Below are 115343 nucleotides of genomic sequence, written 5' to 3'. Positions count from 1 at the left end.
TACTTTTGCACCTGCGAAGTAGTGCAGCGGCAATACAAAACCGATGTGATGAACGCTTGAATTGTACTCAAAAGCATCAGATGTCATCCCGCGTTCAACAGGATTACTTTTGCTGTATACTGATGGACTCATGTAGTTCATATCAGCGTCCTTCCTCATCGCTTCTTCTAATATGATCTTGGTATCATGCGATATCCATGCCCCAAACGAGATGTAGGTAATAATAAATAGAAGAATGAATGAAAGGAGTACGATTCTCTTTTTCATGGGTACCTCCTTTTAAAAACCATATTTCCATCGCTCTGTAGAGTATACTACGTGGATTTAACAGCTTACATCTTTTATTGTTGAACACAAAGTATTCTATCGATGAAGGAGATGAGCAAGTGGAAAGTATCCTAGAGAGCCTGTACCACGGCAACTTGCATCCCGATGAAAATGTCATACCCGATGACCCTCAGTACTCTATTTTAAGAAAAAGAACATCTGAGATCATAGAGGTTTGGAAGGGACGGCTTTCAGCAGAGCAATTCGACGAATTAGAAGCACTGTTAGACTTGTATGGTCAAACTCATGGCATGGAGTTGGCGGCTAGTTTTAAGTATGGCTTTCGCCTGGGGGCGGGGATTGTGGTAGAGGTTTTGATCGGGGAGGAGGGGCTTGCTGGTCGGTTGAGTGCATTTCCAGACAAAGCTGAGAGTAGTTAACAGGATATTGGCCGCCAGAATCCGACGCATTTAAAGTCAGATTTCCATTATAAATCCATCCCTGTTTCCTCACACTTTTATACTCATTTCAATCCTGCTTCTCCTTATCAGATCTATGATCTAGCAAAAAATCCAGCCACAGAACATGACTGGATTTTTATTTTATTGTAATTGATTAATTAATGTGGGCCTTTGGTTGCTACGGGCCACCAATCCGCATCACTTACAACTGTCATTGTAATGTTCCCTTTATAGGATGCTCCTGGACCTCCAATAGAACCAGGCGTAAGTCTGTGACCTACATGAACACCTCTAGGAATTCTATACATACCGTTATCTTCAATGTAAGCGTGTATATCTGCCCCACCTTTGGTGTTATGGTCGGAATCAATATGTGTGTTAAAATCCACTACTACTGTACCATCTGGAGCTTTCAGATCTTCCCCATAGTTTTTTCCACCAGTGCCTGGATCACGATGGAAATCCCAACTTGCAGTTGCTTCGTGAAGCTTACTTTGATCAAAATCAGATTTATCCGGGAAGCCTGGAACTTTATCACTCACTTCAATCAACCTCCTTATTAGTTAAATGCAAATGTAGTATTTATTTTAAAATGTGAATTTATTCACATTAACTGATGAGTTATTTCAAAAAAAGCAAATTAACGGACAGACAGCCCGCTTTTCTTGCAAGAAAGCTAATCTAACGTGACAATCTGTCATAATACCTTGCCTGACTTTATCCAGATATATAATTTCTATTGTTTAGCCGGTTCTCATCCTCATGACCAATCTTCCCAAAAATTCAAAATGAACATTCGTTTGTTTTTAACTCAAACGAATGTTCTCTAATTAATCCTGATTATATGCGTTAACTCCCATAATTATGTACTTTTAATGTCTTCAATCTATATATCCCAAATATAAGAATTAATGTTTAGACGAATTACATTTTTCGTCTTAGGATAGTCAAGCAACATGAATACATATTTTCCAATGAAAGGAGAAATGAAACTATCAGTTCGTCGGATACATAAGATGGTTATAGAAATAACTTAAGAAAAACATTATGTGAGGAGATTAATATGAAAAAAATCGTTATGTTCCTAACAATATTCATGTGCTTTGCAGCAACTACTGCATTTGCTTCTCCATCAATTACTGGTTTACAATTTGATGGAACAGTATACAGTGGCACCACTACTGTTCGCAATTACGACACTAATGAGCTCATTGCATCTGAGCCTATTAATGTAAGTTCAATCAAGCTACAAGGTGCAGGAGGATCATACACTGGTAGTAACGGTTCTCCTAATGTAGTTAATGTAAGCATTATTGCTGATTCTGGGACTTATCAAATAGGTACCGTGGGATACAATAATGTAATATCAGTGGGTTCGTATCAAAATATCAATAAAATAATATTAACTGGTACTAATAGAGCAAGTTCTGTTAATGTCTTAATAACTATAACACCGGCGGAAACATCAACGCCAACGCCTATACCAACGGCCACACCAACACCAACATCAACGGTTGCACCAGAGCCCACACCAACCTTTACTCCAACACCAGCATTGAAACCAACTCTTGATGCTAATATTGCTCCAGAAAAAATCGGTCTAGGCAAGGAGTTCACGGCAGATATATCACTAAAAAACGTGAAGGATATTTATGCTGAAGACTTTGAAGTGAAGTATGACAAAGAGCATTTGCAATATCTCGGGTTTGAAGAGGTAACCGGTTATAAAGTATACAATAAACCTGTTGATCAAAACGGTGCTGTCCGCTTTGTAGTAGCAAGTCAGGGTGAAGAATACGGCATCAACGAAGATACCGTTGTCGTAAAACTCAAGTTTAAGGCCAAAGCCAAAGGGACTGCAGTTGTCGATGCAACTAAAGCGAGGATTGCAGATACCGAAGAGGAATATGACCTGGAGAAAGATAACTGCTTGGAAGACAGTGTCATTATTGAGGCAATTGACGTTAACAAGTCTGGTACATATACCCTGGTTGACCTCGCAATCGATGCCAGGTACTTCAAGTATTTCGCCCCCGATGTTGATCCGGTTAAGTATAATGCTCAACAAGCCGGTGATGAATATGTGAATGATGATGACTTGCTTTTTATTGTTGATCAGATTTTAAATAATCCGGATTACTTGCCTAATACCTAAAGAACGATAAGAAAATGTATATGAGGGGTGTAATAATTGAGAAAGTTAAAACTAATGTTAGCTTTAGTGTTAATGTTTGCTGCTTTGCCTGTACAAGGTGCTTTTGCAAGTGTTGGTTCAGGTACAGTATATATTGATTTTGGTAGTAATGGACAAGATATAGCTAATTTTAAATTCACCGGTACAGGTACTGGAACAGATCTAAAATTTTTTGATATTAATGGGAAGCTATTTTTCGGTACTCCAGTTGGTTCGCCTGTGCCTTTAAGTGGTAGTTTTATAAATGCGCATTCGATATATGTTATGCGATATATGCAAGTAACACTTAATGCGGGAGCTACTCTTACAGATGTGTCGTGGACTAGCTCAACAGGAAGCACTGGAAACACTACAAACATTTCGACTACCAACCCCTTTCTAGACCCATCGCCGACACCAACGGCAACACCGACAGCTACGCCTGCACCAACAGTTCATCCTACACCTGTTCCTTCACCGACAGCTACTCCGGAGCCTACAGCAACGCCAACGCCTTCAGCAACGCCAAAGCCAACTGCAACACCAGAACAACCATCGAGTGATCGAGCGCTGCTTACAGTTACGTTTATCAACGGGACCGAAAAGGAATACGACCTTCCAATCGCTGAAGTTGAAGCATTCGTAATCTGGTATGATGCCCGTGATGCAGGCAGAGGCCCAGGCTGGTTTGCAATTGATAAGCACACGAATAACAAAGGCTCTTTCAAAAAACGTAAAGATTATGTAGTTTACGACAAAATCCTAACCTTTGAAGTAAGCGAGTATACAAGACCTGAATAATCCTTACCAGCACTTACCTCCTCTATCCAAAGTAGCCAAGAGCTAAAATTGGATAGAGGAGTTTTTTGTTTGAACACGCAATTTTATGATTATCATAAAGATCTTTATTTTGGGAGGTGGATTATATGTGTGGAAGATTTACTATAACTGTCACCCTGGAAGAAACTGATTACGCATTACCTGATCGATGACAGCAAGATAGCTATACTGAAACCAAACTATAATGTCGCACCTATGTATAACATCCCAGCTGTGATCGCCACTGATGATGGCAAACGTCTTGGGGAGCTTCGTTGGGGGCTTGTGCGGTTTGGTCCAGGGATGATAAGGTCGGCAGCAGGATGATTAATGCTCGAGCTGAGACAGACCGTTGCGCAGAAGCCTGCTTTCAAACGTTTGTTGAAATCCAAGCGCTGCATCATACCAGCGGATGGATTTTACGAGTGGAAAAAGGACGGTTTACCAAACAGCCTACCGAATTTTAATGAGTGATGGCAACATATCCTTTTCCGGATTGTATGACACATGGGAATATCCGGAAGGCAAGAAAATCAGCACATGTACCATCATCCCCACAACCCCAAACAGTTTGATGGCTGATACATGACCGTAGCCAGTGATCCTCCGGTCGGAGGATCAGGCCGATTGGCTGGAAAGAGATTATGACGATGTCAAATCCTATTAAAGCTGCTGAGGCCATATGATGCATCAAAAATGCGGTCTTATAAAGTCCCCTCGACTGTAGGTAATACGCGAAATAACTCTGAAGAATTGCTTGAGGATATCAGATAAAAACAAACCAGACGGGCATGTGCCTGACGGGTTTGTTTAAGTAGGCTCTGAATTTAAATCTATCTCGTCTAAACCAGCTTCCGGCGATCTTTATTTAATTTTTTCAGCAAATTCAGTAATTGGTAAACTCCCGTAAATACCAATTCGTTTAATTTGGTAATTCCCTTCAGAATCATTAGTGCTAATATATTTGCCATCATCAGTTGTAACCGCATATAAGTAGCCAGTATTTTTTATGGTATCAATAACATTTGAATTGTACCCACCTACTGGATATGCCATTACGTTGACAGGCTTATTCGTTATCGCAAATATTTTTTGTGCTGATGTAATATACTCCAGGCCTTCATTTACATCTGTTCTTCGAAGATCCACATGGTTATAAGTATGACTTTGAAACGAAATAATACCGCTATCGCTCATGGTTTTCATTTGACTAACAGACAAATAATTAACATTTGGATTATCAATATACGAGCCTATCATAAAAATTGTAGCTTTTGGATTGAAAGAACTCGTTTGCATTCCCTGTAATATTTGATATGCCTGCATATTATTAGCGTAACCATCATCAAGCGTTATAATGATGGGCTTCTCATAATTTTTATAGTTAGCAATTTGATCAAAAGTTAACATGGTATATCCATTATCTTTAAGGTACTGCATCTGTTGTTCGAAATCCGTTGCCGATACAGCCCCAGTACTGGGATCACCAATTTCATGGTACATCAAAACAGGAACCTGTTTTGCAAATATATTAATCTTAACCTGACCAAGTAGAATTGAAGTTCCATCCACTAACTCACCATAAACAATTACATGATAAATTCCATCTCGATTGCTGAAGTCTGAAATATTGACCGTTGAATTCCAACGATTATTTACATTATCATATGTCATATCGTACCACTTAGAATTATCTATTCCATCTTCATCTTTCCAAACAGCAAAATAAGCGCTTGTCATATTAGGGTTAATCTTATATGCATATACAGGAAATGAATCCCCTTTAATGGTTTCGTTACTAGAAGTTGCAGGGTTTACATTAACTTTCGTATTTGAAATGAGATTGTTTGATCCGTCTGCATTAGTCTTAAATATATTCATTTGATATTCGCCAATCTTATAATCAAAATTTTGAATATCGATATTATCTACATACTGACCACTAGAGTCCTTTGTCATTCCAAACCATTTTGCTGTATCTATTCCATCTTCAGTTCTCCAGACAGCATAAAATACCCCTTGAACATTTGGTAAATCTCTCGCATATAGATTAAAATTAGATTTATATGTATTTGTTTCACTAGTCATAACATCTAAATAATTCACCTTAAGCTCACCAAGAAAGTGCTCTGCCTTCACGCTCGTTTGTCCTGGATAATTCGTAATCCCATTTTGATAAACAGTTATTGTGTATTCACCTGGGGCGTTAGAAAAATCGCTAAAATATACTTTTGAAGACCAGCGATATACATTACTATTATCTTTTTGCATAGAGTACCATTTCGCCGAATTTGACCCTTCCGAGGTTTTGTAAACAGCAAAATAAGGACCAGTATCAATAGAATTATCCGCCTTATGCCACCCCATATACCATATATCACTCGCGGATACTTCAAAATAATCTTTTGTTGTATTGGCACTATCAACAACTAGTTTTCCATTACTAGTAATAGTATTTACTTGGGCATGTGCTGAAAATGAAAATATACTCATACAAAACGTTAGTAATAAAAAAGACAAGCATATTCTTTTTGACATAATATAATTCCTCCCCAAGTTAAGAAAACAAATTCAGCAAAAACAGATGTAACTAACATTATATTTGTAATGGAACATTATGTATATGTAGGCAAGGAATTTTTTCCTTCATGCAAAAAAACACCCTGCCATTACTGACAGGGTTAAATATGAGAAAAGGTTATTCTGCTGAATATTCATCCACACTGAACGTGAGGATCTTATCAAAGATTACATAATCTTTACGGGCGCTAAAGGGCCCTTTATTATTGTTATGTTTGGTGATCGCGTACTTGGCTGGTCCTGTTCCAGCATCTCTTGCATCATACCAATTCAAGAAAGCACTGACCTCTTCAGCCGAAAGATCATATTCTTTATCAATACCAGTTGTTAGTGTAATAGTAAGTATAGCACGTTCTCCTAAAGATTCTGGATCGGGCTGATTAACCTTTTGCGGGGTAGCTGATGCTTCATTTGAATTCAGACTTTCACTACTTCCGTCCGTTGCTGATACTACGTAATAATAAGTCATACCATTGATAACAGTATTATCCGTGTATGAGTCACCTGTAACATTGGGAGCGATTGAAGTGTATGGTCCTCCTGTATCGGTAGCACGCTTTACATTGTAACCAGTTGCACCTGTAACAGGTGACCAAGAGAGATCAACCATCTTATTTTTCCCAACTGCAACTAGATTTAATGGAGCCTCTTGTTTAGAGCCGATCAGTTCCATCTCAGCTACCATAATACAATAGCTGTTATTTCCAATATTATTTATCAATTGGACTCTCCAATATCTGTAACTACCAGTTGGTTTCCATACAAATTCTTGAATAGTATCATTTCCTAGTGCGCTACCTGAATATTGCTTTTCCCAGTTAGAATTATCATTTGAGGCTTGCACAACAAAATCCTTCATATCATATTCATATGATAGATCAGCCTTATACTTCAACTTTGAAATGGATTGTTCCTTACCAAAATCAACAGCTATCCATTAAGTTTTTTGTCGCATTAGTAGAAAATCCTGCATTATTTTCGATCCAAACATTATCAAATGCTTTCTCAGGGCCAAAGTTCCGGGTATCGCCCGGTCTATTCCAAACACTACTTGCCGAAAACGCAGAATTTGGTAACCCATCTGTTAAGTCTACTTCTCCAGTAGCATCAGCAAACGCATGGTTTTGAAATACAAACATTGATAGTACCAAAGAAAGAGAAATTATCGTCTTAATCATTACACTTTTCCAACGTTTCAAAAAATCCATCTCCTTTAATATGTATGCATCAAGCCTACACCAAATAAAGGCGAACAAACAGTCTGTTTATCTACAGAAATTTACAATACACTTAAGAGTTCTTGAGGTAAAATGTGGAATCGAACAAGATATCAGCCATCAATAATGCACGAAATTAGGACATTGGTAAATTGAAAGGAGTTTATAATGGCAATAATTTCAGAACTAAAGAATGTTCATGTTTTTGCTGAAGGAGATGTGACCGGAGATTTCTGCGAATCCTTAGTTCTAGACATTGGTCCTGCAGATGTCTCTGGTGCTGATCAATTCTATGCTACAGTTGGGACTGCTCAAGGGATCGCGGATTTTCTTAGTACCAGACCATTTATAATTTGCAGAGGATTTGTGGTAGTTCCTGAATTCAACTTAAATGCCATTAAAGATTGTATTCAAGTTAGAATTTCGGAATGTGCTAAGGATGACTGGGAACAAACTGCATTGTCAATTAACAGGCTTTTTCCTTGGGAGTATGATGAAATGAAGAACTACAAACATTTTTCGCAAAATTAATAAAAGAATTGTACCCGTGAGCACTTTTTATTTAGTGTTTAATGTAAAATGCATAGTATATTCCCTATTATTCTGATAGACTATTTTTGCTAATTATTATCAGATTAAGGGGCTGTTCATGATGATGTTATTTATTTGGGGATTTATTGTAGTGCTCATTATCGGTATTGTTTTTGCAGCAAAAAAAGGAATTAAACAAGGGAATGAGCTAAAAGAACAAACCAAAAGTATCGGAGCGTTACAGGGGGTATTCGCAAAACATGTGGAGGGACTTGGCATTGGAAGTGTCGAGTGCAAGATTTTTAGATTTTCTGATCGAGTACTTATTGACTCAAGCAGACAAAGATTTGAAATCTATCTGACGCAATTCAGAGCAGCTGAAGTTAAAAGTATGCAAGAATTGATCGATAAAAGTAAAAGTGTTGTGGGGCGTGCAATGATTGGAACGCTTCTTGTACCTGGGTTAGGAACAATTGTCGGTGGAATGTCCGGAATAGGAAATAAAGAGAAAACTAGTCACTATATGATATTTAACTTTATAGATGCTCATGGTGAGTTGTCAGCTGTAACTTTTCAAGACACATTTGCATTTGGTATGAAGGATTTCTGCCAAGGCTTAAATAATTCTCTGCCGAACGACGAGGCCAGTGTCGTAAGACTTTAACTAATAGCCCGCCGACCAGCTAAGATTGACGGGCTTCTGCCTCCCCTTCGTTACAATTGGGAGAGGTTTTCCCATGTTCCCTGGTGGTTTTTTTGGTATGTCCTCAACACAATCTAATTATCAACTATTTCCTCCAATCATTCGCACCGTTTATGTTCGTTTCCCCCATATCCATACTCATCGCTTCTCTCTCGTTACAATGGGCTTATTTCATTATAAATTTTGTGTGCTATAGGCATATGCCGTGATGGATATGGGTTGTAGTCCATAGACTGTTGACGAGATAGTAATTGAGGAGGTTACCCCATGGAAACGAGTTATCAACAAGTTGCCTGGAATTGTATGAATAAGTATGTCGGTATTACTACAAGTGATGGTCAGTCTCACGACGGGTTTATTGCTCAAATCGATCAGAACAACGTTATACTTGCCATTCCCACAAATGAAATGATGGGCCAGATGAACGGAATGCCTGCTAACGCAACAGCCTACAGACAATTCGGATACTATCCGGGATTCTACCCGCGCCGCCGCTTTTATCCAAGACCGATTCCCTTTGGTGCCATTACAGCTTTATACTTGCTTCCATTTTTTATTTAATAATGATTAAGGAATTCGTTATTGCATGGGCATCCGCCCAGTTCTTTAAGTGGGCATTAGCATAGGATGATGTATAACCATTTGGGAGGTAACAAAGTGCTGAATAATCAAATGTATCCCATGCAGCAACAAATGCCGCAAGCAATCATGGTCTATCCTATTGATCCCTACGTAGTCGAAACCTTAATGTCTGTAAAAGGTAAACAGGTATTGCTCGAAACCACTCGCGGAGGGATTAGCGGCTGCTTAGTGGAAGTCAAGCCAGACCACGTTGTATTGGATATCAGGGGCCAGAAATTTTTCGTACGAATCTGTGAGATTGTCTGGATCATGCCAGAATAGTTTTTGTGAGGGAGCTACGAGAGTAGCTCTTTTTTTGATAGATAAGAATCTATAAGTTTTGGGGTCCCCGCAAAGTACCTGAGTCATCACCTACGCTAAAGCCCCACTTTGTGGGGTTGTTTTGCATACAGCAGTTGTTCATGCGGCAACAAGGTTGACGGGGGTTCTGTTATTAGCTTTTCACAATCCTATGTTAAAATAAGGTACGCGAATAACAAGGGAGATTTAACATGTTGAACATTACATAGATCTAAAGATAAAGCTTTTACAGGAGGAACTGTATGTTTGACCTTAATGATTATTTGCAAAAAGAGCTTGCAGAGCTCGTGGATCGGCATACTCATATAGATGGTCCCCACTCTACATTAATTTCGTCCCTCAGCTTTTCCCGTTGTTCTATTCCTTACCATTCTACCGAGACTGAACCTCCCTACAAGCTTAACAACCCTTCACTATGCATCGTCGTTCAAGGTCTCAAGGACATAGTCATTGGTAAAGAGCGCTTCAGATATGGCCCACCACACTACCTTGTAGCCTCTATGGATTTGCCGATCATTGCCGAAGTGCTGGAAGCAACGCCCGAAGTGCCCAACTTAACCTGTAAAATTGAATTTACGCCCGGCCATATTTTAGAGCTGGTAAGCGATGATGCACTTAAGGCGAACTCCAAGGGTTCATCCAGACGCGGTATGAATGTTGGCAAATTGGATATTCCCCTGTTAGATGCTGTTGTGAGGCTGGTTCGGCTGCTGGATACACCTGAAGATATTCCTGGTCTGGCGCCGCTTTTCGCCAAAGAAATTCTATACAAGGTACTGCACGGTGAACACGGTGACTCCTTAAGACAAATTGTAACGGAGGGAAGTCCTAGCGTTTATATTAAAAACGCAATCGAGCACATTCTGAATCATTATCAGGATTCATTCCGCATTGAGGATCTGGCGCAACTTGCGAAGATGAGCGTTCCGTCGTTCCATAGGCATTTCAAGGAAATCACCGGCATGAGCCCGATTCAATTTCAAAAACAGCTAAGGCTTCAGGAAGCCCGCCGCCTCTTACTATCCGGATCAGAGAACGCAGCAGATGCTGCTTATCAGGTGGGTTATGAAAGTCCGACGCAATTCAGCCGGGAGTACTCCAGGATGTTTGGCGCTCCACCCAAAGAGGATATGAAGAAGTTTAAAAGTCGTCCGTAATAGGATTAGGCAACTTTTTGAGCGGATTGGAGTACCGGGGGTTTGGGCATTCGCTGTATATTATGAATACCTTCAATAAGGTTCAACAAGAATAAAATTTATTCAGGAGGTATTTATGCAATATATTAAGCTAGGCCACTCCGGTCTCGAAGTTTCACCGGTCTGCATCGGCTGTATGGGCTTTGGAGATCCCCACAGTGGTTACCCTGGTTGGGCGCTGGGCGAGGAAGGCAGCCGCCTTGTGATTAGACACGCACTTGAGGCAGGCATCAACTTCTTCGATACCGCTAATCTGTATTCGCACGGAACCAGCGAGGAGAGCCTCGGCAGAGCGCTCAAGGATTACGCTACACGGGAGAACGTCGTCATTGCCACCAAGCTGGGAGCTCCCATGCGTTCAGGACCTAACTCATTCGGGCTCTCACGCAAAGCGATTATGACGGAAATTGACCACAGCTTGCGACGTCTTGGAACGGATTATATCGACCTGTACCAGATTCATCGGGCGGACCCTTTTACCCCTTGGGAAGAGACACTTGAAGCCCTTCATGATCTCGTAAAAATGGGCAAAGTGCGCTATTTGGGCGCCTCCACCATGAGGTCTTGGCAGTTCGCAAAGGCGCTGCATCTCCAGAAGGAGAACGGTTGGGCCCGCTTCATCTCCATGCAACACAACTACAACCTGATCGCCCGCGAGGAAGAGAACGAAATGATCCCGCTCTGTGCCGACGAAGGGCTTCAGACCCTGGTCTTCAGTCCGCTATCGCGGGGCGTCCTTGCCCGGCCTTGGGGTACACAAACGCCCCGCTCCGAGACCGAAACCGGTGCTGCCCAATACTATCAGGCAACTGCCGCATCCGACCAAAAGATTGTGGAAGCCATCGGTCAAGTTGCAAAGGAACGTGGAGTTAGCCGCGCCGAAATCTCACTCGCCTGGCTGTACCGCAACCCCGTCGTAGCCGCCCCCATCGTGGGAGCGCTCAAAACCAGCCATATTGACGATGCGATAAAAGCCCTCTCGATCAAGCTATCCGACGAAGAAGCGGCAAGGCTGGAAGCTGCTTACACCCCTCGCATCGACGTAAACGTGAGAAATTCCGACCCGAAATCGATTGCCCGTATGGCCGCAACTGTTGGGCATGAGGTTGCGATTCCGGGTGGGGGGAAGTGAAATGAACGGAGTAAGAGGCCCATGCGGGGTTGCATGGGCCTCTTTAACTAACGTAACAACTTTACCCTCTCAATATTTAGTGAACAATAAAATTAGATCTCTAAATTCACAATTCTTTTAAATCCAAATGATTCAATTAAAGCTTGTTCTTCAGTTTTTAATTTTGGAACTGCCCAAACTATTGAATATTTAGCTCTTGTATTAGCGACATAGCCTATTCTTCCAGATTCAAGCTCTTTTTCAAGCCAATGTTTCCAATGACTGCCGCTGCTATTTCCTGAGTTTCGACGGTTTGAGACAACCATTACGCTCTCAAAGTCTTTACCTTTGGCCGAATGAATGGTGTTTATCGGTACCATAATTAAATTGTCTTTTGAATTAAGAATAGTAATTTTATTTTTAGCTGATCCAGATGGGGTTCTTAATTTTGATAAAGTTTTAAAAACCCTCTTCTCAGTATCAAAATCAGCTAGTGACTGATAAGCTTTTTCTAATATTGGCAAAAAACAAGCATTATAATTCTTATACCAAGTGGAATATTCGATATCTCCAACATTAATTAAACAATCATTGGCTGCACATTCTTCTAAGAAATTCTTCAAAAAAATTCTCCATTGAAACGCAGATTCGATTGCATTTGGACAATAATAATTCTTCTTTGTCTTAGCTCCTCCAAACCACTTATGCATCTGTTTACCCCCAAGTTCTAATGCTAGCAATCGAGATTTTGGAGTATTCTCAAGCCAAAGTTGTAATGCATCTATTATAAAATGTTTGCTTCCTATTAGATTTATTTCAAGTTCTTGTTTCAAAACTTGTTGTCTAACCAAAATAGCGGATTTTTCATGAGAAATATTTACTCCATTTAAAAACTCCAGGTATTGTTCTGTTATCACTGATAAATCGCTGTACTCCAGATAACTAATACTCCTTTCACCTACCTTATCAACCCCATGACCACGGATAGGTAACGTTATACCCATCAATCTATTCGATAGCTCAACTATTGAATGGCAGCTTCTAAAATTGTCTGTCAAACGATACTTATCAAAGTCAGATAGAAAAACTTTTGTTGTTTCAGGATTGGCATTTTTAAACTCGTATATAGATTGGTTAAGATCTCCAATGAAATGAAGAATTGTACCCGCCTTTTTAAACTCATCGAGAATATTTATTTCTACCCATGATAAATCTTGGCATTCATCAACAAGAATAATTGGAAAGCGAGAAGCAAGAAGTTCAGTTATCTTCGAATCTTTTCTCAAGATGTTAAGTGCTATGTTATTAATGTCTTCAAAATTAGCAAAGCCATCCTCATAGAAGCTATTTTTCACTTTAGCTAACTGACCTTTTATGTAATCATATCCTAATGCCGTATTATTTCCCGATTTCACTCTATATTCATTAATAAATTTTTGAAATTCAATTGAATTATAAAGATCTTTTAGTGAAGTTTTTTGATTCTCTGATTGATGCAAAATAACATCATTAATTTGATAATCAAAATAAATTTGATTTGCATAGTAGTCATGACGACCTGCATTATTATTTGTATAGGGAAGTTTATATTTTTTTAACCAATGATTATCAAATACTTCTAAATTTTTATCCACTAATCTGTACGATTTATCACCACTCTGGTTTTTATGTTTAAAAAATTTGTAGCCAAAATTTTGCGAAATAAAACCATGTATGAAAGCTGATAATGTACCAATAAAATGAGGAAACATTGAGCTTGAACCCGAGAATTTTACAACCCGCTCCTTAATAGTATCTGTAGCTTCATTGGTAAACGTAAGTACAGCAATTCCTTTATTTCTCATATTCCATTTACATATTTCATAGGCAGTTTTCATTCCAACAACTTCAGTTTTTCCGCTTCCTGCACAGGCTTCTAAGAATACATTTTTATTAATAGGAGAAAGGACATATTGTAACTGTTGTTCCGTCTTTTCTCTTACCTTATTTTGAATTATTGATGTAAAACTGTCTGTTTCCTTATTATTTTTGCACAAAATACTTATAATTTCTTGCTCCATTTCTAGCCTATTCATCAATTTCAGTACCCCCGATTGCCCAATTAATAGCTTTTTTTATATACCCAGGAATTCTAATGAGGCTACTAATTTCGGAATAAACTTCAATAAGATTTGACGTGGAGCCATCAGTCTTGTCCATACAACTTCTTATTTGCTCTTCTAAAGAATCAGCTAGTTTCTGTGCAAAAACTCCTTTGCCAACCTCATCAGCATCAATATGCGTAAAAATAAATTCAGCATCATTTCTTAATAACTCTTCGTCATCAGAATACTGGTTATTCCTTGCAATAATAGTTTTGCAATATGCTTTAACAGATCCATCTTTTGACCATACATCGTGGAGAACATTAGCCAATTGACGCGTGTTTTTTTCAATTGCTAAGTCATACTCAAATGTTTTTAAAGGAGAGTGGTATAATCGGCCCCACTTACCCATATTAATTTCATCTACTAATTGTAAAGCGATATTTGCTCCTATAGGTGAGTCACTTGGAAGGGGATAAACATCCTCTGCCATAGTTACCGGATCACCATTTTTATCACTCTTCATTACTCCATTTTTATCATATACAATTACCTTAATCTTTGGCGGATCATTATCAGTGATTCCAGCACAATATATTGGTATATGCGATTGGCTTGTAGCTTCTTTGAAATTTGAAAAAAGTCTCATAAAATGCTTAAAGTTAATACCATTAATATTCACTACTGATACTCCAGCCTCTTCCAAGGAATTAGGTAACATATTATTGATACCACCATCTAGAGCTTTTTTATTATGCTCTGCTAATACTATTTTAGCGAACGTAGGTAGAAGCATCGCTTCACTTATTCCCTCTACAAGAATGACTCCCTTGGAAAATAGTAAAGCCGATTTCGTCACGTCTAGCCATCTATTAATATAACTTTTACTTTCTCCTAGATTTATCTCCTTTAATGCAGTTGCTATGATTCTATTCTCTTTATAAGCAACATGAATCAAATTGTCAGTATCAACGGAAGAAGCTAGGACCGGAGAATGTGTTGTAATTACAACTTGTAAATTTTCAATTTTTCGAGTAAGCTCTTCCAAATATTTAATGAATTTAACTTGAAGTTGTGGATGAAGATGCGCTTCAGGCTCCTCTATAAGTAATACTGTCATCATATTATTGTCTTTTAGTAGCTCAAGTTCCGCAAAAACAGTGGCTATGTATAACAAGTTATTATATCCCAAACTGTTGATTGAAATATCCCTAAATTTTTCGGGATTGTTTTCCTTGATTCCCGGAAAGAAAACCATTTTTATGCTCTCTACAATTTTATTAAAGGTTGTTTCAGCAAACTGCAAGTTAATGCTCTGTCCAAGTCTTTGACCTAATGATTCTTCTAATTTGGTATTAATGTTCTTCTTAGCCATTTCAATCTCATTATAATTCTTATCGGCATTACTTGTTATTTGCTCATTAAAACCTTTGACACTCCTTACAAGTTCATCTTTATTATCACCATATTGTTTTTTTAATAATTGTGCCAACCTTGATCTTTTTCCATTAACTAGCTTTTCCTCAGCATCTCGAAGTGGAGGTAAGTATATGCAGTCAATACAATCAAATGTCTCCTCTTCAAAAATGCTTGATTTTGAAGCGCCACCCCATATTTCTTTTTTATAGTATCCTTTTCTGTTCGGATTGGCGCTAACTTCAAAATGTAGTTGTGCGTTAAAATCAGCATCACACCATGATAGAAAAGTAACTTGTTCGTCCGAATTGAGGGATTCGATTTTTAGGTCAATTCTAATTTCTGAAGCTGAGAAGTCTTTTTCTAATGAAACATAAAAATCATCCTCATCAATATTCAAATATGAGAACTCATTTTCTCGTAAGATGAGCCGTAGAGCATTTATGATTGTGGTCTTTCCTGAGCCGTTTTCACCAACTAGAATATTGAGCCCTTTTTGTAATTTAATAACCGACTTACTCTTTGAATTTTTATAACCTGTAACATCTAAGTTAGATATGTACATATATTAATATCTCCTTTCTATTGATACAAAAATCTCATTCCAAATACGCCTAAATTTATAATTCGACAAGAATTCTCAAACCCCCTCCATAAAACCCTAAAATTAGCATATAATTCATTATTTAAAATTTTAATTTGATAATAACTATGATTCTTAATACAACAAAAGGCTTACTAGCCTATTACTTTGACTTACTATTCCTTTACCTTCCAACCTTCAAAAAGCTTCGGTGAAGCCAACCTTGTTCCAAATTCATCTATGAAATAAACAAACACTCTATCATCACCTGTTATTACGTACTTGTAATCTAATACTACTTGCGAAATTAAATTTCCGTATGATTCAACAAACCGTTCTTTCTGAAAATCTTGAGAGTTATACCATGAATCTGAAACCGTAACGTCAATCTGACTCCAACTGTTATCACGTGGTTTTATTTTCAGAATTGCGCCGTCCGCCTGCTTGTATATTTCTTTCAGCTTAGCTGCCATTTTTTCAGCGTTTTGTTTCAAACGGTCAAATGTATATACGACTTTATTATTATTATCTACCACTTTATAGACTATGTAGTTTGTACGCCCTTCGTTATAGGTTAGGCTCGCTACAGCGCCTGAAATGGTTCGAGCTGTTTCTTTAGTAACTTGCTTTTGGGCCTGGTTAAGGATGATTTTAATTGTCCTATCTTCATCCGATATTAAATAGTAGTTAATCAGAGGATACCAAGACGTTTCGCTGAAATTGTATTCCATTTCATTTTGTAGTGTACTTGGAGTGAACAACGGAATGCCTTCACTAGTGTTCTTCACTTCTGTTTCAGGTGACTTCATGCCGTTGGTACCAAAATAAATGCCCAGGAGTATTACCGCTAGCACACCAAATAGCGAAACCCCTTTTCCACTATTACTTTTCATGTTCACTCTCCTAAACCATCATTTAAACAGTGTAAGTATTATTTAAAATATTCTTTCCAATTATTATATTTCCTGCATATGGAATTAGGCTCAATCATTTTGACTTACAAAAAAGCAAACAAAAAAAGAGCACCCCAAGGCACCCTTTTACTCCCTCAATTAACTCCCTACTCCCCCGGCACATACTCAACCAACTCCGACAGCTTACACTGGAACGTATCGCATAACCTGACCAGCGTCTCCAGCTTAACAGTCTCCAAGTCGGTCTCCCGATACAGTTTGTTAATCGAATTCCGGCTCAGGCCTGATTTCTCCATCAGCCCGGTGATGTCGTCGATCCGGTGTTTGGCCATTAGGATTCTTAAGTTGCTTCTCAACATGAGGCTTAACTCCCCTCCAGTTAGTATGTATGTATTAGAGATGCTCCACCTTCCATTATCCTTATAGAGTGAAATTTTAACTTTACAATATCACCCGCGGGGTTATATAATAACCTTATAAGGTTAACGACAGGGAGGTCTCTGGTGTGTATAAATCTTTAGAAGCTTTAACCGATCCCTTAATTCGTATCCGGCTGGAAGGGATGTACCGGGAACTGCTGGTTACGGATGCTGCGTATAACATGCTGCTGCAAGAGAGTGTTCATTACTTCCACCAGCTTAGGAACGCCCTACCCGAGGACCAGCAGGATGCTGCTTTCCAGTATGAAGATACACAACTCTCCATTCAAGCCATTACAGAACGCTCCATCTACCTGCAAGGCTTCAAGGATGCGCTCTATCTCTCCAATGAGCTGCGGAGTTCCTCTACTGCTTAATTCTATCTTAAGCGTACATTTCCCTGTTTCTGTGCTGTATGCTTTACACTGCTTCTATCCTGCAAGCAGTTTCTAACCTATAAGTATAGAAAAGGCGCATTCAGTTGAATGCGCCTTTCTCTATTAATATTAGTGCCGAGGACGGGGGTCGAACCCGTACGGTGGTCACCCACCGCAGGATTTTAAGTCCTGTGCGTCTGCCTGTTCCGCCACCCCGGCATGTTGTGTGCGCGTTATACGCGACAAGAAATATAATATCATGTATCCGGGGGATACGCAATTCCTTTTTCCAAATTTTCTTCTGCATAAGCAGCAAATAGCCCGCTCAGCCGAGACTGACACGGGCTTTACTGCTTGGCGCTGCTGTTCCTTACTCGCAGAACTGCGGTGCCCTGCTCCGGCTAGTGGCGGTCGCGCTCGCCGGTTCTGCTGCGCATGCCTGCAAGGCCGAGGAGGCCGACCAGACCGAGCCAGCCCCAGTTGGAGCGGTTGCCGTTGTTGGTGGCTGTGGTGGTGGTGCTCTGTGCCCGGTAGCGGCCCGTTGTATTGTCGTTGGACAGCGGGGAGACGGAGCTGTTGTCGCCGGTACGGATTTTGTCCTTCATGATGGATTCGGTCTTATGCATGGAATCTCTGGTCTCGTTCATCATGGTATTGCCCCGGCTGTCCATCATCCGGTCATCCATATTGCGCATGTTCATGTTGCCCATCCGGCCGTCTGTTGTTGTGCTGTTCATGCCCGGAGCGGAGGTGCTCATAACGCCTGGAGTGGTTGTCATCATACCGCCAGGTGCTGCGGAGATGTCACTTGCTCCGAGCAGACTCATGGACAGGACCGTACCGCAGGCAAGACTTGTGATCAGCTTGTTCAAAATGTTGTGCCCCCTTCATGGATGTGGTTAATCGCTGATAATTTCCCCATCCGGGACAGCATCTATGCAGAGAAGTTATTCCTTCACAATGTTCACGGTCTTGCTGGACGCATTATACGTGACCTTGGCTCCAAGTGCTTCCGCAATCGCTCGTACAGGCGCATAGGTTACCGCCTCGTCCATGACGCCGGTCGTCAGCTTCTTACCGTTGAGCGTAATATTTACCGGGATATCCTTGTTCACCTCTGGCTCACCTCCGGTTATACGGCTTAGTGCGGCTGCACTCTGCTGGGCAGTAGGCCGTCTGCCTGCCTTCAGGTCCTGAATGCTAAGGCCGAAGCTCATCTGCAGATGAGCGTAATCCTTGAAGGAGGTCCAGTCCCCGCCCCATTCGAATCCCAGCTTCTTCCCCTCCTGCGCCACCTCTTGCCAGTCTGCCACCTTATCGCCATCCCCGTCACGATTCATATCCCAGGACACATTCCTGCCATCCGGCAGGAGCAGCGCAAAGTCTATTGCCAGTCCGTAATTATGGTAGCTGTCGCCTCCCCGGGCATTGGTTACTATGTCGCCCTTCTTGGTTCTCCCTTGAGCATATAGCTCATTCTGCTGCGCTATCGTGCGCATGCCCTGCGTAATGAGGATTGGCACCCCCCGGTTATAACTGCGTCTTATCAGCTCGTTCGCCCCGGCCAGTACGGCCGGATGCAGCTTCGTAAGCCTTGCGGCCGACTTCTGCTTGACCTGCTCCAAAGTAAGCATCTACTCACCCCCTGGTATAATAAATGCCCGCTTAGGCCAGGTTGCTTGCACCAATGACCGTTTTTTTCACAAAATAAGCTGTGCAGCGTCCTATCTCTCCGGATGAACTGTGCATCTACAGGCCAGAATAAGAAGATAGACCGTAAGTCAGGTCATTCAAACGAAAAGGGGGATGAACATGGAGATACACAGCGACAGCTACAGAATTGCCCCGCTTAGCGATCAGGAGGATGTGGTCGAAGTGATCCGCCAGGCGGAATCGGAGATTGCCCGGATGACCGGAAATCCGGAGGTCACGCTGATTGCCTATGAGAAGACGGACGGACACCGCAGCAAGTAAAATCTGTCAGACAATATAAGCCTCCACAATGTCATCTACCAGCAGCCACTTCCATTCCTCCGCCCACTGCAGCTTGAATTCACGCGAGTGGGTGTGGATGGAGGTCACGAATCCGCTCAGCTTCACCTGCTCCAGAGGACCATACAGCACCAGCGTTACCCGTACATGACTACGCAGCGATAAGGCCAGCGTATGCTCAATCTCCTCCAGCTTCTCCTCATCCAGCACCGGCCTCAGGCTATGCCAGGTCTCCCGCTGCTCTCTCCCTATTCGCCCGATCTGCTCCGGAAGCACCCTCCCGCTGTACTCACGTTGACGGTTTCCTTCAAGCTTCTTGCTCATTCGCCGTTCCTCCTCTTCTTCGCACAGAACATATGTTTGTATTATATCTGCGCTTCAGCAGGTTAGGCAAGCAGAAATATTTAGGTATACCCCCATAGCAAAAAGACGCCCACAGTCATGCTGTACAGCGTCTTCCTTTGAACCCCTTTGTGCATAACAAGTCTTGTCTCTGCTTATTTCACTGACGAAGTCCCTGCGCTTCCGGTACCCGGTTCCTGCTTGGCATCTGTGCCTGCATCTGACACAGTTCCTGGTACGGGTTGCTCCGTCTCAATTAGTCCGGCGGCTTCTCTGGCTTCATTCAGCTTGGAGATGCCATAGAGCATGGCTACGTCCGCCTGCTGATTCATCTCATTGAATTCCTCGGCGGTCACATCGGGCGATACTGCGCTCTTGGAAGCCTTCTCCTTAATCTGATAGGCACTCTTGAAAGCAATCACCGAATCTCTAAGCAGCTTCTCGATCGTATCCGGCAAGCCGCCCGCAATCTTGATATCGTTCACATGATCTGCAAGCTCGGAGGCGGTATCCTGGAAGCTGTCTACAGCCTTCTGGAATTCTTTGTCTGTCGCTTGTCCGGTGGAATAAGAGGTGAATGTGGTGTTGAAGTTCTCTAGCGAGGATTTGCCCATTTCGTCGAATTTCGACATTTCATTGTAAAAGTTCTGTACCGTCTCCTGCACCGCTTCCGGGGAAGCCGGTTCGGTGCTGTTATTGCCGCAGGCACTGAGGATCATGACGGCCATTAGCAGTCCTGTAAGTAAAGCTTGTCTCATAGTTAATATCCCTCCACTTAACAGAATAATATCGTTTTTTGTTAAGTGCAAATGAAATTAATGTAAAAGTCGGCGTAATGAAACATATGTCAGAAGTTAAGCGTATTCATAGGGAGAAATGGCGATCAATAACCATTTGATGACTGGCAATTCCTGTTATACTATAATGAATTTATCCGTTCAAGGAGAGGAAGATCTATCATGGCTTATTGCACAACATGTGGTGCGGAATACAAGCAAGGCGCCAAATTCTGCGGGGAATGCGGGGCAAGCACAGAAGAGGCCGGTTCTCCGGCAACAGCACGCCGTCCGGCGTCTGGCCATAGCTCCGGTCCCGAACAAGAATTATGGCAGGGCAAGCCTGCCGGCATCTCCGACCGTCTCAAGGGGCTGATCGGGCTGAATACCACCAAATATACGATTACGTCCCAGCGGATTATGGTGAAGAGCGGGCTGATCGGCAAGGATGTCGAAGAAATCGAGCTGCTGCGGGTCAATGATTTCTCCGTCACCCAGTCGGTTATGCAGCGTATGCTGGGCATCGGGACGCTGATCATTTTATCGGATGATGCTTCATCTCCACAGCTCCCCTTCTATAGAATCCGTAAGGTTCAGTCTGTTAAGGATATCCTGCGCCAAGCCGTCCGTGATGAGAAAATCGCCAACAACATCAGCTACCGCGAGCATATCTGACGCTTCGTTACACTCTGTTATGGAAGGTAGAGGGCTCCTGCCGGAATTACGCCTTTGGCCTGGCTGGGGCTCTCCCACATCAGTACCGCCCGCGCATCCCCCTGGTTCTCATAGTACTCCACCTTCAGCTCATGCAGCTTCCCCGCAATCAGACTCACAGTGCCTTGCCGCTCCTGCCCGCTCTGCTTGATCCAGCTGTCAATAATCAGCTTCCCGTCGATCCATATCCGGATTCCGTCATCTGAATACGAATAGATCGTGTAGGTCTCACTATAGGCAGCGCTTATCCGGCCGCTCCAGCGTACCGAGAACAGATCTGCGTGAACAGCCGGATCGGGCGCTGCCTGTCTCCAGGCGAAGTTAATATTGGCATCTGTCCGGGTGAGGGCAGGCGTGCCGGTAAGCGTAATATTGTTGTAATACTGCCCATAGAGGCCCGGTTTGGGGAGTACCCCTCCTGAAGAAGCATACGCCGCCGCTTTGGCCGAATAGTCGTCTCTGGAGAATACGGCACTATTTTTCATAAAAGCCTGAATCACTGCATCCTTATTGCGCTCGTACAGCATCTTGCCCCAGGTCATCTGGAAGCTCCATTTGTTCTGCGTGCCTGCCAGCACAGCTGGCGGTGGAAGCTCCCCGTTCTCACCGATGGCGATCAGCTTGCCGCGCCCCAGGTCCCAGAGCGTATCATGATGGATTGCCTTGTAATCCCCCTCGAAAATATCCGCCGCCAGCACATCCACTCTGCCGCTGCCCGGATAATACTTCGCCGGCTCCTCACTATTCTTGTTCTTGGCATTCGGACTCCACACCCACAGCAGATTGTGCAGCTGATGATAGACGGTATACCGCTCGAACATGATCTCCCAGAGGGTCACGAAGGAGGATTTCTGCCCCCACCAGAACCAGCCGCCGTTCATCTCATGGTATGGTCTCCAGAGGACGGGGACACCGGCATCATTCAGTTTTTTCAGGAAAACAGCTACCTTATCCAGCTCGGCAATCATCGCCGTATACTCGGGTGTTCCCGGTGTGATGTACTTGCTGAAATTAGCTTCGCTGAGGCTCATGGAGACATTCGTCCAGGCTGGTGCCGTACCCGGCAGGTTGGCATGATAGGTCATCGCTACGATGCCCCCGGCCTTGTGCCAGCGGATCGCACTGTCCGTTACGCCCTGACGCTGACTGCTGATGAGCTTCTCCGTCTGGCCGCTAATTGGCCCCATCTCATAGCCGTGCAGTCCGGCATAGGTACCCGCCGTATTCTTCAGCTTGTTGTTGATATCATCCGGACTCTCCAGGTAATCATGCTGGCCGCTGATCATTCCCTGGCCCTGCAGCCAGTACAGCGTCTCCAGCAGCTTCCGTGCGGGCGCCCCCAGCTCCGCGTCAGCGGGAGACATCTGTATTTTGCGAAAAGCCGCTTGCCACTGCACATCACCAATCAGCCGCGAGGCCGAATCCAGCAGGTCCCTGAGGTTGCGCTGTTCCACATTTTCCACCATCCTTTTCCTTGTGTTTGTACATATTATGACGAATTATGGAACTTCAGCACGGCTGCTGCACAGAATTCGGGCTGTCCCAATCGGTTATTCTTACGCTATACTATTCAGGGCACAGGCATTATACCCATACCCACATCCAAGGGAGCAGATATGAAAGCCAAAAAATCCATCATCAGTCTCATCATTATCGCCCTGCTCAGTCTGTCCGCCTACCTGCTGGAAGAAAACGGGCAATGGCTGCCGCAGACACCTTCCGGTCATTCTTCGGAGGTCGTGAAGCTGAAGTTCCCGGCAGACCGCTACCCGGAGACCGCGAGGCACATCCAGAAGGCCATCCGTAAGGGAGAATCAGCCATCTGCACGATCAACCGCAAGGATGCGGAGGAGAACCGCAAGGCGTCGCTGAAGGGAGTTCCCACGAAGAAAGGCTATGACCGGGACGAATGGCCGATGGCCATGTGTGAGGAAGGCGGAGCCGGGGCCCATATTGAGTACATAACCCCCAGTGATAACCGCGGAGCGGGAAGCTGGGTCGGCAATCAGCTGGAGACGTTCGCAGACGGTACGCGCGTAGAGTTTATTTTCAAGTAAGCCGGCATTGTGGGGGATGTTATTCAATTTCACTGCGATAAAGCGTAGAATGAAATGGGATAATATAACTTTGATGGAGAGCCGCATGTGTTCTATATCTGTTATCGGGGCAAACGGCTGTACGGCCCTATGTCCGAAGCTGAAGCCTTACAGGAATGGTTCGCGCTTGCAGGAACAATTAAGGAGCTCTATATCATTGAAACGGATGCAGCTACAGGCAGAATCAAACGCCAGATCGGGCCAACAGTCCGTAAAAATAACAGGAAAAAGAAATAGCCCTATCCGGCACAGGCCGGACAGGGCTACACTGGCTATAGGCTGTTCTAGAACAAGCAGGCTTTTGTGATGATAACCAGCAGGATGAACAGAACCAGAATTGCACCTGTCGAAGTCCAAGGGCTTACTACCGGAACGATTGGAGGTCCCTGATTCACTCCACCTACGTTATTTCCACAACCGCAACCATACTCTGCTCCCATGATTAATTCCTCCTCTTGAATATTGAATACAGCACAGAATATGTGGAATTCCGCTCCCTTGCATGGGCCAATTGGCAAAGAAATACCATTCACCTAACGGACAGGCGTCCAGTGGTCGATATAGAGTATGAAGCAATAGCTTCACAACATATGGAGGAGGAATGCCGGATGGATATTGCTGCATTATCCGTAGTGATGAGCCAGTCATCCTTACAGCAGGCCGCAGGGCTGCAGGTGATGAGCCTTGCCAAGGAGCAGGCGCAGAGCGGTGCCCAGGATATGATTCAGATGCTGAGTCAGGCCACGCACCCCACCTTGGGAAAAACACTTGATATTCGGGCGTAATTCCTTTATGCTTACATACACAGGAACACCAGTTCCATATTTCAGCCGGTGAAGAGTGCGCGCTGAACTGCTGCTTAGCCCTTACGGGCTTTTCTTTTGGCCAATAATACGAACATACGATCTTATATATGGGGTGATTGATTATGCAAGGCTATTATCAGATGACCGCATTGGAGAAATGGACAGAGGATCTATACCAGCGTATTGGTGTCCGCAAGCCGTCCGACATCTCCATTGATTACATAGCGAAGCGGCTTAATATCTGGGTGCACTATCTGGATGTCCGCAGTAAGGCGATTGAGGCTACAGCCGGAATGTACAGCATGTTCATCGACAACCGGCTCCCTCCCGAGCTGCAGCGGCTGGAATTCCTCCATGAGCTGTGTCATCTGCTGCGGCATGCCGGTAAGTCTACACTTATGCCCGGAGAGTTCACTCAGGCGCAGAGAGATGAATCCGACCGGTTCATCCTGTATGCCTCCATGCCCTATACCATGATCTCCGAGAAGACGCTGCCCGAACTTCGTGAGGATGCCGTTGCCGAGCTGGCTGTAGCATTCCAGGTGCCAATCCCCCTCGCGCTCCAGCGGATCGACCAGATCCAGAGACGGATTTTCCAGGGTCAATTAATGGCTGTTATGGAACGTAACGAAGACAGAAATATCATCCACAGACATATTCGCTAAGCGCTGCGGGGATAATACAGACTATAAATCAGAACACGAGATTCTACTGTAAAGGGGATCAAGATCAACGTGGAAGCCTTGAAAGTCATTCAATTATTGCTGACTCACCCTGAATACAGCGTGGATGCCGTTCATCCTGAAATTCCGGATTTTGTGGGTATCGAGACGATTGAAGTGGACCACGAGACCCAGACCTTCTCCATCCTGCTGCAGGAGCCTAAGGAATACGGCTGAGTGCTGAGCCTCCTGAGCGGATCACACCAGAGGCCCATTACAGGATGACAATTACATAGAACAGTCCTGCTAGCACGAAGCGGTACAGCGCGAACCACTCCAGGCGGAGCCGCTTGATCAGCTTGATGAACGTGACCACTGCAATCATGGCTACGAGGAAGGACGTCACGAACCCGATCAGCATCAGGGTCAGTGAATCTGAATTCAGCAGATCCCGGCTGTCATAGAGGTCCAGAAGGCTGGCTCCGAACATTACCGGTACTGAGATCAGGAAGGTGAAGTCCGCAGCGGCTTTCTGGCTGGTTCCCAGCAGGAGGCCCCCTGAGATCGTCGAGCCGGATCTGGAGAACCCGGGCCATAGCGCTAAGCACTGGAACAGCCCGATGCCAAAGGCTTGCGTATAGTTAAGACCGTCCACCGTCTCTGACGTAACGGTTCTCCTGCTGCGTGCAGCGAAGATCATCAACAGGCCACCGGCAATCAGACCAATCAGGACCGGCTTAGGGCCGAATAACTGGCTCTTGATCGTATCTTTGAAGAGCAGATACACCACCAGTGCCGGAACCATAGCCAGGATCATGTGGATGGCATTCAGTCCCTTGCTCTTGGAGAAATCCAACTTCAGCATATTCATCCCGATGTTCACATACTTTTTCCAATACAGCAGCAATACGGCCATTACCGCACCCAGCTGGATTACGATTTTGAAGGTAACCGCAGCCTCCCCCTCGAACTTCAGCAGATCCCCTGCCAGGATAAGGTGCCCGGTAGACGAGACCGGCAAGAATTCAGTCAACCCCTCAATAATCCCTAATAGTATTGCTTTGATAGCTTCAGTCACTGGTGAATAGCCCCTTTCGGAAGTAAATCAATATATTTCCAGTATAAGAGGCGCAGATAGAATTCCCCATCGAATGAGCTAACAATATGGGGGTTGATGTGACATAAGTGTCACGTGGGGCTGGAAGAATTCTGCGTTGTTAATTTGAAGCTGCATCCAGAAATATGCAACTTCATGCAATGGGCTTTCGTAAATGGAGAAAGGAGCTGGTAAAAATGGTTGTTATTTTCGCTGTTCTCTTCGTATTGATTGCAGTATTGAATATCTTCTTCCCGGCCATGGGCTGGCATATGCGTTACGGCTGGATGGTCAAAGGCGACTCCGGGCCCAGCGAGGCTTATCTTATGATGAGCAGAATCACCAGCGTGATCGTTCTTATTCTCTTTTTCTTGTTCTTTTTGCCTTCTATGTTTGGTTAATTCCCTAATAAGCATTAAAAATCAAATATTGAAATTTAGTCGAACACGCGGGCCACAAAATGGCCCGTTTTTCATTAGTAAAAACTTATATATAATTGCATTTTAATAATAATCCTTACAAAGTCCTAGGACATATTATTCAAATCCAATTAAAAATCAACAAACGACATTAACCTCCAATATATGACAAAAAATATCATTAAAAACCATACTTATTACTTATATACATATAAATCCATTTAATCTATTATTACTTATGTAACACACAAAATACTCATTTTGGAGGTTTGAAGTATGAAAAAGAAACTTTTGGTTGGCCTTTTAACCGTTACAGCTTGTTTCGCTTTAGGCTCCACCTCTTTTGCAGCAACTGCATCCATCCAGACTCCTGATCTTCCCGCAGTATCTACTCTAAACAAGGTTACTCCACAAGATGTGAGTGCCAAGGCTAGTTTTGAACAAATTATTGTTCACATGAATTCAGGATATTGGAAGTATCTCCCCGGATCACTTGAACTAATTTTTAATGATGGGGCTATTGTATTGTATGAAGATGGATGGGTTCAAGCTGTTCAATATGGAGCCTCAACTATATTTTCATATGATGAATTCGGAAACATAACTGCATATACTATTTTAGTAGATAGAAATTAAAACTAGCTCTTCTTTAAGGCAGAACGTACATAAGAAAAGGAGCCGCCGACGCTTCCCTATCGGCAACCCCTTTTCTTATTTTCTTTTAAAATCCTTATTCCAGTTTAAAGTTAATTTCTGAAGGCTAACGGGTCTGTGCCAACTTCTACCATTGGTCTCCCATTCCTTGACCGCTTGCAAATAAGGTTTGTAAAATCTCCAATCGCTTATATCCCACGAACAATAAATTTTTCGATAGAATTTACCATAAGGAATACCTCGGGAGTATCTTCGCACAGCCTTGCTTGCCTGTCATTTCGTCCAGGGATTTGCCTGATCTTTACTTACGGGTGTTTTCTTAACGCTTCTAGTCAACTCAGCTCTAACCTCCTTCAGGGAAGCTAGAGACCGTCCAGTAACTTCATTGTTTCACCCCTTGATCAAGTCATACACAGATTATATTTCATCTTCTTTAATTTTCACAAGGTAAGGTTTACGCAGCAAATTATATTTGTAAGCCATAAAATACGACTCCTTTTCCTTCAAAAAAAGCTTTTCTATTCTTCCAACCGCAGCAGTACCTCCGCTTACGAAAAAATAATAAAAAATACATATGATCAGAATAATCACTGTTAAATTAACGATTTTTCTCTGGTTCATAATTCCTCCTTAATTGGGATAATGGAAACCTAAAGATCAGCTTGAAAGCGAAACATGCTGATTCTATATTGTATAATTATAAAATAATGTATATGAAAGGTGAAATAATGAAGAACAGTACTAAATGGTTTGTTTACATATGTTGGTTCGGGGCTCTTGCTATTAATATTCGGTTGTTAATACGATCAATTTCAAACAATGAGCCTGCATTCTCTAATGTAGTAGGTGTAATTTTATTGGTAATTGCTATTATTAGCATACATTTCAGTGAGAAAGCTAAAGAACAAGAGAATGGAAGTAACAAGCTTTAAAAAAATTTTAAGAAGTTCATGAACATAGTTATTGAGCATTTGCAAAAGCTATAAAATAAACCCGCCTGGCTTAATGCCAGACGAGTTTATTGTTTGAAAGTGTTTGAGAACATATATAATAGGCCCTCTAAAAACACAAAAAATCATCCTAAGGCGCTTAATTAAATTTTTCAACTAACAATTTCTTAATTCCATCAAGTAAGGGTAATTTCTCACCTGAACCATTGAAACTAGGCAATGAATCCCGGATATCATCAATTTCCTCTTCGCTAATATCAACACAGCGGCCTTGAATCAATATCCTCCAAACCAAAGGATATTCATTTATAAGTTCTACATTAGGTTTTAGTCCTTGTCGATCTCTTAGTTCAACCATAAGTGAGTTCAAAGCAGTAGTTATATTTACTCTTTTCTCAACATGAACATCAAATGCTTTTTTTATTTTCTCCCCCCAATCATCCATTACACTCACCTCCCTTCGACATCACATTTCGACATCTAGAAGTATCTTCCTTCCGACCCTTCCTTCTGGAACAAAACCGTGCAATTCTTAACGCCTCTATAAACAGTCTTTGCACTACTCAATGTCTATATGTGCATCAGTCGTTCTTACGACTCTCAGATTAATAGTTTCAGGAGGGTACCATATCGTGCTTAATAATTTGAGTAATAATTAACCAAATAGATGATTCGAAGCCAAACAGTTCTATTATATGGATAAATGTACTTCGTTTGCAAATCTGTTAGCAAGGTTGGGAAACTACCCTGAACAAAGTAAAACCCCCTTGCTAGGCAAGGGGGTTAAGTGAAGTGGGCCCTACAGGACTCGAACCTGTGACCAATCGGTTATGAGCCGACCGCTCTAACCAACTGAGCTAAGGGCCCGGACTAGGATATCCGTATTATACGAGTGCTGTCCGGTGTAATAAGGTAATTGCGGGGGCAGGATTTGAACCTGCGGCCTTCGGGTTATGAGCCCGACGAGCTACCGGGCTGCTCCACCCCGCGTCAGTTAATAATTATTTAAACAGCGACAATAGATAATATACAATATAGCCATGCATTAAGTCAAGGATGATTTTGGATTTTCTGTCTAAGGCAGAAAACGCACACCATAACGGCCCTTGCGCGAACGGTATATTTCCACAAAACTCGGATCATGATAGCCATAGATCCAGCCGTCCTGCTCCAGTCTTTTGGCAAGGCAGCCCGCTTGAAATCTGGTCCTGAACAACTTGGCAAAATAGATCCAATTCATGATACCCTCTTCTCCTTCATCGCAATAATATATGTCCCGGTGCTATTTATCATGCCCAGTTTTGCAAGAAAATTAGAGGATAGCTTGGCGGAGAAGATGGCAATTTCTGCCCGTATGCTTAGGTTACTGGTTGAAGAATAACGCAGGCATGGAGCAGATTACAGGGGATATGGAGTATAACAAATGAGTTGAAAACAAGGTGGTGGGCAATGGAACGAATGTGATGAGAGTAGCGGTCACATTCTTCACTGGAGCAAGACATGATGAGATTGGTTAGTAACGCATGGATATTGGAGTATGCAGCTAATTAGGGGCTGTGGAGATAACAAGCAGTTGAGATGATTACAGTTGGATTTTGTACACTTGCTTGGGCGGAAATCGCCTCTTCAAAAGAAATAAGTGGATTTAGGTCATCTAGTTCACGCCGTATCTGCGTTATTGTCCATTTCGGGTCTCAACAAGTGTATTTTTTCCAACTAGAGCATCCAGAAGTGTGCTGAGCCATTGAATAGATGCTGTTTTTCCACTTCTTTTCCTGACTGTCCAAAAACTAATTATTAGCACAAAATAACCCCACAAAGTGCGACTTTAGCTTCGATGATGACTCAGGTACTTTGCGGGGACCCCAAAACATATTAATTCTAAAAAGCCCAGCCCCCCCGGTAAAGGAGGACAAGGCTTCTTCTACGCATTTTCTAAGCTTTACGTTTACGCTCTACGTTTACGCTTTACGTATTCTCAACATTCTCCACGCACCATCTTCCATCCTCAGGGTCCTCTACAGCCCTACACGCCGAAGGCGGCAGGGTCCTGGCGCCAGGATTGCAGCAGCGCTACATCGCTCTCTGCGATCTTGCCTTGGGCCAGCGCCACATTAATCAGCGTGCTGTAGTTGGACAAGCTCTGGAGCGGAAGCTCAGCAGCGGCGAAGGCCTCTACGGCGCGGTCCAGCTCGTAGCTGAAGATGGCCAGCACGGCCAGCGGGAGGCCGCCTGCTTCCTGTACGGCCTGTGCGGCCTTGATGGAACTGCCGCCGGTGGAGATCAGGTCCTCGATCACGACGACCTTCTGGCCGGGCGCGATCAGTCCTTCGATCTGGTTCTGCTTGCCGTGGCCTTTGGCCTTGTCCCGGATGTAAGCCATCGGGAGACCGAGCTTATCGGCCACCCAGGCCGCATGCGGGATACCGGCGGTTGCTGTCCCGGCAATCACCTCTGCGTCCGGGTAGCTGGTTCTGATCAGCTCTGCGAAGGCCTCCGCAATGTAATTGCGGACTGCCGGGAAGGCCATGGTCAGACGGTTGTCGCAATAGATCGGCGATTTGATGCCGGAGGTCCAGGTGAACGGCTCCTGCGGGCGCAGGGCTACGGCTCCGATCTCCAGCAGATGACTTGCGACCTGTTCACTTCGATTCTCTAATTTGCTCATGCTTGGCTCATCTCCTCAATAATAGATAGTGCTGCCGCACGCGGATCTGCCGCGGCTGTAATCGGCCGGCCCACTACCAGGTAGTGGCTGCCTTGGCGAATAGCCTGTCCGGGCGTCATGACCCGGGACTGATCGTCCAGTGACGCACCAGCGGGCCGGATGCCCGGGGTAACCGTGCGGAACTCGGTTCCGCACGCTTCAGCAATCACCACGGATTCCTGCGGGGATGCTACCACTCCATGCAAGCCTGCTTCCGCTGCCAGCTTGGCGTATCGCACCACTGCATCGGTCACTGTTCCGGCTATGCCGATTTCGCGGTTCATCACTTCCTGGCTAGTGCTGGTAAGCTGGGTTACTGCAATGATCAGCGGCATGTGCAGCGATGGCTTCAGGCTGACCGCCTGAGCCGCTCCTTCCACCGCAGCCGCCATCATGGCTGCGCCCCCGGCGGCATGTACGTTGAACATGTCCACGCCCAGCCCGGTTAGGCTCTCAGCACCACCCCGGACCGTGTTGGGGATATCGTGCATTTTGACATCAAGGAATACCGAATATCCGCGCTCCTTCAGCTCCCGGATGAAGTCAGGACCGGCCGCATAGAACAGCTGCATGCCCACCTTCATATAGCAAGGGATACCTTCGAGCTGTTCGATCAGCGCCCGCGCCTGGTCTGCATTCGGGTAATCCAGGGCAACCATCAGCCGTCCGGCCATTTCATTCCACTTCTCAATCTGTCCGACATTCTCGTGCCCGTGCTGCTGCTCTGCTGCTGTCCGTTCCATTCGCCAACCTTCTTTCTTAGTTATCGTATCCAGCACCTTCGATATTAAGGTCCCGGGCATAGGGGAACGGTCTGCGTTAACGCAAACCGTTCCTGTAGCAGCCTGTTACAGCTGCCTCACCCTCTATCTTATTGTCCGACAAAAGCAGGCATCGACTGGGACGAGAAGTTAATCGTCTGCAGCATTCTCAGCAGCGCCGTTACCGTATCGAGCGAGGTCATACATACGACACCGTTCTCTACCGCTTCACGGCGGATGCGGAATCCGTCACGCTCAGGCGTTTTGCCCTTGGTCAGTGTATTGAAGACGAAGTTCGCTTGACCGCCGCGGATCAGATCCAGAATAGTCGGCTCGCCCTCATCCAGCTTGTTAACGTTCATCACGTTCAGCCCCGCCTGCTCCAGCGCCGCTGCTGTACCGCCGGTAGCGATGATTTTGTAGCCCATGGCATGGAAGCCCTTCATCAGTTCAACCGCTTCAGCCTTGTCTTTGTCGGCTACGGTTACGATGATTGCTCCGGTAGCTGGAATCTTCATTCCTGCACCGATCAGGCCTTTGTAGAGCGCCTTGGCATACAGCTTGTCGCGGCCCATGACTTCACCGGTAGATTTCATCTCCGGTCCGAGCGTAGGCTCCACTCTGCGCAGCTTGGCAAAAGAGAACACCGGCACTTTTACCGACACATAATCGCTCTCCGGCCACAGACCTTCAGTGTACCCGTCTTCCTTCAGCTTGCCGCCCAGAATGATCTTGGTCGCCAGGTTCGCCATCGGAATACCGGTTACCTTGCTAAGGAACGGAACCGTACGCGAGGAGCGCGGGTTGACCTCAATCACATACACTTCATTCTGATAAATGACGAACTGGATGTTCACTAGACCGATGGTCTTGAGCTCCTTGGCAATCTTGATGGTGATCTCAGCAATCTTCTGCTTCAGACCTTCATCCAGATATTGCGGCGGGTAGACTGCGATGGAGTCGCCGGAGTGAACCCCTGCGCGTTCCACATGCTCCATGATGCCCGGAATGACAACTGTCTCTCCGTCACAGATGGCATCCACTTCCACTTCCTTGCCCAGCATATAGCGGTCGATCAGCACCGGATGCTCCGGATTTACTTTTACCGCTTCAACCATGTAGCTCAGCAGCTCGGTGTCGTTGTAGACAATCTCCATAGCACGTCCGCCCAGGACATACGATGGACGAACCAGCACCGGATAACCAAGCGATTGCGCGGTTTCGACGGCTTCATCAATGTTGATTACGGTCTTGCCTTTAGGTTGTGCGATATCCAGACGGGCCAGCAGCGCTTCGAACTTCTTGCGGTTCTCAGCTTCATCGATGCTCGCCAGGCTGGTACCCAGAATATTCACACCCGCAGCAGCAAGCGGTGCAGCCAGGTTAATCGCGGTCTGTCCGCCGAATTGTACGATGACTCCGATCGGATTCTCCTGGGCAATCACGTTCATGACATCCTCGAAGAACAGCGGCTCAAAGTACAGACGGTCCGAGGTATTGAAATCCGTCGAGACGGTCTCTGGATTATTATTGATAATTACAGCTTCATAGCCGGCCTTCTGAATCGCCCACACCGCATGCACTGTGGAGTAGTCAAATTCAATCCCCTGGCCGATACGGATCGGGCCGGAGCCGAGGACAATGACCTTCTGCTTGTCGGAATGAATGACCTCATTCTCCGTCTCATAGGTCGAGTAGTAATATGGTGTAGTGGCCTCAAATTCAGCGGCGCAGGTATCGACCATTTTGAATACCGGAACCAGACCCTGCTGCAGACGCAGCACACGTACCTCTGACTCCTTGGTGAATGCTCCGCCTGGACGGCCTTCGGCACGGATCTCGGCAATTGCCCGGTCTGTGAATCCCTTGCGCTTGGCCTGATACAGCGTCTCAGCAGACAAGGTCTCTTCGGCACGGATCTCTTCCTCGAAGCTCACAAGCCCCTCGATCTTGGAGAGGAACCACCAGTCCACATTCGTAATATCCTGAATCTCCTGCAGCTCATAGCCCCGGCGGAAGGCTTCCGCGATCAGGAACAGGCGCTCATCATCCGGCTTGGCAAGTCTATAGCGCAGCACACTCTCTTCAAGCAGCTCCGCTCCCGGCAGACGGAAACGGTGGACACCGATCTCCAGCGACCGGATCGCCTTGTGAATCGACTCTTCAAAAGTCCGGCCAATCGCCATGACCTCTCCGGTCGCCTTCATCTGCGTTCCCAGCTTGCGGTTCGCCGAGATGAATTTGTCGAACGGCCAGCGCGGGATCTTGCTGACGATATAGTCCAGCGTAGGCTCGAAGCAAGCATACGTCTGGCCGGTTACCGGGTTGACGATTTCATCCAGCGTATAGCCGAGGGCAATCTTGGCCGCCATTTTGGCAATCGGATAACCGGTCGCCTTCGATGCCAGCGCCGAGGAGCGGCTGACACGCGGATTCACTTCAATAACGTAATATTGGTAGCTCTGCGGGTCCAGGGCGAACTGTACGTTACAGCCGCCTTCAATATTCAGCGCGCGGATAATCTTCAGGGAAGCGCTGCGCAGCATCTGATATTCACGGTCGGACAGCGTCTGGCTCGGCGCCACAACGATACTGTCGCCCGTATGTACGCCAACCGGATCAAAGTTCTCCATGTTGCAGACTACAATACAGTTGTCATTCGCATCGCGCATAACCTCATATTCGACTTCCTTCATGCCGGCGATACTCTTCTCGACCAGACATTGGCCGATCGGGCTGTAACGGATACCCGCCTTAACGGTCTCGCGCAGCTCTTCTTCGTTGTCGCAGATCCCGCCGCCGGTTCCGCCCAGCGTGTAGGCCGGACGAACGATCAGCGGATAGCCGATTCCTGCGGCGAAGCCAAGCGCTTCTTCCACACTCGTAATAATCGCACTCTCCGGCACAGGCTGTTCCAGCTCGCGCATCAGCTCGCGGAACAAATCGCGGTCTTCTGCTTTCTCGATGGATTCGAGCTGTGTGCCCAGCAGCTTCACTTTCTCTTGCTCCAGGACACCGGCACGGGCCAGCTCTACGGCCATGTTCAGGCCGGTCTGTCCGCCGAGTGTAGGCAGCAGCCCGTCCGGGCGCTCCTGACGGATAATGCCGGTTACGAAATCAAGTGTAATTGGTTCAATGTATACTTTGTCAGCCATATTGGTATCAGTCATAATCGTTGCCGGGTTGCTGTTGATCAGCACGACCTCGACGCCCTCTTCCTTAAGGGCTTGGCAGGCCTGTGTGCCTGCATAGTCGAATTCGGCAGCTTGACCAATAACGATCGGACCGGAGCCGATAACCAGAATTTTTTTGAGTTTGTTGTTCTTAGGCATGTTATAGAGCTCCTTTCACGGCTTCAAGCTGGGGTGCGGATGATTTCGGTGCCGTGATTCTGGCATTCGCCGCAAGCTGTGCCTGGCGCGATCCGGCCGGCCGCTGCGCCTTGTGGTCTGCGATCAGCTGCAGGAAACGGTCGAACAGATAACTGCTGTCATGCGGTCCCGGCGCCGCTTCCGGATGGTACTGCACCGAAAAAGCGGGGTAGCGGGTATGCTTCAGTCCTTCAACGGTCTTGTCATTGTTATTGATATGGGTAACTTCCAGGTCTGTGCTGGCAATCGATTCCTCGTTCACGGTGTAGCCATGGTTCTGGGAGGTGATGAAGCAGCGTCCGCTCTCCAGCTCCTTCACCGGATGGTTCCCGCCGCGATGGCCGAACTTAAGCTTCTCTGTATCAGCGCCGCAGGCCAGTGCGAACAGCTGGTGTCCCAGGCAGATGCCGAAGATCGGGTATTCGCCGAGCAGCTCGGAGATGGTCTGTACCGCATAAGGTACATCCTTCGGGTCCCCAGGGCCGTTCGAGAGCTGAATGCCATCCGGGTTCAAGCGGCGGATCTCGTCTGCAGTGACATCATGAGGCACAACCACCACATCACAGCCGCGGTTGTTCAGTTCACGCAGGATACCTGTCTTCGCGCCGTAATCGACCAGCACGATGCGTTCTTTGGTGCCCGGGCTGCTGTAGGCTGCTGTCGTAGAGGTACGGGCCACCTGATTGCGCAGCTCCTCAATAGTAGTGTCACCCATCATCTCCATTAATTCTTCCACACGCTTGTTAGAAGTGGTGAGGATCGCCTTCATGGTGCCGTAGTGGCGGATAATCCGGGTAAGCATACGGGTATCAATCTCGCTGATGCCGGGAATATCATATTCCTTCAGCAGATCGTCTACACTGTATTCAGCACGCCAGTTGCTGGGTACGGATTCGTGGCGCCGCACAACAAAGCCGTGTACAAAAGGGCGCACGGACTCGAAATCATCACGGGTAATGCCGTAATTCCCGATCAGCGGATACGTCATGGTGACGATCTGGCCGCAGTACGAAGGGTCCGATAGTACCTCCTGATAGCCTGTAATTCCTGTGTTAAAAACAACCTCGCCCGTTTTCTCGCCTTCCGCGCCAAATGCGGTGCCTGTAAACAGTGTTCCGTCCTGAAGCAGCAATCTCGCCTGCATGCCTTCCACTCCTTCTTGTTTCTGTAGTCTGATTCTTATGTCACAGCCATGCAGCCGGGCTGCATGGGCTACTGCTTACTTCTGTTAAGCCTCACTCCATACGGCTCTGCCGTCTACCCAGGTCTTCACCGGCCAGCCCTTAAGCTTCCATCCGGTAAAAGGTGTATTGCGGCCCTTGCTCGCAAACGTTGCAGGGTCTACTTCCTTCTCTTCATTCAAATCAATCAGGGTCAGATCGGCAGGCGCCCCTACTGCAAGGCTGCCTGTATTCAGTCTGAACACCCGGGCCGGATCAGCGGTCATCCGCTGCACCAGCAGGGACAGATCCCATTTGCCTGTGGCCACAAAAGTGGTATACAGCAGCGGGAAGGCCGTCTCAAAGCCGGTGATGCCAAACGGTGCAAGCTGCATGCCCTTGGCTTTCTCTTCTTCGCTGTGCGGGGCATGGTCGGTCACGATGATATCCAGCGTGCCGTCCAGCAGCCCTTCGATGCAGGCTTCCACGTCGCGGCGGGAGCGCAGCGGCGGGTTCATTTTCCAATTGGCGTCCATGCCAGGAATATCTTCCTCCGAGAGCAGCAGATGATGCGGGCACACCTCGGCGGTTACCTTAATGCCGATTTGCTTCGCCTGGCGGATCAGCCGGACCGATTGCTCAGTGCTGACATGGCACACATGATAGTGGACACCCGTTGCTTCAGACAGCAGAATGTCACGGCCTACATGAATGGCTTCCGACTCATTCGGAATTCCCTTCAGGCCATGCTTGTCGGCAAAAGTGCCTTCGGCTACCGGCGCTCCTTCCACCAGCGAGTTATCCTCACAGTGGGCAATCACCGGCATATCCAGTTCCTTCGCCAGCTTCATCGCATCCTTCATCATCTGCGCACTCTGCACGCCTACGCCGTCATCGGTGAAGCCGATCGCTCCCGCTTCCTTCAGTGCCGCAAAATCCGTCAGCTCGCGTCCCAGCTCATTCTTGGTAATGGCCGCGTAAGGCAGCACCTTCACAAGCCCCGCTTCGCGTGCCTTATCCTTCACCAGCTGTACGATCTCTGCACTGTCAGTTACCGGGCGTGTGTTCGGCATGCAGGCAATCGTGGTGAATCCGCCCTTGGCCGCCGAGCGCGCCCCCGTCTCAATGGTTTCCTTATGCTCGAAGCCCGGCTCACGCAGGTGCACATGCATATCGATCAGTCCCGGTATCAGCAGCTTGCCTTCCGCTTCAACGGTCTCTCCGGCTTCTTCTACCGCCTCGGCGGCATCCTGAATCTTCGAGATAACTCCGTCCTGCACAACAATATGCTTGCGCTCCAGCACGCCTTCTTCGTTCAGTACACTGGCATTTTTGATGATCACGGTTATGATTCTCCTTTGTGCCTTCCGGCCGCAGCCGTAAGCTCTGTAGTTATTATATAATAAAAATTCATCTTTGTGTATATTTATTAATGCTCTTATGTGAGGTTTTTTTGGTTGCCGTTCTGCTACTGCAAAGCCCGCTCCATGACCGCCATCCGTACCGGCACTCCGTTCGCCATCTGCGGGAAAATCCGGGACTGGCTGCTCTCCACTACCGCATCGTCGATCTCCACATTGCGGTTCACCGGTGCCGGATGCATGATAATCGTTGCCGGGTCCAGCCTGGAAGCCCGTTCCTCGGTCAGTCCGAAGTGCTCCCTGTACTGCTCAGCCGATAAAATAATGCCTGAAGCATGCCGCTCCAGTTGCACTCTCAGCATCATGACCACATCCGCTTTCAGCGCTTCTTCCATAGACACGTATGGAGCGTAGGCCGCAAGCTCAGGAGCCTGCATATTCACAGGGGCGCAGAACTGCACGCTTGCCCCCATTTTGGTGAGTGCCCAGAGGTTGGACCGTGCTACCCGGCTGTGCATAATATCCCCGATAATCGAGACCTTCAGGCCCTTCAGTCCGCCAAAATGCTTGCGCATCGTGTACAGGTCCAGCAGCGCCTGCGTCGGATGCTCGTTGTTGCCGTCCCCGGCATTGATCAGCGGAACGCCTACCTTCTCGGCAAGCTGCTGCAGCACCCCGGCAGGCTTCAGCCGGACGACTCCGGCATCGATACCCATTGACTCCAGTGTGCGCACTGTATCGTAGATGGACTCGCCCTTCTCCACACTGGAGGCCGCAGCCGTGAAGTTCAGTACTTGTACACCCAGACGTTTCTCAGCCATTTCGAAGGAAAAGCGGGTTCTGGTACTATTCTCGAAGAACATATTGGCAACAAAATGTGCTCTCAGCACCGGCGTGAGCTTCTCACTCTGATGATCCCAGTAAGCTGTTCTGTCTAACAGCTGGTTAATCTCCGACTCCGCCAGCTCCTTCATCCCCAGCAGACTGCGTTCCTTCACTTTGGTTGCCGTCATCATTGTTATCGTTCCTCCCGGTTTGAAATAATGTACACTTCGTCCTTGCCGTCATACTCGCTCAGGGACACTTCAATCTGCTCATGCCTGGAGGTGGGTACGTTCTTGCCGATATAGTCGGGGCGGATCGGCAGCTCCCGGTGGCCGCGGTCAGCCAGTACAGCCAGCTGGATCATCCGGGGCCTTCCGCAATCCATCAGTGCATCCATTGCCGCGCGGATCGTTCTTCCGGTGTACAGTACATCGTCGAACAGGATTACTTTCTTATCCCGGGTGCCGCTGGTGCCCGGAGGCAGGATCAGATTGCTGTTCACAACCGCCTTGTCCATCGCTTCCCGGTTGTCCCCGCCGCCTTCGCGGTCATCGCGGTAATGAGTAATGTCCAGCTCCCCGTAAGGGATGTCCACGCCCTCAATTTCCTTAATGCGCTCCGCGATCCGCTGAGCCAGGTAGATCCCCCGGGTCCGGATGCCGACCAGCAGGCAATTCTCGATACCCTTGTTTTTCTCCAAAATCTCATGTGCAATGCGTGACAGTGCCCGGCGAATCGCCGTTTCGTCCATAATGACATTTTTTCCAGTAACCATGCTCTTTGCCATCCTCCTGCTTGATCGCCTGTTCAAGTTCCCCGGATAAACTAAAAAACTCCTTGCCCAAAGCAGGCAAGGAGTGAAATCCGCAGATTCAAAAAGATGGCGTGTCCGCGCGCATAAAGAGGCACTCCGTACTCATACGGATTCCTGCTTTCTTACGCGAACCTCGATTCACGTTACCTTGCCAGCCTCACGGGACTGAATTAAAGGCGCTATTCAACTATAGGGAATTATGACAGATGGACGGGGGGATGTCAAATTTTCTTCACAGGACGGTTTAGGGGAGGGCGCAGCTGCGGTGATTTTGGACTTTCGGCCGCTGTTGTCCCCAGATTGATTTGAATTAACCGCTTAGCGGATTAAATCCGGAGACAAAGGCGAACGCTGCCGCTCTTCTACAGTTCCAAAATCTCCTCCGCCGCTTCCACCTAAACGGTGCAAGAGATTTGACATCCCCCCTTGGGGGAGAGGCAGGCAGAGGGGGGCACTATGGCGCTGCGCTGATCGTGCGGATTACACAACTGCGGAATGCAGAAATTGCACTAATGGCACAAGACAACGCATCAGCGGCAATATGCCGGCTCATTTAAAAAAAGTAACCGCCACAATCAAACTTAGGAACAACACGGGGATACCGTAGACAATCATGTATCCTATATATTTCACGGGTACGGGAAGGCTGGTGAGATCCACTCGCCGTAAAGGCCCCCCGCCTTCGATCAGCTGCTGAGGCAGCAATTGTTCATCAATATAACCGGCACTGTCTTCAGCAATATCAGCTTTCTTATATGTTTCAGCATGTGTGGGTGTTGTGTTCATCTTCTCTCTCCTAATGGAAATGTAATGTCGTACGAAATCCAATAGCCTAAGAGTCTGATTATTAGCCCTCATAATTATACCATTTTTTTACATGAGCGATCTACCCTGATTTCGTTCCAGCCCCTGCTCTGTTATGATAAAACTGGAATGGAACTGGAGGCGAATACAATCATGAACATGGAGCTTATTACTATAGAAGAGTGGGATGAAGCGTGGTGGGGGCGGATGGAGCGGATCTACCATGAGGCTTTTCCGAGCGGGGCTAAGACCAAGGGAATTCTGCGCAGTATGCTGAACCGGGGGATTGGTTACTTACATGCGGGGGTGCATCAGGGGACGGTTGTTGCGATGGCTGTTACCGGTGTAGTGGGGCAAGCTGCGGACAAGATCCTGATTATTGATTACTTGGCAGTAGATAAGCTATTGCGCGGGGAGGGTACGGGGACCTGGATGCTGGAGCAGATCAAAGCTTGGGCGGTGCAGGAACATGGCATCCGGGGAGTCATCATCGAAGCGGAATCGGGGCCTACGGCGTCGCACAAGGAACGTATTCATTTCTGGGAGCGGAACGGGTTCGTCTTGACCTCCTATGTGCATCAATATCGAATGGTACCGGAGCCTTATCAGGCGATGATACTGCCACTGGGTGGATCAGGGAATGTGCCGGATGATGGTGAAGCGCTGTTTCGGTACATTAATGCTTTCCATCGGGTGGCTTACCGGAAAGGGTAGGCTGCACTGATGCTTTACTAATGCTCTGATGTTACACATTATGCAGGAATTCTTCCGCTCCTGTGTGCTGCCGGGCCAATTGTTGCAGTTTTTGCAGGATTCATGCCAGATATTAATCATCACCGAATGGATTGTTGCAAAAAGTGCAGGATATGTGTGTTCGAGCTTGGTTTGAGCGGTGCGAGGCTGCATTTTGTGCAACAATTCGAGCCGGGCTGAGCGGGAGTCCGCTATGTAGATAGACGCGCACCACAAAAAAGCCGCCGCAGATTTCTCCGCAGCGGCTTCTTCGTTATCTACATTTTAGAATTCAAATTCAACGTCGCTCAGACGTCTTTGGATTTCGGAGATGACACGCTTCTCCTCTTCCTCGCCCTTGGCGACGAAGGTGACGGAGAAACGCACGAACGCGCCGGCATCATCCCAAGGCACGGTGGAGATGAGCTTCTCGCGGATCAGGAACTGTGAGAAATCCTCGCCGGATTCGAAGCGGCGTCCGCCCTTGACGCCTTTTGGCGCAGCTACATAGAGGAAGAAGGAGCCCTTCGGCTTCTCGGCCTTGAAGCCCAGGCTGTTCAGCGCATCCACCAGCATGTTGTGGCGGCGGGAGTATTTGGCGGCAATCGCTTCGGTAATCTCAGGATGAGAGAGACCGAACGCGGCAGCTTTTTGAATCGCGATGAACTGGCCGGAATCATTGTTGTCCTTCACATCACTGAACGCCTTCACGATCAGCGGGTTGCCGGCCACGAAGCCGATTCTCCAACCGGTCATGTTGTAGGACTTGGACAGGGAGTGCAGCTCCACGCCGACATCCTTGGCACCAGGTACGGACAGGAAGCTCAGCGGCTTCACGCCGTCATACGTCAATGCAGCATAAGGAGCGTCATGGATGACGACTACATCATATTTTTTGGCCCAGGCTACCACTTCAGTGAAGAACTCAGGTGTGGCACTTGCACCCGTAGGGTTGTTCGGATAGTTGAGGTAGAGCAGCTTCGCCTTGCGGGCAACCTCTTCAGGAATGGAGTTCAGGTCAGGCAGGAAGTTGTTCTCCTTCTTCAGCTCCACGGAGTAGACTTGTCCTCCCAGATACTTGGTATGGGTGCCCAGCACCGGATAGCCCGGAATGGTCATGATCGTGATATCGCCCGGATTAATGAATACGGATGGTAGCATAGCCAGCGCAGGCTTCGAGCCGATGGAATGCACGATTTCCGTTACAGGGTCAATTCCGTCCACCTGAAAAACTTCCTTAAGGTACACAGCCGCTGCGTCCTTGAATTCAGGAATACCGTTATCGGAGTAGCCGCGGTTCTCTTCCTTGGCCGCTTCCAGCGCAAGTCTGGACACGATGCCTTCATCTGCCATTTCGTCCGGCTCGCCGACGCCCATGTCGATCAGTTCAATGTTCGGAAAATCCTGCTTCGCCGAGGCTTTGGCGCGTTTGATTTTCTCGAATTTGTAGATGGAGGTGTCCTTGCCGTATCCTTCGCCGCCGATGCGGTCTGCAAAATTCGTCTGAATGAATGTAGCCTGATATTGTTCAATACTCATAATCTTCTACTCATCTCCTGGGCCTATGTTGTGAATCTATGCTCTAAATATGACGCAAATCCGGCCGCTGTACCATGGATTTATAATCTATTGATTTGTACTTATCTGCTGCGCAGCGTAAATAGAAGTTCTTCCATATCCGCCGGAATCGGCGCGCTGAACTCCTTGTATTCGCCTGTGGAAGGATGTACAAAACCCAGTACCGCTGCATGCAGGGCTTGTCCGTTCATGGTAGTTCCCTTGCTGCGCCCGTAGATTGGATCACCCACCAGCGGATGGCCGATGAACTTCATGTGAACACGGATCTGATGCGTGCGCCCTGTCTCAAGCTGCAGCTCCAGCAGTGTGCAGTCACCAAACCGCTCCAGCACGGTAAAATGCGTCACGGAGCGCTTGCTGTTCTTCTCGGTTACGGTATACAGCTTGCGGTCATGCGGATCACGGCCGATAGGAGCATCTACGGTTCCCTTGTCATGAGACAGATTGCCGTGCACCACTGCGATATAGCGGCGGGTCACACTGTGCTCCTTAAGCTGGGCGGACAGCGAAGCATGACTGGCATCATTCTTAGCTGCCATAATCAGACCGGAGGTATCCTTGTCGATCCGGTGGACAATGCCTGGACGAATCTCGCCGTTAATGCCGGACAGATCCTTGCAATGATACATCAGCGCATTGACCAAAGTGCCGGAGGGATGCCCCACTGCCGGATGCACAACCATGCCGCGCACCTTGTTCACCACAATCACATCGCTGTCCTCATAAGCCACTTCAATCGGAATATCCTGTGCGATCAGATCCGTAACCTCGGGTTCCGGCACCGTAACGGTTACCTTATCGCCTTCATTCAGCTTATAGTTCGCTTTGACCGGCGCGCCGTTGACCACGACATGGCCACTGCTGATCCATAGCTGAACCTGGGAGCGTGAAATCTCGTCTTCCATGGCCTCTGTAACGTATTTATCAATCCGCTCCCGCGCATTGTCCTCGGCAACGATCCATTCGGTGACGTCTCTTCCTTCCTCGAGGGCGCCAGAATCCGCCAGCTCTTTGACGTCTTTGTTCAAATCATTCATTCCCTTCTTTGACTTCCTGTGATTCCTTCACCTCGGTGACTTCCTGTTCGCCCTTCACTTCCAGCAGCGTGTCCAGAATAATCAGACCCACCCCGACCACAATACAGGAATCGGCCACGTTAAAGATCGGGAACGTATAGCTTCCGAAATTGAACATGAGGAAATCCACAACCTCACCGTTAAGAATCCGGTCCAGGAAGTTGCCGACTGCTCCGCCAAGAACAAGTGCCAGCGCGGTAGGCAGCAGCTTGCGGGTCTTGCGGGTTTTGTTCAGATACCAGACGATTCCGCATACAACGATTACTGTAATCACAATGAAGAACCACTGCTGCCCCTCCAGAATTCCAAAGGCGGCTCCACGATTGCGGTGCGACGTAATAATGAAGAAATCCTTGATTACCGGAATTTGCTCTGCGAGCTCCAGCCGGGTGGCAATCAGATATTTGGTACCCTGGTCAATCAGAAATACAATTAGCGCAATCAGAAAGTACACCACAGAAGTTGTCACTCCGTTCTTATTTTTCCCGCGGCTTCGCGGTACGAATACTGTATAAAGACTTGTATATTGTAGCACAGGCCTCAAGAACCCGTCTATTGCATGACCTGGCAAACCGGTTAAGGCAGGGCACTATTTGCCAGCGCTAAAAAAGGGCCCCGGAGGCCAAGCTATCCGTAGAAGCGGAAACGGTTTTGCCTTCCTTTTAAAGGACGGTACCGTTTCAGCGATTAGCTACCGAAAGGAGCTCACAGCAATGAGCCATCTGACACCACAGCAGCTCTCCGGGCTGCGTACTACTCTCCAGCAGCAGCAGGAGGATATTAAGCACAGGTTGAAGAGCAGCGGACAATACGGACTACAGGAGGCGATGCGGGACAACACTGGAGAGCTGTCCGAAATCGACAACCATCCCGGTGATGCCGCCACAGAGCTGTATAACCGTTCCATGGATATCTCCCTGCTGGAGCGCGATGAGCATGAGCTGGACGATATTGAATCCGCCCTGCGGGCAATGGACGAAGGAACGTACGGCATCTGTATCGCCAGCGGTGAACCCATTCCTTATGAGCGGCTGGCCGCCCTTCCCTCCACCCGCTACACGAAAGAGCATGCTCCCCGCCAGAGCGCTCCATTCACCCGTCCGGCCGAGGAGGAGCTGCTGTCTCCGCCGTTTGGCCGCACCAGTCTGGATGAGCGGGATGACCAGAATGGCTTCGATGGCGAGGATGCCTGGCAGATCGTAGAGAGCTGGGGCAATTCAGATTCGCCTGCGATGGCTGAAGGCAGCAACATCGGCTCCTACAATGATATGGAGATCGAAGCGGACGAAACCGAGGGCTTCGTGGAGCCCTGGGAGAATTTCGTAGCCACCGACATTTCCGGCAATCATCTGATGATTATCAAGGGCAACAGCTACCGCCATTACATGGATGACGAGGAAGGCGACTACCTGCTGGACCCGACCCGAAAAGAGCGGAAGTAGCAGAGCTTGCACAGCAAATAAGCACAAACCATGCCCAGCTAATGCTTGGCAATGGTTAGGAACGATCCGATGAAGAGAAAACCCCACCAATGTGGGGTTATTTCAGGTTCAGCCGCACTTAGAACGTCTTCAGCTCCAGCTGATGCTGGACAATCCGCACAATGTCCGCGATATAGTCGCCGATAATCGGCAGATTGAGCGCGCCCAGCACCTGAAGCACATAAATAATCGTCGCCGCAAAAAAAGTGAATCCAAGCGCAATCCCCAGCCCCCTGGCTACTCCGGAGAGGATGTTCAGCCAGATCAGCCGGAAGGGGGAATACAGTAGCTCGGTATATTCCGAGATCCGTGACTTCTCCATCTGCTGGGCCAGACTCGTGGTCATCCGGTACAGGGCGTTCAGCTTCTCTTCCGGGGGAAGATCGGCCGGATCAACGGCTCTGTCCGTGGTTCTGATCGAAATTCTGCCCGGCTCTTCCGGCTCTTCCGGCTGCTCCGCAGGATTCTTCCCCTCTTTCCATCCCCCCATGCCCCTGCACCTCCTGTTGTCTATACGCCGCAAAACAAACGAGCCCGGTCAAAGAGAATTCTCTCTTTAAGCACAGGGCTCGTCATTTGCATTCTAACCCGTGGAAACTTTTCCTTTGCGGCTAGTATATGCCATACAGGGACAAGTAATACAGGTAATGCGCGGCCGCTCCAGAGTTAAGCGCCGATATGAATACCGAAGCTCTTGCCGCCGGCATCCACTGTCTCATAGGTATAATCTCCGTCAAAATCCACCGTAGTCAACAGTACATTCTCACGCAGCACATGCTCGAATGCGGTCACCGCCGCCTTCAGCTCGTCATCGACATGCAGGGTCAGGGCAATGCGCTTGTCAATCGGCAGATCCAGACGTTTACGGTAATCCTGCACAGCACGTACGACTTCGCGCACCCAGCCTTCCTGTACCAGCTCCGGTGTGATTTCTGTGTTCAAGGCCACTGTCAGTCCATAGCCGGAAGCGGAAGCAAAGCCAGGTTTGGCCTGCTTCTCAACCAGCAGCTCCTCGGACGTAATCTGCAGCTCTTCTCCGTCCGGTGACACGATGGCGATAACGCCTTCTTGTACCGCTTTGCGGGTAGCGTCACTGTCCATCGCTTTGAGGAAGCCTTGCAGGAAGCCGACGCTCTTGCCGTATTTCTTGCCTGCCACCTTCAGGTTCAGCTTCAGGGTGAAGTCTACGAAGCCGCTGTCGCTGTGCTCGATGACGATATTTTTGACGTTGATCTCTTCTTTGATCAGCTCTTCATAATCCGCCACGTTAAAGTTGTCAGGCGTGGACGCAATCAGCTCAGACAACGGCTGGCGGTTCTTGATGCCGCTCTCGTTGCGGACGTTACGGGCCAGCTCAACGATGCCGCGGGCGTACTCCATATCTTTTTCCAGGGCAAGGTCGATCAGGTTCTCGTCCGCTGCCGGATAGTCTGCCAGATGTACACTCTCTCCGCCGCCCAGGTTCGTGAAGATATCCTCGGACAGCATCGGGGTAAATGGAGCCATCAGCTTGGCTGTGGTTAACAGGACATGCGTAAGGGTGCGGTAAGCATCCAGCTTCTCTTCGCCCAGCCCGCTGCCCCAGAACCGGTCACGGGAACGGCGGATGTACCAGTTGCTCAGCTCATCCACGAAATTCTCAATGGCCTTGGAGGTGTTCACGAAGTCATTCACGGCCAGCCCTTTATCCACCAGCACGATCAGGCTGTTCAGACGGGACAGAATCCAGCGGTCGAGCTTATGCTCAGATACCTTGAACGGGTGATCCGCAGGATCATAGCCGTCGATTCCGGCATACAGCGTAAGGAAAGCATGCGTGTTCACCAGAGTGTCCACTACCTTGGACTTCGTCTCCCCGACCAGCCCCCGCGAGAACCGCTTGTTGTTCCACGGCGCACTGTCAGACAGAATGGCCCAGCGGAAGGCATCCGTGCCGTATTCGTTCATGATCTCCCATGGGTCAATGACATTGCCTTTGGATTTGGACATCTTTTGGCCGTTCTCATCGAAAATATGTCCGTGGGCGATAACCGCCTTGTATGGTGCCTTACCCGTGAACAGGGTCGATACCGCCAGCAGGCTGTAGAACCAGCCGCGCGTCTGGTCGATCCCTTCGCAGATCATATCCGCCGGATACTGGTCCTCGAACCGGTCTTGATTCTCGAACGGATAATGACTCTGGGCGAACGGCATCGAGCCGCTGTCGAACCAGACGTCGATCACTTCCGGGGTGCGGACCATGACGGCACCTTCGCTGAACGGGCTGCGCAGCTGGATATTATCCACGTACGGCTTATGCAGCTCGATATCTTCAGCGACCTCGCCGACGGCCATCGCTCTCAGCTCGGCGATGCTGTGCGGCGCAAATTCCTTGCCGGTCTCCTGGCAGACCCATACGTTAAGCGGCGTCCCCCAGTAGCGGTTACGGCTGATATTCCAGTCCACCAGCTCCTCCAGGAACTTGCCGAAGCGGCCTTCGCGCACATGGTCCGGGTACCAATCTACACTGTTATTGTTGGCAATCAGCTGATCCTTGATCGCTGTTGTCTGGATGAACCAGCTGTCTGTTGCATAATAGAGCAGCGGGGTGTCGCAGCGCCAGCAGAACGGATAACTGTGCTCGTATTTCTCCTTGTGGTAGAGCAGTCCGCGTTCAGACAGCACCTTCACGATATCCAGGTCACAATCCTTCACGAACCGTCCGGCAAAATCACTCACTACATCCGTGTATTTCCCGGAAGCATCTACTACATTCACGAAGCTGATCCCATTCTCGCGGCAGCTCTTATAGTCGTCTTCCCCGTGTGCCGGAGCCATATGTACGATCCCGGTACCGCTGGAATCTGTTACAAAAGAGGCTCCGACAATCACATTATGCTTCTCCGCCTTGATATAACCGAACGGCGGTGTATAGCTCTGGCCGATAAAGTCAGCGCCAGTGTGTGTAGACAGAATGGTGTACTCGCCCTTCAGCACTTCGTCCACCAGGTTCTTCGCCAGTACATACACGCCGTCTTCCTGCTGCGCACGTACATATTCCATAGCCGGATTCATCGCCAGCGCCATATGCGCCGGAAGCGTCCAAGGCGTGGTCGTCCAAGCCAGCACATAGTCGCCGCTGCCGTCCAGCTTGAACTTGGCGGTAGCACTCAGATCCTTAACGGTCTTATACCCCTGGGCAACTTCATGGGAGCTGAGGGTCGTCTGGCAGCTCGGGCAGTAAGGGCTAACGCGGTGACCGCGGTACATCAGGCCTTTCTCATGCACCGTAGCCAGGATGTTCCACACGCTCTCGATATACGTATTGTCCAGCGTTACATATGGATGATCCAGATCCGTCCAGTAGCCGATCGCTTCTGTGAATTCCCGCCACTGCTTCTCATAGCCGAATACACTTTCCTTACATTCCTTGATGAACTTCTCGACGCCGTATTCTTCGATATCCTGCTTGCCGGAGATGCCGAGCTTCTTCTGCACCCCGAGCTCTACCGGCAGGCCGTGCGTATCCCAGCCCGCTTTGCGGATGACGCGGAAGCCCTTCATGGTCTGGTAGCGGCCGATAAAATCCTTGATAACCCGGCCCAGCACGTGCCCGATATGCGGCACCCCGTTAGCCGTCGGCGGCCCTTCATAGAACACATAGTTCGGGCGTCCCTCACGGTTCTCCATCGAGCGGCGGAACGTGTCCTCCTCGCTCCACTTTTTCAAGATCCGGACATCTCTGGCCCGGGCTTTTTCTTTGACGTCTACCTTATGCATGATGGTCAATCCCTTCGTTTAGTCTTAAACCTTATTCGGATTACATCCGAGCCTTCTTCTTTTAAAAAGATTTTAAAACTTTAAAAATTTTCGATCCCTCCCAAACCCTCCCTTCGCCAAGGGAGGGCCCCAAGGGCTCTGCCCTCTGGACACCCGAAATCAGTGCATAGCGCGAGGAGCAGGGTCTGTGGACGGGAAGGATTACTTCGGCGGAATCCTCGGCCCTTCTTAGGCTGCCCTGACGGGTACGCCTGCGGGGCCTTAACTGCGCTAGGGCACCGGGCTTGCCCGGGGTCCTTGCCGTTTGCTCTCGGGCGCCTGGCCCGCGAACCCGGAGGGCAGCACTGGCCGGGGGCTTGCCGTTGGCTCTTGGGCCACCCGGCCCGCGAACCCGGAGGGCAGCACTGGACGGGGGCTTGCCGTTGGCTCTTGGGCCTCCCGGCCCGCGAACCCGGAGGGCAGCACTGGACGGGGGGCTTGCCGTTAACTCTTGGGCCTCCCGGCCCGCGAACCCGGAGGGCAGCACTGGACGGGGGCTTGCCGTTGGCTCTTGGGCTCCCGGCCCGCGAACCCGGAGGGCAGCACTGGACGGGGGGCTTGCCGTTGGCTCTTGGGCTCCCGGCCCGCGATCCCGGAGGGCAGCTTCTTGGACGGGGGGCTTACCGTTGGCTCTTGGACCACCCGGCCCGCGAACCCGGAGGGCAGCACTGGACGGGGGCTTGCCGTTGGCTCTTGGGCCACCCGGCCCGCGAACCCGGAGGGCAGCTTCTTGGACGGGGGGCTTGCCGTTCGTTCTTGGGCCTCCCGGCCCGCGAACCCGGAGGGCAGCACTGGCCGGGCTGCGCAGTTAGCGCTGTTAAGGCCCCGCAGGCGTACCCGCTAGGGTAGCCTAAGAAGGGCCGGTCCTACGCCGAACAAATTTTCCCCCTTCCGCGGACGCCTCTCCAACCTCGATGCACTTGTTGCGGGTGTCCAGAGGGCGGCCAGCCCTTGGGGTCCCCCTTGGAAGGGGGATTTAGGGGGATAAAAAAATAAATAAACGCCGCCCCGCCCCCAAAGGGGCGAGACGACGCTCGCGATACCACCCTAATTTGCACTGCACGCACATCCTAAGGGGTGTGGATTCAGTACAATCTCAGTCCGCAGGCAATAGACAACCTTGCGGGTCCGGGATAACGTCCGGCAGACGGCGGAGCCTACACACGTATACACGCTTCAGCTTAGCTTCTAGGGGAGGATCTTCGGGTAAGGCGTGAACGATCGGCTCGCAGCAAGCACCGACTCTCTGGAGAACGTTACCTTATCGTACTTGTCCCGTCATCGAATTTGGATTCAATGGATACAGATATGTTCTAGTTATAGACGTTTTCGCCCCAATTGTCAAGGCGGATTACAGCAGCAGGTCCCAGCTCAGCGGGGTGCCGGCGGGCAGACCGGTTCTCAAGCGTTTGCCGATGAGCAGATCATAATATTTGGGCGCGAGGCCGTAGCCGGGACGGATGACTCTGATGTTATCCGCAGTGAGCAGGTCTCCGGCCTTGATATCCTTGGAGGTATAGACAGACCGTCTGAACTGCAGGGATTTCTCTTCTTCGGGGGTGGGGCCGATGGAGACGCCGCCGAGTGCCCTCCAGGCTGTATCTGTCTCCCGGACCAGGGAAGCGAACTCTGCCGGCTCCAGAGAGAAGGCAGCATCCACTCCGCCTTCCGCACGGTTCAGGGTGAAATGCTTTTCGATCACGGTACTGCCCAGCGCCACGCTTGCTACTGCTGCCCCTACGCCCAGGGTATGGTCAGACAGGCCCACCTGAGCACGGAAGACGTCGCGCAGATACGGAATGGTGTTAAGGTTGGTATTCTCGGGCGAAGCCGGATAGCTGCTGGTGCATTTGAGCAGTATATACTCCTGGCAGCCTGCCCCGGTAATGGTGTGGACAGCCTGTTCAATATCGCCAAGCGAGGCCATCCCGGTGGAAATGATCATTGGCTTCCCTTTGGAGGCCACCTTCCGCAATAAGGGAATATCATTATTTTCAAAGGAAGCGATCTTGTAGCAGTCGACGCCGAGCGTCTCCAGGAATTCGAGCGAGGACTCATCAAACGGGGTGCTGAACGGAATCATCCCGAGTGCCCTGCACAAAGCAAAGATAGGCTCATGCCACTCCCAAGGCGTATATGCCTCAGCATACAGCTCATACAGCGATTTCCCCTTCCACAGTCCGTTCGATTCCCCAATCATGAACTCCTTAGTCCGTAGATTAAGCGTCATAGTATCTGGCGTATAGGTCTGGATTTTGAACGCATGAGCGCCAGCCCGGGCAGCGGCCTTAACGATTTCGAGCGCACGGTCCAGGGACTTATTATGATTACCGGACATCTCCGCGATAACAAAAGGCGGATGCCCGCTGCCGATGGTACGTTTACCGATCCTGATTTCCTTCATGGCCTGTCGTTGCCTCCTCTGTCAGCCGTAGCCTGCGGCTCTCCCATGGCTCCCGGAACAGGGCCATCAAGACCACATCCACAGGCTGATGATTTCTGATCCGTTGCCTGCACAGCCTGCCTTCCTCTACGAAGCCTAGTTTACGGTGATAGGACAAGCTCCGCTGATTAAAATCCAGGATTTGCGCGCATACCTTACTTAGCTGCTCTACCTGAAAAATATGCTCCAGCGCCAAGATTCCCATCATGGTACCGGAGCCGGGGGGACAGCTCTTATCCCCTATATAAAAGCCCCATTCACAGGTCTTGTGGACCCTGTCGATCTGCGAGAACTGCACGAAGCCCGCCGGTGTGTCCAGATAGTAACAGATCCGGACGACCCGGCTGGTATCCTCCGCTATGGCATGCATCCAGCTAAGATGCTCTTCCAGCGGAATCATCCCGTCATGATTCATATAGGGCCGGATGTGATCGGCATTGCGCCATTCCCATATTAGCCGGCTATGCTCCTCGCTCAGCTTCTCAAGCCTGTATTCCCTTAGGTCTGCCATAGTCCCCTCCCATAATCCTGTCTATGACCTCATCCCATTTATCCTCGCCCATCAGGAGGAGCGCCTGCTCTGACATGGCCCGTACCCCCGCCGGGTCAGCCAGCATAGCCTTAAGCCCCTGCTCAATCTCTTGGGCAGTCACCTCACTACTCTTCCCCAGGCTTAATGCAGCCCCCTTCGCATGAACCAAGGCCGTGATCTCCCGCTGATTATCCGCCGTAATAATGCACAGCGAAGGGAGGCCCAGGTAACAGCGTTCCCAGGTCGTACTTCCGCCTGCTCCGATGGAGAGACCCGCCTTCTGCATCAAGTCAGCCATGTAATCAATCTGACAATGGAAGCTGGCCTGCGGCATCGTGTCACATAACGCTGCGATGTCATCCTTGCGGCGGTTCATTCCGCCTGCTACGACATCCAGCTTCAGGTTAGCGAAGGCGGGACTTTGCAGGGCCTGCAAGGTTTTGAGAGTCTCCCCCGTAGGATCGGTGCCGCCAAAAAACACCAGAACCCGGCTTATACTTCCGTCCCGTTCAGCCAGCCCCCGCTTAGCCGCGCGGAATTCCGGCCGGAGCAGTGTATAGCAGGTGCCTGTCAATTTCGTGCAGTAAGCGGGAATCAGCCCCTGATAACGGTCCCTGGCAGCGGCAGGATTGGGGTCCAGCAGCAGATCACACTCATGCGGGCGGTCCGCCAGATCGTCGATGGCTACTATCTTCTTCACTTTCCCCTGTACCCATGTCTCCCACCGCTTATCAATCCCGTAATGGTCGATAATGAGGCAATCCGCAGGAGCAGGAGCAGCCGCCTCCAGCCGCTGCACCGTCTCCATGGCATCGGTCCGCCAATCCACCTGAAGCCAGAATGCGGCGTACGACGGATCATCCGGCGGCGGCAGCAACTCCACCGCATAGCCCTGGCCTCTGATATAGTCGGCCAGATTCCCCGGCAGCTCACGGCAAATGAACGTGATCTGCCCGCCTCTGGCGGCAAGCCCGCCTGCAAGTGTCAGGCAGCGCATGATATGGCCCGTGCCCATAGAATACGAGGAATCGGCCCGAATCCATATATTCATTCGATTAGCTGCTGTGCTTACCATGCGGTCCAGCCTCCGTCAACAGAGATATTCTCACCTGTAACATAGCTTGAGGCGGCGGAAGCCAGGAATACCATCACTCCCTTCAAATCTTCAGGAGTGCCGATCCTGCCCAGCGGATTCTTCCTTTCCAGCTGCCGGATGAACTGCGGATCGGCAGCTTGAACCGCTGCATTAGGAAAGGGCCCGGGCGATACCGTATTCGCTCTGATTCCATGTTGCCCGAAGTGGCAGGCAATGTAACGGGTAAACTGGCCTATCGCTGCTTTACCGGCTCCGTAATTAGCGGGATTATCCATCCCGCTGTCTCCGTAGACCTCCGGGTTAGGCGAGACCAGCCCGTACATCGAGGAGACGTTAATGATGGAGCCTCTCTTTTGCTCAACCATATAGGGCAGGACCGCTTTGACACATCTGAAGGTTCCATTGATCGTCCCGTCCAGCCCGGTCAGCCACTGCTCTTCACTCATGTCCGCCAGCTTGGCCGCTGAACTGAACGCAGCATTATTGACTAAGATATCTATGGTACCGGCCGCTTCAGCGATGCTCTGAATACATTCTCTGACTGATGCTTCCTGCCGGATATCCATCGCCTTGCCGAAGCAGGCTGCTCCGGTGGTGCGGGCAATGGCCTCCGCAGCCTCCTTGCAGCGCTGCCCGTTCGAGCTGACCAGATAGACTGCCGCGCCTGCCTCAGCCAGCCCCTCCGCTATGGCAGTGCCCAGATAACCGGCACCTCCGGTCACCACCGCTGCCTTGCCTTGCAGATTAAATAATTCTTGAAGAGTATGCATCTTGTTAATTCCACCTCCTGGGGTCAATGATCTCTACAGGAATATCCGCAAAGGATTCACCAAGCGTCTGTCTCACCGCCCGGCTTAGAGGAGGCAATGCCATCATCCGCAGATTCTCCTGCACCTGCTCCACCGTCTCGCAGCCAATCACCAGCCCGGATATCCCCGGAAGATCCCTTACATAGAGGAAACACAGCTCTTTAACCGGTATCCCGGTTTCCTTGCTGTATCTGATTAATCGTAACAACGGCTGCTCCGCTTGCTTCAGCCCAGCCGGAAGCTGCTCCGGTGCCATCAGCAGCAGGCCTTGCAGATAGACGCTGCGGACGAAGATTTCTGTTCCCTTCCGGGCGAACTGCTCCAGCATTCCATTAACGAGCCATCTCTGATCCAGGACATTCAGCGGAATTTGAATGCTGTCCAGCCCCTCCAAGCGCATAAAATCCGCAACATCCTCCGCATCATACACAGATACACCGATTCTGCGGATTAATTGCTGCCGCTTCAGCTCCTGCAGCACTCGCAGAATTTCGCCGCCCTGGTAAGTCATATCGAGCGGATCATGCAAGAGACAAGCGTCCAGCGCAGAACACTTCAGCCGGTCCAGGGAAGCATGCACGGAAGAGGTGACGAACCTCCTCCGCGCTTCCTCCGTGTGCAGCCGCAGCCGCTGGACGGAAGGGAGCTTCGTCACAATCTGCGGCCGGCTCTGCGGATCTGCACCTTCCAGGCAATCTCCGATGATAGACTCACTGTCCCCGTATCCCGGCGCGGTATCCAAATAACCGATCCCTGAGGAGAGGGCATATCGGAGCAGTTCGTTCCTCTGTTGCACAGAGGAGTTCGCAGCTGCATTCGCAATCCCGTAATTTCCGCCCAGCTGGGCCGTCCCCAGCACAAGGCCCGCTTTGTTTATCATCATCCGATGCCTCGCTAACGTTATAATTTCTTGTTCAGGGTGGTTGCTGCATTCAGCTCCTTGACCAGCTCCGTATCATCCCGCCATTTCACACGAATGCCCCGGTTGTGCTCGGCCACCTCAGGGTGTTCCTGAAGGAATGCCTTCAATTCTTCGAAGAATAGCGGTCTTGCCCCCACATCCAGTGCCTGATAGACCGTCTCGAACAGCTCCAGATCCTGAATCTCATCCATGGTCAACCGCCACTCAGGATGCACCCACTCCCCAGGAAGATCCACTGCATTGATCTTGAAGAGATGCGGATTGTTGAAAAAGTAAAAGGACAGATATTCCGCATGCGTAAGCGGATTGGAATAGTGCAGCAGCCTTCTCAGCGCTTCAACGGTAAAAACATCCCCGACCGTCCCCATGGTCGACTCCTTGGCGTAGGTGAAGTCTGCACCGCTTGCCAGATGCCGGTCTATCAGAAGCTGAAGCATCTCCGGGGAAATAGCCGGATTGTCGCCGGTCACCCGGACCACGATATCCGCCTGGGCCGCTTCTGCCACGCTCAGCATTCTTGCAGCCACATTGTCCGGGTCGCCGGTGACCACCTTCACCTGATCGTTCAGGGTGAACGCCGTAAGCGGCTGGTCGTCCGGCAGATCCGAGGTGGCCAGCACCACCTCATAGCCGCCCGGCACAGCCAGACAATTCATCAGGCATCTTTCGATGGCCGCAATGCCGTGAATCTCGCGCAGCGCCTTGCGGCGGAGCCGGGTGGATTTCAATCTGCAGATGACAGCAATGCAGATTTTGGGTGCTTTTACCTTCCCGGGCGTGAGGGGTGTGTTCGCAGGAATGGCTGAGGTGGCAATCATAGGAAATGGTATGGAAGCCTTGCTTGCCATGAGGGCATCCGGCATAGATGAACGTTTATAGCATATGTTCTCAGGCGTGATCATTTCACCCGGGCGCAGCTCTCTGCGGGAGACGATCCTCAGAGAGGAATCCTCCAGATACCTTCTTTCCGATTCCTTAATTTCGAGACTGCCCTGTACACACTCTGCCCGGCGCAGCTTCTTCACCATCCGCCCGAATTCCTCCGGCTCAAGCGCGGAATAATAGTCAATGCCTTTCTCCGCACGGTTCAAGGTAATGTGCTTCTCAATGACACTCGCCCCCAGCAGATAGGCATAGACCGGAAGATCAACCGCCATTTCATGATCAGCATCCTCATGGTCTGCGAAGCCCACCTCCAGCTGATAGGTCTGCTTGAGATGGGCGATACGGCTCAGATTGGAATCCTCTGTCCGGGTCGGATAGCCCTGGAAGCCGTGCATAAGCACGATTGGACCTTTGAAATGGCTGCGGATGTAGGATAATTGGGAGTCCATCTCTTCCTCCAGCCAGCCGCTTACGCCGATGAGTAAGGGCTTATTGAACCTGTGCAGGGCTAGAGTCAAGGGCAGCGACTGGAGTACGGTTGTGGGTAATTTCAAGCCGTCTACCTGCGATTCAAGCTCCGCGAGCAGCCCGACACTCCATTCATCATAGAGATCCACCCAGACCTCCAGCCCCTCAGCCTTGGCAAGCTGGACAGCCTCCGCCCATTGCTGCTTGCCGATGAACAAATCGATATACGTCTGATAATGGATGAAATCCGGCACCGCCAGGCTGTCGTAATGGAACCATTGAAATTTCACCCCGTCAGCGCCGCTGCGTGCGGCTGCGAGGATCAGCTCCCGCAGCCGGCGGGGGTCGCCCCAATGGGCATTGGCAATTTCGGCAATCACCTTCACTTTGCCCACATTAATCCCCTCCCTTCTCTATTTTTATTTGGAGTAGTGGCGGATCACCTTCTTGACCGCTGCGACCACATCCATCACATCTTCAGCTTCCATGCCCGCATATAGCGGGAGTGTAATGAATTCCTCATAGCAGCTTTCAGCGACCGGACAGATTCCCTTGCGGAACCCCAAGCTTTCGTAGTACGGGTGCAGATAGGCAGGGATGTAGTGGACGTTTACGCCGATGTTCTCCTTTTGCAGCGCCTGAAAGACCGTCTTCCTGGTAGCCGTCAGCTTAGAGAGCTGAAGTCTGACAATGAACAGATGCCAGCTCGACTCCGACTCTGGAAGCTGGTGCGGAAGAATGAGCTCCTCGGTGGCGCTCAGCTCTTGCAGATACAAGGCGGCAAGCTGCTTGCGCTTCTCGATGAAGCTCCCGATTCTGCGTAACTGGGAGATGCCAAGTGAAGTCTGTATATCTGTGATCCGGTAGTTGTAGCCGAGGAACTGCATCTCATAATACCAGGGTCCGTGATTCTCCCTTAACTTGCGCTCATCCCTGGTGATGCCGTGGGTGCGGAACTGCAGCAGCTTCTCGTAATACACCGGGTTATTTGTAGTGATCATTCCGCCTTCTCCCGTTGTTATATGCTTTACCGGATGAAAGCTGAACATAGTCATGTCCCCGATCGCCCCAATGCTTGTATTCTTATATCTCGCACCAAGCGCATGGGCGGCATCCTCAATCACGATCAAATTATGCTCCCTTGCAATCTGCAGGATCTCATCAAGCTGTGCCGGCTGACCCGTGAAATGGACGGGAATAATCGCTTTCGTTCTAGCAGTAATTCTCTCCCTGATCCGCTGCGGATCAAGATTATATGTCCGCGGATCGATATCGGCGAATACCGGTACGCCCCCCTGATACAGCACACAGTTCGCAGTAGCGGCAAACGTCATGGGAGTCGTAATCACCTCATCTCCTTCGCCGATCCCGGCGGCATAACAGGCCCCGTGCAGTGCCGCAGTTCCGCTGGAGAAGGCCACCGCATATTTTGCCCCGGTAAACGCTGCGATCTCTGCTTCGAATTGCTCAATGGCCGGGCCGCTGGTCAAATAATCACTTTGCAGCACCTTGACCACGGACTCAATATCCTCGTCATCGATCATCTGTCTCCCATACGGCAAGTAGTGGGCACGTACAGGCTTCCCGCCGTCAATGGCCAGTTTGCTTTTACTCATGATTGGTTCGGCTCCTTTCGGTGAAAGGTCTCAAGAATCCATTGCTCTGTCTGCCGGATGCCCTCTTGGATGGTAACCTTAGGTGTCCAGGACAATTGCTTCTCTGCCTTGTTGTAATTGCATAAGAGCTTCTGAATCTCACTCTGCGGGTGAATATGGGGAACATGCTGGACCGGTGCCTGCCCGTCTGCAATCAGCTCGGCCAATTGATTGACGGTGATATCCTCACCCGTGCCTGCATTAACAATTTCTCCATGCAGCTTGTCGCTGTAGCCAGCCTCCACTACGAAATCTGCACAGTCCAAGACATATAATAGATCCCGTGACTGGGTGCCGTCCCCGTAGATATTCAGCGGCTGGCCTTTTAATTTGCTGTGGATGAAGATCGCCACAACGCCGCCTTCGCCGCCGGTTTTCTGATAGGGACCATACGTGTTAAACGGCCTTACGACGACCACCGGCAGATCATAAGCATGGAAATAGGATAGTACCATGTTCTCCGCAGCGATCTTGGCCCCGGCATAGGGAGAGGCTGGCTTGACAGGAGATTGCTCGTCAATTCCCTGTTCATCCGCCGCCCGGGCGTAGACCATGCAGGTACTCATGAAGACCATCTTCACCTGCTGCTTGCGGCATTCCTCGAGCAGATAGAAGGTGGCCAGTGTATCATTGTTGAACGTGGTCTCAGGATCATCTATGCTGTCTTGCACATTAATACTTGCTGCCAGATGGTAGCACAGGTCGAAGGAGGTCTCACGGAAAAGCTTTTTCAAGGCTTCTCTGTCCTTGAGATCCATGATCTGCACCTTCTGTAAATACTCATGATCTTCATACTCCTTCAGATTATCCAGCGATGAATTCGCCAGATTATCGACGACCCATACCCTTTGTCCATCCTTTAACAAACGTCCGACTACCCATCTGCCGATGAAGCCGGCACCTCCGGTTACGAGTATATTCATAGTAGCCTCCATTAGATTAGATTTTGTTCCGATGCCAGCTTCTTGACCTGCTCCTTCGTCAGCGGGATCTCTCTTTCGGAGCTGTAGGTGCCCGGCTTCGGCCTGCTTGCTTCCCGGTAGGACTGCGGTGCAGCATAGGGGGAAGGGACAATGTATACATCCTGTAATTCAAAAGCGCTTAGGGATTCCTCGTGGGTCATCAGTTCTTCATATCTCTTCTCGCCCGGCTTCAGGCCGATCTCCAGGATCTTCACTGCAGTCGGGAGGGTCCCATATTTCTTCGGCGCCTCCTCGGCTACAACCTCAGCCAGATCCTTCAGCCTGATCACCGGCATCTTCAGAATAAAAGTCTCACCACCCTTCGCCAGCTGCAGGGACTGAACGGTCAGCCGGGTTGCCTGCTCCAGCGTCATCATGAACCTTGTCATGGACAGATCTGTTACGGTGATCGCCCTGCCTTCTCTCGCCTGCTTCACAAACAAGGGAATGACAGACCCTCTGGAGCCCATCACATTCCCGAACCGTACGGTGCAGAACACCGTTTGGCCGGAGCCGCCTGAGGTGACGGCAGAGGAAATCAGCTTCTCCGCAGACAGCTTGGTGGCTCCGTAGTTGTTGGTCGGTGAAATGGCTTTATCTGTGCTTGTAAAAACGACCTTGCATACCTTCTGCTGCTTCGCTGCCTGAATCACGTTATGAGTGCCGATAATGTTTGTAAGTACAGCCTCGAACGGGTTATATTCACAGAAGGATACATGCTTCATAGCAGCTGTATGGAACACATAATCTATCCCCTCCATTGCAGCCAGCACACGGTCATAATCCCGGACATCTCCGATCAGGTAGCTAAGTCTTGCGTTCCCTTGCAGCTCATCCTGCAGCTCGAACTGCTTATACTCGTCTCTGCTGAGAATCCGGATGATCTCTGGCTCCTGCTTCAGAAGGAGCTTTGCAATACTTTTTCCGATGGTGCCGGTACCGCCGATAATCAGAATCCTTTTATTCCGGAAGAACATGCTCTCCACCTCCCGCTTCATCGGTTCCCGCTTCCATGGATCAGGCGGTCCATGAGATCCGCAAGCGCTTTGCCGGAGTCAGGAATCTGATAGGCTTGCTGCAAGAATTTCTCTTTTACAGTCTTGTAGTTTGTTTTCTCTACATTGCTGGAATAATAGCGGGCGATGATGCGGGTTAAGTCCGACGGTTCTGTTTGAATATAGCGGTCAAGGGCATCATAGTAATCATATTCACGGTTAGCCTGAATGAATTTGTAGACAAATACAGGCTTATCGAACAAAAGACCTTCAAGGGCAACCGTGGAGAGGGTGGCGACCACAGCATCCGATTTCATAATCAGCTCACGGGTGTCTGCCTTGCGGTCGGTAACCACATGAACATTGCTATATTCTTCTTCGTACTCGGTATACAGCGAAATCAGCTTCTTGGACAGCTCCCAGGGATGGGGCTTGATGATCAGCTGAAACTGCGGATGTGAGGCCAATTGGGTGAGCAGGGTGCGGATCTTGTATTCATCCAGCGTCGGTCCGGTAGCGATTAGTAAGGTGATTTTATGAGGATCAAGCTGGTAGGTTTCTCTAAAAGACTCTGTAGACGTAACCTTCGAAGTAAAGATATCATCGTAACGGGCATGGCCGGTAATCATGATCCGCCCGGCTTCAAGCCCTCTGCGCACGTACCAATCCTGTTCATATTGCCCGTAGATTGCGATATGGCTGGAGAATACAGGAATGAAGGCTTCCTCTCCCATCAGAATTCCGTGCTGCAGACATACGCTGGGAATCCCCTTGATCCCTGCAACGACAGCAAGCGCCCGGCTGGCTACATCTTCTGTCGTACCTACCATTACAGCCGCTACCGGCAGGTCATCGTAGAGATTAAACACCATTTCGATAGTATCTACAATGGAAGGAATCCGGCTTAGGAAGGTCTGGGTAAAAAAATCATTGCTGAACGCAGGATGTCCTTCGGCCTTCGCAAAAAGGTCAGCAGCGCGCCGGACCAGCTCTTCCGAAGCAGCTTTGGTGTCCTGCTTGTAGCCCAGGCTATATACATTGGGGATTCCATACAGCTCGGTGGCTCTGGAGCGGGACAGAATCATTGCTGAATCTCCGCTGAAATGCTCGCTGATCGTTTTCTCCGACATTCTGATATAGTCCAGATTAATCAGTATTTTGCCCTTCAGATTGGACTTTACAGGCTGATAGAGCGGCGCAACCTCATTTTCAAAGAAAGGCTGAATCTGGTGCTGCTCATGAATACCGGAATGCTCCAGCTTCAGCTTAAAATCGCTGCTCCCCATCTCGCTCCTAAGCTCATCGTTGATTTGTTGATAGAAGTTCGTCATCAGGGCCAATGGGATATTCCTGTACTTCAGCTCCTGCGCAGCATGGATAAATTCACTATAGAGCGACCAGTAATTGGACAGATAGATGGACAATCCGTTTTCCCTCCTCGTGGTACCTTTCTAGGCAGAGATTTTATTTCTTTTGCTGCTGGATGAACTTTAGCTCTTCCCTAAGCTCCTTGCAGGTCCGCTGCGGAGGAAGCATCTGAATGAACTGGCTCTTCTCCTGATGCTGCAATTGATAGTGAATCGACAGCTCGGTGATATAGTTATCATCCAGAACCTCATCTACAGGGTGGAAGTCCCAGAATTGGTTCAAACGCCAGAAGAACCTGCCGTCACCTATTCGATAGAACTCCGGATTCTCATCCCAGTAAGACCCGAACTTGTCATGAATGACCGGAAGAATGGAGCTTCTGTGCAGGATGGAGCAATGATCGATGACGCAAGGGGCCACCGAAACAATTTTTTTGGCGGGTCTTAGCTGGCTGCGGGTCACTTCATCCTGTTCATTCAAGTAGTTGACCAGCGATGCAGAGTAGGCAATCATGACTTCGGGATTCTCCTCCAGATAGTCCACCATATGCTCAAGTCTAGTATTTCTGTAACGGTTATCATCGGTGGCATAGGAAATATACTCCCCCTGTGCTTGAGCGAGGGCTTGATTGATCAGCGCGGAGTATCTGACCTTTTCCACTCTCTGCTGCAGGGTTTCCGTATCGCTTCTGAAGAATTTTATTCTCTTATCCTTGAGATAGGGCTCAATCACTTTCAGAGTTTCTTCATTCGAGTTATCATCCATCAGGTAGAATTCAAAGTCTGTGAGCGTCTGATTGAGAATGGATTCAATGGACTTTGCGACATATGCGGCCTTATTGTAGCTGGTCATGACGATCGTTACTTTTGGCAATCGAATACCTCCCTCGCTGTTTACTTGCTATCATATGTATCCTTCTTCGAAACGGTATAGGTTAGAAGACTAAATTTTCAAATGGAGGACAGAATAGCGGACTTAGTCTATGGGCAAACCTGAATAAACGCCCGGCAGATTAACTGCGGAGCGTCTATCAGGTCCGGTGAATCCGTCTATCAGGCTTGCACGTTCCTTAACAAATCATGTATCCGGTGTTCAAAGGTATGGGCTGCCAGCACCTGCTGCCTCGCTGCTTCAGCGATCCGTTTGCGCTCATCGTCATGGACCATGTAGTAATGAACCTTCTGCAGCAAATCATGCTTATCCTGATAAGAAACCACCTGAGTGGCCTCGTCAAACTGATGGCGGAGCCCGCTTTTATAATCGGTAAGCTGAAACGCTTCACAGCTGGCCGCATCAAAGGTACGGTTGTTGATGCTTGTGGCGATAATCCCTGCCCGGTTACGGTTGTACTTCTCAGCCGAAGGGCGGTGAATATTCAGCACAATCTTCGCCCCGTTGTAGTAACTCGCAGCCGTCTCCGGCGGGACCCAGGCATTCACCAGCTCCACATTGCGCTTAGCGCCATGCTTCCATTCATGATAGTACCGCCCCCACCCCCGCCCCACCAGTTGGATGCGATAGGCTGTGCCTGCAAGTAAGGCCTCTATAAGCTCAATCCGGTTACTGTAAGGCACGCCTACTAAGCAGATATCACTTCTATACTCCTCGGATACATCAGCAGGGTGAAACAGATTAGGGTCTGTACCCAGCGGCAGATGAGAGACCCGGGGATGCCCCAAAGCCCGATAATGCTCTGCTGCAGCCAGGTCAATGGTGAAAATATAATCAAAATAACCAATCAGCGGAGCCGTCCAATCCATGTAATAAGGGTCCTCTGTCATCCACACTGCCGACTTCACCCCGGATTGTCTGATGCACTGCAGCACAGGCTCCGGAATCTTCAGACCGGCCATAAGCAGAATCAGCTCCGGCTGCCATAAATGCTGTTTAAGCTTCAATTCATTCAACACACTGCCAGGCTGTAAAGCTCTGCAATGATGCCCCTCCTTCTGCAAAGTCTCTGCTATACGCTGTTCAAAGAAAGAATAGACACCCTGAAAACCTGAGGTTATAAATAGGATATTCATAGCTATCACCACCATAAGTCCGATATTTTTCCAGTCCATAGGATGTTGTCTCTAACATAATATTCACTCCAAACATAGGATGGAACTATGCCAGAATATGGAGGTGAAAAAATGCCGCATACCCTAGTAGAATTTGCCCGGAGTGTCAGTAGCAATCTATCATTTGGACCTACCATACCAATCGACGGGACCCAACGCCTGATTTTAGAATTCGGTATGGCTGTTCCTTCTGCTCCAAGCAATTACGTTGAGCTCACTACAACGGTTGGCTGGTTGGTTACGAACGTGTTTGCTACACCGCCCGTTCAGCCCACTATCCTGCTTGAATTACTTGTGGATGGAATCCTCGTAGGCAGTGCTGAACAATCCGCCATTCCGGCGGATGAAGATGAGACGGTTCGAATGACGACCATGTTCCAGACCATCCTTACCGATCTTCCTGAAGGCTATTATGCGTTTCAAGTCTTTGCCTCCAACCTGGAGGATCTTCAAGGCGAAATTAATCTGAGTGGCCCTATCCATATTACAGGAAAAGTGATCGTTCCCGTGTAGAATACACGCAAAAAAACTCCTTATCAGAGGTCTTGATTGACCTGCTGCTAAGGAGTTTTTGTGTATTGATAAAGGGTACAAGCTAACCGTCATCTTAGGCTCAGAGCGCGTTCTCGCTAACCTCACGGCTCTCCAGCGCATTCCAGTCATCCTGGGACAGCAGTTCCAGCTGGGCTTCCAGCAGTGTCCGGAACCGGGTTCGGTAGATCGAAGCCTGCTTGCGCAGCTCCTCGGTCTCAATCGCCACCTTGCGGGATTTGGACAACGCTTCATTGATAATCCGGTCGGCGTTCTTCTCTGCTTCCTTGAGGATCAGCTGGGATTCCTTCTTGGAGTTATTCTTGACATCATCCGCAGCCTCCTGGGCTACAAGAATGGTCTTGGACAGACTCTCTTCAATATTGACGAAATGATCCAGGCGTTCCTGAAGGGTTAACAACTGGTTGTGCAGTTCCTTATTCTCCCGGATCACGCTCTCGTAATCCTTAATCACCTGATCCAGAAATTCATTGACCTCATCTTCGTCATAACCGCGGATTCTCCGGGAGAATTCCTTGTTATGTATGTCGAGCGGTGTTAATGGCATGCTGTGCACCTCCTAGAAATTTCGGTGAAGATTATAGATGAAAGACAATTACCGGCGCACGGCCTGCTAAGTGTCCATATTTCCCTGAGATTATCAATTTCGACAAGCACAGCTGTAATCCTGCAAAGACTTCAGACAAATTTGCCTACCAAAATCCGGTAACGGCCCTTCTTCGTCAAGCTGCCGATCTCCAGCACCTTGAACCGTCCGAAGCCCTGGATCGAGACCATGTCCCCGTCCTTCAGCGGACAGGACGGATCTTCCTCGACCTTCCAGTTCACCCGGACGCGCCCGGCCTTGATCGGGGCCAGAATCTTGCTCCGGCTCAGCCGCGTGACATCCGCTGCAATCCCGTCAAGCCGCAGGGATGCCACCGTGAACTCCATTGCCTCCAGCTTCGCTTCACTGCTGCGCAGGCCGGATAACGGCAGGATCTCCGTACTGACGTTAACCCGATGGACACCGGTCAAATGAATGGACAGATAATCCGCGATGTCAGCAGCCACCACTACGTGGCAGCCGTCTTCCAGCACATGAATATCGCCGATCTTGCCTCTTTTGATACCTAGTCCCAGGATTGCTCCCATATAATCCCCATGTTCCAGCGATAGAAATTTCTGTTCACCTGAGGTGATCGCCAGCACGCTTAGTTCCATATCCTCATCCGTAAGGTCACGATAATCCGGAGCCAGCATTGCCCGCTTCCGCTCGGCATCCGAAGAACCGCCCTCCCAGCGCACAATCACATCAGGGTGGCGGTTCACCAGACTTTGCAGAATATAGCACTGACGGGGGTCCAGAAATTCGGTCAGCTTCGTCTCATGATACTCCCCGGCATTCGAGACCCACTCCCAGGCCTTGTCCACAAACGGCCGTTCATCCGGGTGGAAATGCCCGTAGATTTCATTCTTCATCGGACTCAGCCGAAGACCGAGGCTACGATAGAGTGCAGACCGACTGCGGCAAAGCGCAGCATGATAATCGCGACAATCGGGGAGATATCCAGCGTGCCAAACAATGGAGGGATAATCCTCCGGAACGGTGCCAGATACGGCTCCACCAGCTTGCCCAGCAGCTCGCCGATAAAATTCTCACGCAGATTCGGCAACCAGGACATCAGAATGTATACGAGGATCATGTAATAGTAAATCTGAAATAGGATGTCTATAATTGAAGATATTTCATTCAAACCCTGCTCACCTCATTCGGTTGTAGTCTTGCTCGTCACCCAGGATCTCGGTAATGGAGCCTTGGATCTCCACGGTGTCCGGTGTGCACATAAATATATTGCCCCCAATTTTGGATATTCCTCCACCCAGAGCATAAACAGTTCCGCTGAGAAAATCGATAATCCGCATCGCCTGGTCATTGCGCACCCGTTGCAGGTTAATTACTACCGTGCGGTGTGAACGCAAATGGTCGGCAATCTCCTGCGCCTCGTCATACGAGCGCGGCTCGTAGAGCACAACCTTCACATTTTTTTGGGAATGAATGCTGACGACGTTGGCCCTCTGATTCTTGCGTGTTTCTACAGGGGCGGGTTCGTATTCATCCTCATCACGGGAGATTTGCTCCCGTTCCACAACTTCCTCTTCCTCCTGCAAGCCCAAGAAACTCATAAATCGGTTCATCACGCCCATCATTCTCCCTCCTCATGACCTACTAATACCGTTCCCAGACGAACCCGGGTGGCTCCTTCCTGTATCGCCACTTCAAAGTCATTCGACATGCCCATCGACAGCTCTTGTATTGGCTCAGGTGTCAAACCCAACAGATTCAAGCGGTCACGCAGCTCGCGGAGTCCGCGGAATACCGGCCGGGTCGCCTCGGGGTCTTCCTCGTGAGGGGCCATCGTCATCAGGCCGACGACCTTCACCCGGTCAAGCGGAGTGATCTCCCGCAGGAAGTCCTCCACCGCTTCCGGCGCCAGGCCGAACTTGGTATCCTCGCCCGAAATATTCACCTGCAGGAACACCTTCACAGCAAGTCCGGCAGCTTCTGCCTTCTTATGCAGCTCCCTGGCCAGCGACAGCCGGTCCAGAGAGTGAATATATTGAAATTTACCGATAACGTCCTTCACCTTGTTCGTCTGCAGATGCCCGATAAAGTGCCAGATCCCCTTGTGTCCAAGCGCATTCCATTTCGGCTCCGCATCCTGCCAGCGGCTCTCGGCAATCTCCTCAAGCCCTGCTTCCAATACAGCAGATACCGTATTCAGTGATACGTATTTCGTTACCGCAATCACCTTGACTTCACTGGCATCCCGGCCGCTGGCCGCGCAGGCCCGTGCGACACGTTCCCGGGTAGTGGCTATTCGTTCTTGTAGCGAGGCCAAAATTTCAACTCTCCTTTATTCCGATCCAGCTCGTCATTCTCCCAGTGACCCCGTTTTCCTTCCGGTACGAAAAGAACAGATCACTGTTACAGCTTGTACACCAAGTTGTACATTCGATATGAGTCGGCAATATTCCTGCTTTTATCATAATGCGTTGGTTCAATTCTTTCAAGTTCAGCAGCATTTTGCTGCTGTCCGTCTCCGATGGTCTATATAAAGCCTGCGCGCCTTCCGCCGCATCCGGCAGGTTCAGCCCGGCCTCCAGCCGGCGGACAGGGTCCATGACGTAATCATCCACCTCATAGCAGCAATCTCCAATAGAAGGCCCTATAGCAGCCTGTATGTCCTCCGGGCGGCTCCCGTACGTCTGTCCCATACGATCCACCATCGCTGCCGCGATTTGGGCCACGGTTCCCTTCCAGCCCGCATGCGCCAGCCCAACCACCTGCTTCAGCGGATCATGGAAGAACAGCGGCACACAGTCGGCATAAAAAGAAGTCAACAGCACTCCGGGCACATTCGTCAGCAGCCCGTCTGTGGCCTGAAAGGCAGAGGCCCGGTCCAGGCTGCCCCGGCCGCGTTCCTGTTCTGTAACGATGGCGATCTCTTTGCCATGGGTCTGTTCCCCGCAGGTCCAGTCAGCCAGCCGGAAACCCAGACTAGCAGCCAGCAGGCTGCGGTTGGCCAGCACATCCGCCGGATCATCGCCTACATGAAAAGCACAATTGAAGCTGTCATACGGGACTTTGCCGCTGCCGCCTGCCCTGCCGGTGAAGCCTGCTGTAATGCTTGTATACGGCTCACGCCAGGGCTCCAGATGCAGCAGCATTGGCGCTGCGCCACTCTGCATAAACGGTTCCATCTCTTCACCTCCGCTTAAGTGTACCACACTCAGCCCCACAAAATATTCCCCACAAAGTGAAGTAACGCTTCGAAGCCTATTCAGGTACTTTGCGGGGACCCCGAAAAACCTCCTTGCAAACCTGCTCCTATGACTTTACCCATATCGGCAGAAAAAAGACGCACCCCATTAATAAGTGCGCCGTTCACTGCGTTCCGGCCGTTCCAGGTACATCATCTCGCGGTCCTCCTGTCCCTGCATCATGCGGGGCTCCTCCAGCTTCACGAGCACGACATCCGCACCGATCTTCACGATATTCCGCCACGGAATGACCAGATCGGCACCGCCGCCGAACAGCCCCATGAACCGGGTATACCCCGGGACGATCACAGCGTCAATGACGCCTCTGCGCAAATCCAGCTCCAGGTCGCTGATCTGGCCCAGCCGTTTGCCGTCAACAATATTGATTACATCTTTGGTTTGGAAATCGGAGATTTTCATCTTTTTACCCGAAGCTGACGTTTCCTCAATCATCCTGCCACCCCTGTACGTTCAGACCTATAGCTTCAGTATATGTCCATAGGGCTTGGCCGCATGACTGTATTCCAGAGTCTCATCACCCCGGACATATAAAAGGATACCCCGCTGGCTGCGATGTGCCGCCATCCGGAATATCCTCCGCTCATTTATAGACTGTGGTCAAGACTTTACATGCTTTTGCATTTGCTGGATCGCTGATTTCTCAAGCCGCGAGACCTGGGCCTGTGAGATGCCAATCTCGTCAGCGACCTCCATCTGGGTCTTGCCTTCGAAGAAGCGCATGGACAGAATGCGTTTCTCGCGCTGACCCAGCCGCTGCATGGCCTCCCGGAGCGCAATCTCCTCAATCCAGGAGACATCCTTGTTCTTGTCGTCACTGATCTGATCCATCACATAGATCGGGTCCCCGCCGTCATGATAGATCGGCTCAAACAGGGATACCGGGTCCTGGATCGCATCAAGCGCGAAGACAACATCCTCCTTCGGAACGCCGAGCGCTTCGGATATTTCGAAGATCGTCGGCTCCCGCGAATTCTGGTTCGTCAGGCTGTCACGCACCTGCAGCGCCTTATAGGCAATGTCGCGCAAGGAGCGGGATACCCGGATCGGGTTGTTGTCGCGCAAGTAGCGGCGGATCTCTCCGATGATCATCGGCACCGCATAGGTGGAGAACTTGACATTTTGCGATAAATCGAAATTATCGATGGCTTTCATGAGTCCGATGCAGCCTACCTGAAACAGATCATCCACGAACTCTCCACGATTATTGAACCTTTGAATCACGCTTAGCACAAGCCTGAGGTTGCCATTTACCAATTTCTCTCTGGCGGATCGCTCGCCCTGCTGCTGCAGCGAAGTGAACAATGCCCGCATTTCCACGTTCGTGAGAACAGGCAGCTTGGCGGTGTCCACACCGCAAATCTCGACTTTATTTCGGGTCATGATGATTAACCTCCCAAGGAGAAACATTACTGTACATTATCTCCCCGGTCCGGCATTTTATTCCTCAGCTTTCATCACTTACACCATCTTGTTGAACTCCTTGCGCAGCCGCTTGATAATTCGTTTCTCCAGGCGGGAAATATAGGATTGCGAGATGCCCAGCAGATCGGCCACATCCTTTTGCGTTTTTTCTTCGCCGCCCCGCAGCCCGAACCGCAGCTCCATAATCAGCCGTTCCCGCTCGCTGAGCTTCTCCAGCGCCTTCTGCAGAAGCTTGCGGTCCACCTGCTCCTCGATGTTGCGGTAGATCGTATCGTTCTCTGTGCCCAGCACATCCGAGAGCAGCAGCTCGTTGCCGTCCCAGTCAATATTCAGCGGTTCATCAAAAGAAACCTCGCTTCTGGTCTTGCTGTTACGCCGCAGATACATCAGAATTTCATTCTCAATGCAGCGTGAGGCGTAGGTAGCGAGTTTGATTTTTTTCTCCGGATCAAAGGTGTTGACCGCCTTAATCAGTCCGATCGCACCAATGGACACCAGATCCTCAATGTTAATGCCGGTGTTCTCGAATTTCCGGGCGATGTAAACCACCAGCCGCAGGTTGCGCTCAATCAGCATAGCCCGGACCGCCGCATCTCCGCTGGAGAGACGCTGGAGCAGGAATTCCTCCTCCTCGCATGTCAGCGGCGGCGGCAACGCCTCACTTCCCCCAATATAATAAATCTCCTGGCTCTTCAGACCGAGCAGAAACAGCATGCGGTAATACTGCAGTTGCAGCACAAGCTTGAATTTGACCATTATTGTTCCTCCTATAGGTTACTTAGCCCATCACCTTGTCAGCCGGCGCTTCTGGAGCACTCTCTTTATGGGTCAGGTCAGGATGTATGACCGCCCGGTACGCGCCGTCTCCCGACAGTGTCCCGCCATCCAGCCCGATGAGTACCCTTGTGCTGCAAAAGGTATCACCGCCAAGCACTATACTCACCTTATCCGGCTTCAGCGCGAGCATGAAGGATGCCCCGCGGTTGACGCCCCTGTACGGCACCAGCCGCACTCTGTCCTGCCAGGCGAACGACTGCCCGTCCGTTTCCAGTACAAGTGTATCTGCACCCGTCTGGGTCAGCCTTCCTTTCCAGGAAGCCGGCAAATGGCCCTCCCACAGCGAGGCTTCCATCACCATGACCGGAATCCTCGTCAGCGGATCACTGAGCCGGTTCCCGGTATCCAGCAGTCCGGGACAGGTAACCGACACTCCGTCAATCTCCACTGTCACTTCCCCGATATAGGAGTCCAGCTGCTCTCTGTGCCGGCGGGAGGACTGGATCAGCTTGAAGAGCAGCAGCACCAGCGGAAGCAGGGCAAGCACGAACCAGAAACCGATCTTCAGCCGGTAAGCTTGGCCTCCCGATGAGGTGAAGATCATGCCCTTCCAGAGGTCACCAGAGCTTTGCAGCAGATAATGAACGCCTATGATCCCTCCCGCCGCCGCAAAATTAATGATATAAAACGCCCCAAATGCCCGAAGATAGCTTTGCAGACTTCTAAATCCAAAGGCTATCCAGATCATCAAAACCGATAACCCGAATTTGATGAGAAAGGTATACAGAAAGGACAGCTCCGGTACGAACATCATGACGACATAGAGTGCACCCGCCAGCGCTGAGAGAGTCAGGCGCCACCAGGATACCTTGTGCTTCACCAGCCAGCTTGTCAGCCACAGCAGGACTCCGTCGATCAGCAGATTGGCGGCAAAAATCAAGTCAATATAGACAACCATCGCTCTCACCTGCCTGCAAGCGGATATCTATCCGGAGGCCTCGGTGCAGGCTCTCTTTTTAGACGATAAGATTAGTATAGAAACTCCCGTATCCAAAGTCTGTCTAAACATGGGGGGCGTTCTTGCAGTTTTTTTGTCGGTTTATGGGCATTGAGAGGAACATCAGTGCACAACACAAAAGCCAGTCCTAAGCGGCTGGCTTCATGAGAAACGTATTTAGTTATTGATAGATTTCAGCTCTTCTTCGGAGAGTCCGGTTGCTTTCTGCACTGAAGCACGATCCATTCCCATCGTCAGGAGATTCTTTGCTATTACCCGCTTGGCCTCCAGTTCACCCGCCGCAGTCCCCTTGACGAAGCCTTCTCTAAGCGCACCTTCCCGCTGTGAGGCTTCGTCCATCAGAACCTTCTGGCGGTCCTCATATTTACGGCGGGCTTCTGAATCCTGGCTCAGAAATTCCAGCGTCTCCATCGCCTTCTTCAAGGCTGGCTCATTCATTTGCAGCACCTCCCATTCAGAGTAGTTGATCCCTTTCAGGAACAGCAGCCAGTTCACAAGGCCGCCTTCGCCGGGCTTAACCGGTTGGTTCAGCTTGGGCAGCTCCAGGAAATGAATCTCGATATCGTCTGTCAGCCGCGCTCCGCTGCTGTCCTCCCGCAAATGAAATACACTATGTGTATGTTCATTAGGGAGCACCTTGTAATTCAGAATGTTAATCGTCACGCATTTCTTAAGCTCGGTATATTTCCCGCTGACCTGAAGCTGCCCGGCATAACGCTTGCTCCAATAATACAGCGTCCGTTTCTCAATATCATATTTGTTGAACAGCTGCATCTCAATGTTAATCAGCTTTCCGTCCACCGTCTTGGCCCATATATCAAATATCGCCTGCTTATCCAGCGGATCATCCTTATCTGTATATGGATTGAGCAGCACCACTTCCTCCAGCGGAAGATCGCCCGCATCCAAGAATATCTGGTTCAGAAAAGCGAGCAGTACATCCTTGTTGCCCTCGCTTGCAAAAATCCGCTTAAATACAAAATCCACCCGGGGGTCCAGCATTTCCATGGTATCGTCTCCCGTTATCGTTATTATACAGCCTGAAAAACAAAAAAACACCATACCCCGCAGTTCAAAGCTGCGTGATACGGTGCTTCCGTAACAGTCTATCCTATTAATCGCTATTCATGGCTCTTAATCATTATTGCCGCGTGTCCGGTTGCGCAGGAAGGTCGGAATATCCAGCTGATCAGAGCTTGTCTGATTCCCGAACGGACGAAGATTCTCACTCTTGCTCTTATTATCAGCAGCCGGCTCGCTGTTTGCCGCAGGACGGCGTACAGGAGCTATTGGAGAAGGCTTGTGTTCAAAGCCTGTCGCAATAACAGTAACCTTGATCTCGTCCTTCATGCTCTCTTCGATAATGGCACCGAAGATCATATTCACTTCAGGGTCCGAAGCCGAGGTAACAATCTCTGCAGCTTCATTCACTTCGTACAGGGAGAGGTTAGAGCCGCCTGTAATATTCATAATGACGCCGCGTGCTCCTTCGATGGAGGTTTCAAGCAGCGGGCTCATAATCGCCTTGCGGGCCGCCTCAGACGCCCGGTTCTCGCCGGTAGCAATCCCGATGCCCATAAGCGCTGAGCCGCGCTCCGTCATAATCGTCTTCACATCGGCAAAGTCAAGGTTGATCAAGCCGGGAACCTGAATAAGGTCGGAGATGCCTTGTACCGCCTGCCGGAGTACATTGTCCGCTTCACGGAACGCTTCCAGCATCGGAGTTTTCTTATCCACAATTTCCAGGAGGCGGTCATTCGGAATCACAATCAGCGTATCAACCTTTTCCTTGAGCGCTTCGATTCCAAGCTCTGCCTGGTTGGCACGTTTTCTGCCTTCAAAAGTGAACGGGCGGGTCACGACGCCTACCGTCAATGCTCCGCATTCTCTGGCGATTTCGGCAATGACAGGCGCTGCGCCTGTTCCGGTACCGCCGCCCATCCCTGCGGTAACGAAGACCATGTCTGCGCCCTTCAGCGTATTCGAGATCAGATCGCGGGATTCCTCTGCCGCCTTCTTGCCGACCTCAGGATTCGCTCCTGCGCCAAGTCCGCGGGTCAATTTATCCCCGATTTGTAATTTATGCTCCGATTTGGCCATATGCAGCGCTTGGGCGTCTGTATTAACCGTGATGAACTCAACACCCTGAACGCCATTTTCAATCATCCGGTTCACAGCGTTGCTTCCGCCGCCGCCGACGCCGATGACTTTTATTTGCGCCAAGCTCTCCATTTCAAAATCAAATTCCAACATATTGTTTCCATCTCCCCCTCGAGTAGTGCTTGGATGGCCAATCCAAGTATATCTGGATTACACTTATATGAACTCGCTAAACATATTCTTTAGTCGTTCCACCAGACCCGGCTTCTTGGAAGAATCCTGGACCGGCGCTGCGCTCTGCTTGCTGCGGTTAACGGTCTTCTTGTTGGCACTTCCGCCGCTGCTGCGTCCGCGGTAGTTGCGTACCACATTATGAAGGATGCCTACACCGCCGGTGAAGCCGGGGTCACGCACTCCGATATAATCCGGCACTGCGATCCGTACAGAGGCTGCCAGCTCGTTCTGGGCTACCTTAAGCACCCCAGGCATCGAAACTGTACCACCCGTAAGTATATAACCTCCCGGAAGCTCCGTATAACCAAGCCGCTTCACTTCCTGACGGATCAGGTGGAAGATTTCCTGGACTCTCGGCTCGATAATCGCTGCCAGATCCTCCTGGTTGAATTCCTTCTCCACATTGCTGCCGATACGCAGGACCTTGAAGACGACCTCCGAAGCGGCATCATCGATCCAGGCACAGCCGTATTTCAGCTTGACCTTCTCGGCCTGGTCGGTAAGTGTCCGAAGTCCGTACGCAATATCATTGGTTATGAATTCTCCTCCGATCGGAATCGTGGAGGTTGCACTAAGGGAACCTTCTTCATATACGGCTATCGTGGCTTGTCCGGCACCGATATCCACCAGTACAGCCCCCATTGATTTCTCATCTTTGGAGAGCGCTAATCCGCCAGCCCCGAGAGACATAAGGACAAGATCTTTAACCTTCAGACCTGATTTCTCCACGCAGCGGAGCAGATTATGTATGGGGGTCTTGGCACCGGTGATGATCGTAGCCTCCACTTCCAGGCGGACGCCGATCATTCCGCGCGGGTCCTGAATGCCTTCAAGGCCGTCGACGATGTACTGCTTGGCGACAACATCAATGACCTCGCGTTCCGGCGGAAGTGCAATAACCTCCGCTGCCTTGATTACGCGGTCGATGTCATCTTCGCCGATCTCACGGTCCTCATTCTGAACGGCAACTACGCCGTGGCTGGATTGCAGGCCGATATGGTTGCCGGATATCCCGACATACACCTCGGATATTTGAATACCGACCATTTGCTCCGCATGCTCTACGGCACTCCTGATCGATTGCACAGTCTGATCGATGTCTACAATCGCACCCTTGCGTATCCCTTCCGAATCCGCAGATCCAACGCCAATAATATTGAAGGTTCCACTAGTAACTTCCCCGATTATTGCCCGAACTTTGGATGTACCGATGTCCAAACTAACAATGATGTCATTGTTGCTCAAGCCCTATGGCACCTCCTGTTATAATCATAGTAAACAAGCTTTTGATCCCGGTCGCGGGAAACATCTCTGTACATATTCAACATCCCTAATCCTTTCCCTCTTTTTTCAACAAATTTTTTGAGAGGAATAATATGACAAGGTCTTCACGTGCAGGCAGGCACCCTCCGCTTAGCGGGATCAGCACCTGACATTCAAAGAATAAAAACAAGAGAACAGCAGCTATATCCTGGATTGCATCTCAAAAAATCCGCAGAAAAAAGAGGGATATTGCTTATTACCCGTAAAACAGATTGTAGCATTTTTTCCGCCCTATTAGTAGGGACTATTTACTCTTGTACATCTGCGTCTTCCCCGGTGTCCCCGGCTTCAGTATGGAATGGAACATAGGAATCCGCCTCCAGCATTTTGATCAGTCCCGGCTCCTCCGTCTGAATCACCTGATTCAAATAGCCTACTTTATCCTTCAGCAATGAAATGGCAGTTATGACCTCAAAGCGTGAACGTGTGTAGAGCTTGATCCGGTCCGGAAATGACAGCGTCGGGGAAGGTACAATCTCGGATATATCACTGGTCAGCTCGTTCGGAATTCCGGCCAGCGCCTGGCATAGCTTGGTCTTGTAAGGATCGTCAGCCTTCCAGTTAGTCAATATCGGCTTCTCTACAGCAATTCCGGTATCCGTCACAGAGACGGCGGCCCCGCTTGACAGAATGGCTTCCAGCACGCCTGTCTGGTCCAGTTCATAAGCAACCGCCGGGTACTCCTTCACAATGATCGTAACCACACCGGGGAACTTCTTGCTGACCTGCGCCTCCTGAACTGTATTCAGCTCCTCCAGCGCCTTCCCCACGGAATCTCCAGAGACGGCGAAGAACTGTCCTCCGATCTTCAGGCCGCTTGCTGCCAGCAGCTGCTCACGGGACGTATATTTATCCCCCTGCATCTCAATGGCTGTAATCTTGCTGATCGATGAACGGAAGAAGATTACAGCCAGCAGCGCAGTAAACAGCAGTGCCAGAATGATAATAATTTTACGGTTTTTTCTCTTGCTAGGCTTGTCCTCTTTCAAAAGAGGTATTCGCGTTTTTGGCATTCTCATATCTCCGTAATAAGGCCCTGTCTCCTTCCTCACGGCTTCGCCGAAGGAGACAGGGAGCTTTAATTGGCCAGATCCAGCGGGTCAGGCACCGGCACCTTGCGGCTAATGCGCGCGCCCAGCTTTTGAAACAGTAATTCGATGCCGTCATATCCCCGGTCAATATGATGCGCCTGCTCTACAACAGTTGTTCCCTGAGCAGCCAGTCCGGCGATTACAAGGGCAGCTCCGGCCCGCAGGTCAGTGGCCTCAACCGTGGCTCCATACAACCGCTGAACGCCGCGTATGAAGGCCCTGCTCAAGTCAATAGAGATATCGGCTCCCATCCGGGCCATCTCCTCCACATGCTTGAAGCGCCCCTCGAAAACCGTCTCCTTGATTACACTGAATCCGTCCGCCAGGGACAATAGAACCATAACCTGGGATTGCAGGTCCGTAGGAAAAGACGGATACGGAGAGGTAACAATACGATCAACCGCACGGGGGCGTCCCATACAGCTGATATTAATTATATCATTGCACACTGTAATTTGAACACCGGCGCGCCTCAGGATGTGGATCAGGGAGGTCAAATGTCCTGCATTGGTGTGGGTCAGCGTGACATTTCCCCGCGTGGCGGCAGCGGCAATCATCACAGTTCCGGCAACAATCCGGTCGGGGATCACCTCATAGCTGCAGGCATGGAGCTTGCGGACACCCTGAATGGTGATCGTATCGGTCCCTGCGCCGATAATTTGTGCCCCCATCGCATTGAGGAAGTTCTGCAAATCCTGGATTTCCGGCTCTCTCGCTGCCCCGGAGATAGTAGTCGTGCCCTCGGCCATGGCGGCGGCCATCATGATATTCTCCGTGGCACCCACGCTCGGATAATCCAGATGAATATCACAGCCTCTCAAGCTGGCAGCCCGGCAGCAGATCCGGCCGCCCGTCTCCTCAATCTCTGCCCCGAGCAGCTTGAGGCCCTGCAGGTGGAGGTCGATCTTGCGCTCACCGATAGCACAGCCTCCCGGCTGATAGATCGTCACTTCCCCGAACTTGGCCAAAAGCGGGCCCATCAGGAATATGGAGGATCTCATCTGCCGCATCAAGTCCTCCGGAACATGAGAGGTCAGGAGAAAGGATGTATCGACGGTAACCGTCTCCTCTTCATGCACTGTCCTGCAGCCCAGCCGCTGCAGAATATGCAGCATCGTTTCGATGTCCAGCAGCTTCGGCACATTATGCAGTGAGTGAACTCCTTCGGCCAGCAGGCTGGCTGCCAGAATCGGCAGTGCCGCATTCTTTGCTCCATGGATACGTATGGTGCCTGACAGGGGGGTTCCACCCTCAATCACCAATTTGTCCAATGTATCACCTCCGAGATTACCGCTCACCCACCGTAAGCACTTCCTGGCCCCGCTGTCCTGCGTAATGGGACGGAACGGATTCCGTCTCCAAGGCTCAGACATCAAGAAGCGCTCTGGGTGATTGTCACGATTATAGGATCATCCTATGTTCGGAGTCCCGTGTGTGTGACAATGTAAGCCCGGATTCTAGCGTTTACGTCCTGCAGCCAGCCTGCGCAGCTCGCTGACTACCAGGGAGGCGGAATCTCTTTTGCCTAGGCGCCTTGAGGCCTCCGACATGCTATGGCGCAGCGTATCCGCTCCGATGATCTTCTGAACGGCTGTGAACAGCGCCTCGCCGCTTAAGTCCTTCTCCAGCACCACCACTGCCGCACCTTCAGCTTCCAGTGCTCTGGCATTGGCTTCCTGATGGTTGTTCGTTACATTAGGAGACGGAATGAGGACAGAGGGTATGCCAAGCGCGGTAATCTCTGCCAGAAAAGAGGCGCCTGCCCGGTTCACGATCAGGGAAGTGCAGGCCAGCACCTCAGGCATATTGTGAACATAAGGGAGGATATGCAGCCAGTTCGGAATACCGCCGAGCTGCTCGCGTACCGCTTTGCGGGTATCCTCAAAGTAGGACTCTCCGGTCACATACACATAGTGAACACCATTACCCTTACCCACAAATGGCGCCATTTCAATCATGGCGCGGTTAATCGCCTTGGCTCCCCCGCTTCCTCCGACAACCAGCACCACCGTGCTTCCTTCGGGAATGCCGAGTGAAGCGAAGCCGCGCTGCGGGTTCGCCGTCATGACCGTAGTGGCCCGGGGATTACCCGTATAAATTACATTCTTGGCCCCTGGAAAAGCCGGTTCTGTACCTTCAAAGCTAACCGCGACCGTACTGGCATACCGGCTGAGAAAACGGTTGGTCAGTCCCGGAATCGCATTCTGTTCATGGATCAGCGTCGGAATACCGAGCCGGGAGGCAGCATACACAACAGGCCCGCAGACATACCCTCCGGTACCGACAACCACATCAGGCTTGAACTCGCGCAGCATGGCCTTGGAGGCTTTGACCCCCTTCAGGAACCGCATAACCGTCTTCACATTATCCATCGACAGCTTGCGGCGGAAGCCTGTAATATCAATGGACTGGAAAGGCAGGTTCTCCTGGGGAACCAGCTTGCTCTCCAGACCCCGCTTGCCTCCGATATATAGGAAGACAGAATCCGCATCTTCGGATTCCAGTTGTCTGGCTACGGCTACGGCAGGATAGATATGTCCTCCCGTGCCGCCGCCGCTAAGTACAATACGCATGTCTTTCACCTCGCATAACGGGATAAATTAAGCAGAATGCCAAGAGCTGTGAGCATCAGGGTGAGTGATGAGCCGCCATAGCTGATCAGCGGAAGCGTGATGCCGGTTACCGGAATCAGACCGATCACCACACCGATGTTGATGACCACCTGAACCGCGACCATACATACTATGCCTACAGCAAGATAACTGCCGAAGCGGTCCGGCAGGCTCATGGCTACCTTCATTCCGCGCCAGATCAGCAGCAGGAACAGCAGCAGCACAGCAAGCCCCCCGATGAACCCCAGCTCCTCGGCCAATATAGAGAAAATAAAATCAGTCTGCGGCTCCGGGACGTAGCTGTATTTTTGCCGGCTCATCCCGAAGCCCAGTCCGCCCAGCCCGCCGGGGCCCACCGCATAGAGTGACTGGATGATCTGATAACCCGCACCCAGCGGATCGGACCAGGGGTCCAGAAAGGCGGTAATCCGCTGCAGCCGGTAAGGCGCAGCGGCAATGAGTCCGGCGAACCCGGCCAGCCCCAGCGCACCGAGGGAGAGCAGATGCTTCATCCGCGCCCCCGCTGTGAAGACCATCATCATGGCCGCGCCGAACATGACAGTGCCTGTACCGAGATCCGGCTGCAGCATAATCAGTGCGAACGCAGAGCCGATCAGCGCAAGCGGCGGAAGCAGCCCGCGCATGAAGCTGGAGATGTCATACTCCTCGGTTCCAAGCCACTTGGCCAGGAAGAGGATCATCCCCATCTTCATGAATTCCGAGGGCTGAATACCGAAGGAACTGATGCCGAGCCAGCTGCGTGCACCGCCGCGCACCACGCCGATGCCGGGGATCAGCACCAGCACCAGCAGGGCGAAGCACACGAGCAGGAGCGGCCGGGCGAACCTTTTCAGCACCAGATAATCGGTGTTCGCTGTAATGAACATCGCGATGAGGCCGAGACCTGCGAACAGCATCTGTCTTTTGACAAAATAAAACGAATCGCCATAATTGCGGAAGCCCAGAACGGACCCGGCACTGTATACCATTACCATACCGATAGCCAGCAAAGCCAGTATCGGAAGCAGCAGCCAGATATCGGGCGCATGACGGGATTTGTTCATCAGGAGCACACCTCTTGCATCCGTAGTAGGGGCTTATCCACCCCCCTACTTAAAGGTTATGCACCGCCTCTTTAAAAATACGCCCGCGCTCCTCATAGGAGGTAAACATATCCCAGCTGGCACAGGCAGGGGACAGGAGAACTACATCCCCGGCTTCCGCCAGGGCCGAAGCCTCCCGCACAGCCTGCTCCAGCACAGCAGCGGCACTCTCCCCATTATCGACGGAGATGACCGTCTTTACTCCTGCCAGCCGGGCTACAGCCGCCAGCTTGTCCCGGGTCTGCCCAAGCGCCACCAGGGCTTTGACATTCTCCCCGAGGACAGGCAGCAGCTCCATATAATCCGAGCCGCGGTCCAAGCCCCCGGCAATAAGAATGAGCGGCTTCCGGAAGGAAGCCAGCGCCATAGAGGTAGCTTTGGAATTGGTAGCCTTGGAATTGTTATAATAGGCGGCCCCTGCCTTGTCTGTTACATACTCCAGCCTGTGCTCCACCCCGCGGAAGGAAGCCAGCACCGGGCCCAGCACCGCCGGGTCTGCCCCTGCGGCAATAGCAATGCCGCAGGCAGCCAGCGCATTCCCCACATTGAAGCGGCCGGGAAGTCCGATAGAATCGACATCAGCAATTTCGGTCTCGCTCCCGGTGTAATCGCGGTAGATAATGACCCGCTTCAGCTCGTCATCCGTGTCCGCCACGTAGGACGGGCGGACGAAGATGCCCTGCACCAGCTCCTCGTTCATGGAGAAGGGCAGAATGCCCGCCTTCAAATAGGGCACCAGCTCGCGGCAGACCGGATCATCCCAGTTCAGCACAGCAGTATCCTCCGGTCCCTGATTGGCGAACAGCTTGGATTTGGAGGCTACATAATCCTCCATGCCTCCATGGTAGTCCAGGTGGGTCTCCGCGACATTCAGCAAGGCAGCAATCTTGGGCCGGAACGCTTCCGTGCCCTTCAGCTGGAAGCTGCTTAGCTCGACCACCATCCAGTTGTCCGCGTCAGCCTCCTGTGCGGCCTGAGAGAGCGGCGTTCCTATGTTCCCGGCCACAATGGGCCGCATCCCCGCTGCCTCCAGCATATGGCCCACCCAGGTCGTTGTGGTCGTCTTGCCGTTAGAGCCGGTGATACCGATCATCGGGGCAGCGCAGAGGTGATACGCGACCTCTACCTCGGTCACCACTTCAATCCCCAGCTCCAGCGCCTGCTGTACCGGAGCAACCGAATAGGGAATCCCCGGATTCTTGACAACCAGCTCCACACCCTCGTGGATCAAGCTGTCCGGATGCCCGCCGCATATAACAGAAATTCCCAAAGATTCCAGTTCGGAAGCTTCGGGACTCTGATCTCTTTCCTTTTTATCATTCACCGTCACCACAGCGCCGTGTTCATGCAGCACCTTGGCCACCTGGACGCCGCTTTTAGCGAGCCCTAGGACAACCACCTCTTGACCACGGTACAGATCCGGATGTTTCATTCGTTACAACCCCTTGATGAGATATAGTCCAGCTGCCGCCAGCACAAGGCCCACCGCCCAGAAGGAGACGACTACACGCCACTCCGACCAGCCGCCCAGCTCAAAGTGATGATGGATCGGGCTCATTCTGAATACCCGTTTGCCGCGTGTCTTAAACGAAGCGACCTGAATAATTACGGACAGCATTTCAACCACGAAGACTCCGCCGATCACCACAAAGAGCAGCTCGGTCTTGGTGACAATAGCAATCGCGCCAACCGCCCCGCCGATCCCGAAGGAGCCGAAATCGCCCATGAACACCTTGGCAGGATGGGCATTGAATACGAGAAAGCCAAGCACTGCGCCAATCATCGCAGCCGCACAGACACCAGCGGCAATCGAGGTTGCCTGCATGGCTACCACCGCGAAGGCAGCGAGCGCAATCGCGCTTACGCCTGACAGCAGACCATCCACGCCGTCCGTGAAGTTAACAGCATTCGTGACCGCCATCATCATCAACACAATGAAAGGATAATAGAACCAGGGGCCCCAGTCGAAGCTGAAGGAGGTTCCCGGAACGCTGATATTCGTATGATGTCCGGCCGAGATCAGCAGAACGCTGAGCACGACGCCGACCAGCAGCTGGCCCAGCAGCTTCTGCCGCGCCGTAAGGCCGAGGGAGCGCTTGAACACAATTTTGATATAATCATCCAGGAATCCAATGAGGCCATAGCCCAGCGTAGCAGCCAGCAGTACATAGAAATCCGAATTAATGACCGAGAATTTCAGAAAAGACAGCGTGAACGCGACCATGATGATTACGCCGCCCATGGTAGGGGTTCCCGCCTTTTTCAGATGGGTCTGGGGCCCGTCGTCACGAACCTGCTGCCCCAGCTTAAGCCGGCGCAGCAGCGGTATGATCAGCGGAGCGGCAATGACCGCAAGGATAAAGGACACAGCAATAGTCAGCAGAAGTAATTGATAATCCATGGGTACACCCCTCCTTTAATTAGCATTCGCTTCAGAATGTTCTTTCAAGCGCTTCAGCACTTCCTCCAGCCGCATCCCTCTGGATGCTTTGAACAACACAACATCGTCATTGCCGCACTTCGCATTCAAGGCATCGATCAAGGCTTCTTTATCCGTAAAAGCAAAGATATGCCCGGCCTCGAACCGCTCTGAGGCCGCCGCCGCAAGCTGCGCCGACAGCGGGCCGAAGGTGAATACAATATCCGTAAGCGCCGGATCGAGATAGCTGCCGATCTGCCTGTGGAACTCCAGCTCCTCCGGCCCGAGTTCCAGCATGTCCCCCAGCACCGCGATTCTGCGGCCGCTGCATTTCATGGACTGCAGCACATCAATCGCCGCTCTCATGGAGGTGGGACTGGCATTATAGGCATCATTCAGCAGAACCAGTCCGCTGGCCGCCTGAACAACCTCAATCCGCATTCCAGTCAGCTTGAGGCCGCTTAGTCCTTCTGCCATATTCTCATCCGTCACCTTATAGTGACGCGCCACTGCAAGCGCAGCAAGCGCATTAATTACATTGTGCTGTCCGGGCAGCGGAAGGGTAAAGGCCCGCTCCCCATGCCGCCGCGAGGTGAAGGTCATCCCCCCGCTGTGAGTCATCAGGCCGGTCGGATAATCATCATTGTCAGCCGACTGCCCGAAGCGGAAGGTCTGTAGCCCTTCAGGCGTGCGGAAGCCTGGCTCTGCCAGAACCTCGGCAAGCAGCGGCTCATCCCCGTTATAGATCAGCAGCCCGCCCGGCTGAAGTCCGTCCACAATCTCAAGCTTCGCTCTGGCAATCTCCTTGCGGGAGCCAAGCTGGAGCAGATGGGATTCGCCGACATTGGTAATCACCGCTACGTCAGGAGAAGCGAGCAGAGACAAGAGGGCGATCTCTCCCCGTGAGCTCATGCCCATCTCCAGCACAGCGATCTCCACATCGCTGTCCATGGAGAGAATCGTAAGCGGCAGTCCGATATGATTGTTGAAGTTCCCTTGGGTCTTGTGCACCTTATACTGCACTTCCAGCAGTGCTGTAATCATATCCTTGGTTGTCGTCTTGCCGTTGCTTCCCGTTACGGCAACCACCTGGGGGGCCACCTCAGCCAAATAGGCGGAGGACAGCTTTTGCAGTGCCGCTAAAGTGTCCTCTACCAGAATAATTCCGCCGCCTGCGGGTGCAGGCCCCTTATCCCTCTGCCAGAGGGTAGCGGCAGCTCCCGCCGCCAGTGAAGCGGCCGCATAGTGATGGCCGTCGAAGTTCTCTCCAACCAGCGGGACGAACAGGCAGTCCGCCGATATTTTGCGCGAGTCGGTTACGACTCCCTGAATCTCTATATCCTTAGCTTCGGATGAGGACAGCTCTCCTCCGCACATTTCCGCGACATTATGCAATGTTCTAATAATCAATAGCTTCGGCCCCTTATCACTTCTTTAGCAACGATGCGGTCATCGAAATCATGAACGACTCCCTTGATCAGCTGATAGGTCTCATGACCTTTCCCCGCAATCAATACTACATCGCCGGGGCTTGCCATTTCAATAGCTTTTGTGATGGCTTCCCGCCGGTCCGGAATCATCTCATAGCGCCCGCGCTCCACACCATCCTCACGCAGGCCGGCCTCAATATCGGCCAGAATCTGCAGCGGGTCCTCCGTCCGCGGGTTGTCAGAGGTGACCAGCACATGGTCGCTGTATTTCGCAGCAATCTTGCCCATGAGCGGCCGTTTGGTCGTATCGCGGTCCCCGCCGCAGCCGAAGACCGTGAGGACCTTGCCTGCTGCAAATTCACATACCGCCTTCAGCACATTCTCCAGACCGTCTGGCGTATGCGCATAGTCAACGATGACTGCGAAATCCTGCCCGGCATCGACCGATTCGACACGGCCGTCCACGCCGGAAACCGACTCCAGGCTGGCCTTGATGTCCGCAAGCGGCACATCCTCAAGCAGTGCGGCTGTAATAGCCGCAAGCGCATTATAGACGTTGAACTTGCCGACCATGCGAAGCGAAATATCCGTCTCACCCTTAAACGTCTCCACGTGGAAAAAAGTTCCTTTGGCGGTGATCGATATTTGCGATGCCCGGACATTGGCAGCCTTGTCGATACCATATGTAATGACCTCCGCTGCGGTCTGGGCGGCAAAATAGGCGCTGGCTTCATCGTCGGCATTCAGCACAGCATATTTGCGTTCTTCCTTCCAAGGGGAGATCACGTTGCCGAGCCGTGAGAAGAACAAGCCCTTCACTGCGCGGTACTCCTCCATCGTATGGTGGTAATCCAGGTGATCCTGGGTCAAATTCGTAAAGATCGCGGTGCGGTAGTCGGTCCCCTTTACCCGGCCCTGCTGGAGCGCATGGGAGGAGACTTCCATTACACAGCACTGTACACCCTTAAGCGCCATCTGATTCAGGCTGCGCTGAAGCTCCAGCGATTCCTGTGTCGTACCGGACATCGGATAGCTCTGACCGTCATACCGCATCTGGATCGTACCAATCAGGCCAGTCTTCACCCCATGATCCTGCATGATCCGTTCAATCAGATAGGTGGTGGTTGTCTTGCCGTTGGTACCAGTGATGCCGATCAGCTTCATCCGGCTGCTCGGTGAACCGAAGAAGGCATTGGACAGCACAGACATGGCATACCGGCAGTCATCCACCACGATCTGCGGCAGGTCAATGTCCAGCTTCCGTTCGCAGACCAGAGCAGCCGCGCCTTTGGCGGCAGCCTGAGGTGCGTAATCATGTCCGTCCACTGTATGTCCGGGCAGACAGATGAACAAATCGCCCGGACCCACCTTGCGTGAATCGGCCTGCAAATCCGAAATTTCTATGTCTCCGTCCCCGTATAGACGGGCAGCCGCCAGACAAGAAGAGAGTTCTTTAATTAACATACCTATCCCTCACTCTGCATAAAATCCTTATATTTTGGGTAAATTATCCATCTTAATAAATTGTACCTGTAAGTTTTTCAGTATATAACAAAGCTTAAGGCTCACTTGGCGTTCCCATGTAAATCCGGATGGTGGAGCCCTGCTGCACTCTTGCCCCAGGCTTAGGAGCCTGATTGATCACGGTGTTGCCGGTGCCGGAACGGACCAGCATGAAATTCATATTCAGATCCTCATAGATATCCTGAACAGTTGCCCCCGTAAGATCAGGGACCGTCACTATGGGAGTCTCTCCGTATTTATAGGTTCTCGGCAGCTGATCCTTACGCTCCGGAACCTTCAGATACAGAAGAGAATCCTCAAGAATATTCTGGACAATCGGAGCGGCAACTACACCCCCGAATTGAATTCCCTTCGGGTTATCGACTGCCGTATAGACTACGATCTGCGGATCATCCGCCGGCGCAAAGCCGATAAAGGATACGATATGCTCTGTAGGAGAATAACGGCCGTTGATTACCTTCTGTGCTGTCCCTGTCTTGCCGCCCACACGGTAGCCGTCAATAAATGCCGGCCGGCCTGTGCCTTTGGCAACTACGCTCTCAAGGGCAGCCCGCACTTTCTTCGAGGTCTCCTCCGAGATCACCTGCCGCACTTCCTCCGGCTCGGTCTCAGAGACAACGTTCCCGGTATCCGGGTTAATCCAGGCTTTGGCCACATGCGGAGTATACAGCTTGCCGCCGTTGATGGCTGCCGATACCGCAGCAATCTGCTGAATCGGCGTGACGGACACCCCCTGGCCGAATGCCGTGGTCGCCAGCTCCACCGGACCAACCTGGGCGGGCTTGAACAGAATTCCATTCGCTTCACCGTTCAGATCGATGCCTGTCTTGCTCCCGAAGCCGAAATCACGGATGTACTTGAACAGCGTATCCTTACCCAGACGCTGCCCCAAGGCAACGAACCCCGGGTTGCAGGAGTTCTCGACCACTTCAAGGAAGGTCTGACTTCCGTGACCGCCCTTCTTCCAGCAGCGCAGCTTAGCACCGCCGACTTCAATGTAACCCGGATCGAAAAAATGCTCATGCTGCAGATCTACCTTCCCCTCCTCCAATGCCGCAGCCAGCGTGATGATCTTGAAGGTGGAACCTGGCTCATACGTCATCCAGATCGGAAGATTACGGTTATATACCTCAGCATCGTATTCCTGGTAGCTCCCCGGCTCATACCCCGGCCGGCTCGCCATCGCCAGAATTTCGCCATTGCGGGGGTCCATGGCAATAGACCAGGCGCCCTGCGCCTGATATTTCACCATGGCCTGATCCAGCTCGCGTTCCATAATGGATTGAATCTGCTTGTCGATGGTCAGCTGCAGGCTAAGTCCATCCTGCGGCTGCGTGTACTTCTCGGAGGACCCGGGCATCAGCCGGCCTCCCGCATCGGAGAGATAGGAGATATTGCCCGCGCTCCCCTGAAGCAGCTTATCATAGATGCTCTCAATTCCGGTAATCCCCTGATTGTCGATTCCGGTGAAGCCCAGAATATGTGCGGCCAGATCCCCGAAGGGATAATACCGTTTGTTGTCCTCAGCGACAACGATGCCCGGCAGCTGCAAATTACGGATGCTCGCGGCAAGCTCCATCGTAATTTTGCGGCCGCCGGGCTGCAGTTTCACTGAGGCCTTCTTTTGGGTCAGCAGCTGGGTTAGCTTCTCCTCGGTCATGCCGAGCAGCGGAGCTAGCTGCTTCGCGGTCTGTTCCTTCTCTTTCACCTGTACAGGAATGGCATAAATCGTCGGTGAGCTGATGTTATAAGCCAGCGCCACACCCTCCCTGTCCAGAATCTCGCCGCGTTTGGCGGTGAAGGGGATATTCCGCCGCCATAAATCCTCGGCCTTCTCGCTCAGCTTCTCGCCTTGGGTTAACTGTACATAGGCAAGACGCACAGCCAGCGCGCCGAACAACACGGCCAGTCCCAGCAGCGTCCACAGCATTCTCCGCCGGCTAACGACTTTTGATACCTTCACTCTGTTCTCCCCGCTTTCGTTCATAGACATGATCTCTTACCTTCATGACTATTCGGGACAAACAGGGGTTAGAACAAGCCTATATGTTTGCTACTTAGCAGCTTCATCCTTATCGGCATCACCGGCTAAGGCAACAGGTATATTCTCGCCATACTCATTAAGCGGGCTAAGCGTCAGCGCAACCTGGGTTTTACCTTTATTCTTGGTCTGCGTCTGCTCTGTGACATAACCTTCTCCATTGACGGAGATCCCCACCTTCAGCAGGTTCAGAATCTCCAGCGCATCGCGCAGTGACTGCCCGCGCAGATCCGGAAGCGTCACATTCTCTCCCTGCTCACTTAACAGATAGATGCGCTGCCCGGCGGTCAGTGCGGTGCCCTTCTCAGGGTACTGGCTGACTACATCCGCCCCTTGGCCCACAGCTTCGAAATCAAAGCCCTGATTAATGAGCAGCTGTCTTGCCGCTTTCACCGTCTTGCCGGTCAGATCCGGCGCTTTGCGCTGGACCACAGCCTCGGCTTTCACCGTCTTCTTGTCAGCAGGGCCTGTGACATCGCCTGCTTTGGGCACGCCCATATAAGGAAGCGCCTGGGAGACGATATCCTTGAAGACCGGACCCGCAGCAGCGCCGCCACCGGCCGCATCAGCAGGCTCGTCAATGATGACGAAGACTGCGATCTTCGGGTCATTAGCCGGTGCATAGCCAAGGAAGGAGGAGCGAACCTTGTCGCGGTCATACCCGCCCTTACCGTCTGGCTTAATCGCCGTACCTGTCTTGCCGGCCACGCGATATCCCTCAATGTAAGCATGCCGGCCGGTTCCGTGCTGCTGATCTGCCACTACCTGCTCCAGATAGCTGCTCGTCTCTCTTGCACTTGCTTCGGAGAGTACCTGCCGTACAACCTCAGGCTGAGTAACTGTGGTCTTGCCGGTGTTCGGATCGGTAACCTCCTTCACTACATGCGGCACCAGCAGCTTGCCGCCGTTCGCAATGGCTGCGACGGCTGTGAGTTGCTGAATCGGGGTCACCAGCAGCTTCCCGTGTCCATAGGCAAGCGTCGCATTCTCTACCGCCCTGCTTGGATCAGGGTTGACAATTCCCGTAACCTCTCCCGGGAGGTCAATGCCTGTCTTTTCCGTGAACCCGAAATCTGTGATATACTGCAGCAGCTTCTCCTTGCCCAGCATCTCATAGCCAAGCTTTACGAACGCAACGTTACTCGACCGCTTAACCCCTTCAAGGAAACTAATCGTTCCGTAACCGGCTCTGTTCATATCATAGATTGGCTTGCTGTATCCCTTGATCCGGACAGAACCGGACTGGAAGGTGGCATTCGGATTGAACAGCTTCTCCTGCACGGCACCCGCCAGCGGTACAATCTTGAACGTAGAACCCGGCTCGAATCTCGTCATAATAGCATGGTTATAGAAGCCGGCTGCATCCTGATTAAGATCATAGTATTCATTCGGGTTAAAAGTAGGCATATTCGCCAGACCCAGAATCTCCATCGTCTTCGGGTCGGCCGCAATGACACTGATTGACTTCGGCTTATACTCCGCATACGCCTTTTTCATAGCCTCTTCAATATAGAACTGAATCGTGCTGTCAATCGTCAGCTTGTAGTTGCTTCCATTCACCACAGGCTGGAATGTATCCTTCGAATCGGGCAGCTTGATGCCCTTGCCGTCACTCTGGTAGTTCAACTCGCCGTCCGTACCGGAGAGCTGTTTGTCCAGATACTTTTCCAGTCCCATGGCCGCTTTGCCATCCCTGTCGGTGTAACCCAGAATATGCGCAGCGAGCGAACCCTTCGGATAATAGCGCTTCTGCTCTCTGACGAGTCCGACACCGGTTTCCAGCGTATCATGCTCCTTCTTGAGCTTCTCAACGAAAGCCGTCACTTTATCCTTCATTTCCTCATCGATTTTCCAGCCTTCATTACGAATCTCACGGTTCTTCAGATATTTCCCGTCTTTATCCTTCGCCTCCACCAGCTTCTTCAGCTCATCCGCCGGTTTGTTCAGCAGCTCATGCAGGCCTTGAATCACCTCTTCGCCGATTTTTTTCTCGGCAATGACCTCAGGGTTAACCACCACCGTGTAGGCAGGCACATCACTGGCCAGAACATTGCCGTTACGGTCTTCGATCACCCCGCGGACGGCCTTGATGGTTGAAGTATGGGCCCACTGCTTAGCCGCGGTCTCCTGCCACTCCTTGCCTTGCAGAACCTGAATCCAGAATACTCTGGCAACTAAAACAAGAAAAAAGAGGGTAATACACCCTCCTATAAACAGCGTGCGAAGTTTGATTCTCTTAACCATAAGGTACCTCACAACCTCTATTATTGCGATTGCCGTTCATCGCTATTTTTTACCGGCTTTGTCAGTAGCCTGGCTGCTAAGCGGAACATAGATAGTAGATTCCTCAGAAGGGACCACAAAGCCCAATTCCTTCGCCCGCGGGACAATCATCTGCTCCAGCGTCTGCTTCTCCATTTTGAACGTGGCAATTTGCTTTTTGCTCTTCGCGATCTCGCTGTCCAGCTTCTGGGCCTGCATATTCAAATCGTAAATATGGACGTAACGCCAGATCAGGGAGGCTGCTACCAGAATAAAGGCTCCCAGTGTCAGCATGTACAAAAGCTTCTCCTGCAGCGGCAGCACTCTGCGCCTGGTGACAACTTTCGTTTTCTCACGGTACAGCGGGTTTGCCTCTTGTTTTCTCTTAGGTTGAACTGCTAAATTTCCGCGGGTATAAGCCATCTCTGATTCTCCTTTATCGTCATCTACAATTTCTCTGCGATACGCAGCTTGGCTGAACGGGCACGCGAGTTAAGCTCCAGCTCTTCTTCCCCCGGCACAATAGGCTTGCGGTTGATCAGCTTCAGGGTGCCTTCAGCACCGCACACGCAGTACGGAAGGTCAGGCGGACAAGTGCAACGGCTTAAGTAGCTGCTGAAAATCTGCTTGCAGATCCGGTCCTCCAGCGAGTGAAAGGTAATAACGGATACCCTTCCCTCAGGCGCCAGACAGCGCACAGCCGCATGCAGCCCTTCCTCAAAAGCACCCAGCTCATCATTGACGGCAATCCGCAGCCCCTGAAAACTCCGCTTAGCCGGATGTCCGCCGGTCCTTCTTGCCGCCGCAGGAATGCCTTCCTTGATTAGCTCGGCCAGCTCTCCGGTGGTCTCTACCGGGCGTTCTTCCCTGCGCTCTACAATCTTCCGGGCAATCCGCCGTGAGAATTTCTCTTCTCCATACTGGAAAAGCACCCTGGCAATGTCCTGCTCGCTCCAGGTATTGATGATATCTGCCGCACTCAGCTGTGCCGACTGGTCCATCCGCATATCCAGCGGGGCGTCATGGTTGTAGCTGAAGCCTCGTTCCCCTTCATCAAACTGCGGAGAGGATACCCCCAGATCAAAGAGAATCCCGTCTACCTGAGGAACTCCGTCCTTCTGCGGAACAAACGGCAGTTCCTTCAACACCTGCTCCAGATCGCGGAAGTTGGTCTTGACGGTTACCACCTTGTCGCCGTATTCGGACAATCTCTCTTTCGCGTTGTTCAGCGCCCAGTCATCCTGATCCAGACAGATCAGCCGTCCAGTGCCGCTAAGCTTGGATGCGATAAGGGCGCTGTGCCCGGCTCCCCCGAGCGTACAATCTACATATAGGCCATCCTTCTTGATGTGCAGCCCTTCTGTCGCTTCTTCTTTTAGTACCGTGATGTGGTGAAACAAGCTGCATCCCTCCAAGGCAGTAATTCGAAATGTTATGTTTTATAGATCAAAATTGAAATCCACCAATTTCTCGGCGATTTCGTTGAACGATTCCTCTGACTGTTCGAAGTACTGCTCCCATAGCTCCTTGTTCCAGATCTCCACCCGGTTCGAAACGCCCAGAATAACACAGTCCTTGTCCAGCTTGGCATATTGCCGCAGATTCCCCGGCAGATTCACCCTGCCTTGCTTGTCCCATACACACTCAGTTGCTCCCGAGAAAAAAAAGCGGCTGAAGGCACGGGCATCCGATTTCATCAGTGAAAGGCTTTTAAGCTTTTGCTCCATGATTCCCCATTCTTCCATGGGATAAACAAACAGGCAGGAGTCCAGGCCGCGGGTCGCCACGAAGGAGGTTCCGAGCATATCACGGAACTTGGCCGGGATAATGATCCGGCCTTTATCGTCAATGCTGTGCTGGTATTCCCCCATGAACATGCTCATTCCCCACCTCTGAATCCCGATTCCCCACTTTGCCCCACTTTTCACCACCTAAGCATAATAGATTCGCCATTAAAAATCAAAAACCTTTTTCCGGAGCAAGGTAATTTTTTCTTATTTGTCAAGAGGCTATTCTTGCATCCCCTGCGGACACGCAAAAGCCCGGGCCAATGTGATTGGCTCCGGGCTCGTGCAGATCCATATCCTTAGTCGTTCAGATTCCAGCTGTCCAGATACTCCACTTGCGCCTGTGTCAGGCTGTCGATGGATATCCCCAGACTTTCCAGCTTGTAACGCGCTACCTGCTCATCCAGCACATAAGGTACATTCTCCACTTTGACGCCAATGCTCTTATAATTGTCATTCACATATTTAAGGGACAGGGCCTGGAGTGCGAAGGTGGTATCCATAATCTCTGCCGGATGACCATCGGCTGCGCCCAGGTTCACCAAACGTCCTTCAGCCAGGAGATACAGCTTGCGTCCGTCCTTCAGCTGATATTCTTCGATGTTCTTGCGCACCGTCCGCTGGGACACTGAGCGCTCAGCCAGCTCCGGCTTGTTGACCTCCACATCGAAATGCCCGGCATTGCAGAGAATCGCGCCATCCTTCATCACATCATAATGCTCACCGCGAATGACGTACCGGTTCCCGGTAACAGTCACGAAAAAGTCTCCTTGCTTCGCCGCTTCCAGCATCGGCATGACATGGAATCCGTCCATATGTGCCTCTACCGCCTTGATCGCATCCACTTCCGTAACAATTACGTTCGCTCCGAGTCCCTTGGCCCGCATCGCTACACCTTTACCGCACCAGCCGTAGCCCACCACAACCACGGTTTTGCCGGCGACAATCAGGTTGGTGGTCCGGACAATGCCGTCCCATGCCGACTGTCCTGTGCCGTAACGGTTATCGAACAAATATTTGCAATAAGCGTCATTTACCGCCACCATCGGGAATTTCAGCATGCCCTGCTTCTGGAGCGCCTTCAGGCGGATAATACCTGTGGTTGTCTCCTCAGCTCCCCCGCGGATATTCTCCATCAGATCGGGGCGCTCGGAGTGCAGCAGGGTGGCGAAATCGCCGCCGTCGTCGATAATCAGATCCGGCTTGCTCTCCAGTGCCCGGATATTCAGTGCCTTGAACTCTTCCGGGGAAGGATTGTACTTGGCAAATACGGTAATGCCATCCTCAACGAGTGCAGCACACACATCGTCCTGCGTAGATAACGGGTTGGAGCCTGTAATTGTTACCTCAGCGCCGCCTGCCTGCACTACCTTGGCCAGATAAGCGGTCTTGGCTTCCAGGTGAAGGGTGATCGATACCTTGAGCCCCTTGAACGGCTGCTCGGCTTCGAACTGCTCACGGATACGGTTCAGTACCGGCATATGCTGGCGAACCCAGTCGATTTTGAGATGCCCCTCGGGTGCAAGCGACATATCGGCAACAATACTGTTTTGCTTGGATAATGAACTCATGGTAGGACCCCCTAGAATAATTTGCTTACATATAAATAATACGGTGTGTTCCGCTGTAGTCAGCAGGCACAGCCATCAATTCCTCCAGCCATTCCAGCCCGTAGCGGTTCAGATAATACATCATATTGTAGACCCGCTCCTGCAGCTTACCCAGCGGCATTAGCGACAGCTCAATCCGTTCCCACTGGCGAAGTGCAGCCTCATTCTGCTTCTCCATTGCATCCAGAGCTTTGCCCTGCAGGAAGGAGATCTGGTCAATAATCTTATCCTTATTATTGCTGCCCAGCTTCAGCAGTCCTGCCTGAATACTGCCAAGCTGTTCGATCAGCGGCTCATACATCCCGGAGAATACTGTCTTAATCTCTTCGAATTTGTCTTCGAGCTTCAGCTCATCCTGAGCGCTTAGCCACGCCTTACGTTTATCATCCAGACCCGCCTGCACATTTGTGAAGGACAAGCCGTATTTATCCATATGCTTGCGAAGCGTTCCCTCAATGACTGTAAAAGACATGCGCGGAATAATCAGCGGCATCTGTCCGTCCAGCACCCTGAAGGCTTGATGCGGAATCGCCCAGTAAGCCATTTCCCCTTGTCCTAGCACCGTAGCAAGTACAGGAAGTACATAGTCCTGCATCAGCGGGCGGGTTAGCACATTGTTGCTGAACCGTTCGGGATGGCTCTTCAGTAGCTCCAGCAGCTCAGAACGGGAGAAGGAGACAGTAGCTTTCCGGTCTGCGAACCGTCCCTCCGCCTTATGGAGCAGAAGCCTTGCACCCTCATGAATATAGAAAAGATTCGCATTGCCGGGCGTCACATCGGCCTGAAGCTCATATCCGCTGGCCGTAATCCGTTCAGCTGCTGCAAGATAAGCTGCCTCCAGCTCATCATTCCGCTCAATCATGGAAGCGAACATGGGCGCTTCCAGCCTGCGCAGGGCAGGATCGGCAGAATCCAGCAGAATCAGTCCGAATTTGCCGAACAAAGATCCCATCAGCTTGGCGAACGCCTCCGTCATATTCCCGGCGCCCGTAGATGCAGCCGTAACCAGCTCCATCAGCTGCGGTTTGAATTCACTGTCCTGTAATAAGCCGTCCAGCTGCGCAACTGCCTGAAGCCAGCTCTCGGCATCCACCTTAATCTCGCTGACCGAGGACCGGGGCCCTTCGCCTTTATCCAGCTTGATCCGGGTAATTTCGCCGCTCCGGTTCAGCACATAGGTATGATTGACCTCATCCCAGTCATGGTCCTCACCCGCAATCCAGAACAGCGGAACGACAGGCCGGCCAAGCTGGGCCGCTGCCTCCCTGGCTGCCTGAATGGTAGTAATGGCCTTATAGACCACGAATAGAGGGCCTGTGAACAAGCCGCTCTGCTGTCCGCCTGTCACTACCAGGGTCTCAGGCTGTTCCAGCAATTCAAGCGAACGGACAACGGCCTCATTGGAATTATGCTTGCTATTGTAGCTGCGCAGGTATGAGACAACCTCTGCGCGGTCTGCCCGCAGGCTTCCAGTACGATCAAGCCACGCTGCACGGTCTGCACGGCTCTCCGGGCTGCGGAAGTCCCCGCCATACAAATGTCCTACTGTTTCGTATTGATGTATATAGTCACTGGCGAGCGCAGATCCGCCCGGCAGTGGTTCCGGTACAACATTCATCGATAATGGCCTCCTTGTTCTGCAATAACCTGCTGCTATATGTAATTCATAAACCGGTAAACCCTTTATGATTGTATCCAATGTTGGGTGTGGCGTCAAAGTAATATACGCCATCCTTAGGAAGGATATCCGTAAATCGAAAGAATAGGCGAGAGCTGAATGCTCCCGCCTACGCTTCCGCCTGCGATTTTAAGTTTAGGCAAATTGTTTGGCTACGAAATGTCCCTTGGACACCTCAACCAGTTCATAATCACTGTCATTTGTTTTCTCGCCGGCCGCATAAATCGGGCTGCCCAGCTCATCATGCAGATGAATGCGTTTTTTGTTCGCTTCAATCTCTGGGTCCGGAACCGGAATCGCCGAGAGCAGGGATTTGGTATACGGATGGATCGGATTAGCGTACAACTCTTCGCTTTCCGCCAGTTCTACCATTTTGCCCAGGTACATAACGGCCACACGGTCACTGATATGCTTAACCATGGACAAGTCATGCGCGATGAAGAGATAAGTAAGTCCAAGACGGTCCTGCAGCTCCTTGAGGAGGTTAACGACCTGCGCCTGGATGGATACATCGAGTGCCGAGATCGGCTCATCGCACACGATGAACTTAGGGTTCACGGCAAGCGAGCGGGCAATCCCGATACGCTGACGTTGACCACCGGAGAATTCATGCGGATAACGGGTAGCGTGATCATGGTTAAGGCCAACCATATCCAGCAGCTCTTCAATCCGCTTCTTGCGTTCCTGGCGGCTTCCGGCCAGACCATGAATGTCCAGCGCTTCACCGATAATGTCAGACACCGTGAACCGCGGGTTAAGCGAGGCATACGGGTCCTGGAAGATCATTTGCATATCACGGCGCATCGTCTTCATCTTGCTGCCGGACAGTTTGTAGATATCCGTACCATTGTATTTCACGCTGCCTGCAGTCGGCTCATACAAGCGGAGAACTGTACGGCCTGCAGTAGTCTTGCCGCAGCCGGACTCCCCTACCATTCCCAGGGTTTCACCTTCGCGGATGGAGAAGCTAATATTATCAACTGCCTTAAGAACTCTTCCTTTGCCCACATTGAAATATTTCTTAAGGCCTTCTACTTCAATCAGATTCTTGCTCAGATTCTTACTCAAACGAACTGCACCTCCTTGGCCATCGAATGCAGATTCCAGCAGTGCGCCATAAGCGTATCACTGAACTCTGTGATGCCGGGATCAATCCATTCCTTCACAAGAAGCACTGCTTCCCTGCAGCGCGCTGTGAACGGATAACCGACCGGCGGCTTAATCAGATCCGGGGAAGCTAAAGTGATCGGAATCACCTGCCCGCCCTTCTTCGGGTAAGCTGCGGCACCAGCCGCACAATACCCTTGGTGTACTACGATAACCCGGTCACATCTCACGGCAATTACGCCAGGAATGTGTAATCAGGATGATGGAGGTCCCAAGCGAATGTTCCACATCGCCGGAGATTTCTTGGGGATATTGGTTAAAGCGAGCCTCCGCATTCATAATGCTCACTACCCTCAGCATTTCAATAGCTTGATTATTCGCTTCGGCCGCTGATATATTCTGATGTTAGATCAAAACTTCGGTTATCTGTTTGCCCACTTGGATCATTGGGTTCAAAGAAGTCATCGGGTCTTGAAATATCATGCCAATATCTTTGCCGCATGGGTTCCATCATTATTTATTTCCTATTTTTTCAGCTTAGGGTCAAGCGCATCACGCAGGCCGTCACCAAAAATATTAAAGGAAAGCATCGTTAAACTGATAAGAATCGCCGGGAACAGGAACCGCCACGGATAATACATCCAACCGGTCAATGAGTCATTGATCATCGATCCGAGTGAAGCGACCGGAGCCTGTACACCAAGACCGAGGAAGCTCAGGAACGCTTCGGCAAAGATGGCATTTGGTACGGACAGCGTAATCGTTACAATAATGGGTCCTACAGCATTCGGCAAAAGATGCTTGAACAACAGCCGCTTGGACCCTGCACCCATCGAACGTGAAGCCAATACGAATTCACGGTTCTTAAGCTGCATAATCTCGCCGCGCACAATCCAGGACATCGTAATCCAGCCCGTTATCGTTAGCGCCAGGATAATGGTACCCAGACTTGGTTCAAGTACAACCAGCAACAGGATTACTACCAGCAGATATGGAATGGAGTACAGAATTTCAGAAATCTTATTCATGATATTGTCTACACGGCCACCGAAGTAACCCATGATTCCGCCGTAGATAACCCCGATGAAAAGGTCAATGGCAGCAGCGGCAAGGCCGACAATCAGCGAGATTCGTGCACCGTACCAGGTACGGACAAAGATATCGCGTCCCAGATCATCTGTACCAAACCAGTGAGCGGATGATGGGGGCTTATTCGTGTTGAGCAAATCATTAGAGTAGTAATTGAACTTTGAGAAGAACGGCGCAAAAATTGCAGCCAGTACGATCAGTCCAAGAACCCCCAGCGCGGTCATTGCCATTTTATTCTGGCGCAGACGCTCCCAGGAATCCCGCCAGGCGGACAGACTTTCGCGCTGAATGACTTCAGCCTGCCGTTCATCAATTCCGACCTTACGGAAATCTTCCGGTTTCAGGTTCGCATCCTGCGATACCAAATTTTTGTCAAAAGCCACTCGTTAGCCCTCCTTTCCGCCAGATAGTTTGATACGCGGATCTATAAACACATAAGCAATGTCAGTAATAAACCGTGCTACCATAAGAAGTACACCATAGAAGATCGTAATCCCCATAATAACGGTATAATCGCGGACACCTATCGCTTCGACAAATTGCTTGCCGATCCCCCCGACACCGAAAATCTGCTCAATTACGACAGAACCGGTTACGATGTTAGCTGTCATAGGTCCCATATAGGTTACCACCGGCAGAATTCCGTTACGCAGCACGTGACGGCTCAAGATAGCTGCCCAGCTTAGGCCTTTGGCCTTAGCCGTCTTGATGTAATCTGCATGCAGGACCTCCAGCATACTGGAGCGCGTCAGCCTCGCTATGAAGGCTATAGGCTGCGCTGATAACGCGGTTACCGGCAAGACATAATACATCGGCCCTTTGAACCCGGAGACCGGGAACATGTGGAACTTGTAAGCAAACACATATTGCAGCAGCGAGGCGACTACAAAGCTCGGAACCGCAATCCCCAGCACCGCCAGCACCATTGCTGCACTGTCAATAAACTTGCGGTGATAGAGTGCCGCCATCATGCCGAGGAAGACTCCGACAATAACCGACACGAGAATTGCGATAAGCCCCAGCTTCAGAGACGCCGAGAATGTCTGGCCGATCAAGTGTGTTACATCCTGATTCAGACGCTTCATGGATACACCCAGATCACCTTGGGCAATTTCACCCAAATACTTGAAATACTGATGATAGAGCGGCTTGTCCAATCCATATTGCTCGTATAAACGCGCTTTTATTTCTGGTGGAACCTTCTTTTCAGAAGTAAACGGGTCCCCCGGAATAGCTTTCATCAGAAAAAAGGTCGCTGAAATCAGCACAAATAGCGAGACAACCATATAGAAAAACTTATTGGCAATATAACGAACCATCCCCATCAACACCTCCTTTAACTTTTTTGAGACACATAATTAGATTTTATGAAAAAAATGGCCATTTGTCTAATTTCTTATTTTGTAAGTTCGTGAAATGTTTAACAAAAAGCCTGAAATGCAAAAAAAAGGGATATATATGGAATTCCACATATATATCCCGAAGTGTAAAGTTCCCTTCAGACTATCACTATTCAGTTATATAAGCTGAAGGTTCTGTCATTCTTAGTGCTCGAGCAGGTAAGCGCGAGTGAAGTCAATTGCACCGCTGAAGTCAAGAGTTACACCTTTGAGGTACTCTTTAGTCAGGGAGTTGTTAGTGTAGTAGTAGAATGGAATCAGGATCATGTCATCCTGAATGATCATTTTCTCAGCCTGTGCAAACAATTCTTGGCGCTTTGCCAGGTCAGAGCTTGTTTTGGCTTCGTTAATCAGCTTGTCATATTCAGGGTTAGCGTAACCAGTATCATTGTTACCGCCGCCTGTTACCCACATATCCAGGAAGGTCATTGGATCATTGTAATCCGCAGTCCAGCCGGCACGTGCGATCTGGTAGTTCAGGTTCTGGCGGTTGTCGATGAATACTGCCCACTCCTGGTTCACAGTGTTTACAGTGATACCCAGAGCCTGTTTCCACATATCAGCTACAGCCAAAGCGATTTTCTTGTGGCCTTCACTTGTGTTGTAAGACAATTCAATTGGTGGCAGCTCAGTCAGACCTTCTTCAGCCAGACCTTCTTTCAGCAATGCTTTGGCTCCTTCAATATCTTCTTTGAAGTAGTCGTCTTTAACTGCAGTACGGTATTCACCGTCAGCGCCCGCGATACCTGGAGGTACATACCCGAAGGCTGGAAGCTGTCCGCCCTGTGCTACGTTGTCAATCAGCGATTGACGGTTAATAGACATTGCAAGAGCTTTACGGATTTTTACATTGTCAAACGGTTTTTCAGTGATGTTGAATTCATAGTAGTAGGTACTTGCGATACCTTTTCTCTGGAATTCTTTAGGGAACTCTTTCTGTACGATTGGTACTTGTTCTTGCGGGATTTCACCGTGAGGTGCACCAGCGCGGTCAAGCTCGCCGTTCTTGTAGCTCAAGAGTTCAGTTGCTCCACTGTTAACCAGGGAGAAGTCGATTTTCGCCAGCTTGATGTTGGCAGCATCCCAGTATTTATCGTTCTTGCTAACTTGCAGGGATTGGCCGGTAGTCCACTCAGTCAGTGTGAACGCGCCGTTAGTGATCATAGTGTCTTTGCTTGTAGCCCATTTAGCATTACCCTCAACGGATTTGTGTACAGGGTAATAAGTATAGAAGGACAGAAGTCCAAGGAAGTAAGGAGTTGGTGCTTTCAGCGTAACTTCAAGAGTTTTCGCATCTACAGCTTTTACGCCCACTTGACTGAAATCTGTAATTTTCTTTCCATAATATTCTTCAGCATTCTTCAGGTAGTACAATTGATAAGCGTAAGGTGCAGTAGGATCTGTGTTAGGATCGAGCACGATTTTCCATGCGCGAACGAAGTCAGCAGCTTCTACAGGGTCACCGTTGCTCCACTGTGCATCACGCAGGTGGAACGTATATACCAGTCCGTCAGCGGAAATATCCCACTTTTCAGCAATACCCGGCTCAGCTTGGCCAGTTTCATCATTCATACGGGTCAGGCCTTCATACATAGTTTTCAGGACGGTGTTGGCTTGGCTGTCCTGAGCTTGTGCAGGGTTAAACGTAGGTGGTTCTGCAGTCAGGTTGACTCTAAGTGTCTGGTCAGCAGCCAGCTTCTCGTCACCTGTTGTTCCTGTGTTCGTGCTGCCCTCTGGTGCAGTCGTCGCCGCTGCATTGGTGCCGCTGTTCGCATTGTTCTTGTTTCCGCCGCAGCCAGCAAGCACTGTGCCGATCACCAGAACTATTGCGATCATGAGCAATAGACTTTTACTCTTCTTCATCTAGCAGTTCCCCCTAAATAGAATGTGGTATATGGTTTATGATTATACAACCAGTGGTCAAAAAAATCTAGAGCAATATTTTCTGAAAACGACTTTTTTTTAATTCTTTAAAATTTTGTGACGTTGACGCTTCACCGGAGCAGTGGAACGTTACATCGCTTGTGATATGTATTGAATGAGGCCTACAACCATAAATAATACGTAACCTACGCCCAGGAAAAAGAATGAAAGCCGCCATACAGCACGAAGTAACCGTTTTCCGTCCACCCCTCCTTTGAGACGGTTTTGCGCACCGCCAATCAGTCCGGCGGATATTAATACAATAAGTAGTATAAGAAAGAATCCAAAGGTTGAGTCGAAAATAATATTAAACAGTCCCGAAACTGACAGCAATAAAAACAAAGTAGTTACGTCCATCGCCAGCATCATTGTTTTCCTCTTATCATGCCTCAGCCCGATTCCTGCGAAATACACAATCAAAAAAGGAACAATCGGAATAACGCTTAACACGCCGAACGAATTCCGGAGAAATTCCAAACAGCCTCACCCCTCCCTCACAGTCATGCCTTCTACCAGTCCGCAAATCCAGCGGTGCAGCGGAGCCTGAATGCCCTGCCGCAGCCCCATATTCACAATGCTTCCATTAATCCAGCGGATTTCCGTCTCCCTTGCAGCAAGCACATCAGCCAACATCGATGATGTATTGCCCGAAGTCGCGCGGCACACTTCAAGAATGGCGTCCCAGGCATCGTGCTCAGGGAAAATCCCGCAGGCCTCTAATATCCCGGTTGCCTCTATATACAGTTCCTTCATAAGCTGTATACGTGCAGCAGAGGCCAGCAATTCGCCGTTCCGGACCCGCCAAATGGCGGTTAGAGGATTAATGACAGCATTGATCAGAAGCTTCCGGTAAATGATGGTATCCACTTCTTTCGACAGAGAAGCGTGAAATCCTGCTGAGGCAAGAGCTTCTATGAAACTAATTATGGCCTCAGGCTTAGATGCCTGCAGATCAGTTTCATGAATATTTATAGGAGAGCTGCTCTTCCCTATACATATTTCCCCTTTACCCGTATGAATAATCTCTGTTAATGTTTTCCTCTTGGCCGCCTCTGTTGTTACAGCCGCCCAGATGGATGACCCCGGCAGCAGCCCCCTAAGCAGCTCCAGATGTCCGCAGCCGTTCTGAAACCCTATGACTACAAGCTTCCTGCCGCTTAGCGGCCGGAGAATCTCAGGCAGAGCCTCATGAAGCACCTTCTGCTTGACCGTTAACAGTGTAACCTCCCCGGGTTCATCCAGCTGACACTGGGTATATCCTTCTACTGGTGCCGCTGAGAAGCTCCCGCCTGGAAGCCGTGTTGCTTCCCTGCCATCTTCATAGCTAATAGTAAGACCCCGTTCGGATAGCGCCTTGCTCTGCTCCTCCCCCCTGCACCATATCCGTACTTCAACCCCACTGGCGATCAGCCGTCCTGCAAGCAGCAGCCCCAGTGACCCCGCACCTATCACATCTATCCTCATGCTAATCCTGCCCCCTGCCATGCCTTGCTCCAATAATTTTCCTAATTATATCCTGCCTGTCTCTGCAAAAGCAAAACAAAAAACCCTGCTAATCCGTTGCTGTAACGCACTCGGACGCAGGGCTTGCTCTCTAAATCTTCTATTCAATCCGTTCCAGGTTTCCGTTCGCATCCATTTTGAAGCGGGTCTTCTCTTCATCCTCTTCGTTAAGAAAAGCCAGCCTGCGGGCACGGTCCATAATCTGGATCAGCGCCTTGTAATCATCATTAACCACACGGTAATCGCTCTGGGCAAGATTCACTTCTCTGGATAGACGTTCATTCTCTACTCTCAGTTCAGAGAGCTCCTCTTCCTTCTCCCGCAGATCGCGCTCTAGCATCTTAAGCTGTCTGCCGGCCTCCTGGAATGTCCCCTTCCACTGCCGCAGGAAGCGGATGACGGCATCGATGGACAAGCTATTCTCGCTTAATCCTTCGCTGCGGCTGTAGTCTTCCTCAATGTCACCGAGAATCAGTCCGGCAACCTGAGCCCCGCGCGAGGCAGGCTGTTTCTTCAGATAGCTCCGTTTCTGCCGCTGTCCTTTGGCAATCCCGATAGCGTCCTCGTAGCTTTTGCGCACGCAGCTGTTCCAGCGGAAACCGCAGGCCGCCGAAGTTCTGCCGATTTTTTCACCCACCTCTTCAAAAGCAGCAAGCTGTGTGCTGCCCTCGCGGATATGACGCAGCGTTATTTCTGCCAATATCAGATCATCTTCTGCACTCCAAGCATCCTGTCTAACGGCTGTCATAAAGCCTAACCCTCCTAACAACATCATGAAATAACCATCTTCAGAACCGGCAGCTCCGCCGGGTAGTGAATAGGGATAAAAGCTGCTTACTCCATTTCTATGCCTCTATTAGAGTTCATAGAATCTATTTGATACTAATTTGTATTGCCAATTTGTCTGCACCTCATACTACCTTTGTTATAAATTCCTCTTTTCCGTCCAGAAGGCATGTGTCAATAATAAAAATCATATATTTTATGAAATTTTGAATTTTTTTCAATGAATTCGTTTACAGTGTTTTAGACAGCCGTTATAATAAAGGGTAAGCAGCTGTTAGCCGGATTCATACTGGAAGGGGGACCCTCTCTTGGACCGCATGTTTCGCGTTTTAGGATTTTTTACACTCACCATCGGACTTATGGCTTTTGCCGGTAATCTGACGGAAATGGCCCTGCTATTCTTTTTGCAAACCGCTTTTTTTGTGATTCTGGGCTATATGAAATTTACGGAAAAGACCTACATCCTGCTCTTTTGGGGGTATATGATCCTGACGTTTACAGGCTTCAGCTATTGGACGATATTTGAGATGGGATTGCCGCTATAACGCATATATATAGGAGTGAACGGATATGGCTTCTTGCCTTCAGGGAGCATTTCCGTTCTTTTTGTTTGCAAAATTGTAGTTCGGGGAGACGCAAAACAGGGTATGATATTTTAACAGGCTGAAACATATTAATAGTACATACCTGTCTAACTCTGTTCAAGGTGGTGGTGCAAGTGTTATCCCGTAAACCTGTTCGCCGGTTATTCGCAGCAATATTGATCCTCACCTGCATCGCTATGCCGCCGGCTTCTCCGGTGTATCTTTCCGCCGGTTCCGGCTCCGCTTCAGGAGTCAGCGCTCCGCCGCCCTCTATGCCGGATGATGAAGAGACCCGCAAGCTGCTGGAGCAGACGCTGTCCTCCGCAGAGATTGAACGTGAGATTGCCCGGATTACCGCAGAACAACAGACGCTGGAGCGCAAAGCCGCTGAGCTGGAAGACCAGGCAGCCGCCAAGCAGAGTAATATCGCGGATCAGCAGGAAAGGGCGGGTGCTGTTGTGCGGGCCTATTATATGGGGGAACGGGATGGGCTTCTTACAGCCTTTCTCTCCGCCAAAAGTATCAGCAGGCTAATCGCTCTAGTCGATTATTATGAGATTATTATGGGGCAGGACCGGAAGACACTCACGGAATATGAGACACAATATAAGGATTTGAAAAGTACACTGACGGCCGCACGGCGCAGCAGTCAGGAGCTGGCAGAGCTCAAGACGGCGCTCGAAGAGCAACAGAAACGTGTGCTTGCCTTAGATAAGGAGATTGCAGGCGGGATTCAGGCCAGTACAGATCCTGAAAGTATGCAGCGGCTGCTGGAGGAGTTCAGTACATATTGGGAGAATATCGGCCTGCATGAGGTGCGGAAGTATTTCAAAGCGCTGGCTTCTGCCATGAAGCAGCTGCCGGAGTTCGTCCAGAGCCGGGAAGGCGTGCTGGTGCGCAAGGGGATGACCTATAATCTCGCCCTGTCTGAAACGGATCTGAATGAGTTCCTGGTTACCCAGAATCCGCTGTTCCAGGATTTCCGGTTTGCGTTCAAGGATAATTCAGTCTCGGCAACGGGTAAAAGCGGGGGCTTGTCGCTGTCGCTGACCGGCCGCTATACCATACAGCAGGAGCCTGTCAACGGCTTAATGTTCCATGTTGATCATGTGGTATTCAATGGTCTGGAGCTGCCGGATACCACCCGCCAGGCTCTGGAGGAAGAATTCGATCTCGGCTTCTATCCGTCCAAAATCGTCTCCTTCCTGCAGGCCACCGAGGTCGCAAGCTCGGACGGCATCCTGCATGTGAAGCTGTCCCTCTCATTCTAAAGGTGGCTTCACTACTGCTTCAAAAGCGGCCGCATTTAGCTTACCGGTTAACAAACCAAGCACTGCCTCCGCCTTCCGGCTCCACTCTGCCTCAGAGCCGGGACCGGGGGTGTTATCCTCTGCAAGAAACCATCCGGCTTCCATCGGCAGCTTCCCAATCTCGGGCTGAGGGGAGCGGTATAGCTCATCCAGTGCCGGCAGACGGTCCGTGTTCTCCAGCCATTCCATTTGGGCCGTGCTTGATGTGACGTAGGCGAGCCATTGGACCGCTGCTTCCGGACTGCCGGATTGTGCCGGAAGGGCAAAAAAGCGGCTCTGAATAACCTCATAGCTTGGTATATCCTCCTGCTTCTTCGGCATCTGCACCGCAAGTGTAGAATTTCCGTGCTTCTTCCACTCCGATAGCGGCACAGCCGCCACCGCAAGCTTCCCATCCTGCAGCAGTTCCCAGATTTCCTTATTGAACTGGCTGGTCAGATACATATAGCTACGCGCCGCTTCTGTCCACTGGGCCTGCTCAAGGCTGGCGGAGCGCAAGCTGCTGCCCATACTATGCAGCACAGCGGCATACCCGTAAGGATTCCGCGGATCCATTGCCAGCAGATAACGCTTCTTATCCGGATCCTCTTTCAACCGGACCAGCAGCTCATTCCACTGTTCCAGGCTTCCGGGCACCTCCGCAACACCCATTCCGGCGAGCCGCTCCGGCGAATACACGAGGACATAGGGATCGATATCCAGCGGTACTCCCCAGTTATATCCGTTCCACTGCATCTGCGGAATAAGCATCGGAAGCGGCGTGCTCCCGGGAACACTCTGGTAGATATCTACAGGCAGCAGATAGCCCCGGGTAGCCAGATCATAAATACTGTGACCGTCCAGCATCACGATATCCGGGCTTGTCCCAATGGTTAGTTCTTCACGTACCTGTGCTCCCCCGTCTTCCGCCTCTACATTCTTAAGGATCACGCTGACTCCGCTGGATATAGTGTACTCTTTGCTAATCTGCTCAAGCACGCTGAATTCCTCCGTACTGAGCGAGACGCGGATCTGTAGACTCTCGGCTTTGCCTGCTTCCCCTGAAGGAGGACGCTCTGATTGGTCCAGCGGCTGTCTGGGCGGATAGCTACCATGATCCGTATTCAGCTCCATGCTGGGTGACAGGCTTGTCAGGGCCAGCAGCAGAACTGCAAACAGCAGCCAGTAATTTTTGCGTTTCAGCACATGCGCTCTCTCCTTCAGCGTTTCTTATTCCTCATTTTAGCAGAGATGCTGGCGCTTGTCTTGGGTTGTGAAACCGTTCTCTTTATATAGAAGGAAACGGTGGGATGGGAGTGTCTGAGAAGCACAGCCGCAATTTGGGCGGTAGTCGCACCTGCGGTGAATATTTGGCCTTCCGGCCGCTGTTGTCTGCAGATTTCTCTTAATTAAACCGCTGCTCGCGGTAGAAATCCGCAGACAAAGGCGGACGCTACCGCTCCTACAGCTCCAAAATTCCCCTCCGGTGCTATCGCCATGTTGCTCCAGCTAATCCCAGCCAAATCCCCTCCCGCCGCTTCCGGGGGGCGGGCAGGAAAAAACCGGGAGTGGTGATCTCCCGGCTGGAATAAAGTTTGTTGTTGGTGCGGGTTACAGCAGATCGGCGGCCAGCTGGGCCAGATGCGAACGCTCGCCCTTTTCCAGCGTGATATGTCCGCTAATGCCCTGCTGCTTGAACTTCTCCACGATATAGCTGAGCCCGTTGCTCGCCGCATCCAGATAAGGGTGGTCAATCTGCTCGGGATCCCCCATCAGGATCACCTTACTGCCCTCGCCGGCCCGGGAGACAATGGTCTTCACTTCGTGGCGGGACAGGTTCTGCGCCTCATCAATGATAATGAACTGCGACGGGATGGAGCGGCCGCGGATATAGGTCAGCGCCTCTACTTGGATACTTCCCAGACCCATCAATATTTTATCGATATCCCCTGCCTTCTTGGTGTCGAACAGGAATTCGAGGTTATCATAAATCGGCTGCATCCATGGACGGAGCTTCTCATCCTTCTCTCCCGGCAGATAGCCGATATCCTTACCCATCGGTACCACCGGGCGGGCAATCAGCAGCTTCTTGTATTTGTGTTCATCCTCTACCTTGAACAATCCGGCGGCTAACGCCAGCAGCGTCTTGCCTGTGCCCGCCTTGCCGGTAATGGTCACCAGCGGAATATCATCATTCAGCAGAAGCTCAAGTGCCATCCGCTGCTGCGCATTCCGGGCGCTGATACCCCATACCGCATCATTGCCCAGATAAAGCGGCTCCAGACGGGAGGCATCACTGTTGACCTTCAGCAGCGCGGATTTGCCGCTTCCGATCTCATCCTTCAGAATTACGAATTCATGCGGATACAGCGGATAGGACAGCGACAACTGCTTCGTGGACAGGAACCGGTGACTGTAATATTCATCAATCAGTGAAGGATGGGCCATCAGCGACTGGCAGCCGGAATACAGCTCATTCAAATCGCCGGTGCGGTCGGACAGATAATCCTCCGGAGTTATGCCAAGCACATCCGCTTTGATGCGGACGAGAACATCTTTACTTACAAGTACCACAGGACTCGGGTCAGCCTTCTCATTCTCCTCATGAAGATAATTGAGCGCTACAGCCAATATCCGGTTGTCATTGGAGACTTCGCCGAACATCTCCTGTACCTTGACGAAGCTGCGGTGATTAAGCTCCACCTTCAGCGTGCCTCCATGGTCCAGTACCACCCCGCTATGCAGGTGACCCAGCTCCCGGAGTCCGTCTAACAGACGCGATACGGTGCGGGCGTTACGGCCGATTTCATCGGCATTACGCTTCTTGGAGTCGATTTCTTCCAGGACTACAGCAGGAATGACCACCTCATTCGCCTTGAAAGCAAAAATCGAATTGGGGTCGTGCAACAGCACGTTAGTGTCCAGTACGAATATCTTTTTCATGTTATCCCCTCCACAGCGCCTGGTTTGATTGATCATACATAACTCTTTTCAGCAAGGGCAACATAAGGTAAATCACTAATTCTCAGGCTGAAAGGAGTACTCACATATGAGAAAATCAATGTGTCTGTTGCTGGTACTGCTGCTGCTGACAAGCTGCGGTATCGCTAATAAAGAGACATCACCCTCTCCTCAGGATAAACAGTCGGCTGAAGCGGTGCACAGCCAGGGGAACCGCGGATTGCGGTCATTGTCGGAAGATGGTACAGCCGTACAAGAGCCCGCCCCGGATTCGGGACAAGCTTCAGAAGGCAAGCACGACAGCGATGTGGCACTCAAGGATCATTTTGAACAATTAGCGCGAAGAGTGCCAGGTGTGGAAGGCGTCCACTGTGTCGTCATGAACAACCTTGCCGTGGTCGGCATTGATGTGGACGGCGCCCTTACCCGTTCGCGGGTCGGAAGCGTGAAATATTCGGTAGCCGAAGCGATCCGCAAGGATCCCAGGGGCGTAAGAGTTCTGGTCACTGCCGACATGGATCTAAGCAGCAGGCTGGCCGAGATGGGCAAGCATATCTCTAAGGGCAACCCGGTCTCGGGCTTCGCCTCCGAGATGGCCGATATTATCGGCCGGATTATTCCGCAGCTACCGGAGGATATTGAGCCGCAAGGCAATACCCGGTAGATCCAAATTTCAAAAAAAGCCTAGTGATAGCACACTAGGCTTTTTGCATGGCGGCAAACACTTGTCCGTCCAGCTTCTCAGCCGCACGTGCATCGTATACCTTCGCATATTTCGGAGCAGATTCCAGGTGCGCACCATAGAACAGCGCATTACGGACCGCTTCAATCTCAATATCAAAACAGCACATCTTAAACGGAACATCCGGCAACGGGTCCAGCCGAACAGCGGCATGACCGTTAATGGCATGCACCGTCCCTTCGCCAAACACGGTAATCGTTACTCTCGGGTTAACCTTCATGTTGTTTACCAGTCTGGAGCGGTGGTCCACAGCCAGCCGGACAATGGAAGGGCTCACAGCATAGATCCAGGAGATCGCAGTCGACGTAGGTCCGCCGGATTCTGCATCCACAGTGTTAAGAAGAACAAACGTCTCCGATTGCAGCATAGCTAGCAAAGTTTCATTGAGCTGAGCAACGGCTTCAGACATAGTTACAGGCCCCCTATGCGGCAAGAATACATTCAATTTATTATATTATAGCACAGGACGAAACTTGCATTCAATTTACAGATTGTACCCTGCCCGCTGCTCAAGGCTGGCCTGAGACCGCTGCAGCGGACACTCCGGATATCCGGTCCTGGAGGCTTTTCTTGGCTGCGTCCAGCTCCTTATCGTTAATATATACATAGGGACTGCGCCAGGTTCCGGTTACCGGTACATATTCGACATTCTCCTTGGGAATATCCCAATAGGTGGCAATCAGGCTCTTAATCTGCGCATTCTCGATATCGCTCTCCAGATTATTATCCACCGCATCCAGCACCCGGCCGATTTTGAGGACACCGCCCAGCGACTGCATCTGGGAGATCAATGAAGTCAGTACCTCGTTCTGGCGCTTATTGCGTTCAAAATCATCCGAAGGCTTCGTCGCCGGCTTGCAGTTGGACTTGCGGTAACGCACATAATCCAGTGCTTTATCTCCGTTTAGCTGGGCTTCGCCTTTTTTGAGATTAATATTGGTGGCGTCCACACTGTCCGTGTAACACATATTGGCGCTGATATTAACGTCCACGCCGCCGAACTCATCTACGATATCCCGGAAGCCCTGGAAATCCAGCACCGTCGTGTAATCAACCGGAACCCCGAGATACTCACCCATCATCTTCTTCATCTGATCCTTGGCAAGCACGCCGGATTCCTTCTCCTTGCTCTTGAAGCGGGAGTAGAAAGCATTAATCTTCGTCTTCTTGTATCCGCCAAGCTCGACATATGTATCGCGGGGTAATGAGACCACCGTAGCCGATTTGGTCTCCGGATTCAAGGCCGCGACCATGATCACATCCGTCAGATTGGACGGGTGCTTCGGGCGGTTGTCCGTACCGAGCAGCAGCATTGTCAGCGGCTTCTCCGAGGCAGATTGCCCTGCGGCAACCGGCTGGTCCACTCCGAATCCTCCGTGGTCCACCTTCCAGTATAAATACCCTGCGTAGCCTAATGCCGCTATAACAGCAATTAGCAGAATGATGAACAGCACTCTCATCAGCCGGGCGAAGAATCCTCGCTTTTTCGGTTTCCGCGCTTTTTTCTTTGCGGTTGCAGCTGAAGCAGCAGACCTCGGCTGCTGCCGGTTAGTGGTGGTGCTTCCTTGCTGGCCGTTCCTTCTGGGTGGCAGATTGCCCTTACTTCTATTCATAATCCGTTTAGTTCCTTTTCATTCAACTGGAATTGAAGTAGATAACTTCGTAATAACTTAGACGAACCCTGTCATCAAAAGTTGCGTCTACTGCCGTTTTGCAGCCGCTGCAGCCTTCCGCTTCTGCCGGGCCTCCACCAGATAGCGGACCCGCACAAGCAGCATCAGCCCGACCGCTACCAGCAGGCACTGGATGATCGGCAGCTTGTCATGCTGGAAGATAAGAAGCATACCTGAGCCTGCCGCCATCATCACATACAGTACGATCTCTTTGCCGATCGGCAGCTTCTGATTGACGCGAAATACTTGGTTATACACATAAGTCAGTAAGATAAAAATGACAATATAAGCGATAACTGGATGCTCAGCGAACCAGCTTTGCATAGCCGCTCACTCCTCCCGGATCATAAGTTACGCTTACATTATATCACCCGCAGCCGTTTTATACTGCTATTAATCCCTTCAATTTGAAAGATCCCCGCTGTAAAATGAGAAAAACCGCCGGATTATTCCGGCGGCTTGAATGGAAATATCTTACGCTTGGCTGGCTTGCGCCGCCTTACGTTGCTTCTCTACACGCTCGCGCTCGCCCTTATTCAGGATCTTTTTGCGCAGACGTACAGATTTAGGAGTGATTTCACAATATTCATCATCGTTCAGGTATTCAAGCGCGCCTTCCAAAGAGAAGGTACGTGGAGTCTTCATTTTCACAGTGTCATCTTTACCTGAGGTACGCATGTTGGTAAGTGCTTTTTCTTTGCAAATGTTGACGATAATATCGTTATCACGAGTATGCTCGCCTACAATCATACCTTCATAAATTTCAGTACCTGCATCCAGGAAGAGAATACCACGATCCTCAACACCAACGATGCCGTATTGAGTTGTTGTTCCACTTTCGCTTGCTACAAGCACACCCTGATGACGTCCGCCAACTTGGCCGCCAACCAGTGGAGCATAGCTATCGAAGGCATGGTTCATTACACCGTAGCCGCGTGTCAGCGTCAGGAAGTGTGTGTTATAGCCGATCAGGCCGCGTGCCGGAATCAGGAATTCCAGACGGACTTGGCCGGTGCCGTGGTTAATCATGTTGACCATCTCGGCTTTGCGGCTGCCCAGACTTTCCATAACGGAACCCATGCTTTCTTCCGGAATGTCAATCATGAGGCGCTCAAGCGGCTCGGATCTGACACCATCGATGTCTTTAATGATTACTTGCGGTTTAGACACTTGCATTTCATAACCTTCACGGCGCATATTCTCGATCAGGATACCAAGGTGAAGCTCACCGCGTCCAGAAACGATAAACGCATCAGGACTGTCAGTTTCATCTACACGCAAGCTCACATCCGTTTCCAGTTCTTTGAACAGACGCTCACGAAGCTTACGGGAAGTAACCCACTTGCCTTCTTTACCTGCGAACGGGCTGTTGTTCACGAGGAATGTCATCTGCATGGTAGGCTCGTCAATCTTCAAAACAGGCAGCGCTTCAGGATGCTGCGGATCAGCAATGGTCTCACCGATGTTGATATCCTTGATACCGGCAATAGCCACGATGTCGCCTGCGCCTGCTTCTTCTGTCTCCACACGCTTCAGACCCTGGAAGCCGAACAGCTTCTCGATACGGGCAGTCTTGCTCTTGCCGTCACGCATGATGACTGTAACGGATTGGCCTTGCTTGATTACACCGCGGTTCACGCGGCCAATAGCGATACGGCCCAGGTATTCGTTGTAGTCCATCAGTGTTACCAGGAACTGCAGTGGCTCTTCAACCTTCTCGGTTGGAGCCGGGATATGCTCAACGATTGTTTCATAAAGCGAAAGCATGGTCTCATCCTGCTTCTCAGCGTTCATGCTCGATGTGCCGTTAAGCGCAGAAGCATAGACTACAGGGAATTCAAGCTGGTCGTCACTGGCTTCAAGCTCAATGAACAAGTCCAGCACTTCATCAATAACTTCCTTCGGACGCGCAGCCGGACGGTCAATCTTGTTCACGACTACGATCGGGGTCAGGTGCTGTTCCAGCGCCTTGCGGAGTACGAACTTGGTCTGCGGCATGCAGCCTTCATAAGCATCAACAACAAGCAGTACGCCGTCAACCATCTTCATGATCCGTTCTACTTCGCCGCCGAAGTCAGCGTGTCCAGGTGTATCTACGATGTTAATCAGGAACTCTTTATAAGTAATTGCTGTATTTTTAGCTAGGATTGTAATTCCACGTTCCCGTTCGATATCGTTAGAGTCCATGGCGCGTTCTTGAACGTGCTCGTGTGCGCTGAAAATCCCGGACTGCTGGAGAAGCTGATCGACGAGCGTTGTTTTACCATGGTCAACGTGGGCAATGATCGCAATGTTACGGATATCTTTTCTTGAATGCATGATTTGTATCCAAATCCTCTCATTTATCAAATTAAAACTGTTTAAATTCTTAGCATGTCACGGCAGTCTCACAAAAGAAGCGCCAGGCAGAAAGCCGACGCTCCAACATTCCTTAATTTTATAGTGAAAGTACTATGAAAAGCAAGTCTTTTTCTGAAAAAAAACGTTGCCAAGTCCGCTTAAATTTTCTAATTTTGCCTTAAGTCCGGCTCAGCGGTCTTGAATTGTCCTATCAGTGTGTGCTGACGATCTGTTTACCAGCCACCGTTCCACTTCTTGCGGCTTCCCGGTCTGCCTCTTCCCAGCATCAGCCACAGTCCCGCAGCAACCAGCACAGCGCCGAGCAGATAGAGCGCCCCGGTACCTAATAGGGTGAAGATAACCAGCACTACACTAAGCAATCCAAGGATAACAGCGGCTGTAGTTAACCCGCCGGTTCTGCCAGAGGCATACAGCGAATATTCATACAGTCCCACTGCGATCCCCAGCAGAAGAACAGGCCATAAGTGTCTCATGAGGTCCCAGCCCCAGGTATTGCATAAGCCGAAGAGCAAGCCGTACACCGATAGTATGCCCGCTGGAATAAGTACAGATGCAGAAGCGCGGCGGGTGAAAAAGAGCACATGCAGGAACAGGCCCGGAACCAGAATGATGAGCGGCCATAAGGCCCGTCCCAGAAAACCGAACACCCCCAGCTTGCCCAGCAAGATCACGAGGCCGGCGGCGGCGATGAACACACCCAGTTTCATGTCATTTTTGGAAGACATCTTTCACCTATCCCTTCAACATTTCGTGTCTTTATTTTATCTGATAAACGCATAAAACACCATCATTCTTCACACATCGCGGCGGAGCATTCTCCGGAAAAAAGAAATAAGGCTGAACCAAAGCCTTCCAGCTTTTGGTACAGCCTTATTATTGCCGCTTATCAGCCTGCGGATACTTTCCTGTGCTTCAGCATGCCCGTAACAACCACGATAATGCCCAGCAGCATCGGCAGCATAGCATGAAGCGACGGCAACAGGAACGAAATCACCGGGCCGAATTTGGCATCCTGCAGCAGCATGTTCCCGGCGGTATACGCCAGAATATAGGCGCCGATGAACACCAGCACCGGGAAGCGGTGCAGCCAGCCCACGATAATGCCGCTCCCCCAGACGACAATCGGAATGCTGATCGCAATCCCGATTACGATGAGGGCCAGATCCCCTTTGGCAAGCCCGGCAATCGCCAGTACATTATCCAGGCTCATGATGAAGTCCGCCAGCAGGATGGTGCGTACCGACTTCCAGACGCTGGGGCTTCCCTCAATTCTCAGCTCTTCCTCGTCTTCGAGCAGCAGCTTGAAGGATATCCATAGCAGCAGCATTGCCCCTCCGGCTTCAATATAGGGAATCTTGAGCAACAGCACTGCGGCGAAGGTCAGGATACAGCGCAGCGCGACCGCTCCGGCTGCCCCCCACCAGACAGCCAGCTTTCTGTGCTTCTCCGGCAGATTTTTGCTGGCCATCGCAATGACCATGGCGTTGTCTCCGCTGAGCACCAGATTAATCATTAGAATTTCACCAAGCAGCAATAATGAATCCATCCACTTCAGCCTCCCTGAACTCCATGTAACTACATGTATGCCGGGGGGCGACAAGCTATGCTTCTTGTCCCGCTATTTTAGAAACTGCGCATGTACGGCCGGATTGCCGCGTATATCTATAGTCTACGGCCTGACTGGCCGTAAGGGACTGCAAGCCACCAAACCTATAGGAGTGACCCGGGATGAATACATCCGCTATGGATTTCATATTATCTCTGCTGAATATTGTGTTCCTCGATCTGATTCTGGCAGGCGATAATGCCATCGTCATCGGCCTGGCCGCGCGGAACCTGCAGGGAAAGCGGCAGAAGCAGGCGATTCTGCTTGGTACAGGCGGTGCAGTGATCCTACGGATCATCGCGACGATTCTTGTGGTGTGGCTGCTTAAAATTCCATGGCTGCTGGCAATCGGCGGGCTGCTGCTAATCCTTATAGCTTATAAGCTGCTGTCCGGCGGCAGTGCAGAGACGGATATTCAGGCCGGCGGAACTCTGTGGGCAGCTGTCCGGACGATTGTGATAGCCGATGCAGCCATGGGACTGGACAACGTTATTGCTGTTGCCGGTGCAGCGAATCATAATATTACGCTAGTGGTGTTGGGATTGCTGATCAGCGTGCCTATTGTGGTCTGGGGAAGTACCCTGTTTATCCGGTTAATCAACCGGTATCCATGGATTATCTATCTCGGGTCAGGCGTACTCGGCTTCACAGCCTCCACCATGATTTCCGGCGAGAAGGTCATTGCCCCTTATTTCAAGGCACATCCGCTGCTGCACATTCTGTTCATCGCCGCAGTAATTGCCGGTATCCTGGCTGCGGGACACTGGAAGCGCCGCCGGACGGACTCCGCTCTTCAGAACCACTCTTCCTGAAGGCCTGCTTGTGCCGGTACTAAGTCCTCCGGCTTCTCGTTGCCATAAGGTGTAATGAGTACGGTCTCGGTTCCGGCAACCGCCGTATCGAGTAACGCCTGATAGCCCGGCAGCGTCGCTTCAATCTTGTCTACAATCCGCATATTCGGATTCGTCGTCGGCGATTTGGGCACGAACAGTGTACAGCAATCCTCGTATGGCAGGATGGACAAGTCATACGTACCGATGGTCTGCGAGAGCTCCACGATCTCACTCTTGTCCATCATCACCAGCGGACGCAGCAGCGGAAGAGCCGTTGCACGCCCGATCACATTCATGCTGGGCAGAGTCTGGCTGGCCACCTGGCCCAGACTGTCGCCGGTTATCAGCGCAAGTGCCCCCTCCTTCTCCGCAAGGGCGGTAGCAATCCGCAGCATAGCCCGGCGCATGAGTGTAATAATCAGGTTATCCTGCCCGATCCCGGTAAAAGAGGTCTGCACCTCCGTGAACGGAACCAGATGCAGCTTGATTACACCAGCATAACGCGACAAGATACGCGCCAAATCTACAACCTTCTGGCGGGCAAGCTCGCTCGTATAAGGATAGCTGTAAAAGTGAACGCACTCTACCTCCAGCCCCCTGCGCATCGATGACCAGCCCGCAACCGGACTGTCGATCCCGCCGGAGAGCAGCAGCATAGCCTTGCCGTTCGTTCCCAGCGGGAAGCCGCCGACTCCGGCAATATTCTCGCAGAAAATAAGAGTATGCTCTTCACGAATCTCAATCTTCAGCTCCAGATCGGGAGACTTCACATCTACCAGCAGCCCCGGATATCCCTGCAGCAGCGGTGTAGCTATAAGCTTATTCATCTCTATAGAGCCGTAGGGGAAGCCCTTCCACACCCGGCGCGCGCTAACCTTGAAGCTGGTTCCCGCCGCCGGAGCAATAAGATGGAGGAAGGTCTTGCTGGCCGCAAGAATATCCTCGAATTCCGGCCGGGAGACCTTCACCGGGCTAATCGAAGCGATCCCGAATACATTTACGAGCGCCTCCGTTAATTCTCCTGCGGGTTCACCGTTCAATTCGACATAGATCCGTCCGAACTCCCGGGTCAGCTTCACATTAGGATACGGCTTCACCATCTCCTTCACATGCCGCAGTACGGTCTTCTCGAACCGGCTGCGGTTCTTTCCTTTGAGAATGAACTCCCCGAAGCGCAGCAGGAGCATATCCGCATAGTCCATGCTGCTTCCGTATCCGGCTTTCTGTGCTCCGCTACCTGTCTCTGTTGTTGTCATTGGTTATTTCATGCCTCCTTCTGCAATCTTCAAGGATTGGACGGCTGCCAGCAGCGACTGCTCCAGCCGGATCACATCCTGCTGCGTGTGGCTGTCGCCCAGGCTGATCCGTATGCCGCCAAGCGCAGCAGCGGTATCCCTGCCCATCGACAGCAGAATCCGGCTCGGCTCGGCCAGGCGCGAGGAACAGGCGGAGCGTGTGGCGACCGCCATCCCTAGCTCCTCCAGCCTGCGGGCCAAGACCTCCCCTTTCATGCCGGGGTAAGAGAAATGAACAATATGCGGCGCCCCGTCCTCCATGCTGTTCAGCACAAGCTCCGGTATCCCTGCTATATAATTCTCCAGCTGTGCCTTGAGCGGACGAATCCGGGCGCTGAAGGCCTCCCGCTGTTCCCCGCTCATCCGCATGGCCTTGGCTGAAGCTACAATATTAGGCACATTCTCTGTTCCGGC

Annotated in this window: 118 protein-coding genes, 3 tRNA genes and 1 pseudogene (2 of these 122 cut by a window edge); 29 read left to right on the top strand and 93 right to left on the bottom strand. The window is 50.7% G+C overall.

The window, feature by feature from the left end; translation table 11 throughout:
* Positions 1 to 267 carry the 5' portion of a hypothetical protein gene (locus NST04_RS12800; RefSeq protein ID WP_341184532.1) on the bottom strand. 114 nt of this gene lie to the left of the window's left edge, so only the first 267 of its 381 coding nucleotides appear in the window; it begins with the start codon at positions 265 to 267; the stop codon falls past the left edge of the window.
* Positions 268 to 386: 119 nt separating this feature from the next.
* Here NST04_RS12800 and NST04_RS12795 point away from each other — a divergent pair, with 119 nt between their 5' ends.
* Entirely contained in the window at positions 387 to 707 is a 321-nt protein-coding gene (locus tag NST04_RS12795) for a DUF6809 family protein (RefSeq protein WP_341184531.1), read from the top strand.
* 179 nt (positions 708 to 886) lie between these two features.
* Here the strand turns inward: NST04_RS12795 and NST04_RS12790 are convergent, their stop codons facing one another.
* A complete protein-coding gene (locus NST04_RS12790) occupies positions 887 to 1270 on the bottom strand; it encodes a hypothetical protein (protein WP_341184530.1) in 384 nt (127 codons plus the stop codon).
* A gap of 521 nt (positions 1271 to 1791) precedes the next feature.
* Here NST04_RS12790 and NST04_RS12785 point away from each other — a divergent pair.
* The 4 genes from NST04_RS12785 (at position 1792) to NST04_RS12770 (ending at position 4309) form a co-directional block, all read left to right on the top strand.
* Positions 1792 to 2883, top strand: coding sequence for a cohesin domain-containing protein (locus tag NST04_RS12785; protein WP_341184529.1), 1092 nt, complete (start codon positions 1792 to 1794; stop codon positions 2881 to 2883).
* Between the two features lie 36 nt (positions 2884 to 2919).
* Entirely contained in the window at positions 2920 to 3702 is a 783-nt protein-coding gene (locus NST04_RS12780; protein ID WP_341184528.1) for a hypothetical protein, read from the top strand.
* A gap of 348 nt (positions 3703 to 4050) precedes the next feature.
* The gene (locus tag NST04_RS12775; RefSeq protein ID WP_341184527.1) at positions 4051 to 4194 is read left to right on the top strand and encodes an SOS response-associated peptidase family protein; all 144 of its coding nucleotides are present in this window, start codon (positions 4051 to 4053) and stop codon (positions 4192 to 4194) included.
* Positions 4133 to 4309 (top strand): SOS response-associated peptidase family protein, encoded by a 177-nt coding sequence (locus NST04_RS12770; RefSeq protein ID WP_341184526.1) that lies wholly within the window; start codon positions 4133 to 4135, stop codon positions 4307 to 4309. Before NST04_RS12775 ends, NST04_RS12770 begins: the two co-directional genes overlap by 62 nt.
* A 275-nt stretch (positions 4310 to 4584) precedes the next feature.
* On the opposite strand, the gene NST04_RS12765 is transcribed toward NST04_RS12770, so the two are convergent.
* The 3 genes from NST04_RS12765 to NST04_RS12755 form a co-directional block, all read right to left on the bottom strand.
* Positions 4585 to 6258: a GBS Bsp-like repeat-containing protein gene (locus NST04_RS12765; protein ID WP_341184525.1), complete on the bottom strand. Its 1674-nt coding sequence runs from the start codon at positions 6256 to 6258 to the stop codon at positions 4585 to 4587.
* 160 nt (positions 6259 to 6418) lie between these two features.
* Positions 6419 to 7195, bottom strand: a complete 777-nt coding sequence (locus NST04_RS12760; RefSeq protein ID WP_341184524.1) for a hypothetical protein — start codon at positions 7193 to 7195, stop codon at positions 6419 to 6421.
* Between the two features lie 28 nt (positions 7196 to 7223).
* Positions 7224 to 7499, bottom strand: coding sequence for a hypothetical protein (locus NST04_RS12755; RefSeq protein ID WP_341184523.1), 276 nt, complete (start codon positions 7497 to 7499; stop codon positions 7224 to 7226).
* A 186-nt stretch (positions 7500 to 7685) separates the two neighbouring features.
* Here NST04_RS12755 and NST04_RS12750 point away from each other — a divergent pair, with 186 nt between their 5' ends.
* The 6 genes from NST04_RS12750 (at position 7686) to NST04_RS12725 (ending at position 12021) form a co-directional block, all read left to right on the top strand.
* On the top strand, positions 7686 to 8048 hold the full coding sequence (locus NST04_RS12750; RefSeq protein WP_341184522.1) for an Imm8 family immunity protein: 363 nt from the start codon (positions 7686 to 7688) through the stop codon (positions 8046 to 8048).
* 118 nt (positions 8049 to 8166) lie between these two features.
* Complete coding sequence (locus tag NST04_RS12745; RefSeq protein ID WP_341184521.1) at positions 8167 to 8712, top strand: hypothetical protein; 546 nt, start codon at positions 8167 to 8169, stop codon at positions 8710 to 8712.
* A gap of 306 nt (positions 8713 to 9018) precedes the next feature.
* Positions 9019 to 9312: a phosphatidylinositol kinase gene (locus NST04_RS12740; RefSeq protein WP_341184520.1), complete on the top strand. Its 294-nt coding sequence runs from the start codon at positions 9019 to 9021 to the stop codon at positions 9310 to 9312.
* Between the two features lie 111 nt (positions 9313 to 9423).
* Positions 9424 to 9654, top strand: a complete 231-nt coding sequence (locus NST04_RS12735; RefSeq protein ID WP_341185236.1) for a DUF2642 domain-containing protein — start codon at positions 9424 to 9426, stop codon at positions 9652 to 9654.
* Positions 9655 to 9935: 281 nt separating this feature from the next.
* Entirely contained in the window at positions 9936 to 10850 is a 915-nt protein-coding gene (locus NST04_RS12730) for an AraC family transcriptional regulator (RefSeq protein ID WP_341184519.1), read from the top strand.
* 115 nt (positions 10851 to 10965) lie between these two features.
* Positions 10966 to 12021: an aldo/keto reductase gene (locus NST04_RS12725; RefSeq protein ID WP_341184518.1), complete on the top strand. Its 1056-nt coding sequence runs from the start codon at positions 10966 to 10968 to the stop codon at positions 12019 to 12021.
* A gap of 92 nt (positions 12022 to 12113) precedes the next feature.
* Here NST04_RS12725 and NST04_RS12720 read toward each other — a convergent pair whose 3' ends face one another.
* The 4 genes from NST04_RS12720 to NST04_RS12705 all read right to left on the bottom strand — a co-directional run bounded on the left by NST04_RS12720 (position 12114) and on the right by NST04_RS12705 (position 17356).
* Positions 12114 to 14060 carry a DEAD/DEAH box helicase gene (locus NST04_RS12720; RefSeq protein ID WP_341184517.1) on the bottom strand — a complete coding sequence of 649 codons (1947 nt, stop codon included), beginning with the start codon at positions 14058 to 14060 and terminating at the stop codon, positions 12114 to 12116.
* A 7-nt stretch (positions 14061 to 14067) separates the two neighbouring features.
* Entirely contained in the window at positions 14068 to 16065 is a 1998-nt protein-coding gene (locus NST04_RS12715) for an ATP-dependent nuclease (RefSeq protein WP_341184516.1), read from the bottom strand.
* Between the two features lie 194 nt (positions 16066 to 16259).
* Positions 16260 to 16976, bottom strand: coding sequence for a hypothetical protein (locus NST04_RS12710; protein ID WP_341184515.1), 717 nt, complete (start codon positions 16974 to 16976; stop codon positions 16260 to 16262).
* A gap of 167 nt (positions 16977 to 17143) precedes the next feature.
* Positions 17144 to 17356: a helix-turn-helix domain-containing protein gene (locus NST04_RS12705; RefSeq protein ID WP_341184514.1), complete on the bottom strand. Its 213-nt coding sequence runs from the start codon at positions 17354 to 17356 to the stop codon at positions 17144 to 17146.
* A gap of 146 nt (positions 17357 to 17502) precedes the next feature.
* Here NST04_RS12705 and NST04_RS12700 point away from each other — a divergent pair, with 146 nt between their 5' ends.
* Complete coding sequence (locus NST04_RS12700; RefSeq protein ID WP_341184513.1) at positions 17503 to 17793, top strand: hypothetical protein; 291 nt, start codon at positions 17503 to 17505, stop codon at positions 17791 to 17793.
* Positions 17794 to 17926: 133 nt separating this feature from the next.
* On the opposite strand, the gene NST04_RS12695 is transcribed toward NST04_RS12700, so the two are convergent.
* The 3 genes from NST04_RS12695 to NST04_RS12685 all read right to left on the bottom strand — a co-directional run bounded on the left by NST04_RS12695 (position 17927) and on the right by NST04_RS12685 (position 19427).
* Positions 17927 to 18012 (bottom strand) — tRNA-Leu (locus NST04_RS12695).
* Between the two features lie 182 nt (positions 18013 to 18194).
* Entirely contained in the window at positions 18195 to 18665 is a 471-nt protein-coding gene (locus NST04_RS12690; protein ID WP_341184512.1) for a WGxxGxxG family protein, read from the bottom strand.
* Between the two features lie 75 nt (positions 18666 to 18740).
* Positions 18741 to 19427, bottom strand: a complete 687-nt coding sequence (locus NST04_RS12685) for a M15 family metallopeptidase (RefSeq protein WP_341184511.1) — start codon at positions 19425 to 19427, stop codon at positions 18741 to 18743.
* A gap of 178 nt (positions 19428 to 19605) precedes the next feature.
* Between NST04_RS12685 and NST04_RS12680 the strand changes: the two genes are divergently transcribed.
* A complete protein-coding gene (locus NST04_RS12680; RefSeq protein WP_200869526.1) occupies positions 19606 to 19767 on the top strand; it encodes a hypothetical protein in 162 nt (53 codons plus the stop codon).
* 6 nt (positions 19768 to 19773) lie between these two features.
* Here the strand turns inward: NST04_RS12680 and NST04_RS12675 are convergent, their stop codons facing one another.
* Complete coding sequence (locus NST04_RS12675; protein ID WP_341184510.1) at positions 19774 to 20109, bottom strand: YolD-like family protein; 336 nt, start codon at positions 20107 to 20109, stop codon at positions 19774 to 19776.
* Between the two features lie 173 nt (positions 20110 to 20282).
* Positions 20283 to 20885: a hypothetical protein gene (locus NST04_RS12670; protein ID WP_341184509.1), complete on the bottom strand. Its 603-nt coding sequence runs from the start codon at positions 20883 to 20885 to the stop codon at positions 20283 to 20285.
* 201 nt (positions 20886 to 21086) lie between these two features.
* On the opposite strand from NST04_RS12670, the gene NST04_RS12665 reads away from it, so the two are divergent.
* Positions 21087 to 21578, top strand: a complete 492-nt coding sequence (locus NST04_RS12665; protein ID WP_341184508.1) for a PH domain-containing protein — start codon at positions 21087 to 21089, stop codon at positions 21576 to 21578.
* Positions 21579 to 21595: 17 nt separating this feature from the next.
* Here NST04_RS12665 and NST04_RS12660 read toward each other — a convergent pair whose 3' ends face one another.
* Positions 21596 to 23071: a glycosyl hydrolase gene (locus tag NST04_RS12660; protein ID WP_341184507.1), complete on the bottom strand. Its 1476-nt coding sequence runs from the start codon at positions 23069 to 23071 to the stop codon at positions 21596 to 21598.
* Between the two features lie 162 nt (positions 23072 to 23233).
* On the opposite strand from NST04_RS12660, the gene NST04_RS12655 reads away from it, so the two are divergent.
* Both NST04_RS12655 and NST04_RS12650 read left to right on the top strand, forming a co-directional pair.
* Positions 23234 to 23674, top strand: a complete 441-nt coding sequence (locus NST04_RS12655) for a NucA/NucB deoxyribonuclease domain-containing protein (protein ID WP_341184506.1) — start codon at positions 23234 to 23236, stop codon at positions 23672 to 23674.
* A gap of 87 nt (positions 23675 to 23761) precedes the next feature.
* Positions 23762 to 23950 (top strand): hypothetical protein, encoded by a 189-nt coding sequence (locus NST04_RS12650; protein WP_341184505.1) that lies wholly within the window; start codon positions 23762 to 23764, stop codon positions 23948 to 23950.
* A gap of 47 nt (positions 23951 to 23997) precedes the next feature.
* On the opposite strand, the gene NST04_RS12645 is transcribed toward NST04_RS12650, so the two are convergent.
* Positions 23998 to 24153, bottom strand: coding sequence for a hypothetical protein (locus NST04_RS12645; RefSeq protein WP_155991357.1), 156 nt, complete (start codon positions 24151 to 24153; stop codon positions 23998 to 24000).
* A gap of 168 nt (positions 24154 to 24321) precedes the next feature.
* On the opposite strand from NST04_RS12645, the gene NST04_RS12640 reads away from it, so the two are divergent.
* From NST04_RS12640 to NST04_RS12630, 3 genes are all read left to right on the top strand, one after another.
* Positions 24322 to 24498 carry a YjfB family protein gene (locus NST04_RS12640; protein WP_341184504.1) on the top strand — a complete coding sequence of 59 codons (177 nt, stop codon included), beginning with the start codon at positions 24322 to 24324 and terminating at the stop codon, positions 24496 to 24498.
* 161 nt (positions 24499 to 24659) lie between these two features.
* Positions 24660 to 25184 (top strand): ImmA/IrrE family metallo-endopeptidase, encoded by a 525-nt coding sequence (locus NST04_RS12635; protein ID WP_341184503.1) that lies wholly within the window; start codon positions 24660 to 24662, stop codon positions 25182 to 25184.
* 69 nt (positions 25185 to 25253) lie between these two features.
* On the top strand, positions 25254 to 25418 hold the full coding sequence (locus tag NST04_RS12630; RefSeq protein ID WP_341184502.1) for a hypothetical protein: 165 nt from the start codon (positions 25254 to 25256) through the stop codon (positions 25416 to 25418).
* Between the two features lie 37 nt (positions 25419 to 25455).
* Here NST04_RS12630 and NST04_RS12625 read toward each other — a convergent pair whose 3' ends face one another.
* A complete protein-coding gene (locus NST04_RS12625; protein WP_341184501.1) occupies positions 25456 to 26259 on the bottom strand; it encodes an undecaprenyl-diphosphate phosphatase in 804 nt (267 codons plus the stop codon).
* A 164-nt stretch (positions 26260 to 26423) separates the two neighbouring features.
* Between NST04_RS12625 and NST04_RS12620 the strand changes: the two genes are divergently transcribed.
* On the top strand, positions 26424 to 26678 hold the full coding sequence (locus NST04_RS12620) for a DUF6199 family natural product biosynthesis protein (RefSeq protein WP_341184500.1): 255 nt from the start codon (positions 26424 to 26426) through the stop codon (positions 26676 to 26678).
* A gap of 294 nt (positions 26679 to 26972) precedes the next feature.
* Positions 26973 to 27332 (top strand): hypothetical protein, encoded by a 360-nt coding sequence (locus NST04_RS12615; protein WP_341150642.1) that lies wholly within the window; start codon positions 26973 to 26975, stop codon positions 27330 to 27332.
* Between the two features lie 435 nt (positions 27333 to 27767).
* Here the strand turns inward: NST04_RS12615 and NST04_RS12610 are convergent, their stop codons facing one another.
* The 13 genes from NST04_RS12610 to NST04_RS12550 all read right to left on the bottom strand — a co-directional run bounded on the left by NST04_RS12610 (position 27768) and on the right by NST04_RS12550 (position 40085).
* Entirely contained in the window at positions 27768 to 27971 is a 204-nt protein-coding gene (locus NST04_RS12610; RefSeq protein ID WP_341184499.1) for a hypothetical protein, read from the bottom strand.
* Positions 27972 to 28439: 468 nt separating this feature from the next.
* Entirely contained in the window at positions 28440 to 28745 is a 306-nt protein-coding gene (locus NST04_RS12605; RefSeq protein ID WP_341184498.1) for a hypothetical protein, read from the bottom strand.
* Positions 28746 to 29093: 348 nt separating this feature from the next.
* A tRNA-Ile gene (locus NST04_RS12600) sits at positions 29094 to 29167 on the bottom strand.
* Positions 29168 to 29216: 49 nt separating this feature from the next.
* Positions 29217 to 29290: transfer RNA gene (locus NST04_RS12595), tRNA-Met, on the bottom strand.
* 85 nt (positions 29291 to 29375) lie between these two features.
* Positions 29376 to 29540: a hypothetical protein gene (locus tag NST04_RS12590; protein ID WP_167347621.1), complete on the bottom strand. Its 165-nt coding sequence runs from the start codon at positions 29538 to 29540 to the stop codon at positions 29376 to 29378.
* A 786-nt stretch (positions 29541 to 30326) separates the two neighbouring features.
* A complete protein-coding gene (gene pyrE / locus NST04_RS12585; protein WP_341184497.1) occupies positions 30327 to 30968 on the bottom strand; it encodes an orotate phosphoribosyltransferase in 642 nt (213 codons plus the stop codon).
* Complete coding sequence (gene pyrF / locus NST04_RS12580; RefSeq protein WP_445667886.1) at positions 30965 to 31750, bottom strand: orotidine-5'-phosphate decarboxylase; 786 nt, start codon at positions 31748 to 31750, stop codon at positions 30965 to 30967. The genes pyrE and pyrF overlap by 4 nt, the downstream gene beginning before the upstream one ends.
* A gap of 128 nt (positions 31751 to 31878) precedes the next feature.
* The gene (carB, locus tag NST04_RS12575) at positions 31879 to 35100 is read right to left on the bottom strand and encodes a carbamoyl-phosphate synthase large subunit (protein WP_341184496.1); all 3222 of its coding nucleotides are present in this window, start codon (positions 35098 to 35100) and stop codon (positions 31879 to 31881) included.
* Between the two features lies 1 nt (position 35101).
* A complete protein-coding gene (carA, locus tag NST04_RS12570) occupies positions 35102 to 36283 on the bottom strand; it encodes a glutamine-hydrolyzing carbamoyl-phosphate synthase small subunit (RefSeq protein WP_340752336.1) in 1182 nt (393 codons plus the stop codon).
* An 84-nt stretch (positions 36284 to 36367) separates the two neighbouring features.
* Positions 36368 to 37648: a dihydroorotase gene (locus NST04_RS12565; protein WP_341185234.1), complete on the bottom strand. Its 1281-nt coding sequence runs from the start codon at positions 37646 to 37648 to the stop codon at positions 36368 to 36370.
* A gap of 119 nt (positions 37649 to 37767) precedes the next feature.
* A complete protein-coding gene (locus tag NST04_RS12560) occupies positions 37768 to 38676 on the bottom strand; it encodes an aspartate carbamoyltransferase catalytic subunit (RefSeq protein ID WP_341184495.1) in 909 nt (302 codons plus the stop codon).
* 2 nt (positions 38677 to 38678) lie between these two features.
* The gene (pyrR, locus tag NST04_RS12555) at positions 38679 to 39260 is read right to left on the bottom strand and encodes a bifunctional pyr operon transcriptional regulator/uracil phosphoribosyltransferase PyrR (RefSeq protein ID WP_341185233.1); all 582 of its coding nucleotides are present in this window, start codon (positions 39258 to 39260) and stop codon (positions 38679 to 38681) included.
* Positions 39261 to 39848: 588 nt separating this feature from the next.
* On the bottom strand, positions 39849 to 40085 hold the full coding sequence (locus tag NST04_RS12550) for a hypothetical protein (RefSeq protein ID WP_341184494.1): 237 nt from the start codon (positions 40083 to 40085) through the stop codon (positions 39849 to 39851).
* A 171-nt stretch (positions 40086 to 40256) separates the two neighbouring features.
* Between NST04_RS12550 and NST04_RS12545 the strand changes: the two genes are divergently transcribed.
* Positions 40257 to 40817, top strand: a complete 561-nt coding sequence (locus NST04_RS12545) for a GNAT family N-acetyltransferase (RefSeq protein WP_341184493.1) — start codon at positions 40257 to 40259, stop codon at positions 40815 to 40817.
* A gap of 303 nt (positions 40818 to 41120) precedes the next feature.
* Here NST04_RS12545 and NST04_RS12540 read toward each other — a convergent pair whose 3' ends face one another.
* The 3 genes from NST04_RS12540 to lspA form a co-directional block, all read right to left on the bottom strand.
* Positions 41121 to 42374, bottom strand: a complete 1254-nt coding sequence (locus NST04_RS12540; RefSeq protein ID WP_341184492.1) for an LL-diaminopimelate aminotransferase — start codon at positions 42372 to 42374, stop codon at positions 41121 to 41123.
* Positions 42375 to 42475: 101 nt separating this feature from the next.
* Positions 42476 to 43450, bottom strand: coding sequence for an RluA family pseudouridine synthase (locus NST04_RS12535; protein ID WP_341184491.1), 975 nt, complete (start codon positions 43448 to 43450; stop codon positions 42476 to 42478).
* The gene (lspA, locus tag NST04_RS12530) at positions 43443 to 43946 is read right to left on the bottom strand and encodes a signal peptidase II (protein WP_341185232.1); all 504 of its coding nucleotides are present in this window, start codon (positions 43944 to 43946) and stop codon (positions 43443 to 43445) included. The genes NST04_RS12535 and lspA overlap by 8 nt, the downstream gene beginning before the upstream one ends.
* Before the next feature lie 256 nt (positions 43947 to 44202).
* Here lspA and NST04_RS12525 point away from each other — a divergent pair, with 256 nt between their 5' ends.
* A complete protein-coding gene (locus NST04_RS12525; RefSeq protein WP_341184490.1) occupies positions 44203 to 44931 on the top strand; it encodes a TraR/DksA C4-type zinc finger protein in 729 nt (242 codons plus the stop codon).
* Between the two features lie 118 nt (positions 44932 to 45049).
* Here NST04_RS12525 and NST04_RS12520 read toward each other — a convergent pair whose 3' ends face one another.
* Complete coding sequence (locus NST04_RS12520) at positions 45050 to 45460, bottom strand: DUF5665 domain-containing protein (protein ID WP_341184489.1); 411 nt, start codon at positions 45458 to 45460, stop codon at positions 45050 to 45052.
* A gap of 176 nt (positions 45461 to 45636) precedes the next feature.
* Positions 45637 to 48729, bottom strand: coding sequence for an isoleucine--tRNA ligase (gene ileS / locus NST04_RS12515; RefSeq protein WP_341184488.1), 3093 nt, complete (start codon positions 48727 to 48729; stop codon positions 45637 to 45639).
* Positions 48730 to 49375: 646 nt separating this feature from the next.
* Between ileS and NST04_RS12510 the strand changes: the two genes are divergently transcribed.
* Positions 49376 to 49612: a hypothetical protein gene (locus NST04_RS12510; protein WP_341184487.1), complete on the top strand. Its 237-nt coding sequence runs from the start codon at positions 49376 to 49378 to the stop codon at positions 49610 to 49612.
* Positions 49613 to 50119: 507 nt separating this feature from the next.
* Here NST04_RS12510 and pseI read toward each other — a convergent pair.
* The 12 genes from pseI to NST04_RS12450 form a co-directional block, all read right to left on the bottom strand.
* The gene (pseI, locus tag NST04_RS12505; RefSeq protein WP_341184486.1) at positions 50120 to 51172 is read right to left on the bottom strand and encodes a pseudaminic acid synthase; all 1053 of its coding nucleotides are present in this window, start codon (positions 51170 to 51172) and stop codon (positions 50120 to 50122) included.
* The gene (gene pseH, locus NST04_RS12500) at positions 51150 to 51722 is read right to left on the bottom strand and encodes a UDP-4-amino-4,6-dideoxy-N-acetyl-beta-L-altrosamine N-acetyltransferase (RefSeq protein WP_341184485.1); all 573 of its coding nucleotides are present in this window, start codon (positions 51720 to 51722) and stop codon (positions 51150 to 51152) included. The genes pseI and pseH overlap by 23 nt, the downstream gene beginning before the upstream one ends.
* Positions 51694 to 52794: a UDP-2,4-diacetamido-2,4,6-trideoxy-beta-L-altropyranose hydrolase gene (pseG, locus tag NST04_RS12495; protein WP_341184484.1), complete on the bottom strand. Its 1101-nt coding sequence runs from the start codon at positions 52792 to 52794 to the stop codon at positions 51694 to 51696. Before pseG ends, pseH begins: the two co-directional genes overlap by 29 nt.
* Before the next feature lie 17 nt (positions 52795 to 52811).
* Positions 52812 to 53609, bottom strand: a complete 798-nt coding sequence (locus NST04_RS12490) for an SDR family oxidoreductase (RefSeq protein WP_341184483.1) — start codon at positions 53607 to 53609, stop codon at positions 52812 to 52814.
* A 4-nt stretch (positions 53610 to 53613) separates the two neighbouring features.
* The gene (locus NST04_RS12485) at positions 53614 to 54531 is read right to left on the bottom strand and encodes an aldo/keto reductase (protein ID WP_341184482.1); all 918 of its coding nucleotides are present in this window, start codon (positions 54529 to 54531) and stop codon (positions 53614 to 53616) included.
* Between the two features lie 17 nt (positions 54532 to 54548).
* Positions 54549 to 56318: an N-acetylneuraminate synthase family protein gene (locus NST04_RS12480; RefSeq protein ID WP_341184481.1), complete on the bottom strand. Its 1770-nt coding sequence runs from the start codon at positions 56316 to 56318 to the stop codon at positions 54549 to 54551.
* Positions 56319 to 56342: 24 nt separating this feature from the next.
* Positions 56343 to 57539, bottom strand: a complete 1197-nt coding sequence (gene pseC, locus NST04_RS12475; RefSeq protein ID WP_341184480.1) for a UDP-4-amino-4,6-dideoxy-N-acetyl-beta-L-altrosamine transaminase — start codon at positions 57537 to 57539, stop codon at positions 56343 to 56345.
* Positions 57536 to 58501 carry a dTDP-glucose 4,6-dehydratase gene (locus NST04_RS12470; RefSeq protein ID WP_341184479.1) on the bottom strand — a complete coding sequence of 322 codons (966 nt, stop codon included), beginning with the start codon at positions 58499 to 58501 and terminating at the stop codon, positions 57536 to 57538. Before NST04_RS12470 ends, pseC begins: the two co-directional genes overlap by 4 nt.
* A gap of 11 nt (positions 58502 to 58512) precedes the next feature.
* Positions 58513 to 59517, bottom strand: coding sequence for an SDR family NAD(P)-dependent oxidoreductase (locus NST04_RS12465; RefSeq protein ID WP_341184478.1), 1005 nt, complete (start codon positions 59515 to 59517; stop codon positions 58513 to 58515).
* A gap of 17 nt (positions 59518 to 59534) precedes the next feature.
* Complete coding sequence (locus NST04_RS12460) at positions 59535 to 60959, bottom strand: CDP-glycerol glycerophosphotransferase family protein (RefSeq protein WP_341184477.1); 1425 nt, start codon at positions 60957 to 60959, stop codon at positions 59535 to 59537.
* Positions 60960 to 60999: 40 nt separating this feature from the next.
* Positions 61000 to 61776: a glycosyltransferase family 2 protein gene (locus NST04_RS12455; protein ID WP_341184476.1), complete on the bottom strand. Its 777-nt coding sequence runs from the start codon at positions 61774 to 61776 to the stop codon at positions 61000 to 61002.
* 179 nt (positions 61777 to 61955) lie between these two features.
* The gene (locus NST04_RS12450; RefSeq protein WP_341184475.1) at positions 61956 to 62813 is read right to left on the bottom strand and encodes a CgeB family protein; all 858 of its coding nucleotides are present in this window, start codon (positions 62811 to 62813) and stop codon (positions 61956 to 61958) included.
* 204 nt (positions 62814 to 63017) lie between these two features.
* Between NST04_RS12450 and NST04_RS12445 the strand changes: the two genes are divergently transcribed.
* On the top strand, positions 63018 to 63482 hold the full coding sequence (locus NST04_RS12445) for a hypothetical protein (protein ID WP_341184474.1): 465 nt from the start codon (positions 63018 to 63020) through the stop codon (positions 63480 to 63482).
* 100 nt (positions 63483 to 63582) lie between these two features.
* On the opposite strand, the gene NST04_RS12440 is transcribed toward NST04_RS12445, so the two are convergent.
* The 36 genes and pseudogenes from NST04_RS12440 to NST04_RS12265 form a co-directional block, all read right to left on the bottom strand.
* Complete coding sequence (locus tag NST04_RS12440; protein WP_036690176.1) at positions 63583 to 64068, bottom strand: DivIVA domain-containing protein; 486 nt, start codon at positions 64066 to 64068, stop codon at positions 63583 to 63585.
* Between the two features lie 131 nt (positions 64069 to 64199).
* Positions 64200 to 64982 (bottom strand): YlmH family RNA-binding protein, encoded by a 783-nt coding sequence (locus NST04_RS12435; protein WP_341184473.1) that lies wholly within the window; start codon positions 64980 to 64982, stop codon positions 64200 to 64202.
* A 5-nt stretch (positions 64983 to 64987) separates the two neighbouring features.
* Positions 64988 to 65257 (bottom strand): YggT family protein, encoded by a 270-nt coding sequence (locus NST04_RS12430; RefSeq protein WP_036724260.1) that lies wholly within the window; start codon positions 65255 to 65257, stop codon positions 64988 to 64990.
* A gap of 7 nt (positions 65258 to 65264) precedes the next feature.
* Entirely contained in the window at positions 65265 to 65708 is a 444-nt protein-coding gene (locus tag NST04_RS12425) for a cell division protein SepF (RefSeq protein WP_341184472.1), read from the bottom strand.
* On the bottom strand, positions 65708 to 66403 hold the full coding sequence (locus tag NST04_RS12420; protein WP_341184471.1) for a YggS family pyridoxal phosphate-dependent enzyme: 696 nt from the start codon (positions 66401 to 66403) through the stop codon (positions 65708 to 65710). Before NST04_RS12420 ends, NST04_RS12425 begins: the two co-directional genes overlap by 1 nt.
* 4 nt (positions 66404 to 66407) lie before the next feature.
* Positions 66408 to 67265 carry a peptidoglycan editing factor PgeF gene (pgeF, locus tag NST04_RS12415; protein ID WP_341184470.1) on the bottom strand — a complete coding sequence of 286 codons (858 nt, stop codon included), beginning with the start codon at positions 67263 to 67265 and terminating at the stop codon, positions 66408 to 66410.
* A gap of 168 nt (positions 67266 to 67433) precedes the next feature.
* The gene (locus NST04_RS12410) at positions 67434 to 67778 is read right to left on the bottom strand and encodes a YlmC/YmxH family sporulation protein (RefSeq protein WP_341184469.1); all 345 of its coding nucleotides are present in this window, start codon (positions 67776 to 67778) and stop codon (positions 67434 to 67436) included.
* Positions 67779 to 67943: 165 nt separating this feature from the next.
* Positions 67944 to 68726 (bottom strand): RNA polymerase sporulation sigma factor SigG, encoded by a 783-nt coding sequence (sigG, locus tag NST04_RS12405; RefSeq protein ID WP_036690188.1) that lies wholly within the window; start codon positions 68724 to 68726, stop codon positions 67944 to 67946.
* A 78-nt stretch (positions 68727 to 68804) separates the two neighbouring features.
* Complete coding sequence (gene sigE / locus NST04_RS12400) at positions 68805 to 69527, bottom strand: RNA polymerase sporulation sigma factor SigE (protein WP_341185231.1); 723 nt, start codon at positions 69525 to 69527, stop codon at positions 68805 to 68807.
* A 19-nt stretch (positions 69528 to 69546) separates the two neighbouring features.
* Complete coding sequence (gene spoIIGA / locus NST04_RS12395; RefSeq protein WP_341184468.1) at positions 69547 to 70503, bottom strand: sigma-E processing peptidase SpoIIGA; 957 nt, start codon at positions 70501 to 70503, stop codon at positions 69547 to 69549.
* 216 nt (positions 70504 to 70719) lie between these two features.
* Positions 70720 to 71571 carry an Rpn family recombination-promoting nuclease/putative transposase gene (locus NST04_RS12390; protein WP_341184467.1) on the bottom strand — a complete coding sequence of 284 codons (852 nt, stop codon included), beginning with the start codon at positions 71569 to 71571 and terminating at the stop codon, positions 70720 to 70722.
* A gap of 126 nt (positions 71572 to 71697) precedes the next feature.
* Positions 71698 to 72816 carry a cell division protein FtsZ gene (gene ftsZ / locus NST04_RS12385; protein WP_036690196.1) on the bottom strand — a complete coding sequence of 373 codons (1119 nt, stop codon included), beginning with the start codon at positions 72814 to 72816 and terminating at the stop codon, positions 71698 to 71700.
* Positions 72817 to 72879: 63 nt separating this feature from the next.
* Positions 72880 to 74142 carry a cell division protein FtsA gene (gene ftsA / locus NST04_RS12380; protein WP_036690197.1) on the bottom strand — a complete coding sequence of 421 codons (1263 nt, stop codon included), beginning with the start codon at positions 74140 to 74142 and terminating at the stop codon, positions 72880 to 72882.
* A gap of 326 nt (positions 74143 to 74468) precedes the next feature.
* Positions 74469 to 75233 (bottom strand): cell division protein FtsQ/DivIB, encoded by a 765-nt coding sequence (locus NST04_RS12375; RefSeq protein WP_341184466.1) that lies wholly within the window; start codon positions 75231 to 75233, stop codon positions 74469 to 74471.
* Positions 75234 to 75298: 65 nt separating this feature from the next.
* Complete coding sequence (murA, locus tag NST04_RS12370) at positions 75299 to 76582, bottom strand: UDP-N-acetylglucosamine 1-carboxyvinyltransferase (RefSeq protein ID WP_341184465.1); 1284 nt, start codon at positions 76580 to 76582, stop codon at positions 75299 to 75301.
* 186 nt (positions 76583 to 76768) lie between these two features.
* The gene (gene murG, locus NST04_RS12365; RefSeq protein ID WP_341184464.1) at positions 76769 to 77884 is read right to left on the bottom strand and encodes an undecaprenyldiphospho-muramoylpentapeptide beta-N-acetylglucosaminyltransferase; all 1116 of its coding nucleotides are present in this window, start codon (positions 77882 to 77884) and stop codon (positions 76769 to 76771) included.
* Between the two features lie 5 nt (positions 77885 to 77889).
* A complete protein-coding gene (gene spoVE, locus NST04_RS12360) occupies positions 77890 to 78987 on the bottom strand; it encodes a stage V sporulation protein E (RefSeq protein WP_036724276.1) in 1098 nt (365 codons plus the stop codon).
* Between the two features lie 49 nt (positions 78988 to 79036).
* On the bottom strand, positions 79037 to 80458 hold the full coding sequence (gene murD / locus NST04_RS12355; protein ID WP_341184463.1) for a UDP-N-acetylmuramoyl-L-alanine--D-glutamate ligase: 1422 nt from the start codon (positions 80456 to 80458) through the stop codon (positions 79037 to 79039).
* Between the two features lie 3 nt (positions 80459 to 80461).
* Positions 80462 to 81427: a phospho-N-acetylmuramoyl-pentapeptide-transferase gene (mraY, locus tag NST04_RS12350; protein ID WP_341184462.1), complete on the bottom strand. Its 966-nt coding sequence runs from the start codon at positions 81425 to 81427 to the stop codon at positions 80462 to 80464.
* A gap of 15 nt (positions 81428 to 81442) precedes the next feature.
* On the bottom strand, positions 81443 to 82852 hold the full coding sequence (locus NST04_RS12345) for a UDP-N-acetylmuramoyl-tripeptide--D-alanyl-D-alanine ligase (RefSeq protein ID WP_341185230.1): 1410 nt from the start codon (positions 82850 to 82852) through the stop codon (positions 81443 to 81445).
* The gene (locus NST04_RS12340; RefSeq protein WP_341184461.1) at positions 82852 to 84339 is read right to left on the bottom strand and encodes a UDP-N-acetylmuramoyl-L-alanyl-D-glutamate--2,6-diaminopimelate ligase; all 1488 of its coding nucleotides are present in this window, start codon (positions 84337 to 84339) and stop codon (positions 82852 to 82854) included. The genes NST04_RS12345 and NST04_RS12340 overlap by 1 nt, the downstream gene beginning before the upstream one ends.
* Before the next feature lie 94 nt (positions 84340 to 84433).
* Positions 84434 to 86362, bottom strand: a complete 1929-nt coding sequence (locus tag NST04_RS12335; protein WP_341185229.1) for a stage V sporulation protein D — start codon at positions 86360 to 86362, stop codon at positions 84434 to 84436.
* Between the two features lie 90 nt (positions 86363 to 86452).
* Positions 86453 to 88684, bottom strand: coding sequence for a penicillin-binding transpeptidase domain-containing protein (locus NST04_RS12330; RefSeq protein ID WP_341184460.1), 2232 nt, complete (start codon positions 88682 to 88684; stop codon positions 86453 to 86455).
* A gap of 42 nt (positions 88685 to 88726) precedes the next feature.
* Complete coding sequence (locus NST04_RS12325; protein ID WP_341184459.1) at positions 88727 to 89125, bottom strand: hypothetical protein; 399 nt, start codon at positions 89123 to 89125, stop codon at positions 88727 to 88729.
* 23 nt (positions 89126 to 89148) lie between these two features.
* Positions 89149 to 90102 (bottom strand): 16S rRNA (cytosine(1402)-N(4))-methyltransferase RsmH, encoded by a 954-nt coding sequence (gene rsmH, locus NST04_RS12320; RefSeq protein WP_341184458.1) that lies wholly within the window; start codon positions 90100 to 90102, stop codon positions 89149 to 89151.
* 39 nt (positions 90103 to 90141) lie between these two features.
* A complete protein-coding gene (mraZ, locus tag NST04_RS12315) occupies positions 90142 to 90579 on the bottom strand; it encodes a division/cell wall cluster transcriptional repressor MraZ (RefSeq protein ID WP_036690220.1) in 438 nt (145 codons plus the stop codon).
* A gap of 209 nt (positions 90580 to 90788) precedes the next feature.
* Positions 90789 to 92060 carry an adenosylhomocysteinase gene (locus tag NST04_RS12310; RefSeq protein ID WP_341184457.1) on the bottom strand — a complete coding sequence of 424 codons (1272 nt, stop codon included), beginning with the start codon at positions 92058 to 92060 and terminating at the stop codon, positions 90789 to 90791.
* Between the two features lie 25 nt (positions 92061 to 92085).
* Positions 92086 to 93717, bottom strand: coding sequence for a bacillithiol biosynthesis cysteine-adding enzyme BshC (gene bshC, locus NST04_RS12305; RefSeq protein ID WP_341184456.1), 1632 nt, complete (start codon positions 93715 to 93717; stop codon positions 92086 to 92088).
* Positions 93718 to 93912: 195 nt separating this feature from the next.
* Positions 93913 to 94833 (bottom strand): ABC transporter ATP-binding protein, encoded by a 921-nt coding sequence (locus tag NST04_RS12300; RefSeq protein WP_341151112.1) that lies wholly within the window; start codon positions 94831 to 94833, stop codon positions 93913 to 93915.
* A gap of 8 nt (positions 94834 to 94841) precedes the next feature.
* A pseudogene (locus NST04_RS34000) lies at positions 94842 to 95382 on the bottom strand (peptide ABC transporter ATP-binding protein); the annotation flags it as partial.
* Positions 95383 to 95408: 26 nt separating this feature from the next.
* A complete protein-coding gene (locus NST04_RS12290; protein WP_341184454.1) occupies positions 95409 to 96356 on the bottom strand; it encodes an ABC transporter permease in 948 nt (315 codons plus the stop codon).
* A 3-nt stretch (positions 96357 to 96359) separates the two neighbouring features.
* The gene (locus NST04_RS12285) at positions 96360 to 97292 is read right to left on the bottom strand and encodes an ABC transporter permease (protein WP_076076346.1); all 933 of its coding nucleotides are present in this window, start codon (positions 97290 to 97292) and stop codon (positions 96360 to 96362) included.
* 225 nt (positions 97293 to 97517) lie between these two features.
* Entirely contained in the window at positions 97518 to 99236 is a 1719-nt protein-coding gene (locus NST04_RS12280) for a peptide ABC transporter substrate-binding protein (protein ID WP_341184453.1), read from the bottom strand.
* 150 nt (positions 99237 to 99386) lie between these two features.
* Positions 99387 to 99746: a DUF3397 domain-containing protein gene (locus NST04_RS12275; RefSeq protein WP_305954367.1), complete on the bottom strand. Its 360-nt coding sequence runs from the start codon at positions 99744 to 99746 to the stop codon at positions 99387 to 99389.
* Positions 99747 to 99779: 33 nt separating this feature from the next.
* Entirely contained in the window at positions 99780 to 100760 is a 981-nt protein-coding gene (locus NST04_RS12270) for a ketopantoate reductase family protein (protein ID WP_341184452.1), read from the bottom strand.
* Positions 100761 to 100899: 139 nt separating this feature from the next.
* Positions 100900 to 101547 carry an RsfA family transcriptional regulator gene (locus NST04_RS12265; protein ID WP_036690232.1) on the bottom strand — a complete coding sequence of 216 codons (648 nt, stop codon included), beginning with the start codon at positions 101545 to 101547 and terminating at the stop codon, positions 100900 to 100902.
* Positions 101548 to 101893: 346 nt separating this feature from the next.
* Here NST04_RS12265 and NST04_RS12260 point away from each other — a divergent pair, with 346 nt between their 5' ends.
* Together NST04_RS12260 and NST04_RS12255 are read left to right on the top strand one after the other, a co-directional pair.
* Positions 101894 to 102130, top strand: coding sequence for a DUF2626 family protein (locus NST04_RS12260; protein WP_340752288.1), 237 nt, complete (start codon positions 101894 to 101896; stop codon positions 102128 to 102130).
* Between the two features lie 173 nt (positions 102131 to 102303).
* A complete protein-coding gene (locus NST04_RS12255) occupies positions 102304 to 103440 on the top strand; it encodes a coiled-coil domain-containing protein (protein ID WP_341184451.1) in 1137 nt (378 codons plus the stop codon).
* Here NST04_RS12255 and NST04_RS12250 read toward each other — a convergent pair.
* The gene (locus tag NST04_RS12250; protein WP_341184450.1) at positions 103432 to 104664 is read right to left on the bottom strand and encodes an extracellular solute-binding protein; all 1233 of its coding nucleotides are present in this window, start codon (positions 104662 to 104664) and stop codon (positions 103432 to 103434) included. The genes NST04_RS12255 and NST04_RS12250 overlap by 9 nt on opposite strands.
* A 405-nt stretch (positions 104665 to 105069) precedes the next feature.
* On the bottom strand, positions 105070 to 106401 hold the full coding sequence (locus NST04_RS12245) for a PhoH family protein (RefSeq protein ID WP_340752285.1): 1332 nt from the start codon (positions 106399 to 106401) through the stop codon (positions 105070 to 105072).
* A gap of 106 nt (positions 106402 to 106507) precedes the next feature.
* On the opposite strand from NST04_RS12245, the gene NST04_RS12240 reads away from it, so the two are divergent.
* Positions 106508 to 107083, top strand: a complete 576-nt coding sequence (locus NST04_RS12240; protein ID WP_341184449.1) for a YhcN/YlaJ family sporulation lipoprotein — start codon at positions 106508 to 106510, stop codon at positions 107081 to 107083.
* A gap of 34 nt (positions 107084 to 107117) precedes the next feature.
* Here NST04_RS12240 and NST04_RS12235 read toward each other — a convergent pair whose 3' ends face one another.
* The 6 genes from NST04_RS12235 to NST04_RS12210 all read right to left on the bottom strand — a co-directional run bounded on the left by NST04_RS12235 (position 107118) and on the right by NST04_RS12210 (position 112741).
* Complete coding sequence (locus NST04_RS12235) at positions 107118 to 107570, bottom strand: pyridoxamine 5'-phosphate oxidase family protein (protein ID WP_036690242.1); 453 nt, start codon at positions 107568 to 107570, stop codon at positions 107118 to 107120.
* Between the two features lie 100 nt (positions 107571 to 107670).
* Positions 107671 to 108774 carry an LCP family protein gene (locus NST04_RS12230; RefSeq protein ID WP_341184448.1) on the bottom strand — a complete coding sequence of 368 codons (1104 nt, stop codon included), beginning with the start codon at positions 108772 to 108774 and terminating at the stop codon, positions 107671 to 107673.
* An 87-nt stretch (positions 108775 to 108861) separates the two neighbouring features.
* Complete coding sequence (locus tag NST04_RS12225) at positions 108862 to 109158, bottom strand: YlaH-like family protein (protein WP_340938881.1); 297 nt, start codon at positions 109156 to 109158, stop codon at positions 108862 to 108864.
* Between the two features lie 150 nt (positions 109159 to 109308).
* Positions 109309 to 111153, bottom strand: coding sequence for a translational GTPase TypA (typA, locus tag NST04_RS12220; RefSeq protein ID WP_036724305.1), 1845 nt, complete (start codon positions 111151 to 111153; stop codon positions 109309 to 109311).
* A gap of 254 nt (positions 111154 to 111407) precedes the next feature.
* A complete protein-coding gene (locus tag NST04_RS12215; protein ID WP_341184447.1) occupies positions 111408 to 111920 on the bottom strand; it encodes a hypothetical protein in 513 nt (170 codons plus the stop codon).
* A gap of 161 nt (positions 111921 to 112081) precedes the next feature.
* The gene (locus tag NST04_RS12210) at positions 112082 to 112741 is read right to left on the bottom strand and encodes a TerC family protein (protein ID WP_341184446.1); all 660 of its coding nucleotides are present in this window, start codon (positions 112739 to 112741) and stop codon (positions 112082 to 112084) included.
* A 182-nt stretch (positions 112742 to 112923) separates the two neighbouring features.
* Between NST04_RS12210 and NST04_RS12205 the strand changes: the two genes are divergently transcribed.
* Complete coding sequence (locus NST04_RS12205; protein WP_341184445.1) at positions 112924 to 113613, top strand: TerC family protein; 690 nt, start codon at positions 112924 to 112926, stop codon at positions 113611 to 113613.
* Here the strand turns inward: NST04_RS12205 and thiI are convergent.
* Together thiI and NST04_RS12195 are read right to left on the bottom strand one after the other, a co-directional pair.
* Complete coding sequence (gene thiI, locus NST04_RS12200; RefSeq protein WP_341185228.1) at positions 113595 to 114836, bottom strand: tRNA uracil 4-sulfurtransferase ThiI; 1242 nt, start codon at positions 114834 to 114836, stop codon at positions 113595 to 113597. The genes NST04_RS12205 and thiI overlap by 19 nt on opposite strands.
* 57 nt (positions 114837 to 114893) lie before the next feature.
* Positions 114894 to 115343: the 3' portion of a cysteine desulfurase family protein gene (locus tag NST04_RS12195; RefSeq protein ID WP_341184444.1), read on the bottom strand. The gene runs 702 nt beyond the window's last position; the window shows 450 of its 1152 coding nt (coding positions 703-1152); its start codon lies off the right edge, out of view; it ends in the stop codon at positions 114894 to 114896.

This window comes from Paenibacillus sp. FSL H7-0756, from assembly GCF_038006765.1.
In the GTDB taxonomy this organism is placed as follows: Bacteria; Bacillota; Bacilli; order Paenibacillales; family Paenibacillaceae; genus Paenibacillus_AQ.
The sequence above is the reverse complement of the archived record's forward strand: the minus strand, read 5'-3'. Positions and strand labels throughout refer to the sequence as shown.

Excerpts from the sequence above, each read along its gene's own strand:
- NST04_RS12215 (WP_341184447.1), bottom strand. The coding sequence starts at position 111,920 with ATGTCTTCCAAAAATGACATGAAACTGGGTGTGTTCATCGCCGCCGCC.
- pseC (WP_341184480.1), bottom strand. The coding sequence starts at position 57,539 with ATGAGTAAAAGCAAACTGGCCATTGACGGCGGGAAGCCTGTACGTGCC.
- pyrF (WP_445667886.1), bottom strand. The coding sequence starts at position 31,750 with ATGGAACGGACAGCAGCAGAGCAGCAGCACGGGCACGAGAATGTCGGA.
- NST04_RS12730 (WP_341184519.1), top strand. The coding sequence starts at position 9,936 with ATGTTTGACCTTAATGATTATTTGCAAAAAGAGCTTGCAGAGCTCGTG.
- NST04_RS12245 (WP_340752285.1), bottom strand. The coding sequence starts at position 106,401 with ATGAAAAAGATATTCGTACTGGACACTAACGTGCTGTTGCACGACCCC.
- NST04_RS12655 (WP_341184506.1), top strand. The coding sequence starts at position 23,234 with ATGAAAGCCAAAAAATCCATCATCAGTCTCATCATTATCGCCCTGCTC.
- NST04_RS12230 (WP_341184448.1), bottom strand. The coding sequence starts at position 108,774 with ATGAATAGAAGTAAGGGCAATCTGCCACCCAGAAGGAACGGCCAGCAA.
- NST04_RS12265 (WP_036690232.1), bottom strand. The coding sequence starts at position 101,547 with ATGACAGCCGTTAGACAGGATGCTTGGAGTGCAGAAGATGATCTGATA.
- NST04_RS12390 (WP_341184467.1), bottom strand. The coding sequence starts at position 71,571 with ATGGAAATGCTGGACCCCCGGGTGGATTTTGTATTTAAGCGGATTTTT.
- NST04_RS12550 (WP_341184494.1), bottom strand. The coding sequence starts at position 40,085 with ATGAACACAACACCCACACATGCTGAAACATATAAGAAAGCTGATATT.
- NST04_RS12710 (WP_341184515.1), bottom strand. The coding sequence starts at position 16,976 with ATGAAAAGTAATAGTGGAAAAGGGGTTTCGCTATTTGGTGTGCTAGCG.
- NST04_RS12750 (WP_341184522.1), top strand. The coding sequence starts at position 7,686 with ATGGCAATAATTTCAGAACTAAAGAATGTTCATGTTTTTGCTGAAGGA.
- spoIIGA (WP_341184468.1), bottom strand. The coding sequence starts at position 70,503 with ATGGTTGTCTATATTGACTTGATTTTTGCCGCCAATCTGCTGATCGAC.
- NST04_RS12410 (WP_341184469.1), bottom strand. The coding sequence starts at position 67,778 with ATGATTGAGGAAACGTCAGCTTCGGGTAAAAAGATGAAAATCTCCGAT.
- NST04_RS12620 (WP_341184500.1), top strand. The coding sequence starts at position 26,424 with ATGCAACTTCATGCAATGGGCTTTCGTAAATGGAGAAAGGAGCTGGTA.
- bshC (WP_341184456.1), bottom strand. The coding sequence starts at position 93,717 with ATGAATGTTGTACCGGAACCACTGCCGGGCGGATCTGCGCTCGCCAGT.
- NST04_RS12445 (WP_341184474.1), top strand. The coding sequence starts at position 63,018 with ATGCCAGAATATGGAGGTGAAAAAATGCCGCATACCCTAGTAGAATTT.
- NST04_RS12685 (WP_341184511.1), bottom strand. The coding sequence starts at position 19,427 with ATGCTTACTTTGGAGCAGGTCAAGCAGAAGTCGGCCGCAAGGCTTACG.
- NST04_RS12725 (WP_341184518.1), top strand. The coding sequence starts at position 10,966 with ATGCAATATATTAAGCTAGGCCACTCCGGTCTCGAAGTTTCACCGGTC.
- NST04_RS12280 (WP_341184453.1), bottom strand. The coding sequence starts at position 99,236 with ATGAAGAAGAGTAAAAGTCTATTGCTCATGATCGCAATAGTTCTGGTG.
- ileS (WP_341184488.1), bottom strand. The coding sequence starts at position 48,729 with ATGCATAAGGTAGACGTCAAAGAAAAAGCCCGGGCCAGAGATGTCCGG.
- NST04_RS12285 (WP_076076346.1), bottom strand. The coding sequence starts at position 97,292 with ATGGTTCGTTATATTGCCAATAAGTTTTTCTATATGGTTGTCTCGCTA.
- mraY (WP_341184462.1), bottom strand. The coding sequence starts at position 81,427 with ATGGATTATCAATTACTTCTGCTGACTATTGCTGTGTCCTTTATCCTT.
- NST04_RS12705 (WP_341184514.1), bottom strand. The coding sequence starts at position 17,356 with ATGTTGAGAAGCAACTTAAGAATCCTAATGGCCAAACACCGGATCGAC.
- NST04_RS12720 (WP_341184517.1), bottom strand. The coding sequence starts at position 14,060 with ATGGAGCAAGAAATTATAAGTATTTTGTGCAAAAATAATAAGGAAACA.
- NST04_RS12520 (WP_341184489.1), bottom strand. The coding sequence starts at position 45,460 with ATGGGGGGATGGAAAGAGGGGAAGAATCCTGCGGAGCAGCCGGAAGAG.
- pyrE (WP_341184497.1), bottom strand. The coding sequence starts at position 30,968 with ATGAGCAAATTAGAGAATCGAAGTGAACAGGTCGCAAGTCATCTGCTG.
- carB (WP_341184496.1), bottom strand. The coding sequence starts at position 35,100 with ATGCCTAAGAACAACAAACTCAAAAAAATTCTGGTTATCGGCTCCGGT.
- sigG (WP_036690188.1), bottom strand. The coding sequence starts at position 68,726 with ATGACCCGAAATAAAGTCGAGATTTGCGGTGTGGACACCGCCAAGCTG.
- NST04_RS12225 (WP_340938881.1), bottom strand. The coding sequence starts at position 109,158 with ATGCAAAGCTGGTTCGCTGAGCATCCAGTTATCGCTTATATTGTCATT.
- NST04_RS12465 (WP_341184478.1), bottom strand. The coding sequence starts at position 59,517 with ATGTTCTTCCGGAATAAAAGGATTCTGATTATCGGCGGTACCGGCACC.
- NST04_RS12615 (WP_341150642.1), top strand. The coding sequence starts at position 26,973 with ATGAAAAAGAAACTTTTGGTTGGCCTTTTAACCGTTACAGCTTGTTTC.
- carA (WP_340752336.1), bottom strand. The coding sequence starts at position 36,283 with ATGCAGGCGAGATTGCTGCTTCAGGACGGAACACTGTTTACAGGCACC.
- NST04_RS12740 (WP_341184520.1), top strand. The coding sequence starts at position 9,019 with ATGGAAACGAGTTATCAACAAGTTGCCTGGAATTGTATGAATAAGTAT.
- NST04_RS12205 (WP_341184445.1), top strand. The coding sequence starts at position 112,924 with ATGAATACATCCGCTATGGATTTCATATTATCTCTGCTGAATATTGTG.
- NST04_RS12675 (WP_341184510.1), bottom strand. The coding sequence starts at position 20,109 with ATGAGCAAGAAGCTTGAAGGAAACCGTCAACGTGAGTACAGCGGGAGG.
- NST04_RS12375 (WP_341184466.1), bottom strand. The coding sequence starts at position 75,233 with ATGCCAAAAACGCGAATACCTCTTTTGAAAGAGGACAAGCCTAGCAAG.
- NST04_RS12525 (WP_341184490.1), top strand. The coding sequence starts at position 44,203 with ATGAGCCATCTGACACCACAGCAGCTCTCCGGGCTGCGTACTACTCTC.
- NST04_RS12665 (WP_341184508.1), top strand. The coding sequence starts at position 21,087 with ATGGCTTATTGCACAACATGTGGTGCGGAATACAAGCAAGGCGCCAAA.
- NST04_RS12765 (WP_341184525.1), bottom strand. The coding sequence starts at position 6,258 with ATGTCAAAAAGAATATGCTTGTCTTTTTTATTACTAACGTTTTGTATG.
- NST04_RS12490 (WP_341184483.1), bottom strand. The coding sequence starts at position 53,609 with ATGCATACTCTTCAAGAATTATTTAATCTGCAAGGCAAGGCAGCGGTG.
- pseG (WP_341184484.1), bottom strand. The coding sequence starts at position 52,794 with ATGAATATATGGATTCGGGCCGATTCCTCGTATTCTATGGGCACGGGC.
- NST04_RS12785 (WP_341184529.1), top strand. The coding sequence starts at position 1,792 with ATGAAAAAAATCGTTATGTTCCTAACAATATTCATGTGCTTTGCAGCA.
- NST04_RS12715 (WP_341184516.1), bottom strand. The coding sequence starts at position 16,065 with ATGTACATATCTAACTTAGATGTTACAGGTTATAAAAATTCAAAGAGT.
- NST04_RS12670 (WP_341184509.1), bottom strand. The coding sequence starts at position 20,885 with ATGAGACAAGCTTTACTTACAGGACTGCTAATGGCCGTCATGATCCTC.
- NST04_RS12425 (WP_341184472.1), bottom strand. The coding sequence starts at position 65,708 with ATGGGCGTGATGAACCGATTTATGAGTTTCTTGGGCTTGCAGGAGGAA.
- mraZ (WP_036690220.1), bottom strand. The coding sequence starts at position 90,579 with ATGTTCATGGGGGAATACCAGCACAGCATTGACGATAAAGGCCGGATC.
- typA (WP_036724305.1), bottom strand. The coding sequence starts at position 111,153 with ATGCATTCAAGAAAAGATATCCGTAACATTGCGATCATTGCCCACGTT.
- pyrR (WP_341185233.1), bottom strand. The coding sequence starts at position 39,260 with ATGGTTACTGGAAAAAATGTCATTATGGACGAAACGGCGATTCGCCGG.
- ftsZ (WP_036690196.1), bottom strand. The coding sequence starts at position 72,816 with ATGTTGGAATTTGATTTTGAAATGGAGAGCTTGGCGCAAATAAAAGTC.
- NST04_RS12545 (WP_341184493.1), top strand. The coding sequence starts at position 40,257 with ATGAACATGGAGCTTATTACTATAGAAGAGTGGGATGAAGCGTGGTGG.
- murD (WP_341184463.1), bottom strand. The coding sequence starts at position 80,458 with ATGAAACATCCGGATCTGTACCGTGGTCAAGAGGTGGTTGTCCTAGGG.
- pseH (WP_341184485.1), bottom strand. The coding sequence starts at position 51,722 with ATGGCAGACCTAAGGGAATACAGGCTTGAGAAGCTGAGCGAGGAGCAT.
- NST04_RS12270 (WP_341184452.1), bottom strand. The coding sequence starts at position 100,760 with ATGAGGATAGATGTGATAGGTGCGGGGTCACTGGGGCTGCTGCTTGCA.
- NST04_RS12340 (WP_341184461.1), bottom strand. The coding sequence starts at position 84,339 with ATGTTAATTAAAGAACTCTCTTCTTGTCTGGCGGCTGCCCGTCTATAC.
- NST04_RS12235 (WP_036690242.1), bottom strand. The coding sequence starts at position 107,570 with ATGTCTGAAGCCGTTGCTCAGCTCAATGAAACTTTGCTAGCTATGCTG.
- NST04_RS12325 (WP_341184459.1), bottom strand. The coding sequence starts at position 89,125 with ATGGCTTATACCCGCGGAAATTTAGCAGTTCAACCTAAGAGAAAACAA.
- NST04_RS12775 (WP_341184527.1), top strand. The coding sequence starts at position 4,051 with ATGCTCGAGCTGAGACAGACCGTTGCGCAGAAGCCTGCTTTCAAACGT.
- NST04_RS12310 (WP_341184457.1), bottom strand. The coding sequence starts at position 92,060 with ATGAGTTCATTATCCAAGCAAAACAGTATTGTTGCCGATATGTCGCTT.
- NST04_RS12240 (WP_341184449.1), top strand. The coding sequence starts at position 106,508 with ATGAGAAAATCAATGTGTCTGTTGCTGGTACTGCTGCTGCTGACAAGC.
- NST04_RS12440 (WP_036690176.1), bottom strand. The coding sequence starts at position 64,068 with ATGCCATTAACACCGCTCGACATACATAACAAGGAATTCTCCCGGAGA.
- pseI (WP_341184486.1), bottom strand. The coding sequence starts at position 51,172 with ATGAAGGAAATCAGGATCGGTAAACGTACCATCGGCAGCGGGCATCCG.
- NST04_RS12540 (WP_341184492.1), bottom strand. The coding sequence starts at position 42,374 with ATGAGTATTGAACAATATCAGGCTACATTCATTCAGACGAATTTTGCA.
- NST04_RS12745 (WP_341184521.1), top strand. The coding sequence starts at position 8,167 with ATGATGATGTTATTTATTTGGGGATTTATTGTAGTGCTCATTATCGGT.
- NST04_RS12560 (WP_341184495.1), bottom strand. The coding sequence starts at position 38,676 with ATGATGACGGCAACCAAAGTGAAGGAACGCAGTCTGCTGGGGATGAAG.
- NST04_RS12645 (WP_155991357.1), bottom strand. The coding sequence starts at position 24,153 with ATGGGAGCAGAGTATGGTTGCGGTTGTGGAAATAACGTAGGTGGAGTG.
- NST04_RS12610 (WP_341184499.1), bottom strand. The coding sequence starts at position 27,971 with ATGAACCAGAGAAAAATCGTTAATTTAACAGTGATTATTCTGATCATA.
- pgeF (WP_341184470.1), bottom strand. The coding sequence starts at position 67,265 with ATGGAACCGTTTATGCAGAGTGGCGCAGCGCCAATGCTGCTGCATCTG.
- NST04_RS12330 (WP_341184460.1), bottom strand. The coding sequence starts at position 88,684 with ATGGTTAAGAGAATCAAACTTCGCACGCTGTTTATAGGAGGGTGTATT.
- NST04_RS12640 (WP_341184504.1), top strand. The coding sequence starts at position 24,322 with ATGGATATTGCTGCATTATCCGTAGTGATGAGCCAGTCATCCTTACAG.
- murG (WP_341184464.1), bottom strand. The coding sequence starts at position 77,884 with ATGCGTATTGTACTTAGCGGCGGCGGCACGGGAGGACATATCTATCCT.
- NST04_RS12735 (WP_341185236.1), top strand. The coding sequence starts at position 9,424 with ATGTATCCCATGCAGCAACAAATGCCGCAAGCAATCATGGTCTATCCT.
- spoVE (WP_036724276.1), bottom strand. The coding sequence starts at position 78,987 with ATGAACAAATCCCGTCATGCGCCCGATATCTGGCTGCTGCTTCCGATA.
- NST04_RS12770 (WP_341184526.1), top strand. The coding sequence starts at position 4,133 with ATGGATTTTACGAGTGGAAAAAGGACGGTTTACCAAACAGCCTACCGA.
- NST04_RS12605 (WP_341184498.1), bottom strand. The coding sequence starts at position 28,745 with ATGGATGATTGGGGGGAGAAAATAAAAAAAGCATTTGATGTTCATGTT.
- thiI (WP_341185228.1), bottom strand. The coding sequence starts at position 114,836 with ATGGACTATGCGGATATGCTCCTGCTGCGCTTCGGGGAGTTCATTCTC.
- NST04_RS12470 (WP_341184479.1), bottom strand. The coding sequence starts at position 58,501 with ATGAATATACTCGTAACCGGAGGTGCCGGCTTCATCGGCAGATGGGTA.
- NST04_RS12435 (WP_341184473.1), bottom strand. The coding sequence starts at position 64,982 with ATGAAGAATGAAATCTACGGGCATTTCCACCCGGATGAACGGCCGTTT.
- NST04_RS12535 (WP_341184491.1), bottom strand. The coding sequence starts at position 43,450 with ATGAATGATTTGAACAAAGACGTCAAAGAGCTGGCGGATTCTGGCGCC.
- NST04_RS12210 (WP_341184446.1), bottom strand. The coding sequence starts at position 112,741 with ATGGATTCATTATTGCTGCTTGGTGAAATTCTAATGATTAATCTGGTG.
- NST04_RS12635 (WP_341184503.1), top strand. The coding sequence starts at position 24,660 with ATGACCGCATTGGAGAAATGGACAGAGGATCTATACCAGCGTATTGGT.
- NST04_RS12485 (WP_341184482.1), bottom strand. The coding sequence starts at position 54,531 with ATGATGATAAACAAAGCGGGCCTTGTGCTGGGGACGGCCCAGCTGGGC.
- NST04_RS12590 (WP_167347621.1), bottom strand. The coding sequence starts at position 29,540 with ATGAATTGGATCTATTTTGCCAAGTTGTTCAGGACCAGATTTCAAGCG.
- NST04_RS12680 (WP_200869526.1), top strand. The coding sequence starts at position 19,606 with ATGGAGATACACAGCGACAGCTACAGAATTGCCCCGCTTAGCGATCAG.